At 57.9% G+C, this 115033-nt stretch carries 115 protein-coding genes (2 of these 115 cut by a window edge); 53 read left to right on the forward strand and 62 right to left on the reverse strand.

The annotated features are described in order from the left end of the window. From BM069_RS03880 to purC, 5 genes are all read right to left on the reverse strand, one after another. Positions 1-193, reverse strand: partial view of a sigma-54-dependent transcriptional regulator gene (locus tag BM069_RS03880; protein WP_093320456.1) — the start only. Its footprint begins 1142 nt before the window's first position; 193 of the gene's 1335 nt are visible here — the first part of the coding sequence; the start codon lies at positions 191-193; the stop codon falls past the left edge of the window. A 6-nt stretch (positions 194-199) separates the two neighbouring features. Then, positions 200-1963 (reverse strand): sensor histidine kinase, encoded by a 1764-nt coding sequence (locus BM069_RS03885; protein WP_093320459.1) that lies wholly within the window; start codon positions 1961-1963, stop codon positions 200-202. A gap of 36 nt (positions 1964-1999) precedes the next feature. Next, a complete protein-coding gene (purQ, locus tag BM069_RS03890; protein WP_093320462.1) occupies positions 2000-2668 on the reverse strand; it encodes a phosphoribosylformylglycinamidine synthase subunit PurQ in 669 nt (222 codons plus the stop codon). Continuing rightward, positions 2668-2898, reverse strand: coding sequence for a phosphoribosylformylglycinamidine synthase subunit PurS (gene purS, locus BM069_RS03895; protein WP_093320466.1), 231 nt, complete (start codon positions 2896-2898; stop codon positions 2668-2670). The genes purQ and purS overlap by 1 nt, the downstream gene beginning before the upstream one ends. Before the next feature lie 97 nt (positions 2899-2995). Beyond that, on the reverse strand, positions 2996-3751 hold the full coding sequence (purC, locus tag BM069_RS03900; RefSeq protein ID WP_093320468.1) for a phosphoribosylaminoimidazolesuccinocarboxamide synthase: 756 nt from the start codon (positions 3749-3751) through the stop codon (positions 2996-2998). 153 nt (positions 3752-3904) lie between these two features. Here purC and BM069_RS03905 point away from each other — a divergent pair, with 153 nt between their 5' ends. Both BM069_RS03905 and bmt read left to right on the forward strand, forming a co-directional pair. Then, a complete protein-coding gene (locus tag BM069_RS03905; RefSeq protein ID WP_093320471.1) occupies positions 3905-4219 on the forward strand; it encodes an ATPase inhibitor subunit zeta in 315 nt (104 codons plus the stop codon). Between the two features lie 365 nt (positions 4220-4584). Next, a complete protein-coding gene (bmt, locus tag BM069_RS03915; RefSeq protein WP_093320477.1) occupies positions 4585-5604 on the forward strand; it encodes a betaine--homocysteine S-methyltransferase in 1020 nt (339 codons plus the stop codon). 210 nt (positions 5605-5814) lie between these two features. Here bmt and BM069_RS03920 read toward each other — a convergent pair whose 3' ends face one another. Continuing rightward, positions 5815-6189, reverse strand: a complete 375-nt coding sequence (locus BM069_RS03920; protein WP_093320480.1) for a hypothetical protein — start codon at positions 6187-6189, stop codon at positions 5815-5817. Positions 6190-6240: 51 nt separating this feature from the next. Beyond that, the gene (locus BM069_RS03925) at positions 6241-7326 is read right to left on the reverse strand and encodes a PA0069 family radical SAM protein (RefSeq protein WP_093320483.1); all 1086 of its coding nucleotides are present in this window, start codon (positions 7324-7326) and stop codon (positions 6241-6243) included. A 217-nt stretch (positions 7327-7543) separates the two neighbouring features. On the opposite strand from BM069_RS03925, the gene BM069_RS03930 reads away from it, so the two are divergent. Further along, positions 7544-8245, forward strand: coding sequence for a corrinoid protein (locus BM069_RS03930; protein ID WP_093320486.1), 702 nt, complete (start codon positions 7544-7546; stop codon positions 8243-8245). An 89-nt stretch (positions 8246-8334) separates the two neighbouring features. Next, positions 8335-8973 (forward strand): DUF1638 domain-containing protein, encoded by a 639-nt coding sequence (locus tag BM069_RS03935; protein WP_093320488.1) that lies wholly within the window; start codon positions 8335-8337, stop codon positions 8971-8973. 55 nt (positions 8974-9028) lie between these two features. Here the strand turns inward: BM069_RS03935 and BM069_RS03940 are convergent, their stop codons facing one another. From BM069_RS03940 to BM069_RS03950, 3 genes are all read right to left on the reverse strand, one after another. Continuing rightward, on the reverse strand, positions 9029-10063 hold the full coding sequence (locus tag BM069_RS03940) for a fatty acid desaturase (RefSeq protein ID WP_093321320.1): 1035 nt from the start codon (positions 10061-10063) through the stop codon (positions 9029-9031). Between the two features lie 136 nt (positions 10064-10199). Then, a complete protein-coding gene (locus tag BM069_RS03945; protein ID WP_093320491.1) occupies positions 10200-11984 on the reverse strand; it encodes a tetratricopeptide repeat-containing sulfotransferase family protein in 1785 nt (594 codons plus the stop codon). Between the two features lie 25 nt (positions 11985-12009). Next, positions 12010-12633, reverse strand: coding sequence for a helix-turn-helix domain-containing protein (locus BM069_RS03950; RefSeq protein ID WP_093321322.1), 624 nt, complete (start codon positions 12631-12633; stop codon positions 12010-12012). Between the two features lie 80 nt (positions 12634-12713). On the opposite strand from BM069_RS03950, the gene BM069_RS03955 reads away from it, so the two are divergent. The 3 genes from BM069_RS03955 to BM069_RS03965 all read left to right on the forward strand — a co-directional run bounded on the left by BM069_RS03955 (position 12714) and on the right by BM069_RS03965 (position 16260). Beyond that, a complete protein-coding gene (locus tag BM069_RS03955; RefSeq protein WP_093320494.1) occupies positions 12714-14234 on the forward strand; it encodes a class I adenylate-forming enzyme family protein in 1521 nt (506 codons plus the stop codon). Further along, positions 14231-14869: a DsbA family oxidoreductase gene (locus BM069_RS03960; RefSeq protein ID WP_093320496.1), complete on the forward strand. Its 639-nt coding sequence runs from the start codon at positions 14231-14233 to the stop codon at positions 14867-14869. The genes BM069_RS03955 and BM069_RS03960 overlap by 4 nt, the downstream gene beginning before the upstream one ends. A 179-nt stretch (positions 14870-15048) precedes the next feature. Next, complete coding sequence (locus BM069_RS03965; RefSeq protein ID WP_244503521.1) at positions 15049-16260, forward strand: multidrug effflux MFS transporter; 1212 nt, start codon at positions 15049-15051, stop codon at positions 16258-16260. 55 nt (positions 16261-16315) lie between these two features. Here BM069_RS03965 and mfd read toward each other — a convergent pair whose 3' ends face one another. Together mfd and BM069_RS03975 are read right to left on the reverse strand one after the other, a co-directional pair. Beyond that, complete coding sequence (gene mfd / locus BM069_RS03970; RefSeq protein ID WP_093320499.1) at positions 16316-19789, reverse strand: transcription-repair coupling factor; 3474 nt, start codon at positions 19787-19789, stop codon at positions 16316-16318. 32 nt (positions 19790-19821) lie between these two features. Then, positions 19822-20346 carry a component of SufBCD complex gene (locus BM069_RS03975; RefSeq protein WP_093320502.1) on the reverse strand — a complete coding sequence of 175 codons (525 nt, stop codon included), beginning with the start codon at positions 20344-20346 and terminating at the stop codon, positions 19822-19824. Between the two features lie 118 nt (positions 20347-20464). On the opposite strand from BM069_RS03975, the gene hemB reads away from it, so the two are divergent. From hemB to BM069_RS03990, 3 genes are all read left to right on the forward strand, one after another. After that, entirely contained in the window at positions 20465-21466 is a 1002-nt protein-coding gene (hemB, locus tag BM069_RS03980; RefSeq protein WP_093320503.1) for a porphobilinogen synthase, read from the forward strand. A gap of 110 nt (positions 21467-21576) precedes the next feature. Further along, positions 21577-22137: a lipid-binding SYLF domain-containing protein gene (locus tag BM069_RS03985; RefSeq protein ID WP_093320506.1), complete on the forward strand. Its 561-nt coding sequence runs from the start codon at positions 21577-21579 to the stop codon at positions 22135-22137. Positions 22138-22144: 7 nt separating this feature from the next. Next, on the forward strand, positions 22145-22948 hold the full coding sequence (locus tag BM069_RS03990) for an alpha/beta hydrolase fold domain-containing protein (protein WP_093320508.1): 804 nt from the start codon (positions 22145-22147) through the stop codon (positions 22946-22948). Here BM069_RS03990 and BM069_RS03995 read toward each other — a convergent pair. Then, the gene (locus tag BM069_RS03995; protein ID WP_093320511.1) at positions 22923-23795 is read right to left on the reverse strand and encodes an NAD(P)-dependent oxidoreductase; all 873 of its coding nucleotides are present in this window, start codon (positions 23793-23795) and stop codon (positions 22923-22925) included. The genes BM069_RS03990 and BM069_RS03995 overlap by 26 nt on opposite strands. A gap of 81 nt (positions 23796-23876) precedes the next feature. Here BM069_RS03995 and BM069_RS04000 point away from each other — a divergent pair, with 81 nt between their 5' ends. Continuing rightward, positions 23877-26345 carry a penicillin acylase family protein gene (locus tag BM069_RS04000; protein ID WP_093320513.1) on the forward strand — a complete coding sequence of 823 codons (2469 nt, stop codon included), beginning with the start codon at positions 23877-23879 and terminating at the stop codon, positions 26343-26345. Positions 26346-26347: 2 nt separating this feature from the next. On the opposite strand, the gene hflX is transcribed toward BM069_RS04000, so the two are convergent. From hflX to trkA, 4 genes are all read right to left on the reverse strand, one after another. After that, positions 26348-27619 (reverse strand): GTPase HflX, encoded by a 1272-nt coding sequence (gene hflX, locus BM069_RS04005; protein ID WP_093320515.1) that lies wholly within the window; start codon positions 27617-27619, stop codon positions 26348-26350. Beyond that, positions 27619-27858 (reverse strand): RNA chaperone Hfq, encoded by a 240-nt coding sequence (hfq, locus tag BM069_RS04010; RefSeq protein WP_008204623.1) that lies wholly within the window; start codon positions 27856-27858, stop codon positions 27619-27621. The genes hflX and hfq overlap by 1 nt, the downstream gene beginning before the upstream one ends. 127 nt (positions 27859-27985) lie before the next feature. Then, complete coding sequence (locus BM069_RS04015; protein ID WP_093320518.1) at positions 27986-29506, reverse strand: TrkH family potassium uptake protein; 1521 nt, start codon at positions 29504-29506, stop codon at positions 27986-27988. A gap of 4 nt (positions 29507-29510) precedes the next feature. After that, positions 29511-30887, reverse strand: a complete 1377-nt coding sequence (gene trkA / locus BM069_RS04020) for a Trk system potassium transporter TrkA (RefSeq protein ID WP_093320521.1) — start codon at positions 30885-30887, stop codon at positions 29511-29513. Between the two features lie 122 nt (positions 30888-31009). Between trkA and BM069_RS04025 the strand changes: the two genes are divergently transcribed. Further along, positions 31010-31486, forward strand: a complete 477-nt coding sequence (locus BM069_RS04025; RefSeq protein ID WP_093320523.1) for a hypothetical protein — start codon at positions 31010-31012, stop codon at positions 31484-31486. 13 nt (positions 31487-31499) lie between these two features. Next, entirely contained in the window at positions 31500-31931 is a 432-nt protein-coding gene (locus tag BM069_RS04030) for a hypothetical protein (protein ID WP_093320526.1), read from the forward strand. A gap of 15 nt (positions 31932-31946) precedes the next feature. On the opposite strand, the gene ntrX is transcribed toward BM069_RS04030, so the two are convergent. The 5 genes from ntrX to dusB form a co-directional block, all read right to left on the reverse strand. Beyond that, positions 31947-33374: a nitrogen assimilation response regulator NtrX gene (gene ntrX / locus BM069_RS04035; protein ID WP_093320528.1), complete on the reverse strand. Its 1428-nt coding sequence runs from the start codon at positions 33372-33374 to the stop codon at positions 31947-31949. Further along, positions 33371-35620 carry a sensor histidine kinase NtrY-like gene (locus BM069_RS04040; protein WP_244503522.1) on the reverse strand — a complete coding sequence of 750 codons (2250 nt, stop codon included), beginning with the start codon at positions 35618-35620 and terminating at the stop codon, positions 33371-33373. The genes ntrX and BM069_RS04040 overlap by 4 nt, the downstream gene beginning before the upstream one ends. Positions 35621-35719: 99 nt before the next feature. Continuing rightward, positions 35720-37084 (reverse strand): response regulator, encoded by a 1365-nt coding sequence (locus tag BM069_RS04045; RefSeq protein ID WP_093320531.1) that lies wholly within the window; start codon positions 37082-37084, stop codon positions 35720-35722. Further along, the gene (locus BM069_RS04050; protein ID WP_093320534.1) at positions 37084-38169 is read right to left on the reverse strand and encodes a two-component system sensor histidine kinase NtrB; all 1086 of its coding nucleotides are present in this window, start codon (positions 38167-38169) and stop codon (positions 37084-37086) included. The genes BM069_RS04045 and BM069_RS04050 overlap by 1 nt, the downstream gene beginning before the upstream one ends. Beyond that, entirely contained in the window at positions 38166-39173 is a 1008-nt protein-coding gene (dusB, locus tag BM069_RS04055) for a tRNA dihydrouridine synthase DusB (protein ID WP_244503523.1), read from the reverse strand. Before dusB ends, BM069_RS04050 begins: the two co-directional genes overlap by 4 nt. A 159-nt stretch (positions 39174-39332) precedes the next feature. Here dusB and BM069_RS04060 point away from each other — a divergent pair, with 159 nt between their 5' ends. The 5 genes from BM069_RS04060 to BM069_RS04085 all read left to right on the forward strand — a co-directional run bounded on the left by BM069_RS04060 (position 39333) and on the right by BM069_RS04085 (position 43592). Continuing rightward, positions 39333-40478, forward strand: a complete 1146-nt coding sequence (locus tag BM069_RS04060) for a bifunctional 2-C-methyl-D-erythritol 4-phosphate cytidylyltransferase/2-C-methyl-D-erythritol 2,4-cyclodiphosphate synthase (RefSeq protein ID WP_093320537.1) — start codon at positions 39333-39335, stop codon at positions 40476-40478. Further along, positions 40475-40963, forward strand: a complete 489-nt coding sequence (locus tag BM069_RS04065) for a phosphatidylglycerophosphatase A family protein (RefSeq protein WP_093320539.1) — start codon at positions 40475-40477, stop codon at positions 40961-40963. Before BM069_RS04060 ends, BM069_RS04065 begins: the two co-directional genes overlap by 4 nt. Continuing rightward, a complete protein-coding gene (locus BM069_RS04070; RefSeq protein ID WP_093320542.1) occupies positions 40960-41445 on the forward strand; it encodes a CinA family protein in 486 nt (161 codons plus the stop codon). Before BM069_RS04065 ends, BM069_RS04070 begins: the two co-directional genes overlap by 4 nt. A gap of 161 nt (positions 41446-41606) precedes the next feature. Further along, on the forward strand, positions 41607-42788 hold the full coding sequence (locus BM069_RS04075) for an ammonium transporter (protein ID WP_093320545.1): 1182 nt from the start codon (positions 41607-41609) through the stop codon (positions 42786-42788). Positions 42789-43040: 252 nt separating this feature from the next. Continuing rightward, positions 43041-43592 (forward strand): hypothetical protein, encoded by a 552-nt coding sequence (locus BM069_RS04085; protein WP_139216134.1) that lies wholly within the window; start codon positions 43041-43043, stop codon positions 43590-43592. On the opposite strand, the gene BM069_RS04090 is transcribed toward BM069_RS04085, so the two are convergent. Together BM069_RS04090 and BM069_RS04095 are read right to left on the reverse strand one after the other, a co-directional pair. Continuing rightward, positions 43585-44874, reverse strand: a complete 1290-nt coding sequence (locus BM069_RS04090; protein WP_093320553.1) for an MmgE/PrpD family protein — start codon at positions 44872-44874, stop codon at positions 43585-43587. The two genes, BM069_RS04085 and BM069_RS04090, sit on opposite strands and share 8 nt — an antisense overlap. A 17-nt stretch (positions 44875-44891) precedes the next feature. Beyond that, the gene (locus tag BM069_RS04095) at positions 44892-45335 is read right to left on the reverse strand and encodes a type II toxin-antitoxin system RatA family toxin (RefSeq protein ID WP_093320554.1); all 444 of its coding nucleotides are present in this window, start codon (positions 45333-45335) and stop codon (positions 44892-44894) included. Positions 45336-45434: 99 nt separating this feature from the next. Here BM069_RS04095 and hpt point away from each other — a divergent pair, with 99 nt between their 5' ends. Next, the gene (gene hpt / locus BM069_RS04100; protein ID WP_093320557.1) at positions 45435-45977 is read left to right on the forward strand and encodes a hypoxanthine phosphoribosyltransferase; all 543 of its coding nucleotides are present in this window, start codon (positions 45435-45437) and stop codon (positions 45975-45977) included. Between the two features lie 174 nt (positions 45978-46151). On the opposite strand, the gene BM069_RS04110 is transcribed toward hpt, so the two are convergent. Continuing rightward, entirely contained in the window at positions 46152-47021 is an 870-nt protein-coding gene (locus BM069_RS04110; RefSeq protein ID WP_170846668.1) for a LysR family transcriptional regulator, read from the reverse strand. Between the two features lie 96 nt (positions 47022-47117). Here BM069_RS04110 and BM069_RS04115 point away from each other — a divergent pair, with 96 nt between their 5' ends. Together BM069_RS04115 and BM069_RS04120 are read left to right on the forward strand one after the other, a co-directional pair. Further along, on the forward strand, positions 47118-47579 hold the full coding sequence (locus BM069_RS04115) for a c-type cytochrome (protein WP_093320566.1): 462 nt from the start codon (positions 47118-47120) through the stop codon (positions 47577-47579). A 67-nt stretch (positions 47580-47646) separates the two neighbouring features. Beyond that, the gene (locus tag BM069_RS04120) at positions 47647-48525 is read left to right on the forward strand and encodes a cytochrome c (protein WP_093320569.1); all 879 of its coding nucleotides are present in this window, start codon (positions 47647-47649) and stop codon (positions 48523-48525) included. Positions 48526-48582: 57 nt separating this feature from the next. Here the strand turns inward: BM069_RS04120 and lipA are convergent, their stop codons facing one another. Beyond that, the gene (gene lipA / locus BM069_RS04125) at positions 48583-49536 is read right to left on the reverse strand and encodes a lipoyl synthase (RefSeq protein ID WP_093320571.1); all 954 of its coding nucleotides are present in this window, start codon (positions 49534-49536) and stop codon (positions 48583-48585) included. 3 nt (positions 49537-49539) lie between these two features. Then, a complete protein-coding gene (locus BM069_RS19755; RefSeq protein ID WP_170846669.1) occupies positions 49540-49716 on the reverse strand; it encodes a hypothetical protein in 177 nt (58 codons plus the stop codon). Positions 49717-49745: 29 nt separating this feature from the next. On the opposite strand from BM069_RS19755, the gene BM069_RS04130 reads away from it, so the two are divergent. Together BM069_RS04130 and BM069_RS04135 are read left to right on the forward strand one after the other, a co-directional pair. Beyond that, positions 49746-50294 carry a peroxiredoxin gene (locus BM069_RS04130; RefSeq protein WP_093320574.1) on the forward strand — a complete coding sequence of 183 codons (549 nt, stop codon included), beginning with the start codon at positions 49746-49748 and terminating at the stop codon, positions 50292-50294. A gap of 176 nt (positions 50295-50470) precedes the next feature. Then, positions 50471-51235, forward strand: a complete 765-nt coding sequence (locus BM069_RS04135) for a hypothetical protein (RefSeq protein WP_093320577.1) — start codon at positions 50471-50473, stop codon at positions 51233-51235. Positions 51236-51295: 60 nt separating this feature from the next. On the opposite strand, the gene BM069_RS04140 is transcribed toward BM069_RS04135, so the two are convergent. After that, a complete protein-coding gene (locus BM069_RS04140; protein WP_093320580.1) occupies positions 51296-52363 on the reverse strand; it encodes a DUF6456 domain-containing protein in 1068 nt (355 codons plus the stop codon). Positions 52364-52598: 235 nt separating this feature from the next. Between BM069_RS04140 and BM069_RS04145 the strand changes: the two genes are divergently transcribed. Continuing rightward, complete coding sequence (locus BM069_RS04145) at positions 52599-52892, forward strand: DUF6477 family protein (RefSeq protein ID WP_093321332.1); 294 nt, start codon at positions 52599-52601, stop codon at positions 52890-52892. 3 nt (positions 52893-52895) lie between these two features. On the opposite strand, the gene BM069_RS04150 is transcribed toward BM069_RS04145, so the two are convergent. Both BM069_RS04150 and BM069_RS04155 read right to left on the reverse strand, forming a co-directional pair. Further along, positions 52896-54446, reverse strand: a complete 1551-nt coding sequence (locus BM069_RS04150; RefSeq protein WP_093320582.1) for a trimethylamine methyltransferase family protein — start codon at positions 54444-54446, stop codon at positions 52896-52898. Positions 54447-54595: 149 nt separating this feature from the next. Continuing rightward, positions 54596-55303 (reverse strand): MgtC/SapB family protein, encoded by a 708-nt coding sequence (locus BM069_RS04155; protein ID WP_244503524.1) that lies wholly within the window; start codon positions 55301-55303, stop codon positions 54596-54598. 157 nt (positions 55304-55460) lie between these two features. Between BM069_RS04155 and guaA the strand changes: the two genes are divergently transcribed. From guaA to BM069_RS04230, 15 genes are all read left to right on the forward strand, one after another. Continuing rightward, complete coding sequence (gene guaA / locus BM069_RS04160; RefSeq protein ID WP_093321338.1) at positions 55461-57020, forward strand: glutamine-hydrolyzing GMP synthase; 1560 nt, start codon at positions 55461-55463, stop codon at positions 57018-57020. A 496-nt stretch (positions 57021-57516) separates the two neighbouring features. Further along, a complete protein-coding gene (locus BM069_RS04165; protein ID WP_093320586.1) occupies positions 57517-58215 on the forward strand; it encodes a response regulator in 699 nt (232 codons plus the stop codon). Then, positions 58215-59243, forward strand: coding sequence for a sensor histidine kinase (locus BM069_RS04170; RefSeq protein ID WP_093320589.1), 1029 nt, complete (start codon positions 58215-58217; stop codon positions 59241-59243). Before BM069_RS04165 ends, BM069_RS04170 begins: the two co-directional genes overlap by 1 nt. A gap of 280 nt (positions 59244-59523) precedes the next feature. After that, complete coding sequence (locus BM069_RS04175; RefSeq protein ID WP_093320592.1) at positions 59524-60186, forward strand: class I SAM-dependent methyltransferase; 663 nt, start codon at positions 59524-59526, stop codon at positions 60184-60186. Positions 60187-60286: 100 nt separating this feature from the next. Beyond that, positions 60287-60565 (forward strand): putative quinol monooxygenase, encoded by a 279-nt coding sequence (locus BM069_RS04180; protein WP_093320596.1) that lies wholly within the window; start codon positions 60287-60289, stop codon positions 60563-60565. Next, entirely contained in the window at positions 60562-61434 is an 873-nt protein-coding gene (locus BM069_RS04185; RefSeq protein WP_093320598.1) for a DMT family transporter, read from the forward strand. The genes BM069_RS04180 and BM069_RS04185 overlap by 4 nt, the downstream gene beginning before the upstream one ends. Before the next feature lie 63 nt (positions 61435-61497). Beyond that, positions 61498-62400 carry a DMT family transporter gene (locus BM069_RS04190; RefSeq protein ID WP_093320601.1) on the forward strand — a complete coding sequence of 301 codons (903 nt, stop codon included), beginning with the start codon at positions 61498-61500 and terminating at the stop codon, positions 62398-62400. Positions 62401-62532: 132 nt separating this feature from the next. Next, entirely contained in the window at positions 62533-63573 is a 1041-nt protein-coding gene (locus tag BM069_RS04195; protein ID WP_093320603.1) for an OmpP1/FadL family transporter, read from the forward strand. A gap of 294 nt (positions 63574-63867) precedes the next feature. Beyond that, on the forward strand, positions 63868-64932 hold the full coding sequence (locus BM069_RS04200; RefSeq protein WP_093320605.1) for a transporter: 1065 nt from the start codon (positions 63868-63870) through the stop codon (positions 64930-64932). 97 nt (positions 64933-65029) lie between these two features. Then, on the forward strand, positions 65030-65704 hold the full coding sequence (locus BM069_RS04205) for a thermonuclease family protein (RefSeq protein WP_093320607.1): 675 nt from the start codon (positions 65030-65032) through the stop codon (positions 65702-65704). Positions 65705-65825: 121 nt separating this feature from the next. Continuing rightward, positions 65826-66695 carry an ATPase gene (locus BM069_RS04210; protein ID WP_093320610.1) on the forward strand — a complete coding sequence of 290 codons (870 nt, stop codon included), beginning with the start codon at positions 65826-65828 and terminating at the stop codon, positions 66693-66695. Positions 66696-66740: 45 nt separating this feature from the next. Beyond that, positions 66741-67694 (forward strand): homoserine O-acetyltransferase MetA, encoded by a 954-nt coding sequence (metA, locus tag BM069_RS04215; RefSeq protein ID WP_093320612.1) that lies wholly within the window; start codon positions 66741-66743, stop codon positions 67692-67694. 94 nt (positions 67695-67788) lie between these two features. Then, the gene (locus BM069_RS04220; RefSeq protein WP_093320614.1) at positions 67789-68748 is read left to right on the forward strand and encodes an alpha/beta fold hydrolase; all 960 of its coding nucleotides are present in this window, start codon (positions 67789-67791) and stop codon (positions 68746-68748) included. Positions 68749-68790: 42 nt separating this feature from the next. Beyond that, complete coding sequence (gene ppk2, locus BM069_RS04225) at positions 68791-69660, forward strand: polyphosphate kinase 2 (protein ID WP_093320616.1); 870 nt, start codon at positions 68791-68793, stop codon at positions 69658-69660. Then, entirely contained in the window at positions 69653-70270 is a 618-nt protein-coding gene (locus tag BM069_RS04230; RefSeq protein WP_093320618.1) for a TetR/AcrR family transcriptional regulator, read from the forward strand. The genes ppk2 and BM069_RS04230 overlap by 8 nt, the downstream gene beginning before the upstream one ends. A gap of 3 nt (positions 70271-70273) precedes the next feature. Here the strand turns inward: BM069_RS04230 and BM069_RS04235 are convergent, their stop codons facing one another. The 9 genes from BM069_RS04235 to BM069_RS04275 all read right to left on the reverse strand — a co-directional run bounded on the left by BM069_RS04235 (position 70274) and on the right by BM069_RS04275 (position 76493). After that, a complete protein-coding gene (locus BM069_RS04235; protein WP_093320620.1) occupies positions 70274-70765 on the reverse strand; it encodes a hypothetical protein in 492 nt (163 codons plus the stop codon). Continuing rightward, positions 70753-71595, reverse strand: a complete 843-nt coding sequence (locus BM069_RS19905; protein WP_093320623.1) for a c-type heme family protein — start codon at positions 71593-71595, stop codon at positions 70753-70755. The genes BM069_RS04235 and BM069_RS19905 overlap by 13 nt, the downstream gene beginning before the upstream one ends. Then, complete coding sequence (locus BM069_RS04245) at positions 71592-72272, reverse strand: cytochrome c3 family protein (protein ID WP_093320626.1); 681 nt, start codon at positions 72270-72272, stop codon at positions 71592-71594. Before BM069_RS04245 ends, BM069_RS19905 begins: the two co-directional genes overlap by 4 nt. 150 nt (positions 72273-72422) lie before the next feature. Next, positions 72423-73142, reverse strand: coding sequence for a class I SAM-dependent methyltransferase (locus BM069_RS04250; protein ID WP_093320628.1), 720 nt, complete (start codon positions 73140-73142; stop codon positions 72423-72425). A gap of 138 nt (positions 73143-73280) precedes the next feature. Next, positions 73281-73766, reverse strand: coding sequence for a 30S ribosomal protein S9 (gene rpsI / locus BM069_RS04255; RefSeq protein WP_093320630.1), 486 nt, complete (start codon positions 73764-73766; stop codon positions 73281-73283). Positions 73767-73769: 3 nt separating this feature from the next. Continuing rightward, positions 73770-74231, reverse strand: a complete 462-nt coding sequence (rplM, locus tag BM069_RS04260; protein WP_093320633.1) for a 50S ribosomal protein L13 — start codon at positions 74229-74231, stop codon at positions 73770-73772. Between the two features lie 177 nt (positions 74232-74408). Beyond that, on the reverse strand, positions 74409-75368 hold the full coding sequence (locus tag BM069_RS04265) for an SLAC1 anion channel family protein (protein ID WP_093321340.1): 960 nt from the start codon (positions 75366-75368) through the stop codon (positions 74409-74411). Between the two features lie 67 nt (positions 75369-75435). Beyond that, on the reverse strand, positions 75436-76020 hold the full coding sequence (locus BM069_RS04270) for a DUF2459 domain-containing protein (protein WP_170846670.1): 585 nt from the start codon (positions 76018-76020) through the stop codon (positions 75436-75438). Positions 76021-76073: 53 nt separating this feature from the next. Continuing rightward, on the reverse strand, positions 76074-76493 hold the full coding sequence (locus tag BM069_RS04275; RefSeq protein ID WP_093320638.1) for a PaaI family thioesterase: 420 nt from the start codon (positions 76491-76493) through the stop codon (positions 76074-76076). 56 nt (positions 76494-76549) lie between these two features. On the opposite strand from BM069_RS04275, the gene BM069_RS04280 reads away from it, so the two are divergent. From BM069_RS04280 to gluQRS, 4 genes are all read left to right on the forward strand, one after another. Then, the gene (locus tag BM069_RS04280; protein WP_093320640.1) at positions 76550-77338 is read left to right on the forward strand and encodes an enoyl-CoA hydratase; all 789 of its coding nucleotides are present in this window, start codon (positions 76550-76552) and stop codon (positions 77336-77338) included. A 248-nt stretch (positions 77339-77586) separates the two neighbouring features. After that, positions 77587-78942, forward strand: coding sequence for a methylenetetrahydrofolate--tRNA-(uracil(54)-C(5))-methyltransferase (FADH(2)-oxidizing) TrmFO (gene trmFO, locus BM069_RS04285; RefSeq protein WP_093320643.1), 1356 nt, complete (start codon positions 77587-77589; stop codon positions 78940-78942). A gap of 37 nt (positions 78943-78979) precedes the next feature. Then, positions 78980-79591, forward strand: coding sequence for a class I SAM-dependent DNA methyltransferase (locus tag BM069_RS04290; RefSeq protein ID WP_093320645.1), 612 nt, complete (start codon positions 78980-78982; stop codon positions 79589-79591). Beyond that, positions 79588-80424, forward strand: a complete 837-nt coding sequence (gluQRS, locus tag BM069_RS04295) for a tRNA glutamyl-Q(34) synthetase GluQRS (RefSeq protein WP_093320648.1) — start codon at positions 79588-79590, stop codon at positions 80422-80424. Before BM069_RS04290 ends, gluQRS begins: the two co-directional genes overlap by 4 nt. A gap of 54 nt (positions 80425-80478) precedes the next feature. On the opposite strand, the gene hisI is transcribed toward gluQRS, so the two are convergent. Continuing rightward, positions 80479-80841 carry a phosphoribosyl-AMP cyclohydrolase gene (gene hisI, locus BM069_RS04300; RefSeq protein ID WP_093320650.1) on the reverse strand — a complete coding sequence of 121 codons (363 nt, stop codon included), beginning with the start codon at positions 80839-80841 and terminating at the stop codon, positions 80479-80481. Positions 80842-80909: 68 nt separating this feature from the next. On the opposite strand from hisI, the gene BM069_RS04305 reads away from it, so the two are divergent. Next, on the forward strand, positions 80910-81362 hold the full coding sequence (locus BM069_RS04305) for an iron-sulfur cluster assembly scaffold protein (protein WP_093320654.1): 453 nt from the start codon (positions 80910-80912) through the stop codon (positions 81360-81362). Positions 81363-81596: 234 nt separating this feature from the next. On the opposite strand, the gene BM069_RS20100 is transcribed toward BM069_RS04305, so the two are convergent. The 5 genes from BM069_RS20100 to sciP all read right to left on the reverse strand — a co-directional run bounded on the left by BM069_RS20100 (position 81597) and on the right by sciP (position 87478). After that, a complete protein-coding gene (locus tag BM069_RS20100; RefSeq protein ID WP_280137029.1) occupies positions 81597-81719 on the reverse strand; it encodes a hypothetical protein in 123 nt (40 codons plus the stop codon). 106 nt (positions 81720-81825) lie between these two features. Next, positions 81826-83916, reverse strand: coding sequence for an ATP-dependent DNA helicase RecG (gene recG / locus BM069_RS04310; RefSeq protein ID WP_093320657.1), 2091 nt, complete (start codon positions 83914-83916; stop codon positions 81826-81828). Then, positions 83913-86168: an NAD-dependent DNA ligase LigA gene (ligA, locus tag BM069_RS04315; protein ID WP_093321343.1), complete on the reverse strand. Its 2256-nt coding sequence runs from the start codon at positions 86166-86168 to the stop codon at positions 83913-83915. The genes recG and ligA overlap by 4 nt, the downstream gene beginning before the upstream one ends. A gap of 86 nt (positions 86169-86254) precedes the next feature. After that, positions 86255-86968 carry a response regulator transcription factor CtrA gene (gene ctrA / locus BM069_RS04320; protein ID WP_093320659.1) on the reverse strand — a complete coding sequence of 238 codons (714 nt, stop codon included), beginning with the start codon at positions 86966-86968 and terminating at the stop codon, positions 86255-86257. Positions 86969-87169: 201 nt separating this feature from the next. Beyond that, a complete protein-coding gene (gene sciP, locus BM069_RS04325; protein ID WP_093321346.1) occupies positions 87170-87478 on the reverse strand; it encodes a CtrA inhibitor SciP in 309 nt (102 codons plus the stop codon). Positions 87479-87602: 124 nt separating this feature from the next. Here sciP and mnmA point away from each other — a divergent pair, with 124 nt between their 5' ends. After that, on the forward strand, positions 87603-88748 hold the full coding sequence (gene mnmA, locus BM069_RS04330) for a tRNA 2-thiouridine(34) synthase MnmA (protein ID WP_093320662.1): 1146 nt from the start codon (positions 87603-87605) through the stop codon (positions 88746-88748). Here mnmA and BM069_RS04335 read toward each other — a convergent pair whose 3' ends face one another. From BM069_RS04335 to pyrH, 14 genes are all read right to left on the reverse strand, one after another. Continuing rightward, positions 88749-89327 carry a hypothetical protein gene (locus BM069_RS04335; RefSeq protein ID WP_093320664.1) on the reverse strand — a complete coding sequence of 193 codons (579 nt, stop codon included), beginning with the start codon at positions 89325-89327 and terminating at the stop codon, positions 88749-88751. A 3-nt stretch (positions 89328-89330) separates the two neighbouring features. Next, a complete protein-coding gene (lpxB, locus tag BM069_RS04340) occupies positions 89331-90485 on the reverse strand; it encodes a lipid-A-disaccharide synthase (protein WP_093320668.1) in 1155 nt (384 codons plus the stop codon). Further along, positions 90485-91285, reverse strand: a complete 801-nt coding sequence (locus tag BM069_RS04345; protein ID WP_093320670.1) for an LpxI family protein — start codon at positions 91283-91285, stop codon at positions 90485-90487. Before BM069_RS04345 ends, lpxB begins: the two co-directional genes overlap by 1 nt. A 9-nt stretch (positions 91286-91294) precedes the next feature. Further along, entirely contained in the window at positions 91295-92092 is a 798-nt protein-coding gene (gene lpxA, locus BM069_RS04350) for an acyl-ACP--UDP-N-acetylglucosamine O-acyltransferase (protein WP_093320674.1), read from the reverse strand. Between the two features lie 5 nt (positions 92093-92097). Then, positions 92098-92562 (reverse strand): 3-hydroxyacyl-ACP dehydratase FabZ, encoded by a 465-nt coding sequence (fabZ, locus tag BM069_RS04355; RefSeq protein ID WP_093320677.1) that lies wholly within the window; start codon positions 92560-92562, stop codon positions 92098-92100. Positions 92563-92681: 119 nt separating this feature from the next. Continuing rightward, complete coding sequence (locus tag BM069_RS04360) at positions 92682-93215, reverse strand: OmpH/Skp family outer membrane protein (RefSeq protein ID WP_170846671.1); 534 nt, start codon at positions 93213-93215, stop codon at positions 92682-92684. Positions 93216-93242: 27 nt separating this feature from the next. Then, the gene (gene bamA / locus BM069_RS04365; RefSeq protein WP_093320682.1) at positions 93243-95603 is read right to left on the reverse strand and encodes an outer membrane protein assembly factor BamA; all 2361 of its coding nucleotides are present in this window, start codon (positions 95601-95603) and stop codon (positions 93243-93245) included. A gap of 188 nt (positions 95604-95791) precedes the next feature. Continuing rightward, positions 95792-95929 (reverse strand): hypothetical protein, encoded by a 138-nt coding sequence (locus tag BM069_RS19760; RefSeq protein ID WP_170846672.1) that lies wholly within the window; start codon positions 95927-95929, stop codon positions 95792-95794. A 73-nt stretch (positions 95930-96002) separates the two neighbouring features. Further along, positions 96003-97355 (reverse strand): RIP metalloprotease RseP, encoded by a 1353-nt coding sequence (gene rseP, locus BM069_RS04370; protein ID WP_093320686.1) that lies wholly within the window; start codon positions 97353-97355, stop codon positions 96003-96005. Between the two features lie 10 nt (positions 97356-97365). Next, entirely contained in the window at positions 97366-98538 is a 1173-nt protein-coding gene (gene dxr / locus BM069_RS04375; protein WP_093320689.1) for a 1-deoxy-D-xylulose-5-phosphate reductoisomerase, read from the reverse strand. Beyond that, complete coding sequence (locus BM069_RS04380; RefSeq protein ID WP_244503525.1) at positions 98535-99305, reverse strand: phosphatidate cytidylyltransferase; 771 nt, start codon at positions 99303-99305, stop codon at positions 98535-98537. The genes dxr and BM069_RS04380 overlap by 4 nt, the downstream gene beginning before the upstream one ends. Beyond that, on the reverse strand, positions 99302-100027 hold the full coding sequence (locus BM069_RS04385) for an undecaprenyl pyrophosphate synthase (protein ID WP_093320695.1): 726 nt from the start codon (positions 100025-100027) through the stop codon (positions 99302-99304). Before BM069_RS04385 ends, BM069_RS04380 begins: the two co-directional genes overlap by 4 nt. Before the next feature lie 2 nt (positions 100028-100029). Continuing rightward, entirely contained in the window at positions 100030-100596 is a 567-nt protein-coding gene (gene frr / locus BM069_RS04390; RefSeq protein ID WP_093320698.1) for a ribosome recycling factor, read from the reverse strand. Between the two features lie 186 nt (positions 100597-100782). Beyond that, entirely contained in the window at positions 100783-101517 is a 735-nt protein-coding gene (pyrH, locus tag BM069_RS04395; RefSeq protein WP_093320700.1) for a UMP kinase, read from the reverse strand. A gap of 129 nt (positions 101518-101646) precedes the next feature. On the opposite strand from pyrH, the gene miaA reads away from it, so the two are divergent. The 5 genes from miaA (at position 101647) to BM069_RS04420 (ending at position 108571) form a co-directional block, all read left to right on the forward strand. Next, positions 101647-102525, forward strand: a complete 879-nt coding sequence (miaA, locus tag BM069_RS04400) for a tRNA (adenosine(37)-N6)-dimethylallyltransferase MiaA (RefSeq protein WP_093320703.1) — start codon at positions 101647-101649, stop codon at positions 102523-102525. Between the two features lie 302 nt (positions 102526-102827). Next, a complete protein-coding gene (locus tag BM069_RS04405) occupies positions 102828-103610 on the forward strand; it encodes a helix-turn-helix transcriptional regulator (protein ID WP_170846673.1) in 783 nt (260 codons plus the stop codon). A 231-nt stretch (positions 103611-103841) separates the two neighbouring features. After that, positions 103842-104927 (forward strand): ABC transporter permease, encoded by a 1086-nt coding sequence (locus BM069_RS04410; protein WP_093320708.1) that lies wholly within the window; start codon positions 103842-103844, stop codon positions 104925-104927. A gap of 15 nt (positions 104928-104942) precedes the next feature. Further along, on the forward strand, positions 104943-106394 hold the full coding sequence (locus BM069_RS04415) for an ABC transporter permease (protein ID WP_093320710.1): 1452 nt from the start codon (positions 104943-104945) through the stop codon (positions 106392-106394). A gap of 89 nt (positions 106395-106483) precedes the next feature. After that, positions 106484-108571: a dipeptide ABC transporter ATP-binding protein gene (locus BM069_RS04420; RefSeq protein WP_093320713.1), complete on the forward strand. Its 2088-nt coding sequence runs from the start codon at positions 106484-106486 to the stop codon at positions 108569-108571. A 71-nt stretch (positions 108572-108642) separates the two neighbouring features. Here BM069_RS04420 and BM069_RS04425 read toward each other — a convergent pair whose 3' ends face one another. The 3 genes from BM069_RS04425 to BM069_RS04435 form a co-directional block, all read right to left on the reverse strand. Continuing rightward, positions 108643-110112, reverse strand: coding sequence for a M20/M25/M40 family metallo-hydrolase (locus BM069_RS04425; RefSeq protein WP_093320715.1), 1470 nt, complete (start codon positions 110110-110112; stop codon positions 108643-108645). A gap of 81 nt (positions 110113-110193) precedes the next feature. After that, a complete protein-coding gene (locus BM069_RS04430; RefSeq protein ID WP_093320717.1) occupies positions 110194-111324 on the reverse strand; it encodes a cytochrome-c peroxidase in 1131 nt (376 codons plus the stop codon). 117 nt (positions 111325-111441) lie between these two features. After that, positions 111442-112023: a lytic transglycosylase domain-containing protein gene (locus BM069_RS04435; protein WP_093320719.1), complete on the reverse strand. Its 582-nt coding sequence runs from the start codon at positions 112021-112023 to the stop codon at positions 111442-111444. 210 nt (positions 112024-112233) lie between these two features. Between BM069_RS04435 and ssb the strand changes: the two genes are divergently transcribed. The 3 genes from ssb to BM069_RS04450 form a co-directional block, all read left to right on the forward strand. Continuing rightward, positions 112234-112767, forward strand: a complete 534-nt coding sequence (ssb, locus tag BM069_RS04440; protein WP_093320721.1) for a single-stranded DNA-binding protein — start codon at positions 112234-112236, stop codon at positions 112765-112767. 116 nt (positions 112768-112883) lie between these two features. Then, positions 112884-114128, forward strand: a complete 1245-nt coding sequence (pepT, locus tag BM069_RS04445; protein ID WP_093320725.1) for a peptidase T — start codon at positions 112884-112886, stop codon at positions 114126-114128. 131 nt (positions 114129-114259) lie between these two features. Next, positions 114260-115033 carry the beginning of a fasciclin domain-containing protein gene (locus BM069_RS04450; protein WP_093320727.1) on the forward strand. Its footprint extends 936 nt past the window's final position, so only the first 774 of its 1710 coding nucleotides appear in the window; it begins with the start codon at positions 114260-114262; its stop codon lies beyond the right edge, outside the window.

Here is a 115033-nt window from a genome sequence, read left to right on the forward strand (position 1 = left end):
GCATGCCGTCCATGCCCGGCATCTTAATATCGCTGATCACAATACCCGGGTAATCCGGTCCCAGCTTCTTGAGCGCATCTTCCGCGCTTGCAAATGTTTCGGTGTCATATCCCGAGAGCGCCAGCCATTGGCTAATCGACTGACGCATATCCTGTTCGTCATCCACGATGGCGATTTTCATGCCTTGTGCCACAGGTAATTACTCCGCTGCTTCAATGTCTTCATTCAAGATCGGCAACTGCACCTCAAATACAGCGCCTTCGGTCTGACCGTTGCGAGCCGTTAACCTTCCGCCCAAGTCACTTATGATCCCTGACGAAATTGCCAACCCCAAACCGACTCCGTCGCCTGGGGCCTTGGTGGTGTAAAATGGCTCAAACAAGTTGTCCAAATCCTCGATTCCGGGGCCATTGTCACGCACCGTCAGAGTGGCGGTTTCACCGGCTGCCAGCAGGATCTCGATCTCCGGTTCAGCGACGCTTGTGGTCGCATCCAATGCGTTCCTGAGAAGGTTAATAAGCACCTGCTCAACCCGCACCTGATCGCCCATCACACGCACCGGTTGGTCCGGTACAATTTTACCGATTTTGACCTTCCTCTGACGCAGTTGCGGCTCCATCATCGACAGCGCAGATGACACGCAATCCCCCATATTTACAGGGCGAAACTCATCTCCGCCCTTGCGCGCGTAGGACTTCAACTGCTTGGTGATCGAACCCATCCGGCTGATCAAATCATCGATACGCTGAAACGATGAAAGCGCCTCTTCGGGGCGGTTTCTCGCCACCAATAAGCGCGCGCCCGCCAAGTATGTCCGCATGGCCGCCAAAGGCTGGTTCAACTCGTGGCTGACCGCCGCCGACATCTCTCCCAAAGCCGCCAATTTCGAGCTCTGCGCGAGGCTTTGTTCAGCCACTTCAAGGCTCAATTGCATGCGTTCACGCTCGGCTATTTCCCGCTGAAGGCGACTGTTCAATGCGCGGAGTTCCACCGACTCCCGCTGTACCAACGCCATGCGGACCGCACTTTTCCGGCTCGAGAGGTAGAACACCAAGGCGATCAGGATGGCGAATCCCATCACCTCAAGCGCCAAAACCGCGTTTACCTTTTCCCGAACACTCGCATAGGTGGTATAAGACGTCATTGTCCAACCGCGAAACGGAATACGAGAACTCATCCGCATCACAGCCTCACCAGCGAAATAGGCATCCGCAGGTGCCTTGGACCAATCGTTTGTCACCTGCAACGCCCGCCCGATTGCGCCGCTCACGGGCTCGCCTGCAAGCGCTTGCGCCTCTGTCTGGCCCCGCCAGCGTGGCTCTGTCGACAAAATCACCGTGCCTTCGCTGTCAGTGACAAACACCGCATCCGAAATTCCGGCCCATGTGCTTTCGAACTTGCGCAGGTCCACTTCCACCGCGATCACCCCGATGGTGCCGCCCAGATTTTCAATCTTGCGCGAATACACAAAGCGGTGCGCCCCCGCCTCATCCAATGTCAAAGTAAACAGCGTGACGTTAGAGCGTTGTGCGTTCACAAAAAAATCGGACTGCCGGTAATTCGCCCCAAGCCGAACCCGATCCGTGGCCGCCACAACCCGACCGGTCTCGTCCATCAACAAAAGTGACGCGGCGCCGATCTCGTCAACAAAGGAAATCAGCCGCGTAGTGGATTGGGAAAAGTCGCTGGAATTCAACGCGCCGATCAAGGCCGGATCTTTGGACAGCAATTGCGGCACAATCGCATTGCGGCGCAACTCGCTGACAAGGTTGCCTGAGTATAGCGCCAACCGCAACTCGGCGCGGTTGCGGGTATTCTCGGTGAACCTGTCGGTCAAAAAGCTGTTGGTGACATACATTGTCACCCCGGCAATCACCACAATCAGCAGCAACGCAACCCGGGTCAGCCAACTCGCCATCACGGGTCGCGGATCTATCATATCGTGTATTGGGCCATTGCTCATGTCGCCAGCCTACGCGGGCAACCCCGCGCGCTCAAGTCACGCAGTGGCAAACTGGTCCGTCAACGCGCGGAACATCGCCACTCCGTCTGTGCCGCCGTGGCCAATATCCGCACACCGTTCCGGATGCGGCATCATTCCCAGAACACGCCGATTTTTGCTCACGACACCGGCGATATCCGCCACCGAACCATTCGGGTTGTCGGTATAGGTAAAGGCAATCCGGCCCTCGTCCTTGAGCTGTGCCAGCTTTTCGTCGGTCACAAAGTAGTTCCCGTCGTGGTGCGCGATCGGCACGTTAATCACGTCGCCCGCGCTATAGGCCGCGGTGAACACCGTGTCCGCGGTTTCCACCCGAAGCCCGACCGAACGGCAGATGTACTTCAATCCGGCATTGCGGCGCAGCGCACCAGGCAGCAGACCGGTTTCGGTCAGGATTTGAAACCCGTTACACACACCAAGCGCATAGCCACCACGTTCGACATGGGAAATCAGCGACTGACAGATCGGTGAATTGGCCGCAATCGCGCCACAGCGCAGATAGTCGCCAAAGCTGAACCCACCCGGCACACCAACAATGTCGACGCCTTCCGGCAGAGCCGTATCCTTGTGCCACACCATCGTGACGTTCGCGCCCGCCTGCTCGAACGCAACCGCCAGATCGCGGTCACAGTTGGAGCCCGGAAATACAATGACCGCCGCTTTCATCAGCCCATCTCCACCCGATAGCTTTCGATCACCGTGTTGGCCAAGAGCTTTTCGCACATCTCGGTCACGGTCGCCTCAGAAGTGCCCTCGGCCAGATCCAATTCGATCACCTTGCCCTGACGCACGCCTTCAACGCCATCAAAACCAAGGCTGCCAAGCGCGTGGCGCACGGCCTCACCCTGCGGGTCCAGAACACCGTTTTTCAGCATGACATAAACGCGGGCTTTCATCAGATCTCTCTCCGGTTCGGCAATCGCGGGACCACCCCGCTTCATCTCGCCATAAATAGTAAAAAACCGGCGCCCACCACAGGCACCGGCATATCCGTTAGTTCACAAGCGTCGGCTTTGGGCCGGTGCCTTTGGGCATCACACCCAGACGCCGCGCCACTTCGGCATAGGCGTCCGTCAGACTGCCCAGATCGCGGCGGAACACGTCTTTGTCGAGCTTCTGCCCGCTTTCGATGTCCCACAAACGACAGCTGTCGGGGCTGATCTCATCCGCCACAACAAGACGCTGGAAATCCCCCTCGTACACGCGGCCGATCTCGATTTTGAAATCAATCAGCTTGATGCCGACGCCATACATGACACCGCTCATGTAGTCGTTCACCCGCAACGCGAGGCCCAGAATGTCGTCCATGTCCTGTTGGCTGGCCCAGCCAAACGCCGCGATGTGCTCCTCTGAGACCAATGGGTCGCCAAGGCTGTCATCTTTGTAGCAATATTCCACAATCGGGCGCGGCAGCTGCGTGCCTTCTTCAATACCCAGACGTTTGCTCATGGACCCGGCCGCATAGTTGCGCACAATCACTTCCAGCGGAATGATTTCGCAGTTGCGCACCAGTTGCTCGCGCATGTTCAAACGCTTCAGAAAATGCGTCGGAACACCGATCTGGTTCAGGCCCACCATAAAGTATTCGCTCAGGCGATTGTTCAACACGCCTTTGCCGTCAATCACACTCTGCTTTTCGGCATTGAAAGCCGTGGCATCGTCCTTGAAGTATTGCACAATCGTGCCAGGCTCGGGGCCTTCAAACAGGATCTTGGCTTTGCCTTCATAGATTTTTTTGCCACGGGCCATGCGGGTATCCTTTTTGCGCCGGGATGAGTCCCGGATTTAGGCGCTCTCTTAAGGCATGGTGAACATTGTCGCAAGCAGCGCACCAGCGCTTGCACCGATACATGACAATTACCATATATGTTCTAAGGGAATTTAATGGAGGGCCCATAGAAAATGAACACTTTTGAAGAGCGCGAAACCGCCTTTGAAGCCAAATTCGCCGCCGATGAGCAGAAACTGTTTGTCGCCAGAATGCGACGCAATCGTTTCATGGCGGTCTGGGCATCAGCCAAAAAAGGCGAAACCGTTGAGCAAGCGCGGGAATTTGGCCGTGAACTCATCAAAAAGGACCTGCAAGAGGTTGGCGATGAAGACGTCGTTCAGGCTGTCTTGACCTATCTTGGCGACCTCACCACAGAAGAGGTGGTGCGCCGCAAGCTTGTCGAGATGATGGGCGAGGCGAAATTCCAGATGGTTCAAGAAAGCTGATCGCAACCTGCATCGGCATTTTCAAAGCGCGGGATTTGCCCGCGCTTTTTTTGTGGCATTGTCACTGATCCGCGTGGGCGAATGGCAAACGGCCCGCTCTGTCGATCCGCACCAATATTCGCCAAGCGGTGCGAACAGGGATTTATTCTGCACAGATCCTTTTGCGCTTCCGGCCCCAAATCGCCAAGACGCCGCCCCTGCCCGCGCCATCGTCCGCACATCATTCGGCTCAACCGACCTTTCGCTCACCTCATAATGGTCATGCAGATTATGCATTTGTCACCCATCCGCGCGCGTGGCACATGGGGCGCAACTTAACGAACTGGGGCCGCTGCGCCCCTTTTGCCATTTCTACGGAGATCCCGATGACAAACGCCCTTTCCAAACTGTTGGAAACCCGCGACTGGCTGATGGCGGATGGCGCCACGGGCACCAACCTGTTCAACATGGGCCTCAGCTCTGGCGACGCGCCGGAACTGTGGAACGACGAACACCCCGACCGCATCAAAAAGCTCTACAGCCTCGCGGTCGACAATGGCTCAGACATTTTTCTGACCAACACCTTTGGCGGCAACGCCTCACGTTTGAAACTGCATGACGCACAAAGCCGCGTGCGCGAGTTGAACCGCCTTGGCGCAGAACTCGGCCGCGAGGTCGCAGATGCTGCGGGCCGCCCCGTTATCGTTGCAGGCTCCGTTGGCCCGACCGGTGACATCATGCTGCCTGTCGGCACCCTCAGCCACGCAGACGCGGTGGAAATCTTTCACGAACAAGCCGAAGGCCTCAAGGAAGGCGGCGCAGACGTTCTGTGGCTGGAAACCATCTCCGCCCCCGAAGAATACAAAGCCGCGGCCGAAGCCTTTGCTCTGGCCGACATGCCTTGGGTCGGCACCATGTCCTTTGACACCGCAGGCCGCACGATGATGGGTGTGACCTCCGCCGACATGGTGAAAATGGTTGACGACATCCCCAACGCGCCACTTGGCTTTGGCGCCAACTGCGGCACCGGCTCGTCTGACCTCTTGCGCACCGTTCTGGGTTTCGCGGCTCAAGGCACCGAAAAGGCCATCGTCGCCAAAGGCAACGCAGGCATTCCGAAATACCACGATGGCCACATCCACTATGACGGCACACCCGACTTGATGGCGGATTATGCCGTCATGGCGCGCGATTGCGGCGCAACCATCATCGGTGGTTGCTGTGGCACCATGCCCGAGCACCTGAGCGCCATGCGCAAAGCGCTCGAAACCCGCCCGCGCGGCGAGCGCCCGACGCTGGATCAGATCGCTGAAAAACTTGGCGGGTTCTCTTCTGCCACAGACGGCACAGGGGATAACGAAGCCGCCCCCAAACGCGAACGCCGCGGCCGCCGCCGCGCAAGCTGATCAATAAGAAAGGCCGCTCCATTGGGCGGCCTTTTTCTTAAAACTCTTGCCCCGGAAAAGGCCGAAGGCCTCGGGGCGCGCCCGACCCTCCCCCCGGGAGGGCGCATTTCAACGCAAACCAAAGTCACTTGCGTCCCGTGCTTTGCAATAACTCCACATACTTTCTGCGTTTCAAAAGCGCCCACCCAGGCTCGGGCGCGTCCCTAAGCTCTAACTTCCACCAGCCGTTGGTGTCGCGTTTTTGTCCGAGCGAAACAATGTCCCGCCGTAATATCCAACGGCACTGAACAGCAGACTTGTCGGTGTCGTTAGCACGACGAGAAATCCCCAAATCATACCAAGGCCAACGTGAAACTCACTTCCTAGCAAGGCCCGAAGTTCTTCAGTATTGGGCGTGAGAGCACAGAGAGCTGAAAATAACGCCAGTCCACCAAGGTAGACACCCAGCACCCAATAAGACAGTCTTCGGAGCTCCTTCTTAGCAAACCAGAAGTGGGCGAACGGCTGCAAGACCGCCATCGCAATCAACAGATAAAACAATCCAAAACATGCCAATGCGATTGCTGCGGTCACGTAAAACATCATTGCGCCTCAATAGGTTTCGCCAAACCCATTGGAACTTAAACAGTATTTCCCTCAAAACAACGCCAACTGGTCCCCCTTTGCCAAAGGCACCTCAAACAGGTCCGTGCGCAACTCAGGCAGCGACTTCTTCAAACCAAACCGCTTGCGCGCCACTTCAAACCGTTGCGCGATGATCTCGGCGTAAAACCCCTCGCCCCGCATCCGTTTGCCCCATTGCGCGTCATAATCCTTGCCGCCGTGCATCTCCCGCACCCGCGCCATGACCCGCGCCGCGCGGTCCGGATAATGTGCCTCAAGCCACTCTCGAAACAAAAGCGACACCTCACGCGGCAAGCGCAGCATGATCCAACTTGCCGCCCGCGCACCCGCGTTCTTTGAGGCTTCCAGAATATGCTCCATCTCGTGATCCGTGATTGACGGCACCACGGGCGCCATCATCACCCTGACCGGAATGCCAGCCGCCGCCAACCTCTCCATCGTCATGAGCCGCCGCGCCGGTCGCGGCACCCGCGGCTCCATACGGCGCGAGGTCGCATCATCCAAAGTTGTCACCGAGAGCCCCACATGCACCAGCCCTTCCGCCGCCATTTCCGACAGAATATCAATATCGCGCTCAATCAACGTGCCTTTGGTGACAATCGCCACCGGATGCCGGAAATCCCGCAACACTTCCAACACCTTGCGCATGATGCGGTATTGTCGTTCAACCGGCTGATAGGGGTCGGTGTTTGTGCCAATCGCCATGGGCGCAACAGCATATCCGCGCTTGCGCAACTCGCGGTCCAGAACCTGCGCCGCCAAAGGCCGCGCCACCAAGCGCGTTTCAAAATCCAACCCTGGTGAATAGCCTAAATAGGCATGGCTGGGCCGCGCAAAGCAGTAAATGCATCCGTGCTCACAGCCGCGAAAGGGGTTGATGGACCGGTCAAACGGCAAATCGGGCGACGTGTTGCGCGTGATCACGCTGCGCGGCCGCTCCTCCTCAACAAAAGTGCGGAAGGCCGGACGCGCCTCCTCGATCTCCCAACCGTCGTTGATCTCTTCCCGCGCCGGCTCATACCGGCTGGCCGCGTTGCTCACCGCCCCGCGCCCACGCCGCCTTTCGGCATCAATCTTTAGCGAAACATCTCCAACCATGCCTCAAAACTAGAACAAAGAGAGAACATATGCAACGACCCCATGATTTCCATGAAAACTTTTCAGCGACTTGGACGATTTCTAAACTACAGGTCGCACCCGACACGGGCTATGTCGCTATTCAGACAGTCCGCTTTGCAAAAATTAACGAAAGCTGGACGAACAACGACCACCATACCGCGCGCAAAGCCAGCCCGCGACTTTCAGGGATTACGCCATGTCTGACGATCAAGACGACATCATCCTCGCCGAACTCGATGACGAGGAACTTGTCCAACAGATGTTTGACGACCTTTATGACGGTCTCAAGGAAGAGATCGAAGAAGGCGTCCAGATCCTTCTCGACCGCGGTTGGGAGCCCTACAAAGTGCTGACCGAAGCACTTGTAGGAGGCATGACCATTGTCGGCCACGACTTCCGCGACGGCATCCTCTTTGTTCCCGAAGTGCTGCTCGCTGCGAACGCGATGAAGGGCGGCATGGCCATCCTAAAGCCCCTTCTGGCTGCAACCGGCGCGCCGCGCATGGGCTCCATGGTCATCGGCACCGTCAAAGGCGACATCCACGACATCGGCAAAAACCTTGTGTCGATGATGATGGAAGGCGCAGGCTTTGAGGTCGTCGATCTGGGCATCAACAACCCCGTTGAAAACTACCTTGAGGCGCTCGAAGAGCACAAACCCGACATCCTCGGTATGTCCGCTCTGCTCACCACCACCATGCCTTACATGAAGGTCGTGATCGATACGATGATCGAACAGGGCCTGCGCGATGACTACATCGTTCTGGTTGGCGGTGCGCCCCTGAACGAAGAATTCGGCAAAGCCATTGGTGCCGACGCTTACTGCCGTGACGCGGCCGTGGCTGTGGAAACCGCCAAGGAATACGTCGCTCGCAAACACAACCAGATGAGCGCCTAACCCGCGCTCTCTGGCAAATATCACTCCCCCCCGGAGATCCGGGCCTGGCCTGCCCTCCCCGGCGGGCCATTTTTCTTTAAGGTGGTCTTATGCAACTGCCCGATGATTCAACCCTGACCACCGATGGTCTAGAGACCGACTCGCCAACGGGTCGCGTCCTTCTGCTGGCCTGCGGGGCGCTGGCACGGGAAATCCTCGACCTCATCAAACTCAACAACTGGTCCCACATGGACCTGACGTGCCTGCCAGCGATCTTTCACATCCATCCGGAAAAGATCGCCCCCGCTGTGCAGGAGGCCGTCAAAAAGCATCGCGAGAACTACGAACAGATTCTTGTCGCCTACGCCGACTGCGGCACCGGTGGCATTCTGGAGCAGACCTGTAACGAGCTTGGAGTCGAGATGATCGCAGGCCCGCATTGCTATAGTTTTTTTGAAGGCAACGATCGCTTTGCCGAGATCTCTGAGGACGAATTCACTGCCTTCTACCTCACAGACTTCCTTGTCCGCCAATTCGACGCTTTTGTCTGGAAACCCATGGGCTTGGACCGCCACCCCGAGCTGCGCGATATGTATTTCGGCAACTACGAGAAACTCGTCTATCAGGCACAGACCGAGGACCAAGCGTTGACCGCAAAGGCTCAGGAATGCGCCGAGCGCCTGGGCCTGGCCTTTGAGCGCCGCTTTACGGGATATGGGGATCTGGCGACCGCTTTGGGCAAATACTAAGCCCTAAGCCGCGCCAGCGTTAGCCTCGCGGCCCAAATTCGAGGCCGATCTACTTTCAGCCGCCAGCCTTCGCCATCCGTCTTGCTTCCTTAAAGCTCACCAAACGGCGGCTGCCAGCATCCCACAGGTCCAGCTTGGCGCACTTCAGGCTTTCCAGCAGCGTCATCCGCCCCATGTCCTTCAGCTCCTCATGATCGCGAAGAACCTCAGGCAACCGGTAAAACGGGATGCGCGCATAAAGGTGATGTACGTGGTGAATGCCAATATTGGCGGAGAACCAACGCAGGATCGGCGGCAGGTCATAATGGGACGAGCCATGCAGCGCCGCCTCATGCAATGACCAGTCATCATGCTGGTCCCAATGGGTGTCTTCAAACTGGTGCTGGATGTAAAACAGCCACATGCCGATCGAGGCGGCAATCAGGATCGTCGGCAAAAACACCAGAAACAGCGCCTGCCAGCCGCCAAAGAAGGCAATCGCCCCCATCAGCACCGCAATGCCCACATTGGTGCCCATCGCCGACACCCAGAACTTGCTGCCCTGATCCATGAAACCGACCGGAAGACGGTTTTGTAGAATAAAGATATAAGTCGGCCCCAGACCAAACAGCACCACAGGATGACGATACAGCCGGTAAAGCCAACGGCCAAACGGCGTGCGCTGGTGATACTCCTCGGTGGTCAGCGTCATGATGTCGCCAATCCCGCGATGCGCCAGATCGCCCGCATGGCTGTGATGGATCGAATGCGAATGCCGCCACACATCATAAGGCGTCAGCGTTACAATCCCGAGGCCACGCCCCACCCAATCGCTTACGTCGCGATTGGAGAAAAACGAACCATGACCGCAATCATGCTGAATACAAAACAGTCGCAAGAGGAACATGCCGTTCAGCGCGGAGATCACAAACGCACCAAGATAGCTATATTGCGCCACCCAGCACGCCAGAACCCAAAGCGCCACAAACGGGCCAAAGCTCACCGCCAGTTCAAAACTGCTACGCCAGGAATTCGGCTCTCGGTACTTCGCCAGCGTCCGAACCCAGTTCCGCGCATCTTGCGCCCGTTCAGCCTCAAAAGAATCTTTCATGTCCCGCCACATATTGTAGTTGTCCCCGCTACAACGCCTAAAGCTTCTGAGCGGGCGATCAAGTGCTGATCGTTCTCAAGCGCACTTTCGCGCCCGATCCGGCGGATGTGTCGCGGGTTTTTGAACGGGGCTTGGATCAAACGTCCGCAAGCGCGCGCTGCAAACCGGCCAACCCCTGCGCGTATTTGCGCCATTCATCGGAACTGCCCTGATAAACCTGCTCGCGAACCTGCGTCATGCTTGCCGTTTTGGCGGCCCGCTTGCTTTCATAAAACTTCAGAGTGTTTTCCTCAAATTGCAGGCCACATTTGGCCAACAACTCTCGCGTGCCGCTTTCCGGCGACTCCGTGAACGCCTCATAGGATATGTCCATGATCCGGTCCCCAAAACGGCCCTTCCAAAACGCCATCATGTCGCGATACAGCCGATAGTAGCGGGCAAGGTCGTCCAGATTGTTGGAATAAGTAAAATCATTGCCGACAAAGTTGCGACGAAACATCGACCAACACACCGCCATTGGGTCGCGGTTCATGTGAATGATTTTCGCCTCGGGAAAGGCATGAGCAATAAAGCCGATGTGCTTGAAATTGGGCAGGCACTTGTCAGTGAAGAAAGGCGCACCACCGGCAATTCTGGTCATTTCCGCCAGATAAGCGCTGCGCATTCCCCGCAACTGATCTTTTGTGACGGCCTCAGCCGCATCAAGCGACCCTGCCTCTTCACGCATGATTGACGTCCACCACGGGGCCTCGCCGGCGCCAAAAACCTTGGAATGACTGGACAGGATTTGCTCAATCAACGTGCTGCCCGAACGCGGCATACCGACAATGAAAATCGGAATGCTGGCGCTGCCGACAACTTCCGGCAACACAAGCTTCTCAACTTTCCCTTCGGAGAACAGGCGTTTGGTTCTGTCCATTTCCGCGACATCGGATTGGAAATCAAAAGGCCGCATTTCAGACAGGATTCTGTTGCCCTCATCAAAGCTTGCAAAAGCGGCATCATAATCCTGGGTTGCCGCAAGCAAATGCCCTCGACCCAGCAATGCCGCCCCCCGATTTTCAGGGTTCAGCCCTTTGGCCTGCAACGCCCGATCCAGCGCTTCAAGATCGCGTGCAGCCTGTTCGTTTTTGCTCACAAGACCCAATTGCAACCAAGCGTTTCCATTGTCCGGCGCAATGCCAACCAGTCTGCGCAGGCTTTTCTCACCGTCGGATTTCCGGCCTGTCGACAACTCAAACACCGCAAGCGCCGACACGAGATCCGCGCTGTCCGGATGCACCCTCAACCCGTCCTCAAAAAAGGCTGCGGCCTCCTCCCGATCCCCCAAAGCTGCGTGTGCGGTTGCCAAATTGGCATAGACCATCGCAGGGCTATCAGCTCCGGTAAATGCACGTTGAAACGCAATCAAACTGGCTTGGTGACGCTCCAGCTTTTGCAACGCGAGCCCCAAATCGTTCCAATAATCCGCCCGCTCTGACACCTTGGCCACAGCATCCCGAAACAACAGCGCAGCCGCGAGAAAATCTTTTTTTGCAAAAGCTGCATTTCCCTGCCGCCAGAGCGCAGCCGCCTCCTCAGGATCCCCCCGACCCCGCAGGTCGCTAAGACCGGAAAAGGGATCGCCCCTCTCTGCGGTCTTCTGAGGTGTTGTCTGCAAACCAAGGGGATCTGCAACGCCGGACAAATTTAGCTGACCAACGGCGGAATTATCCAACGCCGACCAATCCACACCGTCCAAGAACCCACCAGATTGCGCCTGACCAGCCAGCCGTTTTTGACCCGCCTTCGCCTTGGGGTTATTTGGAAAGGCTTCCAGAACCTGATTAAAGAGCGCAAGCGCCTCGCCGGAGTTTCCACTCTTTTCGGCTTTATGCGCCTGCCTCAAAACGTCGGCAACTTTGATTTTGTTTGGCGCCATGAGCCCGCCCCCCTTGCCGGCATCCTCAGACCAGCGACGTCACCCAAAGGATCGTCGCATCCTCATCACTCACCGACACCACATTGTGCCCCATCGTGCCATCGTAATACGCACTATCCCCACGACGCATTTCGACCGGCTCATAAAATTCCGTATAAAGCGTGATGACACCGGTCAGCACATAAAGAAATTCTTCCCCGTCGTGGCGCACCCAGCCCTCAAACTCGTCCATAGACCGCGCCCGCACCCGCGCCCGATAGGGCAACATCGCCTTCTTGCGCAGCCCTTCAGCGAGCAATTCGTGCTCATATGTTGTTGTGACCTGCTGCGTGCCGTCGCCGGATTTCACCACCGACATACGCCCGTTGACCTGATCCTTCTGCGGCGCGGTAAACAGCTGAGGCACGGAAATCTCCAAGCCCACCGCCAGCTTTTTCACTGCGTCATATGTCGGCGACATCTGCCCGTTCTCGATCTTTGACAGTGTCGAACGCGCCAGCCCCGCCTGCGAGGCCGCCTGCTCCAACGTCCAGTTCCGCGCCTTGCGCAACTCGCGCACGCGCTGGCCAAGATCAAGCGGCTCAATATGGTCCTGTTCACCGCCTTCGCGGGCGATACGGATCAACGATTTGGGGTCTTTTCCTGTCATGACACGCATTTAGCGTGACCAACCCCCAAGGCGCAACCGCCCCTCTTGCAACCAAGGCCGCACGGGCATACCCAAGGGCCATGCAATCTCTCTTTGATCAAGGCCCGTTTCGCCCCTGCCCCGCGTCCTTCAACATGGCGGCACATGTGCTTGCCCATGCCGATGATCTGCCGGACAAAGTCGCGCTGTCTGTTGTGGGCAAGGACGGAGACGTCTGGACCTATGCCGCGCTCAAAGCCGCGGTTTTGGGCACGGCTACGGGATTGCGCGCCCAAGGGCTCAGCGCTGGCGACATCGTTCTCATGCGCCTTGGCAACACCGTTGAATTCCCCATTGCCTATCTGGCCTGCATTGCCGCCGGTCTGATCCCTGTGCCGACGTCTTCTCAATTGACCGAGGCCGACGTCACAAAAATGATTGCGGATCTCTCGCCTGCGGCCATCCTGCATGATCCCGGCGTGCCTTGTCCGCAAAACCCTGGCTGTCCGCTTTTGGAAACCGAGGCGCTACACGCCATGCGCATGCTGCCGCCTGCCGATTTTGCCATGGGCGACCCCGACCGCCTCGCCTATATCATCTACACTTCCGGCACCTCAGGAAAACCGCGCGCGGTCATGCACGCCCATCGCGCCATCTGGGCAAGACAGATGATGTTTGAGGGCTGGTACGGCTTGCGCCAATCCGATCGCCTCTTGCATGCGGGCGCCTTCAACTGGACCTACACGCTTGGCACCGGCCTGATGGATCCGTGGACCATCGGGGCGACCGCGCTTATTCCGGCCCAAGGCGCCCCCGCCTCCGCCCTTCCCGACCTGCTGGCCAAGCACAAAGCCACCATCTTTGCCGCCGCACCCGGTGTTTATCGCAAGATGCTCAGCCACGCGCCCGATATTCATCTGCCGGATCTGCGCCATGGCCTGAGCGCGGGAGAAAAGCTGTCTGAAACCATCCGCGAAGACTGGTTCACCGCCACCGACGCCGCACTTTATGAGGCCTACGGCATGTCGGAATGCTCCACCTTCATCTCCTCAAGCCCGTCTGCGCCTGCTCATACCGGAACACTTGGGCGTCCGCAGGTGGGCCGCCGGATCGCGCTTCTTGGCGAAGACGGCGCGCCCGTCACACTGGGAGAGGAAGGCACCATTGCCGTGCACAAATCCGACCCCGGCCTGATGCTCGGCTATCTCGGCGCGCCCGAAGACACGGCGGAAAAATTCGCCGGAGACTGGTTCCTCACAGGGGACCGCGGCACGATGGATGATGAGCACTATATCACATATGCGGGCCGCAACGACGACATGATGAACGCGGGCGGCTTCCGTGTGTCCCCGCTTGAGGTCGAGGCCGCCTTGGCCCGCTTCCCCGGCATCACCGCCGTCGCCGCCACCGACGTCGAAGTCAAAGCCGACGTGCGCTTGATTGCGGCCTTTTACACATCCGATCACGATCTCGATGAGACCGCCCTCAAAGCCTTTGCCGAAGGCACCCTTGCGCGCTACAAGCAACCCCGACTGTTCAAACGGCTGCCTACCCTGCCGACCAACCCCAACGGCAAACTCAGCCGCCGCGCCCTGCGCGATCAATTCAAGGCCAAACCATGATCAAACTCGACATCCTGTCCGACCCAATTTGCCCTTGGTGCCTGATCGGCAAAACCCGCCTGGAAAAGGCGATGGAGGCCGAAGGCGACCACCCATTTGTGATCGAATGGCACCCCTTCCAGCTTAACCCCGACATGCCCAAAGAGGGCATGGACCGGCGCGAATATCTTGAAACCAAGTTCGGTGGCAAAGAAAACGCCGTGCGCGTTTACGGTGAAATCGCCAAACATGCCGAGGAGGAAGGTCTGGACATCGACTTTGGTGCGATCAAACGGACCCCAAACACGGTCGACGCCCACCGCTTGATCCATTGGGCTGGCATCGAAAGCAAGCAGAACGCTATCGTGAATGCGCTCTTTAAGGCCTATTTTAAAGAAGGCCGCGACATCGGCAACGCCGAGGTGCTTGCCGACCTCGCCGACAGCGCCGGCATGGATGCCGCGGTGGTGGCCAAACTTCTGGACTCCGACTCCGACGTCGAGAACATCCAGCAGCGCGACGAACACTCGCGCCAAATGGGCGTGAATTCGGTGCCGACCTTTATTGTCGCCAATCAGCACGCAGTGCCCGGCGCGCAACCCGTCGCGCTTTGGCGTCAGGTCATGGGCGAACTGAAAGCCCAGCAAGACGGCTAAAATTCTTCTGAACAGCCATTCATTTTCCGGCTTGTCGCGCCTGTGAGTGCGCGATAGGCTCCGTCAGTCCGCGACCCATACGGCCGGCGGACGGACCAAGCACAAATACCCAATTGCCAGTCCCGCAAAGACGCCCCGCGTCTGGCGTTCTGCGGTTTGGTGTTCTGAGGGAGCAGCACATGACCAAAGACAATCTGCCTATGTCGCAGGTCGAATTCATCGCGCTTTGTGCGATGATGTTTGCAACGATCGCTTTTTCGATCGACGCCATGCTGCCGGCTCTGCCCGAAATCGCTGCGGAACTGAGCCCCGGCAATCTCAATCAAGCCACATTGATCATCACCTCCTTCGTGATGGGAATGGGGCTTGGAACGCTGTTTACGGGTCCCTTGTCAGATCGCTATGGGCGCAAAGTTGTCCTGATCTCTGGTGCCACGATCTATTCGATCTGTGCCTTTGTCGGCTGGTACTCTCAAACGCTTGAATGGGTGCTTGGCGCCCGTCTTGTAATGGGCATCGGCGCCGCTGGACCGCGCATTGTGACATTGGCCATTGTGCGCGACCTGTTTGAAGGCCGTGAAATGGCGCGCATCATGAGCTTTTCGATGATGATTTTCACACTGGTTCCGGCGGTCGCGCCGCTGCTCGGTCAATTCATCATCGATGTCTCAAGCTGGCGCGGCATCTTTGTCGCCTTCATGGTGTTCTCGTTGATCTCCGTCCTCTGGATCGGGATCCGCCTGCCCGAACCTCTTGCCGTCGAGAACCGACGCGCCTTCAGCCTCGCCAAACTCTGGGGCGGCGCAAAAGAGATGTGGGTCATTCCGGCTGTGCGCACGTCAATGATGGTCCAATCCCTGATCTTTGCCGCCCTCTTCGGCCTCATCAGCTCGGTTCAGCCGATCTACGACCAAACCTACGGCCGCGCCGAAGAATTCCCTGTGTGGTTTGCCGTGATCGCCCTGATCTCAGGCTCTGCCAGCTTTCTCAACGCTCGCCTCGTGATGCGGCTGGGGATGCGGTATCTCGTGACCACCGCACTTGGCTTTCAACTGGTGCTCAGCCTCGTCATGGTCGCCTGCACCGCCATCAACAACATAGACATTCAATTCTATGCCTTCGCGTTCTGGCAGCTTACCGGCTTCTTCTTTGTCGGCATGACCATCGGCAACCTCAATGCGCTCGCAATGGAGCCCCTCGGCCACATGGCAGGCACCGCCGCCTCGGTGATGGGCGCCTTTTCCACCATCGCCGGCGCGCTGCTTGCCACGCCCATTGCATTGATGTTTGACGGCACCGCCCTGCCGCTGGCCGTGTCGATGACCGTGCTCTTTGCTGTTGCCTATGGGCTTATGCGGCACATGCGGCGTCTGGAAGAGGCCACCGCCTGAGGCGAGAAATCAGCCTAGTCACAAGAACCGACGTTTTGCCGACGCAATACCGCCGTTATACCGACGTGCCTTTTGCCGCCTTCCTGCGCTTCTTCTCGGCCACAACTTTGGCCGCAAGATCGCGGGCAATCGCAAAGGCGCCCTTGATCTTGTCGCTGTCCTTTTTCCAGTCGCGCCGCACCACTATCTTGTTGTCTTTGACCTTGGCCAGACCCTTCTGATCCTGAATGAATTCCACCAATCCCTGAGGCGACGCAAACTTGTCGTTGTGGAACTGGATAGTCGCCCCTTTGGGCCCACCGTCCAGCTTCGCAATACCAGCTTTCTTGCACATCTCCTTGATGCGCACGATCAACAGCAACGTATTGACTTCTTTCGGCAATTTTCCGAACCGGTCAATCAGTTCAGCCGCAAAACCTTCCAGCTCAACCTTACCCTGAAGCCCACTGAGACGACGGTAAAGCCCAAGACGCACGTCCAGATCCGGCACATAGGTTTCGGGGATCAAAACAGGCACGCCAAGATTGATCTGTGGCGCCCATTGATCGTCGCCATCGCTCAAGCCTTCCAGCTCTCCCGCCTTGATCTTGGCAATCGCTTCTTCCAACATCGACTGATAAAGCTCATAGCCCACATCGCGCATCTGACCGGACTGCTCCTCGCCCAGCAAGTTACCTGCACCACGGATGTCAAGGTCTTGAGAAGCAAGCGTAAATCCTGCTCCAAGCGTGTCCAAAGATCCCAAAACCCGCAATCGTTTTTCCGCCGCCGCGGTCAATTTCACCCGCGGTTTCGTGGTCAAATAGGCATAGGCCCGCGTCTTGGAGCGTCCAACCCGCCCGCGAATTTGATAAAGCTGGGCCAGACCGAACATGTCTGAGCGATGCACCACCATCGTATTCGCCGTTGGAATATCCAGACCCGACTCAACAATCGTTGTCGCAAGCAACACATCGTATTTGCCGTCATAAAAGGCATTCATCCGGTCATCGAGCTCTCCCGCTGCCATCTGTCCATGCGCCGTGACCACGGAAACCTCAGGCACCTGCTCGCGCAAAAACTCTTCTATTTCAGGAAGATCGCTCACCCGCGGCACCACATAGAACGACTGTCCGCCGCGATAGTGTTCTCTTAACAACGCCTCGCGTACCGTAACGGCATCAAATTCGCTGACATAGGTGCGGATCGACAATCGGTCCACCGGCGGTGTTCCGATGATCGAAAGATCCCGCACCCCCGAAAGGCTCAATTGCAGCGTCCGTGGAATAGGAGTCGCCGTGAGCGTCAAAACATGCACATCCGAGCGCATCTGTTTCAATCGCTCTTTATGGGACACGCCGAAATGCTGCTCTTCGTCAATGACCAGCAGTCCGAGGTTCTTGAACCTGATGCCCTTTGCCAAAAGCGCATGTGTGCCAATCACAATATCAACCGTGCCCCGCGCCAAACCATCGCGGGTTTTGTCCGCTTCTTTGGCGCCGACAAAACGTGACAAGCTCCTGACTTCCAAGGGGAAACCACGGAACCGTTCTGCAAATCCCTTGGCGTGCTGGCGTGCCAAAAGCGTGGTTGGCGCAATCACGGCAACCTGTTGGCCCGACATCGCAGCGACAAAGGCCGCGCGCATGGCCACTTCGGTTTTGCCAAAGCCGACATCACCACAAATCAGCCGGTCCATCGGCCGTCCCGATGACAAATCGCCAATCACGTCCTCAATCGCGCGCAGCTGATCATCGGTTTCCTGATACGGGAACCGTGCCGAGAACTCTTCCCAAGCATGGTGCTGCGCCTCAAGAACCGGAGCCGAACGCAGTTCGCGCTCCGCGGCAACGCGGATCAACCGATCCGCCATCTCGCGGATGCGTTCCTTCAACTTGGCCTTTTTCGCCTGCCAAGCCCCACCGCCAAGACGATCGAGAAGCCCCTCGTCATGGCCATATTTCGACAACAGCTCGATGTTCTCAACCGGCAGGTAAAGCTTTGATTTTTCAGCGTATTCCAAAAGAATACACTCATGCGCCGCGCCCGCGGCTGTGACAACTTCAAGCCCGATAAACCGCCCGATCCCGTGATCTACATGCACCACAAGATCTCCGGGGCTCAGCGACTGCGTTTCAGTCAGGAAGTTTTCCGCCCGCCGTTTCTTGCGCGGCGCGCGTATCAAACGGTCTCCCAGAACATCCTGCTCCGAGATCACGGTCATTCCATCGGTTTCAAACCCGTGTTCAAGCGACCAAACCGCAAGAAACAAACCGGATTTCCCGATCCGGCTGGCATCCCCAACAGGAATGGTCTCGGCCAGACCTTCGTCTTCGATCAATCCGCTCAGACGCTCCCGCGCGCCTTCCGAGTAGCTTGCGACAACCACGGGGCCAAGCGCCAGTTTTGCGCGAATATGGTCAGCCAAGACACTGAACAGGCTGACATTTTCCAACTGGCGCTCGGGTGAAAAATTGCGCCCGATCCGCCCGCCCGCATCAATAGCACCGGGTCCGGAGGCCTGTGGCAACGGCTTGAAATTCAACAGCCGACGACCGGCAACCTCCGCCTCCCAAGCGGCGTCATCCAGATAAAGCAATTGCGGCGACACAGGTTTGTAAACCGTGTCCATCCGACTTTTCTGGCTCATGGCATGTTTGCGGGTTTCGTATTGATCCGCCACCGCGTCCCAGCGCGACAAACGCACCGCATCTGATTGATCATCAAGGGAAATTGCCGCATCTGGTAGATAGTCAAACAGCGTTTCCAGCCGCTCGTGAAAGAACGGCAGCCAATGCTCGACACCCTGATGTTTGCGCCCCGCACTGACCGCCTCGTAAAGCGGATCATCCGTACCGGCCGCGCCAAATTCGATCCGATAGTTTTGCCGAAAACGCGTGATCGCTGCCTCATCCAGAATGATCTCACTCACTGGCGCCAACTCGATCCGGTCAAGCTTTTCAGTAGTGCGCTGGGTCGCAGGATCAAACCTCCGCGCCCCATCCAAAACATCGCCAAAGAGATCAAGCCGCACAGGGCCGCTGTCCCCCGGAGGGAAGATATCAATGATGCCGCCACGCACAGCGTAATCCCCTGGCTCCATAACCGTCGGAGATTGAACAAAACCCATGCGAACCAAGAACTTGCGCAGGGCCTCTTCGTCTATTCGGCCATCGACCTGCGCCTTGAACGCCGCTTCTTTCAGCAACTCCCGCGCAGGGACGCGTTGCGTTGCCGCGTTCAATGTTGTCAGCAATACAAACCGCGACGGCATGTCATGAACAAGTGCCGCCAGCGTCGCCATCCGCGTCGCGGATATGTCCGCATTTGGCGACACCCGATCATACGGCAGGCAATCCCATCCCGGAAATGTCACCACAGGCATGTCGGGCTGGAAGAAAGCCAAAGCCGCCCTCATCGCCGCCAGCCGCTTATCATCGCGTGCCACATGAATGACAGGCGCGCCGGATTTGGCGACCTCATCCAGGATCAGTTTGGCGTCATAGCCTTCGGGCGCACCGCCCACCAGAATGTGTTGCGTATCACGCATAGTTACATCGTCCGCTCATAACCGCGCAGGGATCACCCAAGCGGCGAAATGGAAAAGTTCTGATACATGCCCCAAAGCGAGGTCACGAAGATCGACAGCATGCCGATTAGTTGCACCCAGAACCTGTGCCGTCCAAGGCGACGTCTCAGGTCATCACCGACACAGCTTTCGGCCTGAATAATCCGCGCCGTGCGCACGCTCATCGCCCCCACCAGCGTCATCGGGCCAAGGATCAGGAATACAGCCTGTGCAAATTCAACGGCATAGAAAAATCCCAATCCAATCAAAAGGGTATGCACAAAGAACGACAACAGGATCAACCAAACGCCAGACACATCCGCAATGTGCAAAATACGATTGGAGTTGATGCGGACAAGATCGGTCAAATCCTGTTCGGACTGGCCGCCCACCCGACGGGCACGCAACACGGTGTCCCAAGGCACACCCAAGACCCAATGGCTGGCACTTGACCAGGCCACGGCCAGCGCAATCCAATACCAAAGATTGGAGAAACTACGCATATCAATGAGTTCGAAAACTGTCTGGCTCAGGTCCAAGGTACGTCTGCCTGTAAAGATTTCTAAACGACATACCGCGACAGTGCGGTAATTCCTAGCCCTTGAGGTGAGCGAATTTCCATGGCACCTCTGACACAATCGTTACGTCGAGGACACCATGACCCAATCGCCCCCCGCATTCCCCACTGCACGCCTACGTCGCACACGTCAATCCGCCGCGTTTCGCGGTCTGGTTCGGGAAAACACCCTGACCGTAGATGACCTGATCTGGCCAGTGTTTGTGCGCGACGGCGAAGGCATCGAGGAGCCCGTGTCCTCTATGCCCGGCGTGGTACGCCGGTCTGTCGACAAAATCGTGGACGCCGCCCGCGAGGCCGCGGACCTTGGTATCCCCGTGATCTGCCTGTTTCCATACACGGACCCGTCGCTCAAAACCGAGGATTGCGCCGAGGCGTGGAACCCGGACAACCTGTCCAATCGCGCGACGCGCGCGATCAAACGGGCGGTGCCCGAAATCGCGGTGATGACCGATGTGGCTCTTGATCCCTATAACATCAACGGGCACGACGGATTTGTGATAAACGGCGAAATCGTGAATGATAAAACCGTCGAAGCCCTTGTGAAGCAAGCGCTTTCTCAGGCTGAGGCCGGCGCGGACATCATCGGTCCTTCCGACATGATGGACGGACGTATCGGCGCCATCCGCACCGCTCTGGAAAGTGGTGGACATCAAAACGTCACCATTATGAGCTATGCCGCGAAATACGCCTCCGCCTTTTATGGCCCCTTCCGTGATGCGGTTGGCGCATCGGGCGCGCTCAAGGGCGACAAGACCACCTACCAGATGGACCCCGCCAACTCAGACGAGGCATTGCGCTGTGTGGCGCGTGATCTGGCTGAGGGCGCGGACATGGTTATGGTCAAACCCGGTATGCCCTATCTCGACATCTGTCGCCGTGTGAAAGACACCTTCGCCGTGCCGACGTTCGCCTATCAGGTCAGCGGCGAGTACGCGATGATCCAAGCGGCCGCGCAAAACGGCTGGATTGACGGCGACAAAGCCATGGTCGAAAGCCTGATGGCGTTCAAACGGGCGGGTTGCGACGGCATTCTCACCTATTTCGCGCCGGCAGTGGCCAGAAAACTCAACGGGCAGTGATCCGCGCATCCTCAGCCAAAGGGTGACAACCAACGCCTCAAAAGCTATACTAACCCCAATCCGGACAAACCGGCGGTATCAAAAAAACAACATCAATACAGGCAAAAGACATGACAAATCTCACACGACGCGGCTTCGCGCTCACTGGCATTGCTGCAGCAAGCATGACAGCCGCTTGCGGAAATGGCGTTGGCTCAAATGGCGGTGCGGAAATCGACGCCCGCGTCGATTCAACGCTGAACTTCCTTTATTCCAACTATCCCAACACCACCGATCTGCGCGACAAGGCCGCGGGTATTCTGGTGATGCCTGTTGTGACCGAAGCAGGCTTTGGCTTCGGCGGGGGCTACGGACAGGGTGCGCTTCGCATCAACGATGTGACGGTTGACTACTATTCCGCCGCCAAAGGAAGCTTTGGCCTGCAAATCGGCGCACAACAGCACGCTCATGTGATGTTTTTCATGACAGAAGCTGCGCTGACCGAATTCCGCCGGTCCACAGGCTGGGCCGCGGGCGCAGGTGTCGAGTATGTGGTCGCCAACGAAGGCGGCAACATCAGCGCGGACACCACCAACCTTTTGGCGCCTGTGATCGCTGTGATCTTCGCACAGGCCGGATTGAAAGTCGGAGCGACCTTGGAAGGCATCAAATACAGCCGCATCATCCCCTGATCCGCTGGTGCGGACCCACGAGAATATCGTCTACCTCGAGCGCCACGGCACGCCGCTGGCGCTCGATCTCTTTCTGCCCGATGGTCCGGCAACCGGCACGGTCATTCACGCCCACGGCGGCGGTTTTTTCAAAGGTGGGCGCAAAGGGGAACGCACCACGCGCCTTGCAGAGAAACTGACCGGCGAAGGTCTCGCAATGGCCGCGGTGTCCTACCGGCTGGGCACGCCGATGCAGGCGCTGGATGCCCCGACCCGCCGGGCCGTCAAATTCAACCGTCAAAGGACGCAAGAGGCTGGTATCAGCATAGCAAATCGCCTCACGGGGAGTGCCTTCGAAGCAGCGCGGCAAGATATCGGCACGGCGATGAAGTACATTAAGAACAACACTGAACGCTTTGATATAAAACAAAATAAAACGGCCATAATGGGGATTTCCGCAGGCGGCATAGCCGGCCTTGCTTTGGCCTATCCGTCCCAAAACCTGCCTGTTTGCCCGCGTCCTGATGCCGTCATCGCGCTCGGGGCTGCCCTTATGCAACCATGGGCTCTTTCACACGACGGTCCGCATGGCATGTTGATCCACAGCCACTACGACAGGGTTATTTCGCCGGACAACACGCCGCTTGCAAAACAGGCCGCAGAACAAGCCAACGCTCCGCTTTTGGTGCTCACCTGCGCGCGTAAGGGCCACAATGCACCAACGCAGGCTCTTTTGGAGGATGACGCCCCAGACGGGACGCCATATTGGTCATTTATGCTTGATATCTTCCGGCAGGCAGAATTACTCAGCCCATCGCCCGCAGGCGCTTGATCAGGCTGGATGTGTCCCAACGCCCGCCGCCCAGCTTTTGCACATCCTTGTAGAATTGATCCACAAGAGCCGTCACCGGCAGGGACGCGCCAACTTCGTCCGCGGTGTCCAGACAAATGCCCAAATCCTTGCGCATCCAGTCCACTGCGAAACCGTGTTCGAATTCATCGTCGATCATTGTCTCGTAGCGGTTTTGCATCTGCCAGCTTCCGGCCGCACCGCCGGCAATCACCTCAACAACGGCGCGTCCGTCAAGTCCGGCTTTCTCGGCGAAATGCAGGCCCTCGCTGAGACCCTGAACCAGACCCGCGATGCAGATCTGATTGACCATTTTGGTCAACTGTCCCGCCCCGCTCGCGCCCAGCCGTTTGATAGACCGACCATAAGACTGCATGATCGGCTCAGCCGCGTCATAGCTTGCCTGATCCCCGCCGCACATGATCGACAGAACGCCATTTTCTGCCCCCGCCTGACCGCCGGATACAGGCCCATCCACAAAGGAAATCCCTTGTGCCTTGCTGGCATCATACATCTCCGCAGTCACCTTGGCGGAAACCGTTGTGTGGTCGACAAAAATTGTGCCCTCTGCCATGCCCTCAAACGCGCCGTTTTCGCCAACACAAACCTGACGCAAATCATCGTCATTGCCGACACAGCACATCACAAAGTCCGCGCCACTGGCCGCATCCTTCGGGGTCGCCGCAAAGCGACCTCCGTGCTCCGTGGCCCAGGCCTCGGCCTTGGCGGTTGTGCGGTTATAAACGCAAACGTCATGTCCGGCCTTCACAAGGTGGCCGGCCATCGGATACCCCATGACTCCAAGCCCCAAAAATGCAACTTTTGCCATCTGCTTTCCCCTCAATCTCATTCGTCGTAATACTTGTCTCGCCTGACCGGCAAAATGGCAAGTCAATATCCGGAACCCGTAATGACGCTTTTGATTCAATGGCTTTTGCGCATCGCAAGCGCGCTGGTGATTCTGAGCGTCTGTGCCGTGATCTTTATTTACTACCTCGCATCTCGGTCCCTGCCGGACTACGACAAGATTTTGCAAACCAGCGCTGTTTCGGCCTCGGTGGACATTGTGCGCGACAACGCAAATGTCCCGCATATTTTCGGCGAGACCGATCAGGACGTGTTTTTTGCACTTGGATACGCCCACGCACAGGACCGTCTGTGGCAGATGATTATGCTGCGTCGCACGGTACAGGGGCGCCTGTCCGAAGCTTTGGGCACACAGACACTTGAAACCGACACGCTGATGCGCCGCCTCGATCTGGCAGGGCACGCCCGCGCGTCTGTTTCCGCTCAAGATGCCGGCACGCTCGTTGCGCTCAAGGCATACGCCAACGGCGTCAACACCCGCATTGATGAAATCAACCTGAACGCCCTTGGCCGCGGCGCACCGGAACTCTTTATGTTCCCGCAATCCATCGCGCCGTGGGTGCCCGCAGACAGCATTGGCATCCAGAAACTTATGGCCCTTCAAATGACCGGCCATTTGGAAAACGAGGTCTTGCGCGCCCGCGTGTCTCTTGCGCTGAGCGATCAAAAACGGTTGGACGACATTCTGCCGCTTGCACCTGGCACCGGTGTGGCCGCCCTGCCCGAATATGCCGCGCTGATGCCGGACATGCCGCGCTACGCGGCCAGCGACACTGCGCCTCTCTCTCCGCTTTCTCCTTTCCCGCGCTATGGTATGGCGGGCGCCTCAAACGCTTGGGCCGCCGCCACGTCCCGCAGCGCCTCTGGCGGCACGCTGCTCGCGAGTGACCCGCACCTTGGCCTGTCCGCCCCTGCGATTTGGTATCTTGCCCGCATGGAGCTTCAGACCGGAGGCGTGATCGGCGGCACCATCCCCGGCATTCCCGCCATCATCACCGGCCGCAGCGACGCTCTCGGCTGGGGGCTGACCGCGGCCCATGCTGATGATCAGGATCTCTTCATCGAAGAACTCAATCCTGACAACTCCCAAGAGTACCGGACGCCTAATGGGTTCGCACCGTTCAAGACCCGAAAGTCGATCATTTCGATCAAAGACGCCGCACCTGTGACGGTCACACTGAGCTGGACCGAAAACGGGCCCGTGCTGCCCGGAAGCTTGTACAACATCGCGGCGGTGACACCGCCGGGACACGTCGCGGCCTTGGGCTGGACCGCTCTAAGCGACAAAGACACTTCCCTGTCGGCCATCATGGGGTTGATGCGCGCCCGCACCATTGGCGCGGCGGTAGCCTCAACAGAATCCCACATCGCCCCCGTTTTGAACCTAACGTTGGCGGATAAGGAAAACATCGCCCTCAAGGTCATCGGAAAGTTGCCCCGCCGCGACGCCAAGCACCAATCCAAGGGCCGACTTCCCAGCTTGGGCTGGCGCACCGAAAATCGTTGGCAAGGCACGTTCCCTTATCCGACCAATCCGGGATTTGTCTCTCCGCTGGGTGGCATTGTCGGCAACACCAACAACAAAGTCGTCGATCGCCCCTTCCCGCTACATATGTCCTATGTCTGGGGAGACAGTCAGCGTGTCGAACGCTGGCGCCGCCTCATGCAGGCCCGAGAGGTTCACACCCGCGACAGCTTTGTTGAGGCGCAGCTTGATACGGTGTCCTATACCGCCCGCGCTTTGCTGCCTCTTGTGGGGGCCGACCTCTGGTTCACCTCAGAAGCCGCGCCCGACGGCACCCGCGAACGTCAGCGCCAAAGGGCCCTGACGCTTTTGTCGGAATGGAACGGCGAGATGAACGAACATCTTCCCGAACCCCTGCTTTTTGCGGCGTGGATGCGGGCGTTGCAGGATCGACTGATCCGCGACCAGATCGGGCCGCTTGCGGACAGCTTCACCCATGTTGATCCGGTCTTTATCGAACGCGTATTCCGCGACATCGACGGAGCCAGCGCATGGTGCGACGTGCGCCAAAGCGCGCCGCGCGAAACCTGCGCCGATATGGCCCGTCGGGCGCTGGACGACGCCTTGATCTCTATCGAAGAACGCTATGGCTCCCAGATCGAAGCTTTGCGTTGGGGCGATGCGCATCAGGCCGTTCACAATCACCAAGTGCTTGGCAACGTGCCGATCTTGCGCTTTTTTGTGAACATTCGCCAATCCACCTCGGGCGGTGACAACACCCTGCAACGCGGGCTCACACGCGGCACCGGTCCGCGTCCCTTTGAAAACGTGCATGCCGCGGGCTATCGCGGGGTATATGATTTTGCAGATCCCGACAGCTCGGTCTTTATCATTTCAACCGGCCAGTCCGGCCATTTTCTGTCGCGATTTTATGACGATCTGGCGCAACTCTGGCGACGAGGAGAATACATTCCGATGTCACTTGATATCGATCTGGCCCGCGCCGCCGCCGTTGGCGTGACCCGCATTCTACCGCCAGACCGGTAACCTCACAGATTTTCGAACTGTCGCGCCTGTTTCTGCGTCCAATGCACATCAAGAACAAAGCCGTCTTCGGTTTGCTCTTCGTGTTCAATGACGCCTTCCTTAAACAGCCACGCACGCGCTTTGCCTTGTGCGAAACTCAAGGTCAGCACCTCGCGCGTTTTTTCGGACTGAAGCGCCACCGCGATCGCGTTGTAAAGCGCCTCAAGACCTTCTCCGGTCACGGCAGATACCGCAAGGATCTCATCCTCACGCGATGCCCGCGCCATCACAGCCTCGCGATGGTCGTCCTCCAGTAGGTCAATTTTGTTCCAAACCTCTAGCTGGCGGGTGTTTTCATCTACGCCGAGGCTTTCTAGGATCGTACGCACGTCTTCGGCCTGATGCTCGGATTCCTCATGCGCAATATCGCGCACATGCAGGATCAGATCCGCAGCCAGCACCTCTTCCAACGTGGCGCGGAAAGCCGCCACCAATTGCGTTGGCAGATCGCTGATAAAACCCACAGTATCAGACAGGATGACTTCTGGCCCGTCCGGCAGCTCCACGGACCGCATTGTCGGGTCCAATGTGGCAAAGAGCATGTCCTTGGCCATCACCTCAGCACCGGTCACATGATTGAACAAGGTCGATTTGCCCGCGTTGGTGTAGCCTACCAAAGCGACAATCGGGAACGGCACCTTGGCGCGTGCCTTGCGGTGCAGCTCGCGGGTTTTCACCACCTTCGCCAACTGACGGCGCAGGCGGACCAACTGATCATCAATCGCGCGACGGTCGGCCTCGATCTGTGTTTCCCCCGGTCCACCGACAAACCCAAGCCCGCCGCGTTGACGCTCAAGGTGGGTCCATGCCCGCACCAGTCGTGTGCGTTGATATGACAGTGCTGCCATCTCAACCTGCAACACGCCTTCGCGTGTGCGGGCGCGATCCGAGAAAATTTCCAAAATCAAACCTGTACGGTCCAAAATCTTGACCTTCCAAGCCTTTTCCAGATTGCGCTGCTGTACAGGGCTGACCGGCCCATCGATCAGGACCAGCTCCACCTCGTTGGCTTTGAACAGACCGCCAAGTTCTTCAATCTTGCCGGTGCCAAACAAGGTTCCTGGTTGCGCCTTGGACAGGCGCACCACATTTGAGCCGACCACTTCAAGGTCAGGCAAGGCCGCCGCAAGCGCAACAGCCTCCTCCAAAGCGGAAGAGGCCTCACGCCGATCATCGGCGCCGGTGATATCGGGATGCAGGACCCAAGCGCGGGTAACCTGCGTTTCATGCTCCATCAAGAGGCGTCTTCACCTTCATAAAGGGAGATAGGCTGAGCAGGCATGATGGTCGAAATCGCGTGTTTATAGACCAATTGGCTCTGCCCATCTCGGCGCAGCAACACACAAAAATTGTCAAACCAGGTGATAACACCCTGAAGTTTAACACCGTTGATCAAAAAGATAGTTACCGGAACTTTGGTTTTCCGGACGTGGTTCAAAAATGCGTCTTGGAGATTCTGTCGATCCGAAGCCATTGTGCTTGCCTTTGTTCTTGTGTGTGCGACGGGTGCGGTTAACGAGTGCGCTGCGAGTATGGAGCGCGATTTTACGACTTACCACCCCAAAATTCTAACTTCGGGCAAGCACTTGGCATGAATCGCATCATTTCTGCCACAGATCAGGTGACAACAAAGCGATGATCGCCAGTGTCTCCAGCCGCCCCAGAACCATTGCGGCGCAAAGAACAAGCTTTTCCGCACTGTTGAGTTCAAAGAGCGCAATTGGCACATCGCCGGCAACCTGACTAAGCGGACCGGTCGTTGTAAAAGCCGAAATTGCAAGGATCAGAGCATCTTCAAAACTGCTGCCCAAGGCAGCCAGCGCCACTGTGACACCCGCGAGTGAAATGGCAAACAGCATGAAGAAAACCCATGCAATCACTGCCCCCCGCCGTCGAATGTGACGCCGCCCGACTTTGCGGCTGCCGATCACAACAGAAGGATGCACCAATCGTTCCATCTCTCCCAGCCCTTGCAGGTACAGCGCATAAACCCGCAAAAGTTTGACCCCTCCGGCAGTGGTGGCAACACCTCCTCCAATCAAGGCCAGAGACAGCAACAGAAATCCCGGGGTGCCAAGACCGGACCAATCCCGTGCCACCTCCCATTCCGCGCTCAGAAAACCGGTGGTGGTCAAAAAGCTCAAGACTGTGAACATTCCGCCCCAAGCGGCTTTAACCGCGACGAGAACTCCGTCCGCGGTTCCCTCGTTAAAGACCACGCCCCAATGGCGCAGAAACAGAAACGACGGAACCAGAACAACGATCAACATGCCAAGGCGCAACTCGGGGTCATGCCTAAGGTTCGCCCGCCTCACGTTGCCGGTGTCTGATGAAAACGTGGACCGAGACAACGCAAAAAGCAGGAACAAAAAGATCACAATCTCACCGCCCACGCCGGCAAGCCCGTCAGCCACTCCTTTGGCCGTCGTAATGCCACTTGTCGACATCGTGGCCATGGCGTTCATCACCGCAGAAATCGGGCGCTCTCCCAGCACGACCAACATCAGGGCCAGCGCGCCTGACAATCCAACATATGTCGGCACCAGAACCCGCAGCCCGCGTGTCCAACGTTTCATCGGATCGGCCCGCTGCATCTGCCCGCGCCCGGTTGTGATCTGCCCGGGTTCTCCGAGTGCCGTAACCTCATAGCCACCAAGCGACAAAGGCGCGAATACGGCCAAGGCGGCGGTCCACATCAACAAGCCGCCAAGCCAGCCGACGATCCCGCGCCACAAATGCAACGCATCGGGTATGGATTCAGGAAACTGGATGACGCTCGCACCGGTCGTGGTCAAGCTGCTGACCATCTCGAAATAGGCATCGACAAAGCTGATTGACCCCATCGCCTCATAGTAAGGGATCGCAAGGATCGCCGGCAGGATTGTGAAAGCAAAGAACAACGCCCGCAGATTGTCGATGGTGCGCGTCCGGCGCTGCGTGCCAGCCATCGCCAAGGCAATCAACGCGCAAACAAACAGAATCAGTGTTCCGCTGTAGAAAAACATCCGCGCGAAGAAATGAAAGCGCTGTACAGACGCCACGACCGCAGGGACAAACATCGCCACGCCAGATACGGTGACGAGGTACAAAAACAACGGAAGTTTCAGGTCACGCTCGGCCATGGCGTCAGAAGAAGTCGATCGAAACTTGCAGCAGACGTTCCACCTCGGGCACATCGGCCGACAAACTAAAGAGCGCAATCACATCGCCCTCTTCGATGCGAATGCCACCCCGCGGTTTGTGCACTTCGGTGCCCTTCAGGATCGCGCCAATCAGCACGCCTTCCGGAAAATCGATGTCGCGCAGCAATTGGCCGGCAATGGGGGACGTGGACAGCACTTCGGCCTCGATGATTTCGGCCTCCGCATCGCCGACCGAATAGACCGCTTTCACCCGCCCGTGCCGAATATGGCGCAGGATCGAGCTGACCGTGGTGGCGCGCGGGTTGATAAAGGCATCAATATCAAGCGGCTGCATCAGAGGCGACAAGGTCGGGTCGTTGATAAGCGCAATCGCGAGTGGGCATCCGCTGCTTTTGGCGCGCACCGATGCAAGCATGTTTGTCTTGTCGTCATCCGTCACCGCAAGCACCGCGTCCGCCCGATCCACACCGGCCTCCGCCAACAAGGCACCGTCAAGCCCGTCGCCGTTCAAAACGATGGTTCTCTCCAATGCCTCAGCCGCCTTCTCCGCGGTTTTGCGATTACGCTCGATCACTTTGGTCCGCACCCGCCGCACCTGACTTTCCAGTCGCTGCGCCACCATGAGACCAACGTTGCCGCCGCCGATGATAATCGCACGTTCCTGTTGGCGCGTGGTCTTGCCAAACACTTCCATCGTGCGGGCCACATCTTCGGCAAATGTGAACACATAGATTTCATCGCCCACGAACAGCTGATCCCCCGGCTCCGGCGCAAACAGGCTACCGCGGCGACGCACCCCGACAACCACCGCCCGCAGGGTCGAAAACAAGTCAGTCAATTGCCGCAGCGGCGTGTTGATCACCGGACAATCTTCGTCCAGCCTGATGCCGAGCATCTGAACTTTGCCGCCAAAAAACATCTCGGTGTCAAAAGCTTGCGGAGCACTAAACCGCTTCAATGCCGCCTCTGCGACCTCAAGCTCCGGGGAAATGACGACATCAATCGGCATGTGGTCGCGTCGATACAGGTCTGAATAAACCACATTCAGGTATGAGCGGCTGCGCAATCGGGCGATCTTGCGCGGCACCGCGAAAACCGAATGCGCCACCTGACAGGTCACCATGTTGACCTCATCGGAATAGGTTGCCGCAATGACCATATCCGCATCCCGCGCGCCTGCGCGGTCCAGAACCTCGGGATAACTCGCAAAACCGGCGATGCCTTGCACATCCAGCGTATCGGTTGCGCGACGGACCAGCTCGGGGTTGTTGTCCACCACTGTCACATCGTTGTTCTCACCTGACAGATGGCGGGCAATTTGCCACCCGACCTGTCCGGCCCCACAGATAATAACCTTCATGTGCTTTCCCCGTCGGATTTCGGCTCAAGAGATGACAGAAGGCTTTGCCCACGTCAAACACTACCATTGACCTTTTCCCGCCGATCAGGCTTTCTTTTAGAGCGTTATCAGAGGGTTCCAGTATGTTCAGAATACCCGCCGCGCTTGCTTTGATCGGCCTGACCCTGTCGGCATGCGGCCCCACCAGCCACGTCAGCTACACGAAGCCAAACGTTTCCAACAACACGGCCAACCGCAACTTTGTGGAATGCCGGCAAGAGGCAAATGCCTTGTTTCCCGCCGCAATCTTCACGGAATCGGTTCCCGGGTACGGAGGCTACGGCGGCTACTATGGCGGCAGCCCCTACTATCCTGGCTGGGGTGGAAGCTACGTGCAGGCCTCTGATGCCAACGCGCCACTGCGGGCCCAACACCTGAGCGACTGTATGACCCTCAAGGGCTATCAACGGCAGGTTCATCCGATTTGCACCTCCGCACAATTGGACGGACGCCAGTATCAGCCCGTGACGCGCCCGCCTGCCTCAGCGGCCGCAAATATCTGTGCCGCACGCACACAGGGCGGCGGCACAACCCTGATCGACCTTTCCAAACCGCTCTAAAGGACAGCATGGCATGAAAAAGACCCTTCTTATTTGCACCATCGCCGCTCTGCTTTCGAGCTGCACCGAATTTCGGGAAATGTACAAACCCGGCGCGACCAACACGCAGCGCAACATAGATCAGGGTGCTTGCAACACCGACGCGGCGACCCGATACCCCCCACGCATCGTCACCGACTGGGTGCCGATCTACAATGCCGAAGGCAGAGTGATCAGCCATCGGGTCGAGCAATACGACATCAACGAAGCCCGTCGCCGCGAAGGCGCGCGATCCTGCATGGTCGCTCGCGGGTATGAGTGGGCCACGATCCCCTATTGCAAAGATGAGCAAATCGCAGGGCGTTCGTACGCACCGATCACCAAAATGCCAGCGCTTTCGTCAAACATTTGCGGCATGCGCACGGATCAGGGCCGCGTCCTGATCGACCTTAGCAAACCTCTCTAGCGCGTTCAGGCGGGATCATCCCGCCTGCCGCTCGTCTCCGTCGTCCTCATCCGTCACGCGCGCAACACGCGCGCCTGACTTGTTGGACGTCACAACGCCCAGGGACTTCAGCTTGCGGTGCAGCGCGCTGCGCTCCATGCCAACAAAATTGGCGGTCCGGCTGATGTTGCCGCCAAAGCGGTTGATCTGTGTCAGAAGATATTCACGTTCAAAAGCCTCGCGGGCTTCCCTCAGCGGCAAGGTGGCCAAGGCGCCGGACAGCACAACGCGCCCGTCTTCCTCTCCGCCCGGGCCGCCCTCTTCCGGCAACTCTGACGCCTCAATCGGCCCGCTGCCGTCGCCCAAAATCAACACCCGTTCGATCAGGTTCTTAAGCTGACGCACGTTGCCCGGCCAAATCATGGTCTGCATCAACGCAATAGCGTCCTCGCTCAGATCGCGTTGCGGCAAACCCTGCTGATCATTGAAGCCCGAAATGAAATACTCGGCCAGCGCCGGAATATCCTCTCGTCGTTCTTCAAGCGAAGGCACCGCGATCGGCACCACATTCAAGCGGTGAAACAGTTCCTGACGGAATGTGCCTGCGTCGATTTCGGCCTCCAGATCCTTGTTAGTCGACGAGATCACCCGCAGATCCACCTTCACCTTGTCGCCACCGCCAACCCTCTGGAACTGCTGATCCACCAGCACCCGCAGGATTTTGGACTGCGCCGCAAGCGGCATGTCCGCGACTTCATCGAAATAAATGATACCCCCGTGCGCCTGCTCCAAAAGTCCTGGTTCCACGCCGCGATCGGCGCTTTCTCGGCCAAACAGCATCTCCTCGACACGATCAGGGTCCATGCCGGCGCAAGACACCGTCACAAAAGGGCCCGAGGCGCGGTTTGAATTGGAATGGATATAACGCGCAGCAACATCTTTGCCGACGCCCGCCGGTCCGGTCAGCATCACTCGGCCATTGGAGCGCGTCACTTTCTCCAGTTGACCAACCATCGTTCGGAACGCCGCGCTCTCGCCGATCAATTCGGCAGGAGGTCCGTCCTGACGCTTCAATTCCGTGTTTTCCCGCCGCAAACGGCTGGTTTCCATCGCGCGCCGAATAACAACCATCAACTGATCAATATTGAAGGGCTTCTCGATGAAGTCGTACGCACCCTGTTTGATGGCCGCGACCGCGATTTCGATGTTGCCATGTCCGGAAATAATCACCACCGGCACTTCTGGATACTCGTGCTTGACGGCCTTCAGGATGTCGATGCCATCCATATTGCTGTCCTTAAGCCAAATATCGAGGATCATCAGAGCCGGCTGTTGGTCCGTAACCGCTTTCATCGCATCGTCCGAGTTGCCTGCCTTGCGTGTGGCAAAGCCCTCGTCTTCGAGAATGTCAGAGATCAGCTCACGAATATCGCGCTCGTCATCCACAATCAGAATGTCACTCATACTGCCAACTCACCTTTCTTCTTTTCCACCACACCCTGCACCGGCAGCGTGACCCGCGCCATGGCACCCACGTGGGCATTTCCCTCAAATTCCGGCGCATCAATCAGCTCAAGCTGTCCGCCGTGTTCTTCGATAATCTTTTTCACAATCGGCAATCCGAGCCCCGTGCCTTTGTCCCGCGTTGTCACATAGGGCTCAAACAGTCGCGCGCGATCTGCGGGCAAACCAATGCCATTGTCGGCAATGGTGATCACCGCCACATTTCCAGACAGGCCCAGATCCACACGAATCTCGGGCGATACGGAGATGTCAGGAGATTTTTCCTGCAAACTTTCAATGGCTTCGCCCGCATTCTTAACAAGGTTGGTCAGGGCTTGCGTGATCATGGTGCCATCCAGATCCGCCATTACCGGTCCCGGCGCGATATCAACCTTAAACGTCACATCGGGCTGCCCGGCCTCCTGCAACAAAAGCACCCCTTGCACCAATTCACATAGGTCCACACTTTTACGTTCCGGTTCGGGCATCCGCGCGAATTTCGAAAACTCGTCAACGATCCGGCGCAGGTCATTGGTCTGGCGCACAATCACTTCGGTCATCTGCTCAAGCTTTTCGGGCTCGGCAACTTCCTTGGCAAACTTGCGGCTGATCCTCTCCGCGCTCAACTGAATGGGGGTCAGCGGGTTCTTGATTTCATGCGCAATCCGGCGGGCCACATCGCCCCACGCGGCCATGCGCTGTGCCGACACGAGGTCCGTCACATCGTCAAAGGCAACCACATAGCCCTCAAGCGAGCCGTCGTCCCGCCGCCGCGTCGCCATGCGCACCAGCAGGTTTTCCAGCCGCCCTGCCCGTGTGACTTTGATTTCCTGCTGTGCCACCTCACGACCGCTGGATTGCACCTCTTCAAGCAACGCCCCGAATTCCGGCACCGCAACAGCCAGCACGACGTCCTGTTGGTCGTCCGACCAATCCAAAAGCCTTTGCGCCGAGCGGTTCACAAAAGCCACCCGCCCCTCACTGTCCAAGCCAACAACCCCGGACGTCACCGAACTCAGCACGGAATCAAACATCCGGCGGCGGCGCTCTATCTGGCGGTTGTTGTCGAGCAAAGTCTCGCGCTGCACCTTGAGCTGCTTGGTCATCTGGTTGAAGTACCGCCCAAGCATGGCAATCTCGTCATCGCCATCTTCCTCGAGAACCTGCACATCCAGATCACCGGCACCGACCCGCTGCGCCGCGTCCGTCAACCGGCCTACAGGCCGCGACAGACGCTCTGCAAACCACATACCCATCCAGATCGCCGCAAGGATCAGGATCACGGCAAATCCAATGTAGATCAGGCCAAATTCAAACAGCACCCGCCCACGCTCAGCTTCCAGTTGCTCATAAAGCTGGGCGGATTCACGGGTTTCATCCAACAGAAAGAAGATTTCGGCGTCGACTTCGCGACTGACGTACAAGTACTGGTCAGAAAAGGCATTCAGCCGCACCAGCGCACGAAGCTCGCTGTTGTCGATGTCGCGGATGATGTGCATGCCAACATTTTCGGCCGACTGAAAGGCCTCGCGATCCGGCAAGTCATAGCCAAAGAGATAGGACCGTTCTCCTCGTGCGCGAATCTCGCCCGATCCGTCGATCACATAGGCTTCCTTCAGCCCCCTTTGAATCTGGCTCTGGCCGTTGGTCAACACCACCCGCACCGCACCGTCGTCCATAAACAGAACCCGTCGGCGGTTGTCGTCTAGAAATTTCGCAAGCGCCTGCGCATCGGCTTCTAGGTCAATGACATGTTCGGCTTCATAGGCTTGCGCTGCGGCCACAGAGTTGCCAACCACTTCACGCACACGTTCGCTGAACCAGCCTTCCAAGCCGATATTCACCGTTAATCCTGCGAAAACGGCGACCGTGACTGCCGGCACCAGCGCCAAAACCGCAAAGGCACCAGTCAATCGCAGATGCAGTCGTGACCCGGCCGATTTGGCACGGCGTGACGCGATCACGCTGGCGACACGCCGCAAAACCAATGCCGCCACCACAAGCACATAGACAAGATCGGCCAGCAAAATGGAACGCAACGCGCCAGAGTTGGCCCCCAGCGAAAATGGCCCCATCGCCAAAAACGTGGACAAAGCCAACACGGGGCCAAGCACGACCAGACCAAGAGTTGCGACATTCTGGGCTCGCCTCTGGCGCCTCAGACGTCGAAATCTGGTCCAATGCAAAGATTCAGTCCGGCTCGCCACCCGACGACCTCAATTGATATAGTGCCACTTCTGCGGCACACCGCCATATTATGTGTGATCAATGGCCTGCGGCCAAAACGTCACGGTTATGTGGCCTTTTTACATCAACTTACGGCGCCGTGTCACGTGAATATCAAGATCCGAGATTTTTTTCCGCAGGGTATTTCGGTTGATGCCAAGCAAATCAGCGCATTTCGCCTGATTGCCACCGGTGGCATCCAAAGCAATTTCGATCAGTGGAAGCTCAATTTCCCGCAAAATACGGGCGTATAGGCCTGCCGGCGGCAACATATTCCCATGTAGGTCAAAATACCGTCGCAGATGCCGCGCCACCGAGGCGGAGAGCTTTTCGGTGTCTTCGCCACCAAGCAACGGCCCCACCTGAGGCTGCGCTCCAAGAACCAATTCGGCTTCGACAAGCGCGATTTCTTCACTTTGCGCCGTGAGCACCAGACGACGCACCGCATTTTCAAGCTGTCGCACGTTTCCTGGCCAGCTATAGGTCCGAAGCATTTCCATGGCGTCGGCTGAGAACACCCGCACCGGGGCCCCGTCCCGCTCGGCACGGGTTAGGAAATGCTCCATAAGCAATGGAATGTCGTCTACCCGCTCTCGCAGGCTGGGCACGTGGATCGTCGCGCCATTCAAGCGATAGTACAGATCTTGCCGGACCGAGCCGCTTTCCATGGCCTGCTCCAGATCAATCTGGCTGGTGGCCATAAACCGTGGCATGTGCTCGCCAGGGGTGTCGATCATGCGCACAATGCGGGCCTGAACCTCGTCATCAATGTCGCCGATCTCGTCAAACAGGATTGTTCCGCCCTTGGCTTTGGCCAACACCCGCGCCGGACCTTCAAGGTCCACAAGATCCGTTGCGTTCACCACCACAAACGGCAGAGACCGGCGATCCGAAAAGTCGTGAATCTCTTTTGCAATCAGGGATTTACCCGTGCCGCTCTCACCTGAAATCAACACAGGCAAATCGGTGTTCATAACCCGTGCAACAAGCCGATAAAGCGCCTGCATGGCGGGTGTCCGGCCCACCAGAGGCAACTCGTCGGGGCGCTCTTTTTCGCCCTGTGGCTCGGACGGCGCGCGTCGCTTGAGTTCCAAAGCCTTGCCTGTCCGCTTCATCAGATCCGGCAGGTCAAAGGGCTTGGGCAGATAGTCATATGCCTCCGCTTCCGCCGCCTGAATTGCCGTCATGATCGTGTTCTGCGCAGAGATCACGATCACCGGCAAACCAGGGCGGTCCTCGGCGATTTTTGGCAACATTTCCAATCCGTTGCCATCCGGCATGACCACATCAGAGATCACCACATCGCCTTTGCCTTCAGCCACCCATCGCATCAAGGTTGTCAGCGACGAGGTGGCATGAACCTTGCACCCTGCGCGCGTCAACGCCTGTGTCAAAACCGTGCGGATCGTGCGGTCATCATCCGCAACCAGAACCGTGCCATCCATCAGAGGCTCCCCTCATATTTTTCCAGTATTTCCTTGCTCGCCCGTGGCAACGACAGCCTAAAAGCCGTCCGTCCGGGGATGCTGTCCACGGAGATCATTCCGCCGTGGTCCGAGATGATCTTGCTGACCAATGCCAGCCCCAGCCCTGTGCCGTTTTCACGCCCCGACACAAAGGGATCAAAGATGTCGCCCTGAATGTCCTGCGGCAATCCGGGCCCGTCGTCTATGATCTCGATCTGAAGCGGCAAAGGTTGACCGCCGCCATCCGCACGCCGCAGTCGGAAGCTGTGCTCATAGTACGTCCTGATGCGTATTTTTCCATTATCATCAGATGCTTCCGATGCATTTTTCAACAGGTTCAGAATGACTTGCACCAATTGATCCGCATCCCCTTCGGCCGGTGGCAGCGACGGGTCATATTCCTCAACAATGGACATATGTGCGCCAAACCCGACAAGCGCGGAGCGCCGCGCACGATCCAGAACATCATGAATGTTCACTGGTTTACGCGCTGGCGGCGACAGGTTTCCGAATTGCTCCACCTGCTCCAAAAGCTTCACGATCCGCCGGCTTTCCGCGACAATCAGATCCGTCAGTTCAAGGTCTTCCGGCGACAGGTTCATCGACAACAACTGCGCGGCACCCGTGATTCCCGCCAGCGGGTTTTTGATCTCATGTGCCAACATTTCGGCCATGCCAATTGCCGACTTCGCTGACGATTTCACCCCCTGGCTGCGCGTCATGCGCCCGGCCAGTTCGCGCGATGAAATCAGAAACAACATCTGCCCGCCACTGTCCTGTAAGGGGGCAATCTGCAAATTACACTGCACCGGAGGCCCATCACCGGTACCCACATCGGCATCGTTCACGAACAAAGGAGTGCCGTGTTGACGGGCACGGTGAAACGCATCCTCAAGCGGCGCGTCAATCATCACCTTGTCCCAGACCGGCTGTCCCTGCATCGCTTTGGTCGAGGCATTCAGAAACGTTTCCGCTGCCGGATTGAGGCTTAGAATGTTGTCATCCTGATCCACAAGCAGCGCCGGAACCGGCATCGAACTCCATATTGCGCTATCGTTGCTCATGCGGCCTCTTCATTGTTTTTGTTAGTTTTTTCCGTCAGAGCGCCCTGCAATAGCGCGAGCACCTCACCGGCATCGCGGCTGGTCAGAACCTGCCGGCGCGTCGCCGCCTCCGTGCCGACGCCATCCATGAACCATCCCAAATGCTTGCGCGCCACGCGCAGGCCCAGATCCGCGCCATAAAACGACAGCATTGCCTCATAATGTTCCGACACCAACGCCACCAAGGCCGCGCCTTCAGGCACCTCGGGCTCAGGCGCTCCAAACACCTCGGCGGCAATCTGCGCCAAAACCCACGGTTTGCCCTGCGCCCCGCGCCCAACCATCACGCCGTCCGCACCGGAGGCCGCAATCGCCGCTTTCGCTGTGGCGCTGTCCACAATGTCGCCGTTGGCAATCACCGGCACCGACACCGCGTCTTTGACGCCCGCGATCGCCGCCCAATCTGCGCTGCCTTTGTAAAACTGGCACCGCGTACGCCCATGAATGGTGATCATCTGCACGCCGGCATCCTCGGCCCGTTTGGCCAGATCAGCCGCGTTCAGCATGTCGTCGTCCCACCCCAGCCGCGTTTTGAGCGTCACCGGAATGTCCACGGCACCAACCACAGCTTCGATCAGGGTCAAAGCGTGATCCAAATCTTTCATCAGAGCTGATCCGCTTGCGCCCGCACCGCTGGCGCTGGTCACTTTTTTGGCTGGACAGCCCATGTTGATATCAATCAGCGTTGCGCCGTTGGCCTCGACCTGCCGCGCGGCTTCTGCCATCCAATGGGCCTCACGCCCCGCGAGTTGCACCGAGGTTGTGGCGTCCCCGAACCCCAGTTCCGCCCGTTCACGCACACCGGGTTTGGCCTGCACCATTTCCTGACTGGCCACCATCTCGCTCACCACCAGCCCCACGCCAAAGCGACTCACCAGATCGCGGAACGGGCGATCCGTGATGCCAGCAAGCGGCGCCAGAAAGACGGGAGGTGTCAGGGTCAGATGTGCGACTTGAACGGTCACGTGCTTAATCCTTGTGCATTGGGGTTTTGCTACCCGAGTCCAAACGACCCTTCAATGAAAGTGCCGCCAAAAACGTATCAGATTTATGCAATTGCCTAAATTTTAATCACACGCAATGGGTCGATTGCCTCCGCGCGTTGCACGACATAGACAGAAGCCATGACCAAACCGCTTCCAAAAGTTGCCGCCGTGATAGTCGCCGCTGGGCGCGGCACCCGCGCCGGACCGGGGGCGCCAAAACAATGGCGTCCGCTGGCTGGCAAACGTGTGATCGACTGGACCGTGGCCGCCTTTGAGGCGCATCCGGACATCGACGACCTCGTTCTGGTTCTGCACCCCGATGACATGGCGCTTGCGGCGCAACTGCCGGGGAAACATGTGACGGGCGGCGCGAGTCGCGATGCCTCTGTGCGCAACGGGCTCGAAGCGCTGGCGGACTGCGACACCACACATGTTCTCATTCATGACGTGGCGCGCGCCGGAATTGATGCATCCACCATCTCGGCCGTGATCGATGCCTTGCGCAGCGGCGCCACTGGGGCCGCGCCGGCGCTGCCGGTCACAGATGCCTTGTGGTCCGGCAAGGACGCAACTGTCACAGGTACCCGATCGCGCGAGGGGCTTTTTCGCGCGCAGACCCCGCAAGGTTTTGACTTCTCTAAGATTCTGGAGGCCCACCGCGCCCATAAAGGCGGCGCGGCGGACGACGTCGAAGTGGCCCGCGCCGCAGGTCTTGACGTGACGATTGTCGCGGGCGCGGAGAGCAATCTGAAAATCACCACAGCCGAGGATTTCGCCCGGCTGGAAACACATCTGAGAGGCACTATGGACGTTCGTTTGGGCAATGGATTTGACGTACACGCGTTTGAGGACGGCGATCACGTCATCCTCTGCGGCGCGCGCATCCCGCATGACAAGGCGCTCAAGGGTCATTCTGACGCCGATGTCGGGATGCACGCTGTCACCGATGCGATCTATGGGGCGCTGGCACAGGGCGACATCGGCCGACATTTCCCGCCCAGCGACATGGAATGGAAAGACGCCGACAGCAGTATCTTTCTTAAACATGCCGTGGCTCTGGCGGACAAAATGGGCTTCAAGATTGCCAACGTTGACTGCACCCTGATCTGTGAACGGCCCAAGATCGGCCCGCATGCGCCCGCCATGATGGCCCGCATGGGCGAGATCATGGGCCTCTCGACCGACCGCGTGTCCATCAAGGCCACAACCAGCGAAACACTCGGCTTTACCGGCCGCGAAGAAGGGATTGCGGCCATTGCAACCGCAACATTGGTGACAAAATGACGAAGATGATCGCAACCATGCTGGGCCTCGGCAACCTAAGCTCGATGCCAGGCACTCTCGGCTCTGCCGCCGCCGTTCCACTGGCCGTTACCATCCACATGGCAGGCGGCTTCTGGGCGCTTTTGATTGCCACCTTGGTCATGACCGCCCTTGGCTGGTGGGCCACAGAAGTTCAGGTCGCCACCCGACCGGGCGAAGACCCGTCCGAAATCATCATCGACGAACTGGTCGGCCAGTGGATCGCCCTCTGGGTGGTCAGCTTCGGCGCTTCCCACGCCGGCGTGTCGATCCTGAAACTCTGGCCCGGCCTTGTGGCCGCCTTTGTCTTTTTCCGCCTGTTTGACATCACCAAATGGGGTCTGGTGGGCATGGCCGATCGTCGCCACGACAGTCTCGGCATCATGCTTGACGACATCGTCGCAGGCGTTCAGGCGGCGACCTGCGTCGCCATCCTTGGCTACCTCTGGCATGCGGTGTTCATGTGAGCCTCGCCGCCGACACGCTCACCGCCGCCCGCGCCGCCGGTTTTCGCATCGCCACAGCCGAAAGCTGCACCGGGGGCATGGTCTCTGCGGCGCTGACTGATGTGGCCGGCAGCTCCGACGTCTTTGAGCGTAGCTTTGTAACCTACACCAACACCGCCAAGACCGAGATGCTCGGCGTGCGCGAGGCGACCCTAGCCGCCCACGGCGCAGTCTCCGAGGAAGTCGCCCGCGAAATGGCGCTTGGCGCGCTGATCAACTCCGACGCGCAGCTTGCGGTCTCGATCACCGGAATCGCCGGCCCGGGCGGGTCCGAATTCAAACCCGAAGGCCGCGTGTGCTTTGGTCTGGCACATGGCGCAGGCCAAAACATCGCCTGCACCACCGAAACCGTCGAATTTGGTGCGATAGGCCGCGCCAACGTACGTGAGGCCGCGCGGAATCACGCGCTCACCCTGCTCCAGACAGCCGCCTCCGCATCGTGATGCCAAAATAATCACCACGCTCGGCTTTCCGCCCATTTTTTAATCAAATCGCAAAACGCCCACATTTGGAGCGCTTTGCACGCAATTGCGCCTTTGTGCTGCGCAGAAATTCCGCTCTTTGACGACAAAACCATCACTCACGGGACAAAGAGGGAAATATTATGAACGGAGCGGACACCGCATGGATCATCGTGGCGACAGCCTTGGTCCTGTTCATGACACTGCCGGGGCTGGCGCTGTTTTACGGCGGCCTTGTGCGCGCACGCAACGTGCTCAGCGTCTTCATGCAAACCTACGCCATCGCCTGTTTGATGAGCGTTCTGTGGCTCGTCGCGGGCTACTCGATCGCCTTTGGCAGCGGCACATCCGGCCTCTGGGGCGGTCTGGACAAGATGTTCCTGTCAGGCATCGACGCTGACTCGCTTTCAGGCACCCTGCCCGAGGTTCTGTTCTTTGCCTTTCAGATGACCTTTGCAATCATCACCCCCGCGCTGATTGTTGGCGCCTATGTGGAACGCATCGGTTTCGGCTTTGTGATGCTCTTCTCCGGTCTCTGGATGCTTCTTTGCTACGCACCGGTTGTGCACTGGATCTGGGGCGGCGGCATGCTGGCGGATGGCGGCCTCTTTGGCGACACCGGCGTGCGTGACTTTGCCGGCGGCATCGTCGTTCACGAAACCGCAGGCATCGCAGCGCTGATGTTGGCCGTGATGCTGGGCGCGCGCAAAAACCGCACCACCCCGCCGCACGCCCCGTGGATGGTGATGATCGGCGCGGCCATGCTCTGGGTTGGCTGGTTCGGCTTTAACGGAGGCTCGCAGCTCGCCGCAGACGGCGGTGCAGCCATGGCTCTGACCGTAACGCATATCTCCGCCGCCACCGCATCCCTGACTTGGGCGCTGTGGGAACGCATCAAATATGGCAAAGCCTCCCTCGTGGGTCTTGTCACCGGCACCATCGCCGGTCTGGCCTCGATCACGCCGGCCTCCGGTTTTGTTGGTCCGGTCGAAGCTCTGGCCATCGGTGCCATCGCCGGCATCCTGTGTCAGGAAGCTGTGAACCTCGTGCGCAATCAACTGCGCATCGACGACACGCTGGACGTTTTCGCAGTCCACGGCGTCGGCGGTATTTTCGGCACAATCATGATCGCCGTCTTTGGTCAGGGCACATGGGCAGCCCAGCTTGGCGGCCTCGTTGTGGTTGGTGTCTTCACCGTTGTTGTGACCTATGTGCTGATCAAGGTTGTCTCTCTGATCACACCTCTGCGTGTGGACGAAGAAACCGAAGTCAACGGCCTGGACCTCGCGGTTCACGGCGAACGCGCCTACGACATCGCGTCCTAAAGAATTGGAAGATCACTCCGACTGGGCGGCCCTCGGGTCGCCCTTTTCTTTTGGGCAAGTCTTGATTGCAGGACAAACCCCGACCATCCTGCCTGAATGACAAATTTCAAATCCGTCGCCATGTGCTTTGCACTCCTGACCACAGCCCCCGCCGCCGCTGGCACGCCCGTGAACAGACCCATGACTTGCCCGGTTGGCGGCGAGACTTTCGAGATCATCACGCCCTCGTCTTGCTCCACAATGGGGCGAACTATGTCTTTTCGCCCTATGACCACATGTGACTGGCAAACCCACATGCCCGCATGTCCGTCAAACGGCCTGCCGATCTATCGCAATTTTTCACCTGACGACATCGTACGACTGGAGCAGCACCTGTCCTCTGAAAAATGGGCCGAAGACCGTAAACTGCGCCCCATGCAACGCGCCTACGCGCTCGCCGGTGACATGGGAGACACCACCGCGCCCTCCGGATTTTTCATGTTGTTGAATGCCTTTTGGTACGAAACCCGCACCTTCTTTGAAAACGAGGCGCAGAAACAGGCGTTCTTTGTTGCAGCCGAGGAAGAAATCAGGGTCGACCGCGACGGAAACGGCCCCTTCTTTCAGGCCATTCTCGCCTTTGCACTGGCCCATGACGGGCAAGGCACGCGGGCCAAAACCGAGCTTGCTCAAGCCAAAGCCAAAACGGAAGCCGACGCCGAGTTACCTGAATTTTTGCGCCAATACATCGCCGCCATAGAGGCCTGCCTTCCCGAAATAGGGTCCCCTATCTGCCGGCCCGAGGCACCTTTGGTTCTCAAATAAGCGTCCCAAACTGCGCCGCACCTTCCGGCGCATTGATCGCGCGCCACAAATCCTGCGCTTTCTCCGGCCCAACCAGAGCTTCAGCCTTGGTCCGCAGCCTTTTCTCGCGATCGGCCAGCGCGATGGGCGCATCAAGATCATGATAGGCCGTAAGCACCGTGCCCTCTTTCAGAGTAACGGCGACTCGTGCCTGCATTTCACTCAAGGCGTCATCCTCAACAACCGAAACACGATCACGTAGCGCAACCACATCACGGTCAGCGCAAAGCGCGTCCGAATAGCTGTCCAAGGCCGCCGTGTCATGCCCCCACAGCGCCATCGCCGCGACCATTCGATAAGAAAACTTTGCGCCCAACCCTTCGGTTGGCGCAGGCTGATTGCACACGCTCATCCACCGCGGATGCGTTGTAATCTCCACCTTCTGCACATCCGAAACCGCTGGCCGGTTCATTCCGCCAAGCGCCTCAAGCGTGGCGTGCAGCCCATGACAACAGGCGTGAAACTTATGGCTGATCGTGTCCATCAACCACACCTCTTCCAATCCATCCAGTGCCGACGGGTCGGCCATACCCCGATGCGTCGGCCCGAACCCCTGAGCGACCTCAAGCCCTGCCGGATTTCCAGCCAAGCCTTGCGCCACCAACAACGCCGCCTCAACGCCGTTTGAGGCCGCGATACCGGCATTGAACGGCTTGCCCATAGTTCCGAACTGCGCCTTCAGCCCGCTGGCGCGTGTGGCGACCAAACCAAACGTCGCCGCCACCCGCGCCGCGTCAAACCCGAGCAAACGTGCGGCAGCCGCAGCCGCGCCAAACGCGCCCGCCGTACCGGTCTGATGAAACCCGTGCTGATAATGATCCCGCCCCAGCCAGACTCCGACGCGAATGCTCACCTCGATCCCCAAAAGCGCGGCATGCTGCAACACCGCCCCGTCCGCCCCTTCGCGCTCCGCCATCGCCAAAGCTGCGGGAAACACCGCGACAGAAGGATGGCCAATATGCGCGAAATGCGTGTCGTCATAATCGAGCGCGTGGCTTGTCGCGCCATTCACCAACGCAGCCGTCCTTGCCGGCACCCTGCCCCCGCCAAACACATGCGCCTGCGCGGCCCCGCCCTCGTCCTCGGCCAAGGCACGGCACGCTTGCGCCACAGGCTCGTCCACTCCGGCAATCCCGCAGGCGGCCCAATCCAACATGGACAGGCGCAACATCTCTTTCGTCTTTTCAGGAACCGATTGGGCAGAAGTTTCTGCCACGAACGCCGCAAGTGTTTCGGTGATCATGGCAACTCTCCTTGTTGTCAGCCATAAAGCGCTTTCGCCCGCGCCTCAAAGGCCGCCACGATCCGGTGCATGGCCTCGTTGAACACCAATCCAATCGCTTTTTGCAGGATGATGTTCTTGAATTCAAAGTCCACAAAGAATGTCACCTCGCACCCGCCTTCGGCATCGGCAAAATCCCAAGTGGATTTCAGAAACTTGAAAGGACCGTCCAGATATTCGGTGTCAATGTGCTTGGTTTCGGGGTTCAACACCACACGGCTGCCAAATCTTTCTCTGAACACTTTGAACGAAATCACCAGATCCGCCAGCATCTCTTCCGCAGCGCCCTGTGGCGTCCGCGACCGGATTCGCGCCGCCGCGCACCATGGCAAAAACTGCGGATAGGCCGCGACGTCTGCCACAAGGTCATACATTTGCTGAGCCGTGTACGGCAGCGTTCGAGTTTCAGAGTGCGTCGGCATGTCGTCCCATTTTCGTCGTGACAGCGCCAAACAGGGTCGCTATTCACTATCCTGCCCGCGCACATAGCTGCGCGACCTAGGGGAAATCAAGAGGGTCCCATGTCAAAGCGTCCTTATGTCATCGATCAAATGATCTCGGCGAAATCCATTGCAGCACGGATCGAAGACCTCTGTGCGGAGATTCACGACGAGTATGAAGGCACCGACAAACTGATCGTTGTGGGCCTACTGCGCGGCTCCTTTGTGTTCATCGCCGATCTTGTGCGCGAACTTGACCTGCCCGTCGAAGTCGATTTCCTCGAGGCCAGCTCTTATGGCAACTCCATGGAGAGTAGCCGGGAAGTGCGTATTCTCAAAGACTTGCGCGGCGAAATTGAAGGCCGCGACGTACTGGTGGTCGAAGACATCGTCGACACAGGCCACACGTTGACCCACGTCATGCATCTGCTTGAGGCCCGCAATCCGGCCAAAATCAAAACCATCGCGCTCTTGGACAAGCCGTCGCGGCGCGAGGCCGACATCACTGCCGACTGGATTGGCTTTTCTATTCCTGACGAGTTTGTCGTCGGCTACGGCATCGACTTTGCCCAACGTAACCGCAACCTGCCCTTCATCGGCAAGGTGCGCTTCACCGACGAATGAACCCGCGCCACTTCCTGAAAATGTCGCAATGGGTGCGCAATCCGCCCTCACGCCAACGGCAAATCCTTATCGCGACGGTGCTGGGCCTGTGTTTCCTGGTCTACGGGATCGAACAGATTTTCGGTCTGCAAGAGCTGCTGCCAACTCCCAACGACCCCAAGGTACGGGTAAAAATCAAGCCGTGACGCCCAACAGACGGTCTTTCATGTCGTCCAAACCGGCCAGTAGATAGCGTCGCGTCGCCTCGATCCGGCTGACCCCCGCCATGTCGACATGGTTCGCCACCCAGATTGGTGCCGAAGGCAACGCGCCTTGATCAAGGCGCATCAGACGCGCATCCGCATCCCCCAGCACGCATGGGATCACCGCGCGGCCCAGCCCGATGCCAGCCATATAGGCCAGAACCACAAAGCTGTCCGCCGCACTCACGATCTTTTCCGGCGCCACCCGCTCCGCCATCCAGCGCGCCGCCAATGAACGGGTCAGCGGACCCGCGAGGCCAAGCCATTCGTCCGGCGCCGGATCGGTCGCGTAAACGCCAAACCCCAACCGCGCGCCAACGTCGCCAACCATGTCTTCACCCAATTCATCCGTCGGGCGCACCGCCACATCCGCCTGTGCCCGACTGAAATCACTGCGTGCATTGGTGCTCATCAACGCGATCCGCAGCCCGCTCACGTCCTTGTGAAGCGCACCAATGATCTCCGGCAACACAAACTGACACAGCGAATCCGTGCTCGACACCCGCACAGATCCCATCACCGGAGCTTGCTCGCCCTGCAACATCCGCGTGACAGATCCCAGCGCAGCTTCCGCCTCCCGCGCCGCCTCGATCATGCGCACCCGATCGGCGCGCACCGTGTAACCCTTTGGCGTTCTGTCAAAAATCGCCACGCCAAAGCGTGTCTCATAAGCTGCCACACGCCGCAAAACCGTCGCGTGGTTCACCCCCAACTTGCGTGCAGCCCCGCTCACAGTGCCCGTATCGGCCACCGCCAGAACAAAACGCAGATCATCCCAATTCTCACTGTGCATAAATCGCATATATAGCCTGCAAAAATGGCAGATGGTATTCGATTTCGTCACAGCTAGGATTTTTGCAGACCATCCACGTGCAGCCATCTTCACAGGAGACGCCCCATGAAACGCACCATTGCCCTTGCCACAGCCGCCCTTACCCTTGTCGGGTCCGCCGTGTTTGCCGATGGCCACATCGACAACGCTATAAAGGCCCGTCAGGCACAGATGCAACTCTATGCCTTCTCTCTGGGAACGCTTGGCGGCATGGCCAAAGGTCAGATCGAATACAACGCCGAGGCCGCACAGGCCGCAGCCGACAATCTTGCGGCCGTAACGATGCTGCACCCTGCCGCCTTCTGGCCACAGGGATCAGACAGCGCTTCCAACGCCAACTCCAAAGCCAAGGCCGACATGTGGTCAAACTACGGTGACGTTCAGGCCAAAGGCATGGCGCTCGGAGAAGCAGCCGCTGGTATGAAAGCGGCCGCCGGAACCGACCTCGAGGCCCTGCGCGGTGCCATCGGCCCCGTGGGTGCGGCCTGTCAGGCCTGCCACAAGGCCTATCGTGAATCCAACAACTGATCTGTTGAGACAACCGCATAAACCGGCAGCCCTCGGCTGCCGGTTCTTTTTATGCTAAGGTGATGCCATGAAACGCTTTATTTCCGCCATTTGCGTCCTTGCCTTCATCGGCCTTGGCGTATTCTTCTGGATCACCCGCCCGCACACCTTGCCCGCTGATGCCCTGACCGGACTGACTGCGGATGTGGATCACGGCGAAACCGTTTTCCATGCCGCTGGCTGCGCCTCCTGTCACACAGCCCCCAACGCCGAAAGCACCGATGCGCCCGTTCTGTCGGGCGGACAAAGGTTTCCCTCTGATTTCGGCACTTTTCTCGCCCCAAACATCTCGTCCGACGCCACCCAAGGCATCGGCGACTGGTCCGCATTGGACCTTGCCAATGCCATGCTGCGCGGCGTGTCACCTGAAGGCGCGCACTACTACCCAGCCTTTCCCTACGCATCTTATATCCGCATGCAACCACAAGACGTTGTCGACCTGCATGCCTACCTTGCGACGCTTCCCGCCAGCGACACGGCCAGCCAACCGCATGAAGTTGGTTTTCCCTTCAATATCCGGCGCAGCGTTGGCGGCTGGAAATGGCTGTATCTGGATGACAGCTGGGTGATGCCCGCCGAGACCGCTCAGCTCGAACGCGGACGGTACCTTGTCGAGGCGATGGGTCATTGCGGCGAATGCCACACCCCACGCGGCGCTCTAGGAGCCATGGACCGCACCGCTTGGTTGTCCGGCGCACCCGATCCGTCAGGCAAAGGCAACATTCCAGACATCACACCCGCCAGCCTCACGTGGTCCGACGCCGACATCACCTACTATTTTGAAACAGGCTTCACCCCTGATTTCGACAGCGCAGGTGGCCATATGGCGCAAGTAGTCGAGAACCTGTCCAAGCTCACCGCGCAAGACCGCGAAGCTGTCACCGCTTATCTCAAGGCACTGCCCTAACCGCTCAACGCAAAAAGCCGCTTATGAAAGCGGCTTTTCCAGAGCATGATCAAATGCTTAAGCTTTCGAGACTTGCGCTTCTCGCGCCGCCTTTAGTCGCGCGAAATCATCACCTGCGTGATAAGAAGAACGCGTCAACGGTGTCGCCGACACCATCAGAAAGCCCTTGCCATAAGCGGCTTTCTCATAGCTTTCGAATTCTTCCGGTGTCACGAACCGGTCTACCGCGTGGTGCTTGGGCGTAGGTTGAAGATACTGACCAATGGTCAGGAAATCGATGTCGGCTGCACGCATGTCGTCCATCACCTGCGTCACCGCCAGCTTGTCTTCACCCAGACCAACCATGATGCCCGACTTGGTGAACATCGTCGGGTCCAACTCCTTGACCCGCTGCAACAAGCGCAGCGAATGGAAATACCGCGCGCCCGCGCGCACTTCCGGATACAATCCCGGAACTGTTTCAAGGTTGTGATTAAACACGTCCGGACGCGCCTCAACAATGACCTCCAACACTTTGGGATCACAGCGTAAAAAGTCCGGAGTGAGAATTTCAATCGTGGTTTCGGGGCTGCGATGGCGGATCGCGCGAATGGTCTGTGCAAAATGCTCGGCACCGCCGTCTTCGATGTCATCGCGATCCACGGAGGTCACGACAACATGGTTGAGCGCCAGCTTGGCAACCGCATCCGCAACGCGGCCAGGTTCAAACACATCCAAATCTTCCGGCGGCTTGCCGGTGGCGATGTTGCAGAACGAACAGGCCCGCGTACAGACCTCGCCCATAATCATCATCGTCGCGTGGCCCTGCGACCAACATTCTCCAGCGTTAGGACATCCGGCTTCTTCACAAACTGTTACCAGTTTGTTCTCGCGCATGATCTTCTTGGTCGCGTTATACCCTTCCCCGGTCGGAGCTTTCACGCGAATCCATTTGGGTTTCTTCGGCTGGGCATTGTCCGGACGGTGTGCCTTCTCCGGATGCCGTTGCTCAGGTATTTTGAGATCGCGCAAGGTTCACTTCCCCAAGGTAAATTTGATTTCCGATTTCATACCATAGAGCAGCGCGACCGCTAGGGCCATAGGTGCAACCCAGCTATGCATTTGAACCAAATTTTTGGCATTTCCACCCGCATGGCGGGACTGTGCATTTGCAGCATTGCGCGCATTTTTAGAATCATTATAGATCAGCATCGAAATAACTCAGACCCAAGGAAATACCGATGCAAGTTGGCGCAAAAGTCCCCGCAGTAACGTTCAAAACCCGCGTGCGCGATGAGGCCGTAGGAGGCCCCAACCCGTTCCGCTGGCAGGACATGACCAGCGACGACTACTTCAAAGGCAAGCGCGTTGTGCTGTTCTCTCTGCCAGGTGCGTTCACCCCGACCTGCTCGACCTACCAATTGCCTGGATTTGAGGAAAACTTCGCCAAATTTCAAGAGCTTGGCGTTGACTCCATCTACTGCATGTCGGTGAACGACAGCTTTGTGATGAACAAATGGGCCGAAGCACAGGGCGTTAAAAACGTCGACGTTATCCCCGATGGTTCCGGCGAGTTCACCCGCAAGGTCGGCATGCTGGTGCGCAAGGACAACCTCGGCTTCGGGCTGCGCTCCTGGCGTTATGCGGCGATCGTCACCGATGGCGTTGTCGAAGCTTGGTTTGAAGAGCCCGGTCTTGAAGACAACCACGGCGAAGACCCCTACGGCAAAAGCTCCCCAGAGTCGGTTCTGAAGTATCTCGAAGCGGCTAACGTGGAAACCGCCGCCTAAGGACAACGCCAGCCCCGACAACGGCCGGCCTGATCACACCCCATCGCCCGGAGCCGCAATGGTTCCGGGCGTTTTCATTTCGTCACCCGCACCTCGCCCATCCGGAATAATTTTGAGTTTCCGGCTTCTTTTGACTACGCTGGTGTCACCCCTATTTTTAGGTTGGAAGAAATTTCATGAGTTCTTTGCCCCGCAGTCTGTGTTGCCTATCCTTGTGTCTTCTCCTCCCGACCGGCCTTGCCGCGCAAGACAAATGGTCGTGGAAAGTCGCTCCCTATGTGCTGACGCCTTCGATTGATGGCGACGTTACCCTCGGTCGTCTTGCCACCGCTGGCATCAACGTCAATCCCGCAGACATCATCGAACGCCTGAACCTCGGCTTCATGGGTTACGTCGAGGGTTACCACACCTCCGGCTGGGGATTTAACATCGACTACGGTTTCATGGATCTCAGCGACAACGGATCTTTCGCCGGCGGCGCAGGCACAGCCAACGCAGATATTTTTCAGGGCATCCTCACCGCCGTCGCTTTCCGTCGGGTGGTACAGACCCCTGACACAAACTTGGATCTGTATGGCGGCATCCGGTGGTGGGACACAGATGTCGATGTCACCGCTACGCTTGGCGGCCTGACCACCAGAGCCGTGTCCGGAGACTCCTGGGTCGATCCCCACATCGGCATCAGATATGAGAAACAACTGCCAAACAGCGACTGGTCTCTGAACTTGCAAGGTGACATCGGCGGCTTTGGTGTCTCCTCCGATTTCGCATGGACCGCCGCCGTAGGTGTGACTTGGCGCGCCTCCGACAAGTTTTCCCTCGAACTGGGCTATCGCGCTCAGGGCGTTGATTTTGCAAGCGGCGTCGCGGGAACGCCGTCGTATTTCGCCTATGACACTGTCACCCACGGCCCAAAAATCGGCTTTGTCTTCACGTTCTAAGTCACTAAATTTCATGACGTTATCGGGCGGCACTCGCATCGCCGCCCACGGCTGCCTTGCCTAACCGATATAGTCGCCACTGCCACCCGCACGCGCATCATAGTGATCGCGCAAACGTCCCAAAGCGATGCGCAAAACCACTTTCGCAGACCGCGCTGACCATCCGAGCCTTTTTTCGATAGTCTCCAACCCTTCCAAATAGCAGCAGCACCGCAGCGCCACATCCGCAAGGCCGTCGCCCAAACCGCACAGTGCATCAGACACCCGCTTGCGCGCGGCTTCCGCAGCATCCGATCCTCCGCCGTCATAGGCCGCACAACCAGCCGCTTGCAAAAACACTGCCCACTGCTTTGTGCGCGCAGTTCCCATTTGCGCCAGTTCAAAATCCTCCCGCAGCCTTTCACCCGCCGCGACCATGCCGGTGTCCAGAAACAGTGCCCCGTCACGATCTTTGCGCCGCGCCAAGGCAACCAGCGGGCTTTCTGCGGCCGCAAACCGACCGCTCCTTTGGGCGTCAGGCGCGCGCCCTTCAGCGACAAACCCCTGCTGCGCTTCGGCAAAGCCTTGCGCCACATTTGCCTCCTCCGCCATGATATGGCTCAGCGCAGACCGCCCCGCTGCCGTAATCGAATAACGGCGCACCTTGCCGGTACCTGCGCTCTGTATCCAATCCTTCAACGCCATGGCCTGCGCGATCTCCTGAGTCACCGTCGCGGTTCTCAGAGTCTCACCATCCGGCATGTCGCGCACCACCACGGCATTTTCCATGCCATCCGCCACCGCCAACACCGCGCCCGTTTCGCACAGCCGCGCCAAAATCCGGCGCGCTTCCCGCATCAAGGCCACCTCACCTGGGACATTTGCCCGAGACAATGCCAAAGAGGCCGCCGTGCGCCCCTTATGCGCCAATTGCGTCGCGCGAAACTGTTCAAGTGCCGCGTCGATCATAGGATCGTCACGCATGGTCTCAAGCTTGCGTATTTGCCGCAAAACCGTAGACGCATGGCACCCGTCCCGCCGCGCCAATTCGCGAATAGACAGCCCATGCTCGGTGTGCGCGACATAGCGCGCAACGCTTTCAGGCAACCAGGTTGGCAGGTCTTTGGATACCGGCGGGTCAACTCGCATAGAAACACTCCTTGCTGAAAATTAGTCAGAAATAATGCCATTGTTGCCCCCACCTTTTCCCCAAACTTATCAACAAATTCGGGCGTGTCAGGCGAGGCCCGCGACGGGGACTGACCTCAGCCTGTTGCGCAGACCTAAACGGAAGAGAAATCGCGCGAACGTAGTTACTCGCCACACGCAACACCCTCATAAGTTGTGCATAGCTTTGACCGGCAACCAAACAGAGGCCGATTCCATGCAAGATATTTTCACTCTTCTGAACACCTTAAGACGCCCGCGCCTGCTTATGCGTGCTGCCCGCGCAGGCTGTAACGAATACCGACGCGACGCGCATCTGCACCGTCACCTCGGGCCGGGCAAACTGCCCAAACACAGCACAGCACTGCGCCGGCTCATCGAAAAAGAAGACAGCCTGAACACCGCCCGAAAACAAAAAGCCACCAGCTATTCACTGGTGGCCCATGTAGATGTGCTCATTGCCCTGATGGGCGAGGCCCGCCTGCTGAGGATGACGCAGCCGCAGCCCTGATCCTTAGACGAAGGCGTCCGGCATAGACGCCTTTTTCTCTTCGACGTAGGCCCGCAGCCGTGCTTCGATCTCGGGATCAAGCGCGGGCTGCTCATAAGCGCCCAGAAGTTCCGCCACCCGTGCCGATGCCAACGCCTGCGTGTCACGTGCGCCTTCGTCTGCCCAAGTTTCGAACGGCTTGTAGTCAAGCAATTCGGACCGCCAGAACGCTTCCTTGAAGTTCGCCTGCGTATGCGCACATCCAAGATAATGACCACCCGGCCCCACTTCGCGCACCGCGTCCATCGCTTGCGCTTCCTCATCATAGCTCACGCCCTGCGCCATCTTGTGCAAGGTGCCAAGCTGATCCGCATCCATCACGAATTTCTCGAAACTGGACACCAGACCGCCCTCAAGCCAGCCACAGCTGTGCAGCATGAAGTTCACGCCGCCCATAAGGGCCGCATTATGTGTATGTGCGGTCTCATATGCCGCCTGCGCATCCGGCAGCTTGGAGCCACACAGACCACCACCCGACCGGAACGGCAGACCCAGACGACGCGCCAGTTGACCCGCGCCATAAAGGATCTGGCTCGCTTCTGGCGTACCAAACGTCGGCGCGCCGGAGTTCATGTCGATCGAGGTCACGAAGGCGCCGAAAATCACCGGCGCACCGGCGCGAATAAGCTGGCTATACGCGATGCCCGCCAGTACCTCGGCAAACACCTGCGTCAGCGTACCCGCCACCGACACCGGCGCCATGGCCCCGCCCACGATGAAGGGCGAAACAATGCAGGCCTGATTGTTCTTGGCGTAGACTTCCAGCGCACCCATCATCACGTCATCAAACGTCATGGGCGAGTTGATGTTGATCAGCGACGTCATCACCGTGTTTTCCTGAACGAAGTCCTTACCAAAAAGGATTTCGCACATCTCAACACTGTCCTGTGCGCGGCTCGGTTCTGTCACCGACCCCATGAACGGCTTGTCGCTCAGCGTCATGTGCGCCAACAACATATCAAGGTGACGCTTGTTCACCGCCACATCAGTCGGTTCACAAACGGTGCCGCCTGAGTGGTGCAGCCACTTGGACATATAGCCCAGCTTCACGAACTTCTCGAAGTCATCCATCGTGGCATAGCGACGGCCACCTTCCGCATCGCGCACGAACGGCGGGCCATAAACCGGCGCACAAACCAGTGTATTTCCACCAATTTCGACGGTCTTTTCTGGGTTACGCGCATGTTGCACGATCTTGCTCGGCGCCGTCTTGCACAGCTCCCGTGCCATGCCCCGCGGGATGCGCACGCGCTCCGCCTGATAATCCACATCCGCACCGGCTTCTTTCCACCGGTCCAGCGCGCCCTTGTTGTTCACAAAGTTGACGCCAACCTCTTCCAAGAGGATTTCCGCATTGGTCTCAATGACCTGCAACGCTTCTTCATTCAGAATTTCATACAGCGGAATGTTGCGCTCGATGAACTTCGCGGTCTCGATTTTTACACCGGTCCGTGCTGCGCGCCGCGCTGCTCCGCCACCACCCCGTCCCCGACGACGGCCTGCTGCTTCTGCCATGGTATGTCCTTCCAAAGCGATATTTTGGTCTCACGTTGCCAATGGTGTAGCCCGCCCAAGACCGGCCTCACCGCGCAACAACGTCCTTTGACGCAAGAATGCGACATTGAACACTCCGAATTCCGACACATTTGATCCAAGCCCCCGCCTCAGGCGCTGCCAGTCTCTTCCCAGACGACCTTTGACACCCGTGGATCAAGCATCAACGGGCCAAGCAGCTTGGCGGGCTCAACACCGCTGCGCTCTTCAATGGTCAACAGGATATCAAGCGCCGCCCGTCCGCCATCCTGCTCGACCTGCTCGATGCCATTGATCGCCACCCCCATCTGACTAAGTGCGGTCAAAACCAAGGCCCGAACCCCGTCCTCTTGCGACTTTGCAAAAGTCACGTTGACCTCAAAATCCTGATTGAGCGGAACGCCCGCGCGGGTTTTCCGCTTAAGCCATTTCACCAGCGGCCTCAGGCCAAGGTTCACAAAGACAATCAGCGCCGTCGCCAAAACCGCAAAGGCCACATGACCGCCCCCCGCCAACAACCCGACCGCCGCCGCGCACCAAAGCGTCGCCGCTGTGTTCAGCCCATGCACCGTGAACCCTTGCCGGAAAATGATGCCTGCGCCAAGAAACCCGATCCCCGACACTACCTGTGCCGCCACCCGTGTCGGGCTGACCTCATCCGGATAGAGCGCTGAAAACACCACATAGCTTGCCGCCCCCAGCGCCACCAATGCATTGGTGCGCAAGCCCGCCATGCGCTGCCGCACCTGTCGTTCCGACCCGATCAACGCGCCACAGATCACCGCCACCGCCAGATTGAACGCCGCCGCCTCCAGACCCGCTGGAAATGCATGCATCATGTATATACCTCCAATATACAAAATCTGTCTGAAAACTGACCCACCCGCCGCCCGCAAGGCCCGACAAAGGCGACGGATGGGCCAAAAAACACGACAAACCCGCCCCCACCCTACGCAGCCCCTTGCGCCAAAGCCCGCCATGTCCTACAGCCCGCCCATGACCCAGACATCTCATGACCGCCTTCTCATCATTGACTTCGGCAGCCAGGTCACACAGCTGATCGCCCGGCGCCTGCGCGAGCTGAACGTTTACTGCGAAATCCACCCCTATCAGAACGTCGACATGGACTTCGTGCGCAGCTTTGCGCCCAAGGCCGTGATCTTCTCCGGTGGCCCCGACAGCGTGACCCGCGAAGGATCACCCCGCGCGCCGCAAGAGATTTTCGACTACGGCGTGCCGATCCTCGGTATCTGCTACGGTCAGCAAACCATGATGACCCAATTGGGCGGCAAGGTCGAAAGCGGCCACGGCACCGCCGAATTCGGCCGCGCCTACGTCACACCCAAAGCCAACCTCGACATTCTCGAAGGCTGGTTCGCAGATGGCGACGAGCAGGTCTGGATGTCTCACGGCGACCACGTCAGCGAAATCGCACCGGGTTTTGAGGTCTACGGCACCTCCCCGAACGCGCCTTATGCCATCACCGCCGACACGTCGCGCCATTTCTACGCGGTGCAGTTCCACCCCGAAGTGCACCACACGCCCAACGGCGCAAAGCTCTATGAGAACTTTGTGAAACTCGCCGGTTTCAAAGGCGATTGGACCATGGGCGCATACCGCGAGCAGATGATCGAAGCGATCCGCGCACAGGTTGGCGACAAAAACGTCATCTGTGGCCTTTCCGGCGGCGTTGACAGCTCGGTTGCCGCGATCCTCATCCACGAGGCCATCGGCGATCAGCTCACCTGCGTCTTTGTCGACCACGGCCTCCTGCGCAAGAACGAAGCCGAAGAAGTCGTCGCCATGTTCCGCGACAACTACAACATTCAGCTGATCCACGCCGACGAAAGCGACCTTTTCCTTGGCGAACTGGACGGACAAAGCGATCCGGAAACCAAACGCAAGATCATCGGCAAGCTGTTTATCGATGTGTTCCAGAAACACGCCGACACCATCGACGGCGCCGAATTCCTTGCCCAAGGCACGCTGTATCCCGACGTGATCGAGTCTGTCTCCTTCTCCGGCGGTCCGTCTGTGACCATCAAGAGCCACCACAACGTCGGCGGCCTGCCCGAGAAGATGGGTCTCAAACTGGTCGAACCCCTACGGGAGCTGTTCAAAGACGAAGTCCGCGCTTTGGGCCGTGAACTTGGCCTGCCGCAGTCCTTCATTGGCCGCCATCCCTTCCCGGGACCGGGCCTTGCCATCCGCTGCCCGGGCGAGATCACCATCGAGAAACTCGACATCCTACGCGAAGCTGACGCGATCTATATCGACCAGATCCGCAAACACGGTCTCTATGACGACATCTGGCAAGCCTTCGTGGCGATCCTGCCGGTGCGCACAGTGGGTGTGATGGGCGACGGCCGCACCTATGACTACGCCTGCGCCCTGCGCGCGGTGACATCTGTGGACGGCATGACGGCGGACTATTACCCCTTTACCCACGAATTCCTTGGTGAGACCGCAACGCGCATCATCAACGAGGTCAAGGGCATCAACCGCTGCACCTATGACATCACCTCCAAGCCTCCGGGCACGATCGAGTGGGAGTAAAGCGCGCCCGAAAACCAGTCCGCAGAACTGGTTTCAGCGCCGAACACCCGAGGCTTCGGTGAGGGTCACAGAGATTTAGAAAACGCCGCCTCACAAGGGCGGCGTTTTTTGTGGGTAAGTCCGCAAACGGTGTTGGTGAGAGGGAAGTGGCTCTTTGCTGAGGCTGGGACCAAAGTTTGCTGAGCGGACGGTGCCGCCGTCTGCCTCAAACTGATAGACGGCCGCTCACAGCCCAAACTTGACATAAGAAACTGGTGTAGAAAACGCCGTGCCGAGGTCCTGTTTTTCTTGTGTCAACGTCCCACATCGCACGATCCAACGCAGCGCCGCCGCGACCGGCTAAAGTGTCATCGAAACGCAGATAACAAATATTGAAAGCCACAATTTCAGGCAGAAACGGAGCGCCTAGACTGGCATTGAAGTTGGTGAAGAAGTGTAAAATCCATGGTAACAGCTTCTGGTTGCGGCAAGCGCACTCATTGGTAGAAAATAGGACATGGATATGCTGAGACATTTTTTGATGAATTATAAAATCATCAATGACATTCCAAACGCAAGCCTTAAAACACTGCATCGACCAATAAAGGCTGACAAGCGAAGAGAAGTATCCATTGCAATTGTCGATGACCAACCATTTGAGGCAGCACGCAACCTGACAACTTATGGCTATAAAATTCAAGAATTAGGAGATCTAAAGTCGATCTCTGAAGTTGCCAGCTTCCCAATCGTTCTTTGCGATTTGATGGATGTTGGGGCTCATTTTGATAAAAACGCACATGGCGCGAGCATTATCAAAGAAATACGTAAAAACTATCCGGCGACGTATGTATTGGCCTATTCAGGGTCATCAGGCTCGGATCCTATCGTTCGGCGAGCTTCCGTGTATGCCGACGGGTTCATCCGGAAAGATGCTGAACTTGAGGAATGGACTGAGACGCTGGACGAGTACATTTCGAATGCAAGTGATGTCAGAGAAGTCTGGCAGAGAATTCGCTCAGCTCTTGTTGAAGAGCGCGTTGACACCAAGGATCTATTAAAACTCGAAGATGCATTTGTCCGCGCCTATTTGGTAGGCGATGGCGAACTCAAAGATATGAGCAACATTTCCAAAAACATGAAGATTGGTAGCTCTGCTCGAAGCATTGTCGAAGGTTTGATTGCTTCAACACTCTTCAAACTAATCACGGGTGTCTAATGTTTGCCATTCCAGTACTTTTTGTTGAACGCGACAACAGCTATAAATTCTACGATGGCATGCTATTCAAACTGCCCCCTGAACTGGGGGGCACGAACAAACTAGACACTTATTCTAAGCTGAGCAAAAGTGGCTGGCATAAAGTTGATTATGGATATTGGAACCATGTGAGCAACTATGAGAACGGAGAGCGGCGAGTCTTTATCGGCCTAGGGCTTACTGATCACCCCCCAGTGAAACAGAAAGGTTCTAAACCCGCTTTTTCAAAGATAGAGTTCGAAAAATATCTAAGCAAACTTCAAGAAAGAGAGCAAGAGTACCGGAACGAAACAGACGCGGATTTTAACATGCTAATTCACGATTTGCGTCGACTGTCCGCGTCTATTTATCACGCTGCAGAAGAGGCCCGCGCTGCTCATTATGGTGGCGATAGGGATGCACTAGCGAACCGCCTCGAAAGTATTCTGGCAGCTCAAGGAATGCTCAAACTAAGGACGGATGTTCTGGATTTAGCAGGCAACCCTAATGGCGACGACGGTACCTTTCAGACACCAGTCTTCAAGAAGGTTGATAAAGTCGTAAGATGTTTCCGGCCCAGTGCCGAAAAAAGGAATATTGAGTTGAGCCTAGCGGGTCCCTCACATGGAAGATGCTTGGGGCCAAACGTCTTTGAAATCTTACCATACCTACTCATCGACAATGCCATTAAATATAGCCCCGCGAATTCGACAATTGAAGTTTCCTGTAGAGATGTAGAGAAGTCAGTTGAAATAAAAATTTCCTCAATCGGCCCTCTGATCTCAGGTGATGAGAAGAAACGAATATTCGAGAAAGGCTATAGGAGCGTTGCAGCAAGGCAGGGACAGAACTCCGGAACCGGTACAGGCCTCTTTTTGGCAAAGCAACTTGTCGGCCAATTTAATGGCGAGATCTGGGTAGAAGTCGATGAAGAAAAGATAATTGAAACCAGTGGAGGTGTTGCTCAAGAAGTTTCTTTCTGTGTCTCGGTTCCAGTAGAAAAACAATAATCAGGACTAAAGCTGTTTGCCGAAAATCTTGGCTTTGCAAAGCCCCCTTCCTGCGCACAGCTACCGTTCGCCCCTCGCCCAGCACCTGTCAATCTGGCCTCAAAATGAGCATCCACTCCAACCCACCCAATGCCCGCGCATGGCCTGCTGGCGCCAACCCACTATGCAGACATATCCTCCATGATTGCGCCTATTCCTCGGCCGCCATCGCGACCGTCATTGACGCCTACCTCATCCGGCGCCACTCTTGAGACCGGTCCCATCCAAATGGTTGCCTTTCATGACTTTCGGCCTGCCCGACTATCTTAGAATGCTCCGCGCCCGCGGACCCCGCCTGCCGCTGACCCATTTCTGGCAGGCGCACCGTTTTGATCTTCAAAACGGCACCGATACCCATGTCTGGCAACCCAAGGACCACTATTCGGACCGGCCAAAGAATTTTGAGCACGGCGTGCTCTATATGGCGAGCTGGACCAACATCATCCGCACCGCCACCCGAGAGGCTCTTGACCATCTCAATCTGCCGGCGACGGATGTGCAATTCACCGATGTCGGCTGTGGCAAAGGCAAGGTTCTTTGTGTCTGGCATCAGATGTTTGGCAACGATGCCCACCTGACCGGCATTGACTACAGCGCGCCCCTCATCGACATCTGCGCCTCCAACCTCGCAAAACTGAACGCACAGGCCAGCCTGCATACCTGCGACGCTGCGACGTTTACATTCCCCACCACCAAACCAACCACGCTGGTCTATCTCTACAACCCCTTTGACGAGAAGATCCTGTCCCAAGTGGCGCGCAATCTGTCCGGCGTTCCCTCTGTTGTGATCTACAACAACCCCCAGCACCTCAGCGCGCTCACAAACGCCGGTTTTTCGGTCATCCGTTCCCATGCCGGCTGGCACCCCAACGCGACCTATGCGCTTTTGTCCAACGGCCCCTGACTGTGGCCAGACCTAACGCCGCAAACGGTCGGGAAATTTTGCCACAAGTGCCCCGCGCATTCCGCTTGCCGCGCCTCCAAAGACCTGCGAGGTTCGCGCCATGATAACGCTGACCGGATATATCGACGTGCCCGCCGACCGCCTGAGCGCTGTGCGCGCGGCCCTGCCCGACCACGTCGCGCTCACGCGCGCTGAACCTGGGTGTTTGTCCTTTGAAGTCACGCCCGACGCCACAATGTCCGGCCGGTTCAATGTCTCTGAGCGTTTCACCGACCAGACGGCCTTTGACGCGCACCAAACCCGCACCAAGGCCTCTGACTGGGCAGAAGTCACCAAAGACATTCCGCGCACATACCAGATCACAACGGACGACACATGAACACGACGGTCAAGGCGGCGCTGTGGATGATTGGCGCGATTGCGTCGTTTACGTCGATGGCCATCGCAGGCCGCGCGGTGTCGCACGCCTTTGATACCTTCGAAATCATGATGTACCGCAGCCTTGTGGGTGTGGTCATCGTGTTGGTTGTGGCCACTTGCGCGGGCACCATAAATCAAGTCAGCCGCAAGAACCTCGGCCTGCATTTTATCCGCAATGTCTGTCACTTCACCGGACAGAACCTCTGGTTCTATGCCATCACCGTGATCCCCTTGGCGCAGGTTTTTGCACTCGAATTCACCTCTCCGATCTGGGCGATCCTGCTGGCACCGCTCCTTCTCGGAGAGCGCCTTCGTCCCGTCGGGCTTTTCTCGGCCTTCATCGGATTTGTCGGCATTCTCATAGTCGCCCGCCCGACACCCGAAACCATCAACCCGGGCCAGCTCGCCGCACTCATGGCTGCAGTGGGGTTTGCCCTGACCGCGCTTTTCACACGCAAACTCACCCGCACCGAGTCCATCACCAGCATTCTGTTTTTCCTGACCGTTCTTCAGGCAATTTTCGGCGTGGTCTTTGCCGGCTTTGACGGCGACATCGCGCTGCCAACAATGGCAACCGCGCCATGGCTAATCCTGATCGCCTGCGCAGGCCTTGTTGCGCATTTCTGCATGACCACCGCCCTCAGCCTTGCCCCCGCCTCCATCGTGATGCCCATCGACTTTGTCCGCCTCCCCCTCATCGCCGTTGTCGGCGCCCTGTTCTACAGTGAGCCCATCGACATGTTTGTGGTGCTCGGAGCGGCGCTGATCTTTGGCGGCAACTACCTGAATATCCTGTCCGATCATCGGTCTCGGGCCGCCAAACCCTAACGCACTCTCCTTTTGCACAAGAAATGGGTCGCCGATGCCCAGACAGTTTGATTAGGTGGTTCTATGTCTGCGCAAAAAACCCTGTCCGCCCAAGCCTGGCTCGAACTGCTGCTGCTCGCCGCGATCTGGGGCGGCATTTTTCTGGCCTCGCGTATCGCTTTGGACGAAGTTCCCGTCTTCACGCTCGTGGCCCATCGGGTCTTCTGGGCTGCCCTGATCCTCTGGGCTGTGGTCCTCTTACGCCGACAAGACGTGCCCACATCTCCCGGTGTCTGGGCCGCCTTCCTTGTGATGGGTCTTCTCAACAACATTGTACCTTTTACGTTGCTCAACTGGGCGCAACTCACCATCGAAACCGGCCTGACATCGATTTTCAACGCCACAACAGCCATCTTCGGCGTGCTGGTGGCCGCATTGATGCTGCCTGACGAGCGCCTGACCCCGCGCAAAGCCATTGGTGTGAGTTTGGGCTTTCTTGGTGTCGCCACGGCAATCGGCCTGTCCAACCTGACCGATCTCAACCCACGCAGCCTCGCGCAATTGGCGGCAGTGGCGGCCACCCTGTCTTATGCCTTTGCCGGTGTTTGGGCCCGCAAACGCCTTGCTGGCCAACCGCCGCAAATCGCCGCCGCAGGTATGCTCACGGGCGCCTCCGTCGTTGCGATTCCACTGGCCCTGATCATAGACGGACCGATCACCCTGACGCTTGCGCCGTCAACATGGGCAGCCATCGCCTATTGCGCGATCGTCGCCACCGCAGGCGCCTATCTGCTGTATTACCGCGTACTGGCTATGGCAGGCTCCGGCAACCTGATGCTTGTGACATTGCTGATCCCGCCATTTGCAATCGTGCTGGGCGCGTTGGTGCTGGGAGAAACCCTCGCCCCTCGCGCCTATGCGGGATTTGCACTGCTCGCTGTGGGTTTGCTTGTGCTGGACGGACGACTGTTTCGACGCAGGGCTTGACCCGGGCCCACTTCCGCTAAAATTCGAAACGCCTTATTCGCATTCCGGACACCTCGGTTAATGCGCCGTCAACCAATCCTCCCGAAAACAGAGTCACAACACTCAAAAAACACTCTCTTCGGGACAGAACACATGAAATCCACTCTCGTTGGTGCGTCCATTCTGGCGCTCACCGCAGGTGCCGCTTTGGCTGGCGGGATCGACCGCTCGGGGCAAGGCGTCAACATTCTATTTGAAGACGGCGACTTCGCGCAATTCTCCTATACCGGTGCCAATCCCAATGTCTCGGGATCGGGTGCTGGTCTCGGGGATCACACCGATGTGGCCAACCGCTACTACACCCCCTCGTTTGGCTACAAACACACGGTGAATGACGCATTGGACATCGCGATCATTTATGATCAGCCATTTGGGGCGGACATTCTCTATACTGCAGCACCCTTTGCCGGCGGCGGCGCCGATATCTCCACGCACGGCATAACCGGACTGGTGCGCTACAAACTCGACAACGGCCTCAGCTTTTACGGTGGTGCACGCGGCGTCAAAGCTGGAGGCACAATCACCTCCTCTCTCGGTCTGCTTGATGCGCAGGGCGACTACGATTTCGGCGGCGTGTTCGGGGTCGCCTATGAAAAACCTGAAATCGCGCTCAGGGCGGCTTTGACCTATGCCACTGCCATCACCTCCAGTCTTGAGGGCACGCACAACGTGGTTGATCCGCGCCTGTTCGACGTGGACTTCCCCGAAAGCGTCAATCTTGATCTCCAAACAGGTGTCGCGCCGGGCACTCTGGTTTTTGCCACTGTGCGTTGGGTTGGCTGGGACGGTTTCAACCTAACAACCAGCGATGGTGAATGGGTGAGTTTTGACGACAACACAATCACTTACACGCTCGGTGTGGGGCGGCAGATCAACGACAAACTCTCCCTGGCTCTGTCCGCCGGATATGAAAAATCTACCGGAAAGGAAACAACAACACTGCTGGCTCCGACGTCCGGATCCACCAGTATCGGTATCGCCGCCACCTATCAGATCTCCGAGAGATTCTCGATTTCAGGCGGAGTGTCCTACATCTGGCTGGGCGACACCTTCTATGACGCGGGAGGTCCGATCCTGAACTTCCAAGACAACACAGCCATTGGTGCAGGCGTGCGCGTCGGCATGCATTTTTAAACTATCTCCGAACCAAACACGGCCCGCCTGTTGCGGGCCGTGTTCATTTCGCATCCCAAAGGCCCGCGAAACCTGTCCTAACCTCTGAATTCAGCGCCGCATCTTCCGCAGTGCAGAAAATACATTAAGGGTTTGAATTTATTCAATTAATACAAAACATATCTCCCAGATTTACGTTTAGTCACCCACCGGACTGACCCAAAGTCATCGTTGATTGATGGAAAATTTCAAAAGTATCAACCAAAACGCAATAAAAATACCGAGCAGATAAACACCTGCTCACTGGGAGGAACAATGCGCAACACACTACTTGGTGCCGCGACCTTGTCGCTGGCAAGCGGTGCCGCTTTGGCTGGCGGTCTTGACCGCTCAGGTCAAGGCATCAACCTGATTTTCGAAGAAGGCGACGCAGTCCAATTCGCCTATTCGTATGCCGACCCGAGCCTCTCGGGCACCTTGGGCGGCGCGCCATCCGGTGACGTCGGCGTCGGCTATGGCCTGCCCCACATCGGCTACAAGCGCGCTCTGACAGACACGCTCGATTTCGCGTTGATTTACGATCAGCCATTTGGCGCTCATGTCTCCTACAACCCGACGTATCCGCTCAGCAATCCGGCCACGTCCGACCGGTTGCGCGCGGACGCAGAAACCCACGCGCTAACCGCCATGTTGCGTCATAAATTCGACAGCGGCATCAGCCTGTACGGTGGCCTGCGCCTGCAACGGGCCTCCGCCGAGGTTGACGTGCCTGCGGTTGGCTATTCCATGACCTCCGACGCGGCGACGGACCTCGGGTATTTGATTGGGGCGGCTTGGGAAAAGCCGGAAATCGCGGCCCGGGTTTCGCTGACCTACAACTCCGCGATCAAACAGTCCCTGTCGCTCAATGAAAACGGCGGCACCGGCACGCACGTCGCAGAGATCGAAACCCCTCAGTCGCTTAACCTCGACTTTCAAACAGGCATTGCGGCCAACACTTTGCTTTTCGGCTCGGTACGGTGGGTTGAATGGAGCGCGTTTGACCTCAGCTCGCCAAACTATTTGCCCGGAACGCTGGTGTCATTCTCCAATGATGCAATCACCTATAACCTCGGGTTTGGTCATCGCTTCTCCGACACTTTCTCCGGCGCCCTGACCTTCGGCTACGAAGAAAGTCACGGCGGCACCGTGTCTGACCTCGGCCCGTCCGACGGCTATTTCTCTGTCGGGATTGGGGGAACCTATACCAAGGACAACGCGAAAATCTCCTTTGGCATTCGTAAGATCATGATGGGGGATGCCGTGACAGACAATGGCGCGATCTTTGCTGACAACGATGCATGGGCTGCTGGCCTTCAAGTCACATACGCGCTGAATTAAGCTTACTGGCGGAGCGCCTATTGCGCTCCGCCTTCGATCTCCGCATACCCCCCCTGTCGGCTCACTCACCGACATGACACATATCCGGAGACACCAAATGACGCTGGCCCGCCTCGCCGCTGCCTGTTTGCTTGCCTTGTGCAGCCTGAGCGCGGCTCACGCCGCAGAAAGAGCTCCCCTGACCGGCACCGCCAGCGTGATCGACGCCGACACCCTCGAAATTCGCGGCGAACGCTTAAGGCTTCATGGCATCGACGCGCCCGAAAGCGGTCAAATCTGCCATGACCAAAACGGCGATGCGTGGCGCTGCGGCAAGGAGGCTGCCTTTGCGCTTGCCGACAAGATCGGGCGACGCCCTGTGACCTGCACCCCCACGGATCAGGATCGCTATGGTCGGTGGATTGCGGTCTGCAGCCAAAATGGTAACGACCTCAACGCTTGGCTGGTGCGCGCCGGTTGGGCCATCGCCTATACACGGTTTTCTGATGACTATCTGCGCGAAGAGCGCGCCGCCAAGCGGGACAAGCGCGGCATCTGGCAAGGGGCTTTTGTTGCACCGGAAGACTGGCGCCGCGGCGCGCGGCTACCAGCCAAATCCAAGCCCGCATCTTGCAACATCAAAGGCAACATCAACAGCAAGGGCGAACGCATCTATCACGTACCAGGTGGCAAATGGTATTCCCGCACAACCGTGAACACCGCCAAAGGCCAGCGTTGGTTTTGCTCAGAGGCCGAAGCCCGTGCCGCCGGATGGCGCAAATCCCGAAGCTGATTTTGCACCGACGTGATACCGACGTTTTACCGACGCGATACCGACTCCGGTTTCCAATAGCATTTGACCCCGCAATCCCGTGTCGTTACCACCTGTGTGGAACGACTAAGGGACCGCAGGTATGATCTATTCTTCCGCGCAAGACTGGCGCGACGCGCCACAGAAGAAAGTGCTTTTGTTCGGCATGTCCGGCCTTGGAAAAACCCACATTTCCAACGCCTTGCGCGCCAATGGCGACTGGTTCCACTATTCCATCGATTACCGTATCGGGACCCGCTACATGGGTGAACACATCACCGACAACGCGAAACGCGAAGCGATGAAAGTTCCGTTTTTGCGCGAATTGTTGATGAGCGACAGCATCTACATCGGCTCCAACATCACCTTCAACAATCTCGCCCCCCTCAGCACCTATCTCGGCAAGCCCGGCGACCCCGCCAAAGGCGGGCTGCCCTTTGCAGAATACCAACGTCGTCAGGCGCAACACGAAGACGCAGAGATCGCGGCCCTTCTGGACACAAAACTCTTTATTGACCGTGCTCATGAGCTTTATGGCTATGACAATTTCGTCTGCGATACCGGCGGGTCAATCTGCGAAGTTGTTGATCCTGAAAACCCGCATGATCCGGTCCTGAATGCGCTTGAAGCGAACACCCTGATGGTTTGGATCAAAGGCTCCGAAGCCCACACCGAGGAACTGGTCCGCCGTTTTGATCGCGCACCTAAGCCTATGTGTTATCAAGCAGAATTCCTGTTTTCAGCGTGGGAAGGGTATCTTGCGGAAACCGGCGATCACGAGGATAAAGTTGATCCCGATGCCTTCGTGCGTTGGACTTATGCTCGGGCTTTGGCCCACCGTCAGCCCCGCTATGCAGCTATGGCCAAACGCGGCCTCACTGTGACCGCCGAAGCCGTTGCGCAGGTCGAAACCGCTGACGACTTTGTGACGCTCATTGCGCAAACCCTTGAGGCCCATACGGCAAAGGCCTAACTATGGCCCTCACGCCACGCAAATCTCATCCAAGGACACTGACTCATGCCTATCAAAATCCCGTCTGACCTGCCCGCCTTTAACGTGCTCACGCACGAAGGCGTCATGGTCATGTCCGAGGATCAGGCCGCACGTCAGGACATCCGCCCGCTGCGCATCGGCCTGTTGAACCTGATGCCCAAAAAGATCCAGACCGAGAACCAATTCGCGCGTCTGATCGGTGCCACACCATTGCAACTGGAACTGTCGCTTATTCGCATGAGTGAGCACAAAACACGCAATACCGCAGCCGAACATATGGCGGAATTTTATCGTCCTTTTCAGGATGTTAAGGCGTCCGGTGAGAAATTCGACGGCTTGATCATCACCGGCGCGCCGATTGAACACCTGCCGTTCGAAGACGTCACATATTGGGACGAACTCTGCGAGGTCTTTGATTGGACCCGCACACATGTCCACTCCACCTTTGGCGTATGCTGGGGCGGCATGGCCATGATCAACTATTTCCACGGCGTCAAAAAACACATTCTCGACCACAAGGCTTTCGGTTGTTTCCGCCACCGCAATCTGGCGCATGCGTCGCCGTTTCTGCGCGGATTTTCAGACGACTGCGTGATCCCCGTCAGCCGCTGGACCGAGATGCGCCAAGAAGAGATCGACGCGGTTCCGGAGCTACGCACTCTGCTTCATTCTGACGATGTTGGTCCATGTCTTGTCGAGCACCCCAAAACTAGGTCTTTGTTTATTTTCAACCACTTCGAGTATGACTCGGACACTTTGAAACAGGAATTCGATCGCGATGTGGCCGAGGGCACACCGATCAATGTTCCGGCGAATTACTATCCGGATGACGACCCGTCCAACCCGCCACAAAACCGGTGGCGTAGCCACGCGCATCTTTTGTATGGAAACTGGATTTCCGAGATCTACCAAACCACCCCGTTTGACATGTCCAAGATCGGCTACGAAACAACCGACCTGCGGGCGCATGAGGACTGACCTTCACGTAACGTAACGGTCAGCCAAAACCCGTTGTCCCTTCGTATCTGGAAACAGATACTTCGGGCACGCGAACGGACAACGGACAGACATCATGATTAAATGGGCAAGCCTCGCGCTTCTGACACTGGCATTCCTCGCCATTGCGGTAACCCTTTGGCGAGTTGAGCAACGCAAATCCATGGCAGAAAAGAATTTCCCGCCCGAGGGCGATTTTGTTTACGTCGACGGCCACCCCGTACACTATGTGGATCGCGGCGACAAAGCCGCTCCAGCCGTTGTTCTTATCCACGGAGCTTCGGGAAACACCCGCGATTTTACTTTTGATCTGGTGGACCGCCTGACCCAGCGCTACCGCCTGATTGTGTTTGACCGCCCAGGCCTTGGCCATACCCCGCCTTTGGCCCAAAACGGCGTGACGCTCGCTCAGCAAGCCGCACTCTTGTCGGCCGCAGCCAACCAAATTGGTGTTCAAAATCCAATAGTTGTCGGCCAAAGCTTTGGCGGCGCCGTGACCATGTCATGGGCTGTTCATCACTCTGACAACATTGCCGCCGCCGTATCCATCGCCGGTGCCACCTACCCTTGGGAAGGCAATCTCAGCAGATTTTACGCGCGCTTGGCTGATCCTTGGAAAGGCCCTGTTATGGCCCGCGTGATTTCCGCTTGGGCCAGCGAGCAATACGTGGCTGCCTCCATAGCCGGTATCTTTGCCCCGCAACCCGCTCCAAAGGACTACGCCGCCTACGTCGGCGTTCCCCTTGTTCTGCGCCCCTCCTCCCTGCTCGCCAACGCGCAGCAACGTCACGAACTCCGCCCAGAGCTGCAAGCCCTCGCGCCGCACTACAAAGACCTCTCGCTACCGGTCGAAATCGTGCACGGCGATGCCGACACCACTGTTGGCGTACATGTGCACTCTACCCGTATGGTCGAGGACATTCCCGGCGCCAACCTTGTCGTGTTAAATGGCATCGGCCACATGCCGCACCACACCAATCCCGAAGAAATTGTGGCGGCGATTGACCGTGCCGCGTCACGCGCCGGATTGCACTAAACCCTGCGGATTGCCATATTGGTAAAAAATAGGAGAGGTTTCATGGACTTGCCATTCGACGGCGCAATCAGCGCCTTCTTCGAGAATGACGCCCCCAAACATGTGCGCGATGCCATTCGGGACAGCAGCAAGAAAGATATCCTTGGCGAGGCCTACCCTCACAAGGAACGCCTGAGCCGCAAAGCCTATGATGCCCAGATCGCTGCCGTTCAGATTGAACTCGTGAAACTCCAACATTGGATCAAAGACACTGGCCAGCGCGTGGCCATCGTGTTTGAAGGCCGCGATGCCGCCGGCAAGGGCGGGACAATCAAACGGTTCCGCGAAAACCTGAACCCGCGCGGCGCGCGCGTGGTCGCACTCTCCAAACCAACCGAAGCTGAGGCCACACAATGGTATTTTCAGCGCTACATCGACCATCTGCCCTCTGGTGGCGAAATCGTCTTTTATGACCGAAGCTGGTACAACCGCGGTGTCGTAGAGAACGTCTTTGAGTTTTGCAGTGATGATCAGCGCGAAAAGTTCTTCCATCAGGTTTCGCCCTTTGAAAGCACCTTGGTTGACGATGGAATCCATCTTTTCAAATTCTGGCTAAACGTCGGGCGCGCCGAACAACTCCGCCGGTTTTTGTCCCGCGAAAACGACCCTTTGAAACAGTGGAAGCTAAGCTGGATTGACGTTGAAGGGCTGAAGCGGTGGGAGGCGTATTCCGACGCCATTAAGGAAACACTGAAGCGTACTCACTCCGACACCGCGCCGTGGACTATTGTGCGCTCTGACGACAAACGCCGTGCGCGTCTAAATGCCATTCGAACGGTGCTTCACAACTTGAACTACGATCGAAAAGATGTTGATGCTATTGGAAAAATAGACACCGAAATCTGCGGAGGACCAGACATCTGGAATGGCTAAACGCGGCTATCATCACGGCAACTTGCGTCAGGCGCTGGTCGAAGCCGCTCTCAGTCTCATCGAGGCCAAGGGGCCTACAGGTTTCACGCTTTCCGAGGCGGCAAAAACCGCCGGTGTCACGCCGGCCGCGGTCTATCGTCACTTTGAGGGCCGAGAGGACCTCATCGCCGAGGCCGCACGACAAGGCTATGAAATTTTCGCCGACCTGATGCAGTTTGCCTACGACAAAGGCCAGCCTTCGGCCCTGGCCTCGTTTGAGGCCACCGGCCGCGCCTATCTCGCATTTGCCCGCAAGTATCCGGGCCACTACATCGCGATGTTTGAAAGTGGAATATCGGTCAATCGGACGCCCGAGTTGGCAACAGTGGCATCCCGTGCTCGAGGGGTGATGGAGCAGGCCGCAAATGATCTGTCCCAACACATCCCGCCGGAAAAGCGCCCCCCCGCCTCAATGTTCTCCGCGCACATCTGGGCCATGAGCCACGGCGTTGTGGAACTATATGCGCGAAATTCTCCAGGCACCCAGAGCCCCTTTGCACCAGAAGACCTTCTGGAGACTGGAATTGGGGTTTACCTGCGTGGTTTGGGCCTGATCAACGACGATCCCTAGGCGTTATTGATACGCCAACGCGACCCAGACATGCAGGGCAACCAAAGGCACCATCATCGCTGACAGACCGATATGTGCCGACAACCAGACAAGATAGATCCAGTTCTGCCGGTACCTCAGTACCTCTCGATTGAGCACGCCAGTCAGTGCGATCAAGAAAAAGACAACGCTCAGAAGCGTCATCCACGTGTGCCCCATACGCACCGCGTGCAACGCAAAAAGATATGTCATGCCGACCCCGACCCAGCGGTGATTGACCAGAACCCTACGTGCGTTCTTGTTGTCTCGCAAAACACGCTTAAAGAACAAAATCCATTGATAACAAAGACCTGTCACTAACAACGATCCGGTCACGACCTGAAATTCAAACCCGCTTAGGACCACGAGAAATCCGGTTTGCCATTCCTGTGATATCACCAGAGCCGCCAGAGACACAGCCATCAGGATTAACGCGGCGTAGGGCGCGCGTCGCGCCGTTTGCATCAAAACACGCATGGGCTTGCTCCTCCGGTTGTATGGTGCGCAGGCATCAGTGCATTGACCAGCGAAGGCGCAGCCTGCGCACGCACCTCGGCCATGAACATCACGGGCGTCGGCAGGTACCGCCGGCCCTTGTCCGGCCACTCTTTGGCTTGCTCAACAGGCTCTTCAAAACCTGCGGCTTTGTCCAAATACTGTTGATACGCCTCCTGCACCGAGGCCAGCATTGCTTCCACGACCAACACATATTCGTCCGCCGAAACCATCGCATCCGGATAGGTCCACGTGGTTGCCCCCATTACGTCCCCAAGTTTCCAGTCTGTTTTCGGGCTGTCCTTGTGTTCGTTGTGGCAATCAACGCAGGGCGCCACGCCCGCGACATCCGGATACATGCCCACATGACCACCGCTCTGTGATGTCATAAACACCGGTGCGCGCGTGGCCTTGACCGTTTCAAAGCTCACCAATTGTTCTGGCGAGAAAAGGTTTGAACGGTTGATCGGCGCGTCCGAGCCCAGATAGAGCCCCATGCGTGGTGGTTTGGCTTCCAGTCTAGCGGCGGTCAGGCGCAGAAAAAGCGCGGGCAGCGGACCCTTTTCCACGCCAGGTTCTTGCCAGTCCTCGCCAAACGCCAATCCGGCAAGCTTACCGTTGCCAACAATCTTTTGGGTATAAAGTGACCGCGCGGCGTCGTTGATCGCGTTCACGCCGTCAAACAACGTGGCCACCGCAAAATGACACCGCCCCTTGTTGGCCGTTTCGTTGTCGGGCAAAGCAACCGGCGCGGTGGCAAAAAGATAGACCATCAAACAGCCAAACACCCCTGCAACAAAAATCTTCATCATCGCCCGTCCTCCTCTGCTTCATAGAGCTTTGGCAACGCGTAGGGACTTGGCCCATCGCGCAAATAGGCGGCAACCACTTCTGCGGGCACGGCGGCGTCCAAAAGAACCGGCGCCTTGTGTGGGTGATTTCCGTGAAAATCATGGCAACCCAAACAGCTTTGCCACGCACCTTCATCAATCAACGCGTCATGACTGACATCCAGCGGGTCTGACGTCAGCCGTAGATCCTCATGGCAGGCCTGGCAGAACACCAGATCCGTAGTGGCGCGGTGCGTTGTGTGTTCTGAATGACACCCCAAACAGCTTGTGGCTTCTATTTGATTAACCGCGCCCTGAAAACGCGGCTCTCGAAACCGGAAAATGGGATGACGTTCATTGGGCCTTTCATGGCACGCTAGACAGGCATTGGATGTCACGGCGCCATAGCCAAAATCCGCAGGTGTTTGCCGCATTCCCACCGCAAAATGTACCTTGGCTTGAACCTGTTGCCGAATGGTGCCCGGACTGGCGGCGTGGCAGCTTTCGCAATTCACAGCCTCATGCCCGACCTGCAAGGGACCGCGAGACATTATCGCCATCGCGTCCGGATTTGTCAGCACGACCCCAGCCGCAACAACCATCGGAACGATGGCAAAAGCCGCGGCAATCCGGACCTGTCGCGCCGAAGGCGGCTGCATGGATACTCTCCAAAAGACTCAATAAAACACTTTTTACGAGAGTGATTTTTGGCCAAAGCAATTAATAGATCGTTAACAAAACGCTGAAAATCCGCTCCATTCCGTGCCAGAGTTCCAGAGCCGAAACTGGCGATGTCAGCTAGGTTTTGCTTAAAAGCTTGGTTCTTCGACAGGTGGTTTTGAGTAAATCTCTGCCGGTGTCAGCACCGCGTAGCCGCCAAAATCGCAAACCCGAAAACCGCTGTTGTCATTGACGATCAAGAACTGGTTTCGCGGTAATGTGTAGATCGTCAGATCATGTGCTTCTGCGAAATATATGGCATAGGGAAACACTTCCGACGGGCTGAACTCGTCACTGTGTTGCCAGATCGTTTTGGTGAAATCGTCACCCCCAATGAATCCGCCCTCACGAATTTTCGGCAGAACCATCGTCAAATCAATGGTGATGCCACGCAGAGTGTGATCGCCATCCAAATAAGCAAAATCGAGGGATCTATCGGCAATCATCGGGCACATTTCTTTGGTGGTTCCCCGCATTTCCACCACCTTATCTGCGAAAGGTTCCACCCGATGTAGCGCGTGTTTCCGGATGTTTTCAAAAGCAATGTCGCTTTTGTTGGCAGGCTTGTTCCAATCGGGAAGATTTCTCCAAGGATCAATCAACACATAGCTTTCGATGCCGTCGACCCGCGACAAAAGCGTTTCGGCAAACTCCCCGCGCCACACCCCAATTTCGCACAGGGCCGCACACTTGAGGCTTGTGATCAGATTGACCCACAAATCGTGCCGGCTGGCGCTTTGCTCGATGGCCGTTTCCACGATTTTGTCCGTCGTTCCCATTGGCTTCCCTCGTCTATCGATCTGGCTCATCTTTCAATCTTTGGTAGCACAGGATCAATAAGATGAAATCTCCAAAGTTGTTTTTCTTCAGTGCCGGAACTACGCGCGCAAGCAAAAAGGCCGCGCAAACTGCGCGGCCTTTTCGAAAATCGTGTGAAGGGCTGAAAATTAGCGCTTCGAGAACTGGAACGAACGACGCGCCTTGCGCTTACCGTATTTTTTACGTTCCACAACGCGGCTGTCGCGGGTCAGGAAGCCAGCGGCTTTCAGAGCGCCACGCAGGCTGGGTTCATAAAGCTGCAGAGCTTTGGAGATACCGTGCTTAACCGCACCGGCCTGACCGGTCAGACCGCCGCCTTTGACGGTGGCGTAAACGTCGAATTCACCTTCAACGCCAGCAACTTGCATCGGCTGACGCAGGATCAGCTGCAGAACAGGGCGCGCAAAGTACACGTCCTGGTCTTTGCCGTTCACGATGACCTTGCCGGAACCCGGCTTGATCCAAACGCGCGCAACAGCGTCTTTACGTTTACCGGTCGCATAGGAGCGGCCCAGTTCGTCACGTACCGGCTCACGCGGAGCGGCAACTTCTACAACAGCTTCTTCACCGGCAACGGCGTTCAGCTCTTCAAGCGAGTTGATTTGATCGGCCATTGATTAGCTCCGGGTGTTTTTGCTGTTCATGGACTTCACGTCCAGCACTTCGGGGGCCTGTGCTTCATGCGGGTGCTCAGCACCGGCATATACGCGCAGGTTGGTCATGATCTGGCGGGACAGACGGTTGCCAGGCAGCATGCGCTGAACGGCTTTGGTCACAACGCGCTCAGGGTGCGCGCCTTCCAGGATCTGTTCCGCGGTGCGGTGCTTGATGCCGCCCGGGTGGCCAGTGTGCCAGTAGTATTTTTTGTCCGTGCGTTTTTTGCCGGTCATCTGGATTTTATCCGCGTTGATCACGATGACGTTGTCACCGGTGTCCATGTGCGGAGTAAAAGTGGCCTTGTGCTTGCCGCGCAGGCGCATGGCGACGATCGACGCGAGACGGCCCAGCACCACGCCTTCGGCGTCGATGATGATCCATTTCTTCTCGATGTCTGCCGGAGTAGCAGAGAAGGTTTTCATGTTAGGTCTTCCATGATTGGTTGACAGATGCGGCAGTTGCCCGACGCATCTAAATGCGATGGGCGGGTTATAAAGCAGCCAAGCGTCGCGTCAAGCGCACAAAACCTGAAATAAACAAGCAAAATCAATGCCTTGCAAAATAGGTATTATTTTACCCCACAACTTCAGGTGTCATTTTCACTCCGGAACACAAATTTCATCGCGCGCGACCGCCAAAAGGGTGCGCGCGATCAGCGCCAGCATGATCACACTTAGCACACAAAGCACTGCAACACCGATGCAGGTATGCACCGCGCTTCCAGTCAGCGCGCCAAACCGAAAAGATGCAATCGACAGCGCCGCTACAGGAAAGCTAAGTGCCCACCAAGGAAGCGCAAACGGCAGGCTTCGAAATTTCGGTGCCTGAACCAGAACCAGTGCCGCAAAGACATAGGCAGCGTTTAGAAAAACACGCGCAACCCCGTCCACTTGCCCTGTCAACGACACATAGGCCGAAAACGCCACCGCCGGCGGCGCAATCAAGATTACCAAAGTCGGCAGCAATTTTCCCGGAATGGGATCGTGAAATATCAACCGGTTGAACACCAGCGTTAGCAACACCAGCCAGAAAATCACTCCGGCCGAGAAAAACAGCCAGCTGAACTCGACAAACCCCATCTGGGCACCGGCGATTGGTGCCACCACATTGCCCACCGCGGGAATGAACCACGCAGGCGTCAATTGCCCAACTTCGAAGCTGCGGTGCGAAATCCATCCGGAGACAACCGCGAGGGTCAGAATCACCTGCCCCGCCGCCCCAGCCAGCCAAACCGCCTTGGCCAACGCCGGTTGGTGCGCCAACATCGCCGTGCCCATTAGCAAAAGAGAAATTGAAATCGCCGGAAAGAATGCCAGCCGCACCGGATGGTTCCATTCCGCAATCACAGCGGATGGGTAGCGTAGGAGTTTCATCAAGTAGAGCGCCGCAAGCCCCACGAAAACCGCCACGCCAAGCCACAGCACGCCTTTGGAAAGGCCCGCAAACAGCGGTAGGCTGTCCGGTGCCGCGTGAAACGCCATCGCCCATCCCATCAACCCCATAACAATCGCAAAAACCGGAACAGGCAAATACATGAGTTTTGAGGTGGTGTCGGTCATTGAGTGATCCTCGGCGCTGAACGGCTCAGCCATCACATACAATTTTCGGAATGTAAAGAACGGCTCATCAATACCGACGCTCAAGATCCCAAAGCAGCCCCTGACTAAATACGGCAGGCCCTGGTGCTGAGCGTATTTGTCCCGCGCGCAGGGCCTGCGACACCCAGCTATTGCACGTCTGAAACAGGTGATACCGCCCGCGCCCTCGATAAAATGCGCTTTCCCCATAGAGCCCAACACCCAATTGATCCGTGTCGGAGGCTCCGGCTTCCACAAATGCCACAATGCGCGCAAGTGCCTGATCCGTGACCGGAATTTCCACACCGTGCGATTGCGTAAACACAGCCCACGGCGATCCCTTCCCCGTGGCAATGTGCATCACGCTGTCGGTCGGCCACAAAAGCGCTTTTGCCGCAATTGCCAAGGTCACATCGTCAAATGTGGGCACTTCGAAGTAAAACCCGGCGTCCCCCCAACCGAATTCGAACCAATCCGCCTCGGGAAATTGTGCAAGCCAAGCTTGCGATGCCTCCGAACCATAGGTGTCAAGCGCATCGCGCCTCAGGATCAAGCCCGCGTGGTACCCGTGATCAAACACCCAGATCGGCGTGCCACGGTCCCGATCATAGCCGTCGTCCGCGCCAAACGCCATGAACCGACTGCCCACCGCAAGCACCAAAAACAACGCGATCCAGCGCCCCCGCCTCATTTTGGCGGGATGGCATAAGTCATATTGGCCCGCGCCACCGGCGCATCACTTCCTTCGGAATAGATCAGTATGTTGGACACCGACAAAGTCCGCCCAAGTTTCAAAAGCGTTGTATGCGCGATCAGATCCTTGCCCGCCTCAGGTTTGCGCATAAAATCCATTGAACACCCCGTCGTCACCGTCAGCGCCTCTTTACCGATCCGCGCCAGCGTTGCCACATAGGCAGACACATCCGCCAGACTGAACATGCTTGGACCCGACACGGTACCTCCCGGCCGCAAATGCCGCTCTGCCACCTTCAGACGCATTACCGTGTTCACCCCATCCACGCTTTCGACCACAAAATCCTCTTTCACCTGCGGAAACACCTCCGCCAAAAATTCCGTCATCTCTTCTGCGGTCAACACTGCTTGCATGGTTTTCCTCTCCTCTTCCCATCGCTAAGGTTGCCGCAATGGCATGGGAGAACAAGATGGCAATTTTGGAACGTCGCGACGCAAATGCAGTCGCATACCTGACAATGAACGCGCCCGAGCGGCTCAACGCGCTGTCAGATGAGATGCTGGCCGAGTTGCAATCCGCCTTCGATACCCTCGCCACCGAACCATCTATCCGCGCGATTGTGCTTGCAGGGGAAGGCAAAGCCTTTTGCGCAGGGCACGACCTCAAACAGATGACCCAAGGCCGACAGGCCGAGGACGGAGGCGCGGCCTATTTCAAAGACCTCTTCACCCGCTGCGCCACCATGATGCAAACCATTCAACGCCTGCCCCAGCCTGTTATCGCACAGGTCCATGGCATTGCCACCGCCGCCGGATGCCAGCTTGTCGCCACCTGCGACATGGCTGTGGCCGCAAAAGGCACGCGCTTTGGCGTGAACGGTGTCAACATTGGCCTGTTCTGCTCCACCCCTATGGTTGCCCTGTCGCGCAACATCCCGCGCAAACAAGCGTTTGAGATGCTCACGACCGGCGCCTTTGTCGATGCCGCCGAAGCGCAAACCCTCGGCCTGATCAACCGCGTTGTGCCGGCCGACTCGCTGAGCACGGCCACAACCGAACTTGCAGAAACCGTGGCCTCCAAACTTGGCGCCGCGGTAAAAATCGGCAAACAGGCGTTTTACGAACAGCTGCAAAAGCCTCTGGACGCAGCCTATGAGTATACGGGCGATGTAATGGTGCAAAACATGCTCTGGCGTGACACCGAAGAAGGCATCGCCGCCTTTCTAGAGAAGCGGCCACCGGATTGGCAGGGTCAGTGATAGTCGCAACACTCTATTGCAAAGGATTGAAATAAAATGACTTCCCCTGATTCCCTGCGCCACTGACGCTTGAGAAGTGGGACTATCCTTCCCTTCAACATGCCAATGGACTACGTGCATTTCCCAGCGTCCACCGCGCCTTCGGCATTCGTTTTGGCGCCAGGGGTCGCGGCGGCCCCTGTCTTTTGCAGTCATGGCCCCGCGCCTTAGCTCTTTCAAATTCCGCCAACACCGCCTATCTCCGCCCCATGACACAGAACGCGACACAGACATTGCATATCGTGGGTGGCGGCATGGCCGGCTCCGAGGCCGCTTGGCAGGCCGCCAACATGGGCGTCAACGTGGTGATCCACGAGATGCGACCCAAGGTCGAGACCTTTGCACACCGTACCGGCCACTTGGCCGAGATGGTCTGCTCAAACTCCTTCCGCTCGGATGACGACGAACAAAACGCCGTCGGCCTACTGCATTGGGAAATGCGCGCTGCAAACGGGTTGATCATGGCCACCGCCGACAAACACCGCCTGCCCGCAGGCGGCGCACTTGCCGTAGACCGCGATCCCTTTGCGGAATCCGTGACCGAAACTCTGATGGCGCATCCCAATATCTCTGTCGAGTATGGTGAGATCACCGAACTTCCATCGGAAGGTCACTGGATTTTCGCCACTGGCCCTCTGACCTCCACCGCGCTTGGCGCCGCCATTCAGGCAGAAACCGGTGCTGACCGGCTGGCTTTCTTTGACGCTATTGCCCCGATTGTCTACGCCGACAGCATCGACATGGACGTCGCCTGGCTGCAATCACGCTATGACAAGGGCGAAACCGAGGAAGAGCAAAAGGCCTACCTGAACTGCCCGATGTCCAAGGACCAATACGAGGCCTTCATCGACGCGCTTTTGGCCGCCGACAAAACCGAATTCCACGAAGGCGAAACCGCTGGCTATTTCGATGGCTGCCTGCCGATCGAAGTCATGGCCGAGCGCGGTCGCGAGACCTTGAGATTTGGCCCGATGAAGCCTGTAGGCCTGACCAACGTGCATCGTCCGGATGACAAACCCTACGCCGTTGTGCAGCTTCGCCGCGACAACGCATTGGGGACACTGCTCAATATTGTCGGCTTCCAGACCAAGATGAAATACGGCGCCCAGACCGAGGTCTTCAAAATGATCCCCGGCTTGGAAAACGCCAACTTCGCCCGACTTGGCGGCATCCACCGCAACACGTTTATCAACTCTCCAACCCTTCTGGACGATCAGATGCGCCTGAAATCGCGTCCAAACATCCGTTTTGCGGGTCAAGTCACAGGCGTCGAAGGATATGTAGAAAGCGCCGCGATGGGGCTGCTCGCGGGCCGCTTGGCCTCCGCCGAAATTCTGGGCCACGTTCTGGACACAGCCCCTCTCAACACGGCGATGGGCGCGCTTGTTCATCACATCACCGGCGGTGCCGAGGCAAAAACCTTCCAGCCGATGAACGTGAACTTCGGTCTGTTCCAGCCGGTTGATGGCCTCAAAGGTGGTCGCCGTGGCCGCAAGGACCGCTACAAAGCCTACACGGACCGCGCCAAGACAGACTGGCAAAGCTGGCTCGCTGCTCAAGACTGACTGGACGCAGTGCGGGTCGTGCGCTTAGGCTAATCCCATGACCCGCAAATTCCTCGACGAAGCCTACAGCTATCTCGGCAAGGGCGTGCAAACACTCTATGACGACTGGGCCGACACCTATGAGGCCGAGGTTGGCAAAAACGGCTATGTGACCCCAACCCGCTGCGCCCGCCTGCTTGCCGCCCATATCGCCGACGCCTTGGCGCCGGTACTTGACGTCGGCTGCGGCACTGGCCTGTCCGGTCTGGCCCTGCGCGCCGAGGGCATCAAGACAATTGATGGCATGGATCTGTCCGCACAGATGCTGGACAAGGCGCGCGCCAAAAACATCTATCGCACCCTTACACAAATCTCGGACGCCGATCCGCTTCCTTTTGAAACGGGAGACTACGCTGTTATCGCAGCCATCGGCGTCATCGGCCCCGGCGCGGCGCCGTTGGAACTGTTTGATACTCTGCTCGGCAAGCTCGCCGCGGGCGGTCTGTTTGTGCTGTCCTTCAACGACCACGCACTCCAAGACCCCGCTTATGCCGCCAGGATTTCAGACTGTGTAGACAAGGGCACGGCACGGGTGCTAGAGCAGGAACATGGGCCTCACCTTCCGGCACGCAACATCAACTCCACCGCGTACATCATTGAAAAACTGTGACTTTCACTACAAGATTCGCCCCATCACCCACTGGCCCCCTTCACCTCGGCCACGCCTTTTCCGCGCTTCTGGCGCACGACATGGCGCGCGACGCGGGCGGCACGTTTTTGCTGCGTATTGACGACCTCGACCAATCCCGCGCGCGGCCCGAGTGGGAACAACAAATCTATGACGACTTGACTTGGCTAGGTATCACTTGGGATGCGCCTCCGCGACGCCAATCCAACCACTTCGCCGACTACGCCGCCACACTCACCCAACTGCGCGCCCGCGGCCTGACCTTTGAATGCCAATGCACGCGCCGCGACATCGAAGCCGCAGCCAATGCTCCGCAAGAAGGTGCACCGCTTTTTGGCCCAGACGGCCGCCTCTATCCCGGCACCTGTCGACACCTTGGGCTTTCGGCTGACGCAGCAACCTGCACACGGCTCGACATGACAAAAGCCGCAGAGGTCACCGCCTCTTTCACCGAAACCGGCCCTACCCATTCTGGCCTTCACACTTTGACCAAAGAAGACCTCCGTGCCACCATCGGCGACGTGGTTCTCAGCCGCCGCAACATGGCGGCGTCCTACCACCTCTCCGTCGTGCTGGACGACGTCGCCTGCGGTGTCACGCACGTCATCCGCGGCGAAGACCTCTTTGAGGCCACCCGCATTCACGTCCTGCTTCAAACCCTGCTGGGGATTCCGACGCCTGAATACCATCACCACACTTTGATACGCGACGAGGCCGGCAAACGGCTTGCCAAGCGCGACGATGCCCGCGCCATCGCAAAATACCGCGCCGAGGGTGCCACCCCCGCCGACGTCCGCTCTATGGTTGGCCTCTAACAGCCCCACTTCTTGCTTGCAATAATACTCGCGCCGCAGGCATGAGCCGCAGGCTCATTCCCCCATCGGTTTCATCAACTCGACGGTTTCACCATCCCGCACCGCGGTGTAAAAGCAGCTGCGCCGATTGGTGTGACAGGCCGCGCCGGTCTGGTTTACCAACACAAGGATGCAATCCTGATCACAGTCATATCGGAAATCTACCAACTCCTGCACATGGCCCGAGGTCTCCCCTTTGATCCAGAAGGCCTGCCGCGAGCGGCTCCAATATGTCACCTTGCCGGTCTCGAGCGTCTTTTCCACTGCTTCGGCATTCATCCAAGCCATCATCAGGACTTCGTGACTGGTCGCATCCTGCGCAATCGCCGGGATCAATCCCGCCTCATTGTACTTCAAGGTGCTCGCATCAAATGGCATACCAATGTCCCTCTTTGCATTCCCGCCTGCGCCCTCTATCTATGAATCCACCAACGAAGGAAACCGCGATGTCCGGCGAAAATGATTTGATCAAGCTTTACTCCGGCCAGATCCTCAATCTGGCTGCATCGATCCCCCACACGGATCGGCTTGAGACGCCGGACGCCACCGTGAAAAAGCGCGCGCCTCTCTGTGGCTCAACCGTCACCGTCGATCTGAAAATCCAAGACGGCCGCATTACGGAATTTGCACAAGACGTCAAAGCTTGCGCCTTGGGTCAAGCCTCTGCATCTGTTGTCGGGTCAGGCGTTATTGGTCGCACCCGCGCGGAAATTGAAGAGGCACGCGCCGCGCTCAAGGCCATGCTCAAAGAGGATGGGCCCACACCGCCTGCGCCCTTTGACGGTCTCGAAGTCCTGCGCCCCGCACGGGACTACAAAAATCGGCACGCTTCGATCTTGTTGGCATTTGACGCCACTGCCGAAGCATTTGAACAAGCAGAACAAGCAAACTGCGCCTGATCTCCCCAAAGACCTGACAAAAAAAACCGCCGCACTTTCTGGCAGGAAAGGCGGCGGCAGTGAGGTGCGTTCTCACGTGGGACCCGGTTGATCAAAGAAGGGGTTTAGGCAGTGAACCCTTCAAGACTTAGAACAGGCAGAACAAGTCGAGGCTGCATCACGATGGGGACAAGATGCGAACGACGAACCGGCGTGAAAATCGCAGGCAGATATCAAAAAAACTCCAACAAATACTCAGATGTAACCAGGCACGTGCAAGGCCACGACCATCAACACAACCAGAACCACGCCACCAAGCGCGTCCTGAACCAGAGTGTCGCCAGAATTGCGAACGACGGATTTGATTTGTTGCATCATGGGTGCCTCCTCCCGATTTCTCTTTGTTGCCACTTTGTTCTCATGCCCAGAACCTCAAATCAAGAACTTTATGAGAACATTGGTGAACAAATGGGAACGAAAGCGGCTAACCCACTGAAATCAAACGGATCGCCTGATCCTGCTCCATCAACCACAAAAGAACACGCGCCGCTTCGCCTCGGTCACTTCGCAGCGTAGGATCATCATTTAGTAGTTTGCGCGCATCACTTTGCGCCACCGCCATCAGGTTGGCCTGTGATTCCATGTCCGCGATTCTGAACCTCGGCAGCCCCGACTGCGCCGTTCCGATCAGATCGCCCGCCCCACGCATGGCAAGATCTGTTTCGGCAATCACAAACCCGTCTTCGCTTTCGCGCAGAACCGTCAGCCGCTTTTGACCACTCTCACTCAGGGGTGCCTGATACATCAGTAGGCACGTCGAGGCCTGCGTGCCCCGCCCGACACGCCCGCGCAGCTGATGCAATTGTGCCAAACCGAAAATCTCGGCCCGCTCGATCACCATGATCGTTGCATTGGGCACATCCACGCCCACCTCGATCACCGTCGTCGCCACCAAAACCTGTGTCTCCGCGCGTTGAAACGCCGCCATCGCCGCGTCTTTCTCCGCTGGCGGCATCTGTCCGTGCACCAGCCCAACCACACCCTCGCCAAGCGCTGCACGCAAATGCTTGAACCGCTCCTCAGCGGCCGTGAAATCGACGTTCTCGCTTTCCTCCACCAACGGACACACCCAATAGGCCTGCTTGCCCTCGGCCACCGCCTTGCGCAGATGCGCGACCACCTCTTCCATGCGGCCCGTGCTCACCAAAGCCGTGGTGATCGGCTGTCGTCCGGGTGGCTTTTCATCCAGAATGGACACATCCATATCGCCATATTGCGCCAGCGAGAGTGACCGCGGAATCGGCGTCGCCGTCATCACCAGCACATCCGCCCCCGCGCCTTTCTTGCCCAGCTCCAGCCGTTGACGCACACCAAACCGGTGCTGTTCGTCAATGATCGCCAACCGCAAGTCCGCAAACTGTACATCCTGCTGGAACACGGCATGGGTGCCGACCAGCACATGAATGTCGCCGCGGGCCAGCGCTTCCAGCTTCGCAGCCCGCTCTTTGCCCTTGTCGCGCCCGGTCAGGATCTCCAACACCACGCCAGCGCTTTCGGCCAAGGGCTTCAACCCTTGCATATGCTGTCGCGCCAGAATCTCCGTTGGCGCCATCATCACGCCCTGCCCGCCTGCCTCCACCGCGACCAACAGAGCCATGAATGCCACCAGAGTTTTGCCCGCGCCCACATCACCCTGAAGCAATCGGTTCATGCGCGTGGGCTGCGCCATATCCCGCGCGATAGCTTCAACCGCCCGCTCCTGCGCGCCTGTTGGCGCAAATGGCAGTGCCGCCCGTACTTTGGCCTGCAATGCACCGGTTTGTTCAGAAATCACGCCCTTGGCCCGCTGCAACTGCGCCCTCGCCAGCGCCAACGTCAGCTGATGCGCAAAAAACTCGTCATAGGCCAACCGCTCCCGCGCAGGATGGGCCGGCGTCACCTCCGCCAACGATGTCGGCAAATGCACCTGCTCCATCGCCTCGCGCCAATGCGGCCACTTGGCTTTGTCTTTCTGGCCCGGATCAATCCATTCAGCCAGTTCCGGCGCCCGCTCCAGCGCGGATCGCACCCCTTTGACCATGGTCTTCTGCGTCACCCCATGGGTCAGCGGATACACAGGTTCAAACGCCGGAATGCCGTCGGCCTCATTGGGCTTCACGATGTATTCGGGATGCACCATCTGAGCGATGTTGTCGAAAATCTCGACCTTACCGCTCACCACGCGTCGCTCCCCTTCGGGCAGCACCTTTTTCAGGTAATCGCCCCGCGCATGGAAAAACACCAACTGAAACGAGGTCAACGCATCCTGCACGGTGATCCGATACGCACCGCCGCGATTGCGCGCGGGCTGATGCTTGGCCACCAGAACCTGCACCGTGACAGTATCCGGCAATTCCGCCTCGTTCACACTGATTTTCAGCGCGCGGTCGATGCCAGAGTAAGGCAGCGAAAACAACAGATCACGCGGCCTTTCAACATCAATCTGCCCAAGGTGTTGCGCCGTTTTCGGCCCCACACCATCCAGCGTGGTCAGATCCGCAAACAGCGGGAAAAGGATTTCCGGCCGTCCGCTCATAGCCCCGCGATCAACTCCAGCCACGCATCTTCATCAATTGTCAGAACACCTAAATCAGCTGCCTTCTTCGCTTTCGACCCCGCGCCCGGACCAGCCACAAGAATGTCCGTCTTGCCGCTCACAGACCCCGAAACCTTCGCACCAAGACTTTCTGCGCGCACTTTGGCCTCATCTCGCGTCATCTTTTCCAGCTTGCCGGTGAACACCACCGTTTTTCCTGCCACGGGGCTTTCGGTTGCCGCCGCCTGCGGTGCCTCAATCGTCAGCATCGCAACCAACCGGTCAATTTCCGCCCGCTCCTGCGCGTTCGCAAAAGCATCCGTCAGCGAAAGCGCAACAGCCGCGCCGATCCCGTCGATATCGGTCAGATCATCCCACGCCTGCCGCGCCACAAACGGCGCATCCACCTTCGCTGCCGCCGCATCCCGCGCTTCCTTGATGCGCCCGCGCCGGCGTTCTTTCTTGGCCGCAATCCGCTCGGCCTCCTCGGCCGCATCCGCCGCCCGCCACGCCAGCGCCGCAGGCCGCGCCGCCTCTGCGGCTGCCGCCAACTTCTCCCATGTCAGGAAATGCTGCGCCAAATCCTTGGCCGCTGTTTCCCCGATGTGTCGAATGCCAAGCCCAAAGAGAAGCCGCCCGAACGCAATCTCGCGTTTTGCTTCAATCGCCGCGAAAAGGTTCGCCACGCTCTTGTCCTTGAACCCCTTGCGGTTCTTCAGCTTGGTCAGGTTCGCACCGTCCCGCTCCGCCAGCGTGAAAATGTCCGCCGGCGTCCTGATCGGCAGCTGTTCATCCTCAAAGAACATCTCAATCTGTTTCGCGCCCAATCCTTCGATATCAAGCGCTTTGCGCGCTACGAAATGCTTCAGCTTTTCAATCGCTTGCGCCGGGCAGATCAAACCACCGGTGCAATAGCGCACAGCGTCGCCCTCTTCGCGCTCCGCCGCACTGCCACACTCGGGGCATGCATCCGGCAACAAATACGGCACCGCGTCCTCAGGGCGCTTCTTCAAGTCCACGTCGGCCACCTTAGGGATCACATCCCCCGCGCGGTACACCTGCACCCAATCGCCGACGCGAATGTCCTTGCCGTCGCGGATTTCTTCGCCCTTGCTGTCGCGTCCTGCGATGTAATCCTCATTGTGCAACGTCGCATTGGACACCACCACGCCGCCCACCGTCACCGGTTGCAACCGCGCCACAGGGCTCAGCGCGCCGGTGCGGCCAACCTGAATGTCGATACCCTCAAGTCGCGTCCACGCCAGCTCTGCGGGAAACTTATGCGCAATTGCCCATCGCGGCGTGGTCGAGCGGAACCCCAACCGCGTCTGAAGTGTCAGATCGTCGACTTTGTAAACCACGCCATCGATATCATAACCCAGCGACGCGCGTTGTTCTTCAATATCCCGATAATGCGCCACCAACTCCGCAGGCCCGTCGCACAGCTTGGTTAGGTCATTAGTCACAAACCCAAGCGCCGCCAGCCGCTCAATCGCGCCCATTTGGGTGTCCGCCAAAGGCTCCGAGAGATCACCCCAGGCATAGGCAAAAAACCTCAAAGGCCGCTCCCGCGTCACCGTTGGATCAAGTTGCCGCAAACTGCCCGCCGCCGCATTGCGCGGGTTGGCAAAGACCGTCTGCGGCTTTTTCCCGTCCGCTTCCAGCTTGATGTTCTTTTCCACAATCCGTGCATTCAACGCCGCAAAGTCGGCGTGGCTCATGTAAACCTCACCACGCACCTCAAGAACTTCCGGAGCGCCCTCAAGCACCTGTGGAACATCCGCAATTGTCTTGGCGTTTTCGGTGACATTCTCGCCAGTCTCGCCATCGCCGCGTGTCGCGGCATAGACCAGCGTTCCGCTCTCATAGCGCAACGACAGGCTCAGCCCATCGATTTTCGGCTCCGCTGTGAACCGCAAGGTGTCACGCGGCAACATATTGAGATATTTTCGTATCCGGTCGTCAAAGTCGCTGACGTCCCCGTCTTCAAACGCATTTCCAAGGCTCAGCATCGGCACCACATGGGTGATTTTCCCAAAGCCCTCGGACGGTGTTGCGCCCACTTGATCGCTCGGACTGTCAGCCCGTTTCAGATCGGGAAACCGCGTTTCAATCTCGGCGTTTCGCCGTTTAGCCGCGTCATACTCCGCATCAGAAATCTCCGGCGCATCCGCGCCGTGATACGCAGTGTTTGCCTGGCCCAGAAACGCAGCAAGGCGCGCCAGCTCTAGGCGCGCCTGCTCTTTTGTCATTTCGCTCACTGTCAGCGCGTCAGTCACCGGCGACTCCTATCTACCCTCCTAAGTGATAGGCCCGCCCGTTTCCGACCTCAAGCCGCTTATGCGGTCAGCGCGACGGTCTCGCCGGAAACCGCAGGCTCCGGATCGCGCAGCACATAGCCACGGCCCCAAACAGTCTCGATATAGTTCTCGCCACCGGTCGCCTCAGACAGCTTCTTGCGCAGCTTGCAAATGAAGACGTCGATGATTTTGAGTTCCGGTTCGTCCATACCGCCATAAAGGTGGTTCAGGAACATTTCCTTGGTCAACGTGGTGCCTTTGCGCAGGCTCAGCAGTTCCAGCATCTGATACTCTTTGCCAGTCAAATGCACAGGCTTGCCTTCGACTTCCACTGTCTTTGCGTCCAGGTTGACCGAAACAAGACCCGTGCGGATCACACTCTGCGAATGACCTTTGGACCGGCGGATAATGGCGTGGATACGCGCCACCAGTTCTTCACGATGGAATGGCTTGGTCAGATAGTCATCCGCACCGTAACCAAAGCCTTTCAGCTTGCTCTCGGTGTCATCCGCGCCTGACAGGATCAGGATCGGCGTATCAACGCGCGACGTGCGCAATTGGCGCAAAACTTCGTGACCTGTCATGTCCGGCAAACCCAGATCCAAAAGAATCAGGTCGTAGTCATAGAGCTTGGCAAGGTCGATGCCTTCTTCGCCCAGATCGGTGGAATACACATTCAGGTTCGCGTGCGTCAGCATCATTTCAATGCTTTTCGATGTCGTCGGGTCGTCCTCAACCAACAAAACTCGCATTTCTAATTCCTTACTTCAGGAGGGTTGCCAGTTAACCATGGCTAAGAAAGGTTAACCTGCCGTTACTAACGTGGGTCGTTAACGAAATTTGCCAACACCGACACCATTAGCTTTACACGTTTGACGGGAATTCGCAAAAAAGCGGCACTTATTTGCTCAGGTCTCTGTCAAAACAAGCAAAAATCCTCCTAAAAGCGGGATTCAGTGCGATGACCTCCCCTCGTCGTCTGCGAGTTTTTGACGATACTTCTGCACAGTGGTCGCCTTTAGCGCGTCAAGGCCATGCTTTGTAACCGCCTTGACCCACTGTTCAAACTCCTCCTCGCTGAGGCCATAAATTTCCAGTGCCTCCTTTTGATTGATCAATCCATAAACCACGCCTTTAACGACGGCAGCCTTGCGTGATGCCACCCATCGCCGCGTGTCGGCCTGGGGCAAATCCGCGCGCGTCATCACCGTGCCATCCGGCAAAGTAACGCATCGCGGCCCCTCTACTTTCTTCAAAAACATAACAAACATCCTCTCAGGTAAGCGAGAGAGTGCCGCAACAGGCTTAATGAGGCGTGAAACGACCCCTTGAGAGTAGTTAGGATTTTCCTATATTCTCGACGACTTCTGATCGGAGAGACTCACCATGGCGCTTGACAGCGAGACAAAGCTGAATTCCCTCGGCTTTGCCAAACCCCCGTCCGAAACCCGTGTGGTCGTCGCCATGTCCGGTGGCGTCGACAGTTCTGTTGTGGCTGCCAAACTGGCGGACGAAGGCTACGACGTCGTGGGCGTGACCCTGCAACTCTATGACCATGGCGCAGCCTTGGCCAAGAAAGGCGCTTGCTGTGCGGGGATCGATATTCACGACGCCCGCCGCGTTGCCGAGGAAAAAGGCTTTCCCCATTACGTTCTCGACTACGAGAACATTTTTCAGGAAACCGTGATTGACGAATTCGCCGACAGCTATCTGGCGGGCGCAACACCTGTGCCGTGCATTCGTTGCAACGAGCGGGTGAAGTTCAAAGACCTGCTGGAGACCGCCAAGGATCTAGACGCCGACTGCATGGCCACCGGCCACTACATTCAGCGCATGATCGGCGAGAACGGCCCCGAGTTGCATTCCGCCAGCGACGCGCGGCGCGACCAGAGCTATTTCCTCTTCTCCACGACGCCGGAGCAGCTGGACTATCTGCGCTTCCCGCTAGGCCACCTACCCAACAAAGACGCCACCCGCGCTCTGGCCGCCGAATACGGCCTCTCTGTCGCAGATAAGCCTGACAGTCAGGACATCTGCTTTGTGCCCAACGGTGATTATGCCAGCGTGATCGAAAAACTGCGCCCCGGCGCGGCGGAACCTGGCGAGATTGTCGACCACGAAGGCAATGTGCGTGGTCAGCACAACGGTGTCATTCACTACACAATCGGCCAGCGCCGCGGACTTGGCATTGGCGGGCTTAGCGAGCCGCTTTACGTGGTGAAACTCGACGTCGACGCCAAACAGGTCATCGTCGGACCCAAAGAGATGCTTTCGACCCGCACAATCCCTGTACGCGAGATCAACTGGTTGGGTGACGAACCGTTTGACAGTCGCGAGGAATGGCACGTTGCGGTCAAAGTGCGCTCTACGCGCCCTCCGCGTGAGGCCATCATTCGCCCGCTTGGCCCCGACACCGCCGAGGTCGAACTTCTGACCCCCGAAGAAGGTGTTTCGCCAGGTCAGGCCTGCGTGTTTTATGATACCGACAGCTCCCGCATTTTCGGCGGTGGCTGGATTTGGCGCGGCTACTGATCAGCCCGCCACATCGGTTCCGGTGTTGATCAGGACATAAAGGCCGACCGCGATCATCACATATGGCGCCAACGTGTCGAGCCTCACCAGGCGGTTCAACACGCCGCCTGACACCCGCCCCATGGCAAGCGCGGTCACGCCCAAAACTCCAGCAGACAGGGCGCCGCCCACCAAGGCCGCAAGGCGGAACGCATCCTCCGAGTCCGCCATCGCCGGTGCAAAAACAGCGAATGTGTCCACAGATACGCTGAGAAACAGCGCGAGAATGGCAAAACTCCCCATTTTTTCTGCGGCAGCGTTTTCTGTCTCCTCACGCAAACGGATGCGGTTCCAAATTGCGCCGACCCCCACGAGAATTGGTATCACCCCCAAGTAACCGGTGTATTGCGGCACCTGATTTCCCAAATTTTCACCGAGGCTCAGCGCCACGCCCAGAACAATCATTTGCGCTATCAAATAGGCGCACAACACCCGCAACCTGCCCGAGGCCAGCATCAGACCCGACATAATCGCCAGATTGTCCAGGTTGGTGAGCGCATGCGCGACAGTCGCCGAAATTCCAAAACTCACGACGTCCATGGATCACCCCATTCCGTCCAGCACAGCCCGCGCCGCACGCAGACCCGGTGCCTCGTCCCCGCGACCCAGCCGTTGCATGGTCAGGTCCATAACATCTTTTTGCGCCTTGGGATTGCGCAGTACATCCACAACGGCGGGCGCAATGTCTTCTGGTTTAAAGGCCGGTCCAAGGAACTCGGGGATCAAGCGCGTGTCTGTCACCAGATTGACCAAGGTCACTGTATCAATCAAAGCCATCCGACTCATGATCTGCCAGCTCAGCCAACTCATGTCATAGGCGATAACCGTCGGCGTGCCACCTGCCGCCAACTCAAGCGACACCGTGCCTGACGCCGCCAGCGCCACATCAGCTGCTGCAAAGGCTGCGCGTTTTTCGACCTGTGCGGCGTCCTGTGTCATGTCACGCGGATCAAGAACGAGGGGCGGTTGCTCCCAGCTGGCCGTGATCTCTGTCACCATTTCGGCCACTGGCGCAGCCGCCGGCACAACAACTCGCAAATCAGGTATGTCCGCCTGCACCCGCGCAGCGACATCGCCAAAAGCGGCCGCCAACCGGTTCACTTCAGAGCGCCGCGACCCCGGCAAAACCAGCATCACCGGCGCATCACCAATCGCGTGGGTTGCCCGAAACGCCGCCACATCTTCGGCGCTCGCAACAGGCTCGTTGACCACCGGATGCCCGACAAAATCACATCGCACCCCTGCGCGCTCCATATAGGGCGGCTCAAAGGGCAACAACGCCAGCACCTGATCGACAACCTTCGCCATCTTGTCCGCGCGCTTGGGCCGCCACGCCCAAACAGAGGGCGCCACGTAGTGAACGGTTCGAATGTGGCTGACTTTCCTGACTTCTTTTGCAACCCGCAAACAGAAATCAGGACTGTCGATTGTGATCAACACATCAGGTTTCGTTTCCAGAACCGCCTTGGCGGTCTGGTGCATCCGAGCCAGCAAATGCCGGTATTTGGGCAGCACTTCAGCAATGCCCATCACGCTCAGCTCATCCATCGGAAACAGGCTCTCTAGCCCCTGCTCCGCCATCAGCGGCCCTCCGACACCAACGAATTCCACGTCCGGAACAAGCACGCGCAGCCCTTCCATCAAGGCCCCGCCCAACCGATCGCCGGACAATTCGCCTGCGACCAGAAACACCTTCATCAGATCACCTGCCCGAGCAAAAAGAGGCCGGTTTCGTCCAGAGCCTCCTTAAGCGCTGGCTGATCAATCAAGACCACATTGCCCGCTGACACCACAATGCCAGCCAAACCCGCTGCGGCCGCATTGCGCACCGTCTCAGGCCCAATCGCAGGCATGTCCACGCGCAGATCCTGTCCGGCCTTAGGAGCCTTGACCAAAACGCCTTTGCCACGTCGCAACCGATCCGGAGTCTGCGCCACAAATCCAAGCAGCGCATCGGTACCCTGCAATGTTTCAATGCCAAGGCACAGGCCAGCCGCCACAATAGCGCCCTGCCCCACGTCAACGGGTGCCAACGCGTCCAGAACCTCTTTGGCCTTTTCTGCGTCATTCAAGGCCACGTCGTCCGGCTCCGGCCCGGCAAATATCCCCTCAGGTGCACAGAGATCCGGCAACACCTCATGCGCGCCGACCACAGCAAATCCCTGCTCCTCAAAGACTGCAATGATCAGCCGCAACAACGCGTCGTCACCCTGCTGCATCGCAGTCAGAAGTCGCGGTGCAATCGACATCATCCCCGCGTCCATATCCGCTGGATTGAGCGCCGGACGCCCCAAACCGCCGGCAAAAACCACACGGTCCACGCCCGCGTCCTTCAACGCCTGCCAGATAGCGCCCATTTTTGCGATGCTGTGCAGCTCGACCGGCTCCGGCATCTCGTGCGCCACGCCTTCAAAAACAATACGCACCGCCTCAGGGTGCGCCTGCGCGATCATAACCGGCAGCGCACCGCCGCCACTCAGAATGGCCAGTTTCCCCATGGTCCGCCCTTATCGAGGTGTCAGAAATGAGCGATCCGTGTCGCCCAATACAAAGTTGACGATTTCCTGAACATAGTCGCTCTCGGTCTCCTCACCCAACCGCCGCGCGCGTTCCTGAAAAGCCCCCTCGCCCTGCGCCAGCATCTGAAACGCAGCGCGCAACGCGGTGATATCCGGACGCGGCACGCCCCGACGTTTCAGTCCCACCAGATTCAATCCATCCAATTCCCCGCGCGGGCCCTGAACAAGGCCATAAGGAATAACGTCATTTGTCACCATACTGACCGCACCGATGATGGCACCACGACCAATACGCACCCATTGGTGAATGCCACAAAGCCCACCAATGATCACATCGTCTTCAATCACACAGTGACCGGCCACTGCGGCAGAGTTCACCACAATCACCCGATCGCCAATCTGTGCGTCATGGGCGATATGGCATCCGGCCATGAACAGACCGTCATCGCCCACGCGCGTCACCAATCCGCCCCCTTCGGTGCCCGAATTCATGGTCACATGCTCGCGAATGCGATTGCGCTTACCAATCACCAAACGGCTGTCTTCCCCGCCAAACTTCAAATCCTGCGGGATCTCTCCGAGCACGGAGAATGAAAACACAACCGTTTCCTCTCCGATTTCACATTGTCCTGTCACAACGACGTGGCTCTTGAGTTCCACGTTTTTTTGCAACACGACATTTGGCCCAACCACGCAGAACGGGCCGACGACACAGCCCTCTGCAATCACAGCACCGTCTTCAATCACGGCGCTCGCATGCACCTGCGCACTTGCGGCAATCGCCATAAGGCTCACTCCTTCGGAAGGTCCATCATCGCGGTAAAGTCGACTTCACAGGCCACTTCGCCGTCCACCGTTGCCAAGCCGTGGAACTTCCAGACTTTTCCGCCAGGCTTGCCGCGGGTCGTTGTCACTTGCATCTCAAGCACGTCACCCGGAACCACCATGCGACGGAATTTGCAATTGTCGATCCCCATGAAATAGACCAGCAGATCCTTGTCGGCCATATCCATGGCCACGCCCACCATCACGGCAGAGGTTTGCGCCAACGCTTCCACAATTGTCACACCGGGCATGATGGGCTTGGAGGGAAAGTGCCCCTGAAAATGCGGCTCGTTCATGGTGACATTCTTGATGCCGCGTGCCGTTTGATAGCCGTCGATATCGACAACCTTATCCACCAGCAGAAACGGATAGCGATGTGGGATAATCCGTTGGATCAGGCCGATATCGGCGCTCTTGAGATCGTCAGACATGAGCAGCTCCTACAAATCCTTGAAAGTTGACGTTTCCTAGCAACCCCGCTCTTTCGGGGCAAGCGCAGCAACACTTTTTCGCTGACAGGTACAAGCGGCCGGTCCACGGCTTTGCAGGATTATTCCTGTGGCGTTGGAACCTGCCGGCCCTCTCCCAAGGTGCTGTTGAGCCGGCGGATGGCTTCTTGTGTGATGTCGATGCTGTCATTGGACACAAGTACGGTGCGCCGCTCAAGAATAATCGCAGCGCCGGCTTCAGCCATCAGTTCCGACAGTATCGGGCGAGCCGCCTGAATGAACACGGCGCGCTCGCGTTCGTTGACATCTGCAAGGCGGGCAAACTTTGCGTCCTGCTCCGCTCGAATGCCGACAACCCGATCATCAAATTCCCGCGCCAACACCTCAAAGGCGTCCGCGGCCATGACCTTGCGTTTTTCCGTCAGGTCGCGCTCTTCCTGCGTCAGTGATTCTTCCATTTTGGCATTCTGCGCAATCAGATCGGCCTGAAGGCGGGCAAGCTCGGCTGACACCCGTTGCCCGAACAACGACTCCGTGTACATTCTGTCGCTTTCAATCACCAAAATCGGTGACACCGCCGCAGGCTCCTCAGCAAAAACGGCGCTGGCAAATCCTGCCAGCACCGTCAAAGCCATTGCTTTCAGAAACCCGCGCATCCCGTTTTAGAACGTTGCGCTGATCGTGAAGTCAAAGTTCTGCTCACGGTCATAGGTTTCTTTCTTGAGTGCCTTGGTGAAGTTGAACCGCAGCGGGCCAATCGGCGTGTCCCAGAACAAAGAGAAACCAATGACGTGGCGCAGCGAGAAGTCGTCATAAAGCACATTCCCAGTGCCGCTCACACCATCGTCCAGCCCCCAAAGAGAACCAACGTCGTAGAACAGACCGCCGGAAATCCCGATCTCCTCAGGGATGCCAAGCGGGAATTCGGCTTCAAAGCGGGCAACCGCATAGAAGTTGCCACCCAACCCGTCGTCAAAGCTGCCGTCCGCGGCACGTTCGCGAGGCCCGATGCCATAGGGATCAAAGCCGCGCATCACCCGAGAGTTCAGCTGAAAACGGTCGCCAACACGGCTGTCATTGTCCGGTGAAATCAACGCACCACCTTCAAACACGGCTCGCAACGTCACTTCTTCGTACCAGACTTTGGTTTCCGCAATCGCTTTGCCAGTGGTTCGAATAAACTGATAGTCTCCGCCGACTCCACCAAAATCCTGTGCAAACTCAAGCAGCACACCGCGGTTCGGGTCCAGCCCCTTGCGTCGCGTGTCATAGATATAGGAATACCCAACCGAGCTGTTCCAAATATCACCGCGCGCAGCCTCCTGATCAATGATCGAGCCCGCTTGCGTTTCACCGGAATTGATCTCCATCGAGGTGTTTTGCAGCGTATACCGCAACTGCGCGCGACCATATTCGCTCACAGGGAAGAACACCGACGGTTTGAATTCGCCAACCGTATTTGTGAAACGCGTGTCGCTGTTTTCTGTCTCAACATAGGAAAGATTGATACCCGCAGACAGATCACGTCCCAAGAACGCAGGCTCGCGGAACGACAGACCATAGTCCTTGATTTCGGATGACGTCGAGAAGGAGAACCCGAACTGCTGACCACGGCCAAGGAAGTTGCGTTCGTTAAAGCGCACCACCAGACCAAAGCCGTCGTTCGTCGAATATGTACCACCGAACGACAAGGATCCTGTCGGTTGTTCCACAACATCCACGTCGACAATTACCTGATCAGGCGCCGTGCCTTCACGGGCATTGACCTGAACATCGCCAAAGAACCCAAGCGCCCGGATCCGTTCCGCACTTTCGCGGATTTCACGCGGGTTGAACGGGTCGCCCTCAACAATCCGGAATTGGCGACGGATCACCTTGTCGAGCGTCGTTGTATTGCCTTCCACGTCGATGCGCTCAACAAAAATGCGCGGTCCTTTGACCAGAGCGAACTCGACATTCAGCGCGAGATCACGGTCGTTGCGGGTGATGCGCGGATCAACCCGCAGAAAATCATTTCCGGCCCGCAACGCCACTTTCTCTAGACGGGAAATCGAGCTTTCTATCAGCGTCGGAGAATAGGTCACGCCAGGTTTCAACCGCAGCGCCTCCAGATATGGCAGCGCTTCAACGCCGTCAAATTCGCTGACCACGGTAATGTCGCCAAAGGTGAACTGCTGACCTTCCTCGACATTGAACGTCACGAAATAGCTGTCGCGTTCGCGGCTCAGTTCCGCATTCACACCGGTGATGCGGAAATCCACATATCCCCGCGACAAGTAGAAATCGCGCAGAACCTGTTTGTCGAATTCGACGCGGTCTTCAACAAAGGTGTCCGACCGGAACAAAGCCCGCAAAAGTCCGGCCTGCTTGGTTTCAAGAACCTGACGCAAACGGCGGTCCGAAAAGTTCTGGTTGCCCACAAAACCAAGGCGTTCGATTTCGGTGACGCCGCCTTCGAAAATCTCAAATACCAGATCCGCGCGGTTGTCGCTGCGACGGATGATGCGCGGCTCAACACGAGCGGCCAGACGGCCCTGCTCCGAATAGGCTTGCGTGATCCGTGCCGCATCACGTTCCGCCACGGTCGGGTTCAACACGCGGCGTGACTGGCTCTCGATGACGGCCTCAAGCGCATCATCCTTAAGACGCGCATTGCCTTCAAAGTTGATACGGTTGATCGTCGGATATTCTTGTACTTTGATCACCAGTGTGCCGCCAGTTGGCACCATCTCGACCGTTTCAAAAAGGCCGCTGTCAAGCACCCGCTGATAAGCCGCGTTCAACTGCCCGCCTGTGATCGGCTGGCCGCGCTCGATTCCCGCGTAGGTGATGATGGCCGTAGATTCGACCCTTTGGTTGCCTTCGACGCTGATGCTTCCGAAGTTATAACTTTGCGCTGATGCAACCGTCGGCAGAACGACAAAAAGCGCTGAAATCAAAAGAAAAACGGCGACAAAAAACTTACGAATTTGTCCGTAGTCACTGCCCTTGGCGATGGCCAAAGCTTCAGTATGTTTGGTCATTCCCAAACCCTTCCAGAACATCCCTGTTGAAACGTGACTAACGGGTCTGAAAGCGCTTGTCAAAAGACCAAACCGCGCAATTCGTGGGATAAACTCTCAACAGAGTTATCCACAGGTCATGGTGGAGCGAGAATATCAGCCCACAGTATGTTGTGTAGATGTGTGCGGACCGCTGCGGAATTGCGGTCTTAGAAAGGTCCGAAAGTGGAGCCGATGAAATAGCCCAAAGAAAGCCCAGCGAGAATGGCCGCGGGGAACAACAACCGCTCCCAGTTGATGTCGATCAGCAAACCAAGCGCTTTGTATCCATCTTCGATCGTGTGCATCGGCCCGTTCCGTTCTTTGGTCTCTGAGACGACGCTATCAACCGAATGGGGCGAAATTAGGGCGCGGCCGCGCCTAGCGGCACAGGAACAGGTCGTTCATCAACCCGAACATCATCAAACCCAACACCATCATAAGGCCGACCTGCATCAACACATTCAGCCAGCTATCGCTCGGCGGCTTACCGGTCACCGCCTCATAGGCGTAAAACACCAGATGTCCGCCATCCAGCATCGGGATCGGGAACAAATTGAGCATACCGATCGCTGTCGAAATCACCGCCACAAACCAGAAAAAGCTGGTGCCGCCGCGCGACGCCATTTCACCCGCTGTCTCTGCGATCCCAACAGGGCCGGAAAGGTTGCACGAACTGATCGCGCCGGTCAGCATGTGGTAAAGCCCGCTCACAGAGCCCGAGGCTACGCGCCAGGTTTGCTCCACGCCGATCTTCAAAGCAGGACCAAGGCCCACCCACTCTGTTGCATCGATTTCAAAGGCCAAGCCACCTGTCACGCCAATCCGCCAGAATGTCTTGAAACCACCTTCTGCCTGCGGCTCATCAGAGCGCTTAGGCGTCAGTTCAAACTGCAGTGTTTCGCCATTACGGATCACGTCCAGCATCAAGGTGCTGCCTTCGCTGCCTTCCACCGCTTGCTGCAACTGTGTAAAGGCCGCGACCGGCGTACCATCCACGGCAGTGATCACATCGCCGACCTCAAGACCAGCCGCCCGCGCCGCCGAACGCGGCACAATCGTATGTACAACCGGTGTGTTGAAGTAGGGACCAGTCACTTCCATGACCTCCCCGTCCCGCTTTACCTCATAGATCAGCGGATCGGCGATCTCCATGTCTTTCCAGAAATCACCAAAGCTCTCACCCGCCGAGGCCACCGGAACCGGTGTGCCGTTCACCGACAACACCTCATCGCCCTCTTGCAAGGTATAGGATTTTTGAGGCATCTCAAAAAGCTTGCCAATCACCAGCTTGTCGCCCGCCTGCCCGCTGATCATTATCACGGCGGCAAACATGAAAATCGACAAGATAAAGTTGAACACTGGTCCCGCAGCCACTGTGGCCGAACGCGCCCACAAGGGCGCCCCATGCATTGTCGCGCGCAACTCGGTCTCGTTCAGCCCCTCCATCGCGTCGGCATCCTTGCCGCTCGCGGCGTTGGCATCGCCTTTGAACTTTACATAACCGCCCAAGGGAATGGCCGCGATCTGCCAGCGCATCCCGCGTTTGTCCACGCGTGACCACAGGATCGGTCCAAATCCAATCGAGAACACATCTGCGCCAATCCCGCTCCAGCGGCCGACGATGTAATGGCCGTATTCGTGAATCGCCACGACAATCGACAGCGCCGCGATGAAAGACAAAATGGTGACAGCCCCGCCGCCAAAGCCGGAGATGAGTGCGGAAAAATCCAAAGCGCGCGTCCTACCTGTTCAGTTCTGCAATGACCTCAAGGGCCGTCTTGCGGGCCAGATGGTCTGTTTCAGTGACCGTATCAAGGGTCATTTCGGCATTCTTAAGGCATTGTGATGCGCTAAGACGCTCCAAAACTTCTTCAACCACCTCGGCCATCTGCAAAAATCCGATCCGATGATCGATAAATCCGTCCAAAGCGATTTCCTTGGCGGCATTGAAAGTCGCCCCCGCCAAACCACCCATCGCCAGCACCTCATGGGCCAGACGCAACGCCGGATAACGCTCGAGGTCGGGATCTCGGAAATGCAGCGATCCGATCTTGGAAAGATCCAACCGTTCCACCGGCAGCTTTTGCCGTTCCGGATAGTGAAGCGCATACCCGATTGCGTGTCGCATATCCGGCGGACCCACATGGGCCATAAGCGCCCCGTCGTTGAACCCGACCAGCGCGTGCACCATGGATTCTGGATGAACAAGCACCTCGATCATCTCATGGGGGCATCGGAAAAACTCTTTGGTCTCAATAACCTCCAGCGCTTTGTTGAACATGGATGCGCTGTCGATTGTGATCCTTTGCCCCATGTTCCAATTCGGGTGGCTGCTGGCCTGTTCAGGCGTTGCCTTGGCCATGTCGTCCAACGACCAGTCCCGAAACGCACCGCCGCTTGCAGTGATAATGATGCGCTCAACGGCACTCATGTCCTCACCGACCAGTCCCTGAAAGACGGCAGAATGTTCGCTATCCACCGGCAGGATTTGCCCGCCACAGCGCTCCGCTGTCCCCATAATCAGCGCGCCCGCCGTCACCAGCGATTCCTTGTTGGCCAGCGCCAAGGTCGCGCCCTGTTCCAACGCCACCAATCCCGGTCGCAGCCCGGCTGCACCGACAATCGCGCTCATCACCCAGTCCGCAGGTCGCGCCGCCGCTTCGGCGATGGCCTCGGCACCTGCTGCGGCCTCAACCCCGGATCCTGCCAATGCCGCGCGCAACTCCTCCAGCCGCGCCTCATCCGCCGTCACCGCCACGTCCGCGCGCAAACGGATCGCGTCTTTGGCCAATTGTTGGATGTTCTGTCCGCCACTCAGCGCCACCACGGCATAGGACGCCATATCCCGCGCGATCAGGTCGATGGTATTCTGTCCAATCGATCCTGTGGCCCCAAAAATGGATACTTTTCTCATACCGCTGGCAACCCGAGCACAGCCCCCAGCAACAGCACAAACAACGCTGCTGCCATCATCGCGTCAAACCGGTCCAGCAATCCACCGTGCCCGGGGATCAGGTTTGAGCTGTCCTTGATGCCGGCCCGGCGTTTGATTGCACTTTCGGCAACGTCGCCCATCTGGGAGGCAAAGCTTGTCAGCACGCTGAGGACAACCAAAGGCGGCCCACCAAAGATCAGCCCGACAATTGCCGCTGCGACCCAGCCCGCGGTCGTGCCAGCCCAAGTTTTCTTCGGGCTGACTTTTGGCCAGAATTTCGGTCCGCCAATAAGACGTCCGGCAAAATATCCGGCCACATCCGTTGCCACCACGACAACCACCAGCCAAACAACCCAATAGATGCCACGCACATCACGAAGCAAAATCAATCCCAAACACGCGAGCATCAAACCCGCGGCGTAAGCGCCGTAAATCAAACGGTCTTTCTTGATCTGACTGACGCCGGCCAGGACCACGGCCAACAGCACAGGCAAAACAGCCTGTCCCGGCAATATCGGCGCAAGCACCAAGGCCACTGCGGCCAAAATCCCCATAGGAACCGAAACTTTGGGACCGCCTCCCACAAGCCTCGTCAATTCCCAAATCATGCCTCCGCCAATCAGCGCGACAAATTCGTGAAACCAGAACCCGCCAAGCCAGATCGCGCTGGCTCCTACGGTTAGCAAAACCGCCGCAGATCCCATCCGCGCGGGCAGATCGCCCCACTTTCCGCCTTCAGAACTCACGCAGACACCGCTCCGAATCGCCGATCGCGCGTCCCGTAGGACTGCACCAACCCACTGAAAACGTCCCGTGAAAAGTCAGGCCAAAGCGTGTCTATGAACTCGTATTCGGAATAGGCCGATTGCCAGAGCAAAAAGTTCGAGATCCGCGCCTCTCCACTGGTGCGGATCACCAGATCCGGATCAGGCAACACACGGGTATCGAGATATTTGGGCAAGGTTTCCTCGCCCACGTCCTCGGGTTTCAATTTGCCGTCCGCAACATCCTGCGCCAGCCGCCGCGTGGCGCGCGCCACCTCATCCCGACCGCCATAGTTCAACGCAATCGTCAGGTTGACGCCCTCGTTGTCCTTCGTCAGCTCTTCAAGCTCGTCCATCAGCTCCCGAAGCTTTGCGTCAAGTCGCGGACGGTCGCCAATGAACCGCACCCGCACGCCCTCGGCCTGCAAGGCACGTGCTTCTTTACGGATATATTGACGAAACAGGCTCATCAGCCCGGCGACCTCTGACTGCGTCCGCTTCCAGTTCTCCGTAGAAAACCCGAATATTGTCAGATACTTCACACCTAGATCAGGACAGGCACGCACGATTTCCTTCACGCGTTTGGCACCTGCGTGGTGCCCAAACAGACGTGGCCGCCCGCGCGCCTGGGCCCAGCGACCGTTGCCGTCCATAATGATGGCCACGTGACGTGGACCGGACACAGGCATGCCGTCGTCTGCCATACTCAGACCTGCATAATCTCGGCTTGCTTGTTCTCAAGCGCACCATCGACCTGTTTAATGAAGCTGTCGGTCAACTCCTGAACTTCGGTTTCCCAAAGTTTCTGGTCATCCTCCGACATGCCGGCGGCCTTGGCTTTCTTGATCTGGTCCATCCCGTCGCGGCGCACGTTGCGCACGGCCACACGGGCGTGCTCGGCATATTGCGCAGCCACACGAGCCAGCTCGGTGCGGCGCTCTTCGTTGAGTTCGGGGATCGGCAGCATCACAATTGTGCCGTTGGTCTGAGGATTGATGCCCAGGCCGGAATTCATGATCGCCTTCTCCACGGCCCCAACCAACGATTTGTCCCAAACGTTGATCGTCACCATGCGCGGCTCAGGCACGTTAACGGTGCCAACCTGATTGATCGGAGTTTTGGATCCGTAGGCTTCCACCATCACCGGCTCCAGCATATTGGCTGAGGCCCGCCCCGTACGCAGCGAGGCGAATTCGGTTTTCAGGGCCCCCATCGCGCCTTCCATGCGGCGGCTCAGGTCATCGGTGTCAATTTCGATATCTTCTTCGGACATTGCTGCTCTTTCGATCGTTCACTGTCTCGTCACGCAAGCTCATAGGCGACTTGCCTTCGGTTGTATAGCACCGCGCCGCAGCGGTGAAGTCCCCGATTGGCCATCAATGCACGCAAGCCGGAATTAACCCATGCGTGATGGAAAAATCGGAAACCGCACCCGAACGCGCGCGCAGCGCGCCGTGACTTAGCTGACTTTAGTATAGGTGCCGCGTCCCGCCAGAATTCCGCGGAACCCACCTGGTTCATCCATGTTGAACACAATCAGCGGAAGGTTGTTATCCCGCGCCAGCGCAATCGCGCTCGCATCCATGACCTTCAGGCGCTTGGCGAGCACTTCGTCATAGCTGACCTCGTCATAGCGCACCGCGTCGTCAAACTGTTGCGGGTCTTTGTCATAGATGCCATCAACACCGTTCTTGCCCATAAAGATCGCCTCACAGGCCATCTCGTTGGCCCGCAGGGTCGCTGCGGTGTCTGTGGTGAAATAGGGGTTGCCGGTTCCGGCGGCAAAAATACACACACGCTTTTTCTCAAGGTGGCGCACCGCACGGCGGCGAATATATGGCTCTGCCACCTCGTCCATACGGATCGCACTGATCACACGGGTGAACACCCCTTGTGTCTCAAGTGCGCTCTGCATAGCCAGCGCATTCATCACCGTAGCGAGCATCCCCATATAGTCAGCTGTGGTGCGCTCCATACCCTGTGCGGCACCGGACAGACCGCGGAACACGTTGCCACCACCGATCACCATACATATCTCAACCCCCAATTCATGGACGGTTTTAATCTCTTTAGCGACTTTTTCGATGGTTGGCGGGTGCAGGCCATAGCCCTGATCCCCCATCAGCGCCTCCCCTGAGATCTTGATCATTACACGGTTAAAGGTCGTGTCACTCGAGGCGGCAGCGTCACTCATGTTGCATGTCCTTGCAGGGTAGATTTAGGATTGCATGCAAAATGTCGGAAAACGCGGGCAGGTTCAATGCGAGAGTGCCCCCTATCCTGCAAAATCTTCACCTTTGCGTAACACACACCGGACTTCTGAATGACCGCCCTGCCCGCCATCGCGCCCGACCAACCCATTCTTATCGCGGGTCCCACCGCTTCCGGCAAAAGCGCGCTGGCGCTTGAGATCGCCCAAGAACAGGGCGGTGTCGTGGTCAATGCCGACGCAATTCAGGTCTATGACAACTGGGATGTCTTGACCGCCCGCCCCCCAGCCGAAGACCTCGCCTGCGCGCCGCATCTTCTCTACGGCCATCACCCCTATGACGCAGAATACTCTGTTGGCCACTGGCTGCGCGAGGTCGCCCCGTTGCTCACATCCGGTCCGCGTCCGATCATCACAGGCGGCACCGGCCTATATTTTACCGCCCTCACGCAGGGCCTTGCCGACATCCCCGCCACCCCGCCGGAATTGCGCGAAGCCGCCAATGCCCGAGTCGCCGCCGAGGGCTTTCAAGCGCTTCTGGCCGAGCTTGACGCGGAAACAACGGCCCGGATCGACACGCAAAACCCGATGCGTGTTCAACGCGCTTGGGAAGTTCTGACTGCCACCGGTCGCCCCCTTGCGGATTGGCAAGACAACACTCCCGCGCCGCTTCTGCCGCTTGCAGACACGATGCCAATTGTTTTTGACGTGGACAAAGACTGGCTCAACGCCCGCATCGCGCGCCGGTTTGATATGATGCTTGATCTTGGCGCTCTTGATGAGGCACGCGCCAACCTCCCCCTATTTGATGAACACCTGTTGTCGATGAAAGCCATCGGCGCACCGGAATTGATCGCGCACCTCCGCGGAGACATGTCTCTCGATCAGGCCCGTGAAGCGGCCACAATCGCCACCCGCCAGTTTGCCAAACGCCAGCGCACCTGGTTTCGCTCAAAAATGGCGGATTGGGTCAAATTCACGCCCAACACCTAACCGAAAGCACAGGGCATCCCCTCAGTTGAGGATAGATCACAGTTGCAATTTTCGGACAATTGTGGACATCTACCTCCGCTATGGCAGGAAAAAATGTCAAAATACCGTCATTTATGACAAAATCCGGCATTGGCGGAATGGCGTCTCCACCGCCAAAAACCACCGCGATTCCAAAGCCTTCGGCCAAGGCTCCACCCCGTGCGTCGACAATGGCCGGCCCGAAAGTCCCTACTCAAAACTCAGGCCACAGTGCTGCGCGTGATCTGCACCCTGCGCCCCATCAAACCTTGCCGCAGCCGCTGGTGCATACGATTGCTCAACACACCGCAGGTGCGCCATGGATGCTGGAACTTCTGCACGTCCGCACGCATCACCTGCTGATCTGGACAACGCGCGGTCAGGGGCGTGTGCTGCTCAACGGCGTGCGACGGGGCTTTGGCACCCACAACGCGATCTTTGCCCCCGCCGGCAAGCTGGTGTCCATTGAACTGGGCCTTCAGGTACAGGGCCTGGTCGCGCTGATCCCTGCGGATGAGCGGTTTTCTTTCCCCGACCGCGCGCAACATTTGCGCCTTCAGGACGGCACCGAGCAACTGGAATTCATCGCGATCCTCGATGCGTTGCGCCGTGAACTGCACGAAAACCGTCCCTTTATCGAAGACGCGCTGACTGCGCACACCCAACTGCTCTCGGTAACACTGCGCCGTGATTTGCTCACCGCCGGGGATCTGCCGCGCGCCAAAGCTGCGCAAACATTGGCCCGCGCCTATGGCGATTTGTTGTCCAAGCACTTCACCGAAGGGCATTCGATGGCTTGGTATGCCGACCAGCTTGGCGTGACGCCCACCCACTTGTCGCGCGTGTGCAAACAATCGGCCGGCATCACCGCGGCCGACATGCTCTCACAATTGGTGCAACACAGAGCGCGGCTCCTTTTGATCACCACAGACCGGCCTATGCGCATCATTGCCCGCGATCTCGGCTTCGGCTCCGCAGCCTATTTTACCCGCTTCTGTCAACAACATTTCGGCGCGCCCCCGAGCCAGATTCGCAAACAGGCCCGCCCCTCAAAACGCGCGCCCTGACCCAGCCTCCCATCTCCTACGAAGGCCAAACTCGACATGGCGATGTCGTTTTTAAACCCTCGAATGACGATCACCGCCGTTGACGCGGCGTCCCAACCTGTGCCCGAATGAACCACAAGCCAACGGACCGGTGACATACGCCGGCCAAAGCCACCGCTCCCGACCACGGGCCGGATGGCTCAACAGGGAACCGGCGCAGGCCTATAAGGATGCGTCTGACAAGGGGAGCACATGGGACTTTTCATCCTTCGGCGATTCGGGATGATGCTGCTCACGGCACTTTGCCTGACTTACATCGTCTTCTTCATGACCAACCTTTATCCAAATCTGGAAAAGCTGGCCAAAACACAAGGGAACTTCCGCATGTCGGAAGAGGCCGTCGACAGCTATCTCGGCGACCGCGGTTACCTGCAAGCCACCCCGATCAAGTATATGCAATGGCTCGGCGTTATGCCCGGCTTCTCCAAAGAACTTGAAGACGGTCGCATCGTCGGCAAATGCGTGCGCCCCGGCGTCGCGCCAGAAGACACCCCACGCTATTGCGGCATCCTGCAAGGCGATTGGGGCTTCTCCACCGTGTCCAAGGCCCCTGTCGCCGACGTGCTGGGCTCCCGCCTCGCCAATACCGGTAAGCTGATGTTCTGGGTCATGGTGGTTATGGTGCCCTCTGCTCTCATCATCGGCGTGTTGGCCGGCATGAAAGAAGGCTCGCGCACCGACCGCTCACTGTCGACCGTATCCATCCTGTCGACGTCCACCCCCGAATATGTCTCCGGTGTGATTTTCATCGCGTTGCTGGCCTCTACCCGCAACGGTCTGGGCCCGTGGCTACATGACATGGGGCTGATCGAAGCCAAGTCGCTTTTCAAAGGCACGGCCAAATCCGCCATGGATGACGCCAACCTGCGCAACTTCACGCTGCCGGTGATCACCATCGCGCTTTATGGCATGGGCTACATTGCCCGAATGACCCGCGCCTCCATGGCCGAAGTCATGACCGCGCAATACATCCGCACCGCCCGCCTCAAGGGTGTCAGCTTCCGCAATGTGGTGATGAAGCACGCATTGCGCAACGCGCTGATCGCGCCCTTCACCGTCATCATGCTGCAGTTCCCGTGGCTGTTGAACGGTGTTGTGATCGTCGAGTTCCTGTTTGCCTACAACGGTTTTGGCATGCAGCTCGTGACCGCGGCAGGCAACAACGACATCGAAATGCTTCTCGCGGTTTCGGTGGTTTCCGTCTTTGTGGTGCTGGTGACACAGCTGATATCGGATATCGGCTACGTCTACCTCAACCCACGTATCCGTATTTCTTAAGGGAGGGTCTGAGACATGGAACCATTGACCTGGACAGGCTCTTTCGGAAGCATAATCGATCCGGTTTTCCAACTGGTCGGTTTGCTGTTCATCGTCGCCGTTGCGGCACAATTCATCGGCGCCTACGTGTTCGCGCCCATTAATGACGAGGTGCACGTCGACGGCACAATCACACGTGACCGTGGCGCCAACGCCATAATCGGCACCGCCGTTCGCAGCCTGCTGCTGGCGCTCTGTGCGTTGGCCGCCATCTATATAGTCGCAGGTGTTTTTGCCCCGATCGGCAAAGTTGGCATCATCGGCGCAGTCGCCAAACAATTCGCGCCAGTCTGGATTGCACTTGTGGCAACCTTCTTGCTGTCGATCAGCTACAAACGTCGCCTCGGCCTTTATGGCAAACTCTTTGACAGCACCGTTGGCATGATCGGCTACGCCCTTTTGATGTTCTGGGTGTACACAGCGCTCTTCGTGGGCGTCTTTGACATGATCGCCGTGAACGACCCGCTCACGCAGCTCTCTGGCATGAAGAACAAACTGCCTGGCACCCCGCTGCGGTCGGTCGAAGAAGGCCAATACGCCTATTATCTTCTGGGCGGAGACAACCTCGCGCGCGATGTTTTCTCGCGCATGGTGCATGGCTCGGTTGTGGTGATCCTAATTGCACCGCTGGCCACGCTATTTGCCTTTATGGTTGGCATCACGCTGGGCCTTCCGGCGGGCTATCTGGGCGGCAAGCTCGACACCTTCTTGTCGTTCCTTGCAAACCTCGTTCTGGCCTTTCCGGTGATCTTGTTGTTCTACCTCTTGGTAACGCCCGAGATCGTGGCCACAGGCATTCCCAACTATATGGCGATGATCCTCTTTGTCTTCCCGATCATCTTCTTTGCGGTCTTGTTGAACTCGCGGTTCTACACCCGCCCCCATCTGCGCAACCCGCTGCTGGCAGGGGTTATGCTGGTGATGATCTGGACCTATCTCTGCGCCATCTCGGCAGAGGGCACGGTGATCAACATCCTGCCACCCACTCTGGATTTGTTCGATATCGACAGCGGTATCCTCGTGGTCTTTGTCTCCGTGGTTTTTGTGAACTCGCCCACAGTGTTCCGCATTGTGCGGGGTCTGGTGCTGGACATCCACACCCGCGACTATGTGGCCGCCGCCCAAACCCGTGGCGAAGGCAAATGGTACATCATGCTTTGGGAAATGCTGCCCAACGCACGTGGGCCTCTGATTGTCGATTTCTGCCTGCGCATTGGCTACACCACGATCCTGCTCGGCACCCTCGGTTTCTTCGGCCTCGGTCTGGAAAGCGAAAGCCCGAATTGGGGCAACACGATCAACGACGGGCGCAAGCTGCTGGCGATCTACCCCCACCCAGCACTGGTACCGGCGTTGTCGCTGCTGAGCCTCGTTCTGGGACTCAACCTGCTGGCAGACGGCCTGCGCGAGGAAAGCCTGCGTGACTGATGAGATGGTGCGGGGCCAGCCCCCGCACCCCCAAAGTATTTTTTGCAAGATGACGCGGCACTTACCGCCATCCCCGAAGGGAGAGCAAAATGAGTAAAATGGCAGACTACGAAGGCCCCATTCTGGAAATCGACCGCCTGTCGATTTCCTTCTTCACCCGCCTGCGGGAAATCCCCGCGGTGATGGACTTTTCGGTCCGCGTGATGCCGGGCGAGGCCGTTGGCCTTGTCGGCGAATCCGGCTGCGGCAAATCCACCGTGGCGCTGGGCGTCATGCAAGACCTCGGCAAGAACGGCAAAGTGGTCGGCGGCTCAATCAAGTTCAAAGGCCGCGACCTCTCGGAAATGTCCGAAGAGGAACTGCGCGACGTACGCGGCAACGAAATCGCCATGATCTATCAGGAGCCAATGGCCTCTCTCAATCCGGCCATGAAGATCGGCAAACAGCTGATGGAAGTGCCCATGATCCATGAGGGTGTCAGCAAAGAAGAGGCCTACAGCCGCGCGCTGGAGGTGGTCACAGACGTGCGCCTGCCGGACCCCGAACGCATGCTCAACAGCTACCCGCACCAGCTTTCCGGTGGTCAGCAGCAGCGTATCGTGATCGCCATGGCCTTGATGTCCAAACCGGCGCTCCTGATCCTTGACGAGCCAACCACCGCGCTTGACGTGACCGTCGAAGCGGCTGTTGTCGAACTGGTCAAGGATCTCGGCAAGAAATACGGCACATCCATGCTGTTCATCTCCCACAACCTCGGTCTGGTTCTCGAAACCTGCGACCGCTTGTGCGTGATGTATTCCGGCGAAGCGGTGGAACGCGGCTCTATTGAAGACGTGTTTGACGACATGCAGCACCCTTATACGCAGGCGCTCTTCCGCTCGATCCCCCTGCCTGGGGCCGACAAAAACGCGCGTCCGCTTGTGGCCATTCCCGGCAACTTCCCCCTGCCCCATGAACGCCCACCCGGTTGTAACTTTGGCCCGCGCTGCGATTACTTCGAAGAAGGTCGCTGTGACGCGCAGGATATCCCGATGGTCAACGTCCACGGATTTGAACGCCACTCTACGCGCTGTCTGAAATCTGAGGAAATCGACTGGAACGCACCGATCACCGTAGGTGAGCAAAAGGAAAAAGCCCCAATAGGCGAAGTTGTTCTAAAAATGGACAACCTCAAGAAATACTACGAAGTGGCCGCCAACGCGCTTTTCGGAGGGGGCGAAACCAAAGTGGTGAAGGCCAACGAAACTCTGAGTTTTGAGGCCCATGAAAGTGAAACCCTCGCCATCGTGGGCGAATCCGGTTGCGGCAAATCCACCTTCGCCAAGGTTCTTATGGGACTGGAAACCGCGACCGAAGGCAAAATCCTTTTGGATGGTGGCGAAATTCAGGACACCGCCATTCAGGCCCGCGACACCAAGACCGTCGCCGACGTGCAGATGGTGTTCCAGAACCCCTTTGACACGCTCAACCCGTCGATGACCGTCGGCCGTCAGATCATGCGTGCTCTGGAAATTTTCGGGATTGGCGAAAACGAGGCCGGACGTCGCAAAAGGATGCTGGAACTGCTCGATCTGGTCAAACTGCCCCGCGCCTTTGCCGACCGCATGCCACGTCAGCTCTCGGGTGGTCAGAAGCAACGTGTCGGCATCGCCCGCGCCTTTGCCGGCGGCGCACGAATTGTGGTCGCCGACGAGCCGGTCTCCGCGCTCGACGTGTCGGTTCAGGCCGCCGTGACGGACCTTCTGATGGAGATCCAGCGTGAAGAGAAAACCACTCTGCTGTTTATCTCCCACGACCTCAGCATCGTGCGCTATCTCTCTGATCGGGTGATGGTGATGTACCTCGGGCACGTCGTTGAAATGGGCACCACCGATCAGGTGTTCTCGCCCCCCTACCACCCCTACACCGAGGCGCTTCTCTCCGCTGTTCCAATCGCCGACACCTCGGTCGAGAAAGAGCACATCGTGCTTGAGGGCGACATCCCGTCCGCCATGAACCCGCCCCCCGGCTGCCCGTTCCAGACGCGCTGCCGCTGGAAATCAGAAGTGCCTGGCGGGCTCTGCGAGAAAGAGGTGCCACCGGTGCGAATGCTCGAAGGCGAGCATCAGGTCAAATGCCACCTTGCAGATGACATCCTTGCGCGCATGACGCCTGTGATCAAAATCGCTGCAGAGTAAAACCGGCAAGACATCAAAAAAGGGCGGTGCCATCCGGCGCCGCCCCTTTTTGTTTCCGAGTGTCTGCTGGTTCAGCCGTCGACGCCCATCATGATCTGTGCGTAAAACTGCACCGCACGTTCCAGATCGGCAATCGACACCCTCTCGTTGATGCCATGGATGCGCGACAGGTCATCAGGACCAAAGGTCATCGGATTGAACCTGTAACTGTCGTCCGAAATCTTGGAGAAATGTTTGCTGTCCGTGCCGGCAACAGTTAGCCCCGGCACAAGGATCACATCGCCAAACGCACCCAAAGTGGCCTGTGCAAGTAATTGAAATCCTTCACTTTCCGAGCTTGACACAGGGCTAGGCAAGGTCGGCTCGCCACGTACAGATACCTCGACGTCCGGATCATCAATGACGCTTTCCACATGTGCGATCACGCTTTCCACTGTGTCTCGCGGATGTATGCGGAAATTGACCACCGCAACGGCCTCGGTCGGCAATACATTTTCGGTCAAAGACGCTTGCAACATGGTTGGCGCTGTTGTTGTGCGCATCATCGCATTGGTCGGGCCTGAGCCCGACAAGACGCCCTCCAGCACCGGCCGGAACAGCCACTGGTTTGCGAACAAAACACGCTGCACCATGCCAAACTCCGGCGCCACAGCATCGAAGAACTCCGCTGTGGCGTCGGTCAATCCACCTGGCACCGGATTGGCCATCAACCGCTCCACGGCCACCGCAAGCGAGCCCACAGCCGTTTCACTTGGCGGCAAGGACGAATGCCCGCCCGTCGCCTTGGCCGTGATGTTGAGCGTCACATAGCCTTTTTCTGCCACGTTGATCGACGCCACTGGAGCGGGCAATCCCGGCAGCACATCATCCAGTACCATAGAGCCTTCGTCCAGCGACCACGCCATCTGCACACCACGCGATCCCAGCAGTTCCACCGCCGCGCCTGCGCCATTCGCACCGCCAATTTCCTCGTCATGACCAAAGATGAAATAGATGGTGCGCTCGGGCTGGAACCCTTCCGCAATCAGCATCTCTGCCGCTTCCAAAAGGCCAATCACGCCGATCTTGTCATCAATCGTGCCGCGCCCCCAGACGAATTCCGCATCCGTTTCGCCGGCAAAAGGCGCGTGGGTCCAACGCTCCCGCTCGGCCTCGGGTGCCGGCACAACGTCATAGTGGCCGGTCATCAACACCGGTTGGGCATCGGCATTCTTTCCGGTCCACTTATAGATCGGCGTCAGGTTTGCCATTTCCCGATCCATAGTGGAGTGAACGGCCGGATATGTGGTTTCGATCCACTCAAGAAACCCGCGAAATTGCCCCTCTGCCAAGGGATCGACAAGGTGCTGCGCCACGGTTTCATATGTCACAGCCTCGGCCATATTGGCCACGATACGGTCCACATCGACCGTGACCGGCGTCATCGCCGCAGCATCCGCTGGCGCATAGTCCGGCGCTTTATAAAGTGCTGTTTTCACAGCAATAACAAGGATCAACGCCGCAAGCGCCAAGCCCAGAATTTTTAGAATTCGTAGAGTCATCCGTCCCTCTCCCCAGAGCGATTTTCGTCACCATAAAGGGAGAGAACACCTCAAGGCAAAGACGCCCCGACGTCACCCGCCTTATTGAAGAAGGTGCTCATAGCGCGCATCCGTTAGTGTTTTCATAAACGCCACCAACGCATCGATCCGCTTGTCATCCAGCGCCGGCCCTTCGGTCAGCTCTTCGACCGAAAGTGAATGCATGACTTCAGGTACCCGCCATTTCGCTCCAGTCTCAGGATTGATCTGTCGCTTTTCGTCCTTGGAGTTGTACTTGTTATAAAACAGCACAACAGTACGCAGGTCCTCAAAAACCCCGTTGTGCATATAGGGCCCTGTGACGGCCACATTGCGCAGCGTCGGCGTACGGAACTTGCCCATATGTTTGGTTTTTTTGACTTCAGGATTGCTCAACAACCCCTTGTCAATGCTGCCTTTTGCGCCACTCACTTCCCGCGCTACTACATTCACCGGCACCCCGATATTATGGTACTCATAGTTGGTGAAAGTCTCTTTCTGGTGCGTCTGGCTCGACCGCAATTGATGGCACTCCGCACAGTTGGTGAACTGCTCGGAGAAGAACAACACGCGGCCCAGTTCTTCTTCCTTGGTGAATTCCACTTCCCCCCGCAAATAGCGATCATACTTGCTGTCAAATGGCGCGAACACGTCGGTGCGCTCAAAGGCAGCAATGGCCTGAGTCATCGCCGAGTAGCCCGCCTCTGCATCCTCAAGCACACCAGGCGCAAACAACGCCTCCATGCTGATCACATAGTCCGGGTTTTCCTTCAGTCGCGCGACAACCGCAGGCTTGTCGGCCATGCCCATCTCGACAGGGTTCAACGGCGGCCCTCCCGCCTGATCCTCAAGCGTGTTGGCCCGCCCGTCCCAGAACAGTCCCCCAGCCGCATCGCCATCCCATTCAAGGTCAAACTCCGGCACAAAGGCCGCATAACTCGCCGTCGGCGTGTTGCGATCACCCAGCGAAACTCCATCGTCGCCCAAAGACACCGCGCGCCCCGCGTCCGTTTCGCGCGGATCAACAAAAGCCATCTCGGGATCATGGCATGTCGCGCAGGATTGCGTCCTGTTCAACGACAGGTTTTCATCGTGAAACAGCGCTTCTCCGAGAGTTTCCAAACTGTTGTAAGATTCTGCAATCGCCATCGGAGCAAAAAGAGAGAGCGAAATTGCCGTGCGGATCAGGGACATAAACAGCAGCCTTCGATAGAATTTGGACCATGACCTACGTCACAATCGCATCGCGCGTATTTGAGCGACATCAATAACCGACAAAAACTATCTGGAAAAGGGCGGATTGCACAACCGCTAGCCGCCGATGATCACACGCACATAATTCTGGGTTTCCTTATACGGCGGCACACCACCGTATTTTGCGACCGCTTCCGGTCCGGCATTATAGGCTGCCAACGCAAGTCGCCATGAACCAAAACGTACGTATTGCGTCTTAAGATAACGCGCGCCGCCCTCAAGGTTCTGCTGTGGATCGAGCGGGTCCACGCGCAACGCCCGAGCCGTATCAGGCATCAACTGAGCCAGACCCAGAGCGCCCTTGTGCGACTTCGCAGTCGCGTTCCAATTGCTCTCCTGTTTCACAAGCTTGAGAAACAAGTCCACCGGCACGCCATGCAACAACGCCGCCTCTCGGGCCATCGCGAGGAAAGGTCCGTTGTAGGTGTCGCGGTAACTGCCATCGCCCCATTTTGACGGCGTATAAATCGGCTGCGGCTTCAACCGCACAGACCCGCGGTATTGCTCGCTAGCGCGGCCATCAAGAACTTTGGTCTGGTTTTTGAAAATGCGGGATTTGGATTTAGAGGAAACAGTCTGCGCCGCTACCGGCCCACTGGCCAGAACCGCAATCACCGCTACACAAATAACCCTGCGCATTACCATGCCCACAACTGCCCCGTTCTCGGTTGCGCAATTAGTAACGCACTCCAACCTCAAGATCAATTCTGATGCCGCGCACGCAGTCGGTAGGCATTTTAATCAATCTTTCCGTAACCAATGCCATGCAAGAATCGGCTTTCCATCCCCCTGTACCAATGGTGTAAGGTGGCCCGAACCAGACAACAGATTCCACGGGAGACAAGGCGCATGGCCGGCTCAGTTAACAAGGTTATTATCATCGGCAATCTGGGGCGCGACCCCGAGGTGCGCACCTTCCAGAACGGCGGCAAGGTCTGCAACCTACGCATCGCCACCTCCGAGACTTGGAAAGACCGCAACACCGGTGAACGCAAAGAGCGCACTGAATGGCACTCCGTGGCTATCTTTCAGGAAGGCCTCGTGCGCATCGCTGAGCAGTACCTGCGCAAGGGCTCCAAAGTATATGTCGAAGGCAAACTGCAAACCCGCAAGTGGCAGGACCAGTCCGGTCAGGACCGCTACTCCACCGAAGTGGTGTTGCAAGGTTTTGACGGCGTTCTGACCATGCTCGACGGCCGCTCCGGCGGCGGTGACGGCGGCGGCTTTGGTGGCGGCGGTCAAGGTGGCGGTGGCTACGGCGGCGGTTACGACCAAGGTGGCGGCGGCTACGATCAGGGCGGCGGCGGCAACTTCGGTGGCGGTCAACAAGGCGGCGGCGGCGGTGCCCCGTCCCGCGATCTGGACGACGAAATCCCGTTCTGAACCAACGCACAGGACGATCCAAAGGCCGCGCTTCGTCGCGGCCTTTTTCTTTGGCCTTCCCCCCACCTGACCAACCCGCTACACCTTACCTGAACACCTATTCAGAGGGACGCGGCATGACCAATCCAGATCAATTCAACACATCCCTGCAAGAGCGCCTCATGGCGTACTGCGCGATCGACAGCCAAAGCGATGAGCATTCCCCGACGAGTCCCTCCACCGCAATTCAGTTCGACATGCAACGCCACCTGATGGCCGAGCTGGAAAAGATCGGCGCCTCTGACATTCAGCTCACCGACTATGGCGCGTTGCTCGCAACCGTGCCCGCCACAGACGACAGCGCACCAACCATTGGTTTTTGCGCCCATGTGGACACGGCACCACAATTCAACGCCACAGGTGTCAAACCGCGTCTGCATCCCGCGTACGACGGCTCTGACATCACCTATCCCGACAATCCCGACCTGATCCTGAATCCTCAGACGTCCGCCTATCTGGGCGAACGCGTGGGCGACGACATCATCACCGCCTCCGGCCTGACCCTTTTGGGGGCTGACGACAAAGCAGGCGTCGCGATCATCATGACCATGGCCGAGTATTTGCTCAAAACTCCTGGGCTCACCCACGGCAAAGTGCGTCTGGCCTTCACACCGGACGAGGAAATCGGGCGCGGCGTGGATGAACAACTGCCTGCGGATTTTGGCGTTGATTTCGCCTACACGCTGGACGGGGCCAAACGCGGCACAATGGAGTTTGAAACCTTCTCCGCAGACGGCGCAATTGTGACCGTCACCGGTGTCTCCACGCACCCGGGATATGCCAAGGACAAGCTGGTGAATGCGCTGCACGTCGCGGCCGCCATCACATCGGCGCTCGACGTGGACGGCACCACGCCGGAAACCACCAGCGGCAAAGAAGGCTTCACCCACATCTATGCGCAAGACGGCGGCAGCTCTGAAACCACCCTGCGTTTCATCATTCGTGCCTTTGAGATGGCCGATCTGGAAGCCCAGACTGCCCGCCTAAAAACTGCCTGCGCCAAAGCCGAGGCCGACTTCCCCGGCGCAAAAGTCACCTGCGAGATCTCCAAACAATACCGCAACATGCGCTATTGGCTGGAAAAAGACATGACACCTGTGGAACTCGCCCAAGACGCCATGCGCGCCCTCGGGATGGACCCCGAATGCGCTGCAATCCGCGGCGGCACAGACGGCTCGCGCCTGACCGAAATGGGCGTGCCTTGCCCCAACCTTTTCACCGGCATGATGGAAATCCACGGGCCTCTGGAATGGATCTCGGTGCAAGACATGGCGCTAGCGACTCAAACAGTTTTGACAATTGTCGATCGCGCCGCGCGCTAACTATTGGTGAAGCGGCGTGGCCAACTGGCCCCGCGCCGCTCACGCTTCCCCACGTTTTTGTGACCTGACGTCAACAAACCGCACCCCGCTGCGGCGCGTAGTCGATCCATTGCAAAACCAGGGAGATAACAATGCCTTCTAACCAGCAGATTTCCGACTACGGCTCGGGCACAGCACCGACACCATCATCGGCCACGCAATCCATTGCGTCCATCGCGGCTTCCAATGGCAACTTTGACATTCTCGTCGCGGCGCTCGACGCCGCAGGCCTTGTCGACACCTTCGCCAATCCCGGCGACTTCACGGTCTTCGCCCCCACCGACGAAGCCTTCACCATTCTGGCGCAGGACACCTTTGGCATCGACACCACCGGCCTGACCGAGGGCGAAATTGCGGTTGAACTGGTCACTTTGCTGGGCGTTGAAACTCTGACAGACGTGTTGTTTTACCACGTTCAGGCAGGGTCCAGTTCGTTGTCTGACATTCAGTCGACCGGCAGCGTCACCACCCTTCTGGGCGGCACGACTTTCGGCGTGGACGGCGACACACTGAATGACGCAGACCCTGACGTCGAGGATCCGGAATTCGTGGCCGGCCTGACCGATATTGCAGCCACCAACGGGGTAATCCATGTGATCGATCGCGTGCTTCTGCCGATCAATGTCGCCGAAGTCACGCCGCAGCCCACCATCGCTGACATCGCCGGGTCAAATCCGGCGTTCGAGGCCCTGACCGGCGCGCTGGCGGCCACTGGCTTGCTCTCCCTCTTTGAGGATCCAAACAACGACTTCACAGTATTTGCACCCACTGATGATGCCTTCCGAGCATTGGCCGAGGAACTGGGCATCGACACCACGGGCGTTGCCGACGCCGAACTGCCGTCCGCTCTTGTCGGGGCCCTTGGC

Origin of the sequence: Shimia haliotis (assembly GCF_900114415.1) — a bacterium.
Taxonomy (GTDB): Bacteria; Pseudomonadota; Alphaproteobacteria; order Rhodobacterales; family Rhodobacteraceae; genus Shimia; species Shimia haliotis.

Bases quoted from the DNA above. Each gene is read 5' to 3' on its own strand.
- BM069_RS03885 (WP_093320459.1), bottom strand. From the start codon at position 1,963: ATGAGCAATGGCCCAATACACGATATGATAGATCCGCGACCCGTGATG.
- purQ (WP_093320462.1), bottom strand. From the start codon at position 2,668: ATGAAAGCGGCGGTCATTGTATTTCCGGGCTCCAACTGTGACCGCGAT.
- purS (WP_093320466.1), bottom strand. From the start codon at position 2,898: ATGAAAGCCCGCGTTTATGTCATGCTGAAAAACGGTGTTCTGGACCCG.
- purC (WP_093320468.1), bottom strand. From the start codon at position 3,751: ATGGCCCGTGGCAAAAAAATCTATGAAGGCAAAGCCAAGATCCTGTTT.
- BM069_RS03905 (WP_093320471.1), top strand. From the start codon at position 3,905: ATGAACACTTTTGAAGAGCGCGAAACCGCCTTTGAAGCCAAATTCGCC.
- bmt (WP_093320477.1), top strand. From the start codon at position 4,585: ATGACAAACGCCCTTTCCAAACTGTTGGAAACCCGCGACTGGCTGATG.
- BM069_RS03920 (WP_093320480.1), bottom strand. From the start codon at position 6,189: ATGATGTTTTACGTGACCGCAGCAATCGCATTGGCATGTTTTGGATTG.
- BM069_RS03925 (WP_093320483.1), bottom strand. From the start codon at position 7,326: ATGGTTGGAGATGTTTCGCTAAAGATTGATGCCGAAAGGCGGCGTGGG.
- BM069_RS03930 (WP_093320486.1), top strand. From the start codon at position 7,544: ATGTCTGACGATCAAGACGACATCATCCTCGCCGAACTCGATGACGAG.
- BM069_RS03935 (WP_093320488.1), top strand. From the start codon at position 8,335: ATGCAACTGCCCGATGATTCAACCCTGACCACCGATGGTCTAGAGACC.
- BM069_RS03940 (WP_093321320.1), bottom strand. From the start codon at position 10,063: ATGAAAGATTCTTTTGAGGCTGAACGGGCGCAAGATGCGCGGAACTGG.
- BM069_RS03945 (WP_093320491.1), bottom strand. From the start codon at position 11,984: ATGGCGCCAAACAAAATCAAAGTTGCCGACGTTTTGAGGCAGGCGCAT.
- BM069_RS03950 (WP_093321322.1), bottom strand. From the start codon at position 12,633: ATGACAGGAAAAGACCCCAAATCGTTGATCCGTATCGCCCGCGAAGGC.
- BM069_RS03955 (WP_093320494.1), top strand. From the start codon at position 12,714: ATGCAATCTCTCTTTGATCAAGGCCCGTTTCGCCCCTGCCCCGCGTCC.
- BM069_RS03960 (WP_093320496.1), top strand. From the start codon at position 14,231: ATGATCAAACTCGACATCCTGTCCGACCCAATTTGCCCTTGGTGCCTG.
- BM069_RS03965 (WP_244503521.1), top strand. From the start codon at position 15,049: ATGACCAAAGACAATCTGCCTATGTCGCAGGTCGAATTCATCGCGCTT.
- mfd (WP_093320499.1), bottom strand. From the start codon at position 19,789: ATGCGTGATACGCAACACATTCTGGTGGGCGGTGCGCCCGAAGGCTAT.
- hemB (WP_093320503.1), top strand. From the start codon at position 20,465: ATGACCCAATCGCCCCCCGCATTCCCCACTGCACGCCTACGTCGCACA.
- BM069_RS03985 (WP_093320506.1), top strand. From the start codon at position 21,577: ATGACAAATCTCACACGACGCGGCTTCGCGCTCACTGGCATTGCTGCA.
- BM069_RS03995 (WP_093320511.1), bottom strand. From the start codon at position 23,795: ATGGCAAAAGTTGCATTTTTGGGGCTTGGAGTCATGGGGTATCCGATG.
- BM069_RS04000 (WP_093320513.1), top strand. From the start codon at position 23,877: ATGACGCTTTTGATTCAATGGCTTTTGCGCATCGCAAGCGCGCTGGTG.
- hflX (WP_093320515.1), bottom strand. From the start codon at position 27,619: ATGGAGCATGAAACGCAGGTTACCCGCGCTTGGGTCCTGCATCCCGAT.
- hfq (WP_008204623.1), bottom strand. From the start codon at position 27,858: ATGGCTTCGGATCGACAGAATCTCCAAGACGCATTTTTGAACCACGTC.
- BM069_RS04015 (WP_093320518.1), bottom strand. From the start codon at position 29,506: ATGGCCGAGCGTGACCTGAAACTTCCGTTGTTTTTGTACCTCGTCACC.
- trkA (WP_093320521.1), bottom strand. From the start codon at position 30,887: ATGAAGGTTATTATCTGTGGGGCCGGACAGGTCGGGTGGCAAATTGCC.
- BM069_RS04025 (WP_093320523.1), top strand. From the start codon at position 31,010: ATGTTCAGAATACCCGCCGCGCTTGCTTTGATCGGCCTGACCCTGTCG.
- BM069_RS04030 (WP_093320526.1), top strand. From the start codon at position 31,500: ATGAAAAAGACCCTTCTTATTTGCACCATCGCCGCTCTGCTTTCGAGC.
- ntrX (WP_093320528.1), bottom strand. From the start codon at position 33,374: ATGAGTGACATTCTGATTGTGGATGACGAGCGCGATATTCGTGAGCTG.
- BM069_RS04045 (WP_093320531.1), bottom strand. From the start codon at position 37,084: ATGGATGGCACGGTTCTGGTTGCGGATGATGACCGCACGATCCGCACG.
- BM069_RS04050 (WP_093320534.1), bottom strand. From the start codon at position 38,169: ATGAGCAACGATAGCGCAATATGGAGTTCGATGCCGGTTCCGGCGCTG.
- BM069_RS04060 (WP_093320537.1), top strand. From the start codon at position 39,333: ATGACCAAACCGCTTCCAAAAGTTGCCGCCGTGATAGTCGCCGCTGGG.
- BM069_RS04065 (WP_093320539.1), top strand. From the start codon at position 40,475: ATGACGAAGATGATCGCAACCATGCTGGGCCTCGGCAACCTAAGCTCG.
- BM069_RS04075 (WP_093320545.1), top strand. From the start codon at position 41,607: ATGAACGGAGCGGACACCGCATGGATCATCGTGGCGACAGCCTTGGTC.
- BM069_RS04085 (WP_139216134.1), top strand. From the start codon at position 43,041: ATGTCTTTTCGCCCTATGACCACATGTGACTGGCAAACCCACATGCCC.
- BM069_RS04090 (WP_093320553.1), bottom strand. From the start codon at position 44,874: ATGATCACCGAAACACTTGCGGCGTTCGTGGCAGAAACTTCTGCCCAA.
- BM069_RS04095 (WP_093320554.1), bottom strand. From the start codon at position 45,335: ATGCCGACGCACTCTGAAACTCGAACGCTGCCGTACACGGCTCAGCAA.
- hpt (WP_093320557.1), top strand. From the start codon at position 45,435: ATGTCAAAGCGTCCTTATGTCATCGATCAAATGATCTCGGCGAAATCC.
- BM069_RS04110 (WP_170846668.1), bottom strand. From the start codon at position 47,021: ATGCGATTTATGCACAGTGAGAATTGGGATGATCTGCGTTTTGTTCTG.
- BM069_RS04115 (WP_093320566.1), top strand. From the start codon at position 47,118: ATGAAACGCACCATTGCCCTTGCCACAGCCGCCCTTACCCTTGTCGGG.
- BM069_RS04120 (WP_093320569.1), top strand. From the start codon at position 47,647: ATGAAACGCTTTATTTCCGCCATTTGCGTCCTTGCCTTCATCGGCCTT.
- BM069_RS19755 (WP_170846669.1), bottom strand. From the start codon at position 49,716: ATGCTGATCTATAATGATTCTAAAAATGCGCGCAATGCTGCAAATGCA.
- BM069_RS04130 (WP_093320574.1), top strand. From the start codon at position 49,746: ATGCAAGTTGGCGCAAAAGTCCCCGCAGTAACGTTCAAAACCCGCGTG.
- BM069_RS04135 (WP_093320577.1), top strand. From the start codon at position 50,471: ATGAGTTCTTTGCCCCGCAGTCTGTGTTGCCTATCCTTGTGTCTTCTC.
- BM069_RS04140 (WP_093320580.1), bottom strand. From the start codon at position 52,363: ATGCGAGTTGACCCGCCGGTATCCAAAGACCTGCCAACCTGGTTGCCT.
- BM069_RS04145 (WP_093321332.1), top strand. From the start codon at position 52,599: ATGCAAGATATTTTCACTCTTCTGAACACCTTAAGACGCCCGCGCCTG.
- BM069_RS04150 (WP_093320582.1), bottom strand. From the start codon at position 54,446: ATGGCAGAAGCAGCAGGCCGTCGTCGGGGACGGGGTGGTGGCGGAGCA.
- BM069_RS04155 (WP_244503524.1), bottom strand. From the start codon at position 55,303: ATGATGCATGCATTTCCAGCGGGTCTGGAGGCGGCGGCGTTCAATCTG.
- guaA (WP_093321338.1), top strand. From the start codon at position 55,461: ATGACCCAGACATCTCATGACCGCCTTCTCATCATTGACTTCGGCAGC.
- BM069_RS04165 (WP_093320586.1), top strand. From the start codon at position 57,517: ATGGATATGCTGAGACATTTTTTGATGAATTATAAAATCATCAATGAC.
- BM069_RS04170 (WP_093320589.1), top strand. From the start codon at position 58,215: ATGTTTGCCATTCCAGTACTTTTTGTTGAACGCGACAACAGCTATAAA.
- BM069_RS04175 (WP_093320592.1), top strand. From the start codon at position 59,524: ATGACTTTCGGCCTGCCCGACTATCTTAGAATGCTCCGCGCCCGCGGA.
- BM069_RS04180 (WP_093320596.1), top strand. From the start codon at position 60,287: ATGATAACGCTGACCGGATATATCGACGTGCCCGCCGACCGCCTGAGC.
- BM069_RS04185 (WP_093320598.1), top strand. From the start codon at position 60,562: ATGAACACGACGGTCAAGGCGGCGCTGTGGATGATTGGCGCGATTGCG.
- BM069_RS04190 (WP_093320601.1), top strand. From the start codon at position 61,498: ATGTCTGCGCAAAAAACCCTGTCCGCCCAAGCCTGGCTCGAACTGCTG.
- BM069_RS04195 (WP_093320603.1), top strand. From the start codon at position 62,533: ATGAAATCCACTCTCGTTGGTGCGTCCATTCTGGCGCTCACCGCAGGT.
- BM069_RS04200 (WP_093320605.1), top strand. From the start codon at position 63,868: ATGCGCAACACACTACTTGGTGCCGCGACCTTGTCGCTGGCAAGCGGT.
- BM069_RS04205 (WP_093320607.1), top strand. From the start codon at position 65,030: ATGACGCTGGCCCGCCTCGCCGCTGCCTGTTTGCTTGCCTTGTGCAGC.
- BM069_RS04210 (WP_093320610.1), top strand. From the start codon at position 65,826: ATGATCTATTCTTCCGCGCAAGACTGGCGCGACGCGCCACAGAAGAAA.
- metA (WP_093320612.1), top strand. From the start codon at position 66,741: ATGCCTATCAAAATCCCGTCTGACCTGCCCGCCTTTAACGTGCTCACG.
- BM069_RS04220 (WP_093320614.1), top strand. From the start codon at position 67,789: ATGATTAAATGGGCAAGCCTCGCGCTTCTGACACTGGCATTCCTCGCC.
- ppk2 (WP_093320616.1), top strand. From the start codon at position 68,791: ATGGACTTGCCATTCGACGGCGCAATCAGCGCCTTCTTCGAGAATGAC.
- BM069_RS04230 (WP_093320618.1), top strand. From the start codon at position 69,653: ATGGCTAAACGCGGCTATCATCACGGCAACTTGCGTCAGGCGCTGGTC.
- BM069_RS04235 (WP_093320620.1), bottom strand. From the start codon at position 70,765: ATGCGTGTTTTGATGCAAACGGCGCGACGCGCGCCCTACGCCGCGTTA.
- BM069_RS19905 (WP_093320623.1), bottom strand. From the start codon at position 71,595: ATGATGAAGATTTTTGTTGCAGGGGTGTTTGGCTGTTTGATGGTCTAT.
- BM069_RS04245 (WP_093320626.1), bottom strand. From the start codon at position 72,272: ATGCAGCCGCCTTCGGCGCGACAGGTCCGGATTGCCGCGGCTTTTGCC.
- BM069_RS04250 (WP_093320628.1), bottom strand. From the start codon at position 73,142: ATGAGCCAGATCGATAGACGAGGGAAGCCAATGGGAACGACGGACAAA.
- rpsI (WP_093320630.1), bottom strand. From the start codon at position 73,766: ATGGCCGATCAAATCAACTCGCTTGAAGAGCTGAACGCCGTTGCCGGT.
- rplM (WP_093320633.1), bottom strand. From the start codon at position 74,231: ATGAAAACCTTCTCTGCTACTCCGGCAGACATCGAGAAGAAATGGATC.
- BM069_RS04265 (WP_093321340.1), bottom strand. From the start codon at position 75,368: ATGACCGACACCACCTCAAAACTCATGTATTTGCCTGTTCCGGTTTTT.
- BM069_RS04270 (WP_170846670.1), bottom strand. From the start codon at position 76,020: ATGGCGTTTGGCGCGGACGACGGCTATGATCGGGACCGTGGCACGCCG.
- BM069_RS04275 (WP_093320638.1), bottom strand. From the start codon at position 76,493: ATGCAAGCAGTGTTGACCGCAGAAGAGATGACGGAATTTTTGGCGGAG.
- BM069_RS04280 (WP_093320640.1), top strand. From the start codon at position 76,550: ATGGCAATTTTGGAACGTCGCGACGCAAATGCAGTCGCATACCTGACA.
- trmFO (WP_093320643.1), top strand. From the start codon at position 77,587: ATGACACAGAACGCGACACAGACATTGCATATCGTGGGTGGCGGCATG.
- BM069_RS04290 (WP_093320645.1), top strand. From the start codon at position 78,980: ATGACCCGCAAATTCCTCGACGAAGCCTACAGCTATCTCGGCAAGGGC.
- hisI (WP_093320650.1), bottom strand. From the start codon at position 80,841: ATGCCATTTGATGCGAGCACCTTGAAGTACAATGAGGCGGGATTGATC.
- BM069_RS04305 (WP_093320654.1), top strand. From the start codon at position 80,910: ATGTCCGGCGAAAATGATTTGATCAAGCTTTACTCCGGCCAGATCCTC.
- BM069_RS20100 (WP_280137029.1), bottom strand. From the start codon at position 81,719: ATGATGCAACAAATCAAATCCGTCGTTCGCAATTCTGGCGACACTCTG.
- recG (WP_093320657.1), bottom strand. From the start codon at position 83,916: ATGAGCGGACGGCCGGAAATCCTTTTCCCGCTGTTTGCGGATCTGACC.
- ligA (WP_093321343.1), bottom strand. From the start codon at position 86,168: ATGACAAAAGAGCAGGCGCGCCTAGAGCTGGCGCGCCTTGCTGCGTTT.
- ctrA (WP_093320659.1), bottom strand. From the start codon at position 86,968: ATGCGAGTTTTGTTGGTTGAGGACGACCCGACGACATCGAAAAGCATT.
- sciP (WP_093321346.1), bottom strand. From the start codon at position 87,478: ATGTTTTTGAAGAAAGTAGAGGGGCCGCGATGCGTTACTTTGCCGGAT.
- mnmA (WP_093320662.1), top strand. From the start codon at position 87,603: ATGGCGCTTGACAGCGAGACAAAGCTGAATTCCCTCGGCTTTGCCAAA.
- BM069_RS04335 (WP_093320664.1), bottom strand. From the start codon at position 89,327: ATGGACGTCGTGAGTTTTGGAATTTCGGCGACTGTCGCGCATGCGCTC.
- lpxB (WP_093320668.1), bottom strand. From the start codon at position 90,485: ATGAAGGTGTTTCTGGTCGCAGGCGAATTGTCCGGCGATCGGTTGGGC.
- BM069_RS04345 (WP_093320670.1), bottom strand. From the start codon at position 91,285: ATGGGGAAACTGGCCATTCTGAGTGGCGGCGGTGCGCTGCCGGTTATG.
- lpxA (WP_093320674.1), bottom strand. From the start codon at position 92,092: ATGGCGATTGCCGCAAGTGCGCAGGTGCATGCGAGCGCCGTGATTGAA.
- fabZ (WP_093320677.1), bottom strand. From the start codon at position 92,562: ATGTCTGACGATCTCAAGAGCGCCGATATCGGCCTGATCCAACGGATT.
- BM069_RS04360 (WP_170846671.1), bottom strand. From the start codon at position 93,215: ATGGCTTTGACGGTGCTGGCAGGATTTGCCAGCGCCGTTTTTGCTGAG.
- bamA (WP_093320682.1), bottom strand. From the start codon at position 95,603: ATGACCAAACATACTGAAGCTTTGGCCATCGCCAAGGGCAGTGACTAC.
- BM069_RS19760 (WP_170846672.1), bottom strand. From the start codon at position 95,929: ATGCACACGATCGAAGATGGATACAAAGCGCTTGGTTTGCTGATCGAC.
- dxr (WP_093320689.1), bottom strand. From the start codon at position 98,538: ATGAGAAAAGTATCCATTTTTGGGGCCACAGGATCGATTGGACAGAAT.
- BM069_RS04385 (WP_093320695.1), bottom strand. From the start codon at position 100,027: ATGGCAGACGACGGCATGCCTGTGTCCGGTCCACGTCACGTGGCCATC.
- frr (WP_093320698.1), bottom strand. From the start codon at position 100,596: ATGTCCGAAGAAGATATCGAAATTGACACCGATGACCTGAGCCGCCGC.
- pyrH (WP_093320700.1), bottom strand. From the start codon at position 101,517: ATGAGTGACGCTGCCGCCTCGAGTGACACGACCTTTAACCGTGTAATG.
- miaA (WP_093320703.1), top strand. From the start codon at position 101,647: ATGACCGCCCTGCCCGCCATCGCGCCCGACCAACCCATTCTTATCGCG.
- BM069_RS04410 (WP_093320708.1), top strand. From the start codon at position 103,842: ATGGGACTTTTCATCCTTCGGCGATTCGGGATGATGCTGCTCACGGCA.
- BM069_RS04415 (WP_093320710.1), top strand. From the start codon at position 104,943: ATGGAACCATTGACCTGGACAGGCTCTTTCGGAAGCATAATCGATCCG.
- BM069_RS04420 (WP_093320713.1), top strand. From the start codon at position 106,484: ATGAGTAAAATGGCAGACTACGAAGGCCCCATTCTGGAAATCGACCGC.
- BM069_RS04425 (WP_093320715.1), bottom strand. From the start codon at position 110,112: ATGACTCTACGAATTCTAAAAATTCTGGGCTTGGCGCTTGCGGCGTTG.
- BM069_RS04430 (WP_093320717.1), bottom strand. From the start codon at position 111,324: ATGTCCCTGATCCGCACGGCAATTTCGCTCTCTCTTTTTGCTCCGATG.
- BM069_RS04435 (WP_093320719.1), bottom strand. From the start codon at position 112,023: ATGCGCAGGGTTATTTGTGTAGCGGTGATTGCGGTTCTGGCCAGTGGG.
- ssb (WP_093320721.1), top strand. From the start codon at position 112,234: ATGGCCGGCTCAGTTAACAAGGTTATTATCATCGGCAATCTGGGGCGC.
- pepT (WP_093320725.1), top strand. From the start codon at position 112,884: ATGACCAATCCAGATCAATTCAACACATCCCTGCAAGAGCGCCTCATG.